The sequence below is a fragment of the Micromonospora desertarenae genome (genome assembly GCF_056150265.1).
Genome location: NZ_JAXCFQ010000004.1, coordinates 449,436 through 558,567 on the forward strand (window position 1 = coordinate 449,436; position 109,132 = coordinate 558,567).

General features: G+C 74.4%; 114 protein-coding genes, 1 tRNA gene, 2 pseudogenes and 1 riboswitch (2 of these 118 only partly in view). Of the genes and pseudogenes, 56 read left to right on the forward strand and 61 right to left on the reverse strand.

Annotation, left to right across the window (positions count from 1 at the left end; genetic code table 11):
- Nucleotides 1–324 carry the 5' portion of an AI-2E family transporter gene (locus SM577_RS10870; protein ID WP_474586817.1) on the reverse strand. Its footprint begins 795 nt before the window's first position, so 324 of the gene's 1,119 nt are visible here — the first part of the coding sequence; its start codon is at nt 322–324; its stop codon lies beyond the left edge, outside the window.
- Nucleotides 325–620: 296 nt separating this feature from the next.
- On the opposite strand from SM577_RS10870, the gene SM577_RS10875 reads away from it, so the two are divergent.
- The gene (locus tag SM577_RS10875; protein ID WP_302918491.1) at nt 621–803 is read left to right on the forward strand and encodes an antitoxin; all 183 of its coding nucleotides are present in this window, start codon (nt 621–623) and stop codon (nt 801–803) included.
- 279 nt (nt 804–1,082) lie between these two features.
- Here SM577_RS10875 and SM577_RS10880 read toward each other — a convergent pair whose 3' ends face one another.
- Nucleotides 1,083–1,685, reverse strand: coding sequence for a hemerythrin domain-containing protein (locus tag SM577_RS10880; RefSeq protein WP_302918490.1), 603 nt, complete (start codon nt 1,683–1,685; stop codon nt 1,083–1,085).
- 248 nt (nt 1,686–1,933) lie between these two features.
- Between SM577_RS10880 and SM577_RS10885 the strand changes: the two genes are divergently transcribed.
- Nucleotides 1,934–3,250 carry an FUSC family protein gene (locus SM577_RS10885; protein ID WP_302918489.1) on the forward strand — a complete coding sequence of 439 codons (1,317 nt, stop codon included), beginning with the start codon at nt 1,934–1,936 and terminating at the stop codon, nt 3,248–3,250.
- A 10-nt stretch (nt 3,251–3,260) separates the two neighbouring features.
- Here SM577_RS10885 and SM577_RS10890 read toward each other — a convergent pair whose 3' ends face one another.
- The 8 genes from SM577_RS10890 to eccB form a co-directional block, all read right to left on the reverse strand.
- A complete protein-coding gene (locus SM577_RS10890) occupies nt 3,261–3,920 on the reverse strand; it encodes a C39 family peptidase (protein ID WP_302918488.1) in 660 nt (219 codons plus the stop codon).
- 342 nt (nt 3,921–4,262) lie between these two features.
- A complete protein-coding gene (locus SM577_RS10895) occupies nt 4,263–4,670 on the reverse strand; it encodes a pyridoxamine 5'-phosphate oxidase family protein (protein WP_474582928.1) in 408 nt (135 codons plus the stop codon).
- Between the two features lie 57 nt (nt 4,671–4,727).
- Entirely contained in the window at nt 4,728–5,072 is a 345-nt protein-coding gene (locus SM577_RS10900) for a YkvA family protein (protein ID WP_302918486.1), read from the reverse strand.
- A 37-nt stretch (nt 5,073–5,109) separates the two neighbouring features.
- A complete protein-coding gene (locus SM577_RS10905; RefSeq protein ID WP_474586818.1) occupies nt 5,110–5,910 on the reverse strand; it encodes a hypothetical protein in 801 nt (266 codons plus the stop codon).
- 158 nt (nt 5,911–6,068) lie between these two features.
- The gene (locus SM577_RS10910; RefSeq protein WP_474586819.1) at nt 6,069–6,440 is read right to left on the reverse strand and encodes a hypothetical protein; all 372 of its coding nucleotides are present in this window, start codon (nt 6,438–6,440) and stop codon (nt 6,069–6,071) included.
- 222 nt (nt 6,441–6,662) lie between these two features.
- On the reverse strand, nt 6,663–7,898 hold the full coding sequence (locus tag SM577_RS10915; RefSeq protein WP_474582930.1) for a WXG100 family type VII secretion target: 1,236 nt from the start codon (nt 7,896–7,898) through the stop codon (nt 6,663–6,665).
- A complete protein-coding gene (locus SM577_RS10920) occupies nt 7,891–8,259 on the reverse strand; it encodes a hypothetical protein (RefSeq protein WP_302918482.1) in 369 nt (122 codons plus the stop codon). The genes SM577_RS10915 and SM577_RS10920 overlap by 8 nt, the downstream gene beginning before the upstream one ends.
- Before the next feature lie 97 nt (nt 8,260–8,356).
- Nucleotides 8,357–9,895 carry a type VII secretion protein EccB gene (gene eccB, locus SM577_RS10925; RefSeq protein WP_302918481.1) on the reverse strand — a complete coding sequence of 513 codons (1,539 nt, stop codon included), beginning with the start codon at nt 9,893–9,895 and terminating at the stop codon, nt 8,357–8,359.
- A 152-nt stretch (nt 9,896–10,047) separates the two neighbouring features.
- Here eccB and SM577_RS10930 point away from each other — a divergent pair, with 152 nt between their 5' ends.
- On the forward strand, nt 10,048–11,217 hold the full coding sequence (locus SM577_RS10930) for a type VII secretion protein EccE (protein ID WP_302918480.1): 1,170 nt from the start codon (nt 10,048–10,050) through the stop codon (nt 11,215–11,217).
- A 90-nt stretch (nt 11,218–11,307) separates the two neighbouring features.
- Here the strand turns inward: SM577_RS10930 and eccD are convergent, their stop codons facing one another.
- Entirely contained in the window at nt 11,308–12,705 is a 1,398-nt protein-coding gene (gene eccD, locus SM577_RS10935) for a type VII secretion integral membrane protein EccD (RefSeq protein ID WP_474582931.1), read from the reverse strand.
- A 169-nt stretch (nt 12,706–12,874) separates the two neighbouring features.
- Between eccD and eccCa the strand changes: the two genes are divergently transcribed.
- The 7 genes from eccCa to SM577_RS10970 all read left to right on the forward strand — a co-directional run bounded on the left by eccCa (nt 12,875) and on the right by SM577_RS10970 (nt 21,426).
- The gene (gene eccCa, locus SM577_RS10940) at nt 12,875–16,837 is read left to right on the forward strand and encodes a type VII secretion protein EccCa (RefSeq protein WP_474582932.1); all 3,963 of its coding nucleotides are present in this window, start codon (nt 12,875–12,877) and stop codon (nt 16,835–16,837) included.
- Between the two features lie 47 nt (nt 16,838–16,884).
- On the forward strand, nt 16,885–17,148 hold the full coding sequence (locus SM577_RS10945) for a hypothetical protein (protein WP_474582933.1): 264 nt from the start codon (nt 16,885–16,887) through the stop codon (nt 17,146–17,148).
- A 175-nt stretch (nt 17,149–17,323) separates the two neighbouring features.
- Nucleotides 17,324–17,632 (forward strand): WXG100 family type VII secretion target, encoded by a 309-nt coding sequence (locus SM577_RS10950; RefSeq protein WP_167181107.1) that lies wholly within the window; start codon nt 17,324–17,326, stop codon nt 17,630–17,632.
- Between the two features lie 28 nt (nt 17,633–17,660).
- Nucleotides 17,661–17,939 carry a WXG100 family type VII secretion target gene (locus SM577_RS10955; RefSeq protein ID WP_088997174.1) on the forward strand — a complete coding sequence of 93 codons (279 nt, stop codon included), beginning with the start codon at nt 17,661–17,663 and terminating at the stop codon, nt 17,937–17,939.
- Between the two features lie 82 nt (nt 17,940–18,021).
- Nucleotides 18,022–19,506, forward strand: a complete 1,485-nt coding sequence (locus SM577_RS10960; protein WP_474582934.1) for a S8 family serine peptidase — start codon at nt 18,022–18,024, stop codon at nt 19,504–19,506.
- A 33-nt stretch (nt 19,507–19,539) separates the two neighbouring features.
- Nucleotides 19,540–20,106, forward strand: a complete 567-nt coding sequence (locus tag SM577_RS10965) for a hypothetical protein (protein WP_302918475.1) — start codon at nt 19,540–19,542, stop codon at nt 20,104–20,106.
- Between the two features lie 15 nt (nt 20,107–20,121).
- Nucleotides 20,122–21,426, forward strand: a complete 1,305-nt coding sequence (locus tag SM577_RS10970; RefSeq protein ID WP_302918474.1) for a WXG100 family type VII secretion target — start codon at nt 20,122–20,124, stop codon at nt 21,424–21,426.
- Between the two features lie 103 nt (nt 21,427–21,529).
- On the opposite strand, the gene mycP is transcribed toward SM577_RS10970, so the two are convergent.
- Complete coding sequence (gene mycP, locus SM577_RS10975; RefSeq protein ID WP_474586820.1) at nt 21,530–22,777, reverse strand: type VII secretion-associated serine protease mycosin; 1,248 nt, start codon at nt 22,775–22,777, stop codon at nt 21,530–21,532.
- A gap of 262 nt (nt 22,778–23,039) precedes the next feature.
- A complete protein-coding gene (locus SM577_RS10980) occupies nt 23,040–23,381 on the reverse strand; it encodes a helix-turn-helix transcriptional regulator (protein WP_302918472.1) in 342 nt (113 codons plus the stop codon).
- A 239-nt stretch (nt 23,382–23,620) separates the two neighbouring features.
- Here SM577_RS10980 and SM577_RS10985 point away from each other — a divergent pair, with 239 nt between their 5' ends.
- Nucleotides 23,621–24,334 carry a carbonic anhydrase gene (locus SM577_RS10985; RefSeq protein WP_474586821.1) on the forward strand — a complete coding sequence of 238 codons (714 nt, stop codon included), beginning with the start codon at nt 23,621–23,623 and terminating at the stop codon, nt 24,332–24,334.
- Between the two features lie 82 nt (nt 24,335–24,416).
- On the opposite strand, the gene SM577_RS10990 is transcribed toward SM577_RS10985, so the two are convergent.
- On the reverse strand, nt 24,417–25,433 hold the full coding sequence (locus SM577_RS10990) for a coiled-coil domain-containing protein (RefSeq protein WP_302918470.1): 1,017 nt from the start codon (nt 25,431–25,433) through the stop codon (nt 24,417–24,419).
- A gap of 4 nt (nt 25,434–25,437) precedes the next feature.
- Nucleotides 25,438–25,568, reverse strand: a riboswitch (cyclic di-AMP (ydaO/yuaA leader).
- Between the two features lie 166 nt (nt 25,569–25,734).
- Nucleotides 25,735–27,090 carry a YibE/F family protein gene (locus SM577_RS10995; protein WP_474586822.1) on the reverse strand — a complete coding sequence of 452 codons (1,356 nt, stop codon included), beginning with the start codon at nt 27,088–27,090 and terminating at the stop codon, nt 25,735–25,737.
- Nucleotides 27,091–27,555: 465 nt separating this feature from the next.
- Between SM577_RS10995 and SM577_RS11000 the strand changes: the two genes are divergently transcribed.
- Entirely contained in the window at nt 27,556–29,715 is a 2,160-nt protein-coding gene (locus SM577_RS11000; RefSeq protein ID WP_474586823.1) for a copper-translocating P-type ATPase, read from the forward strand.
- Here the strand turns inward: SM577_RS11000 and SM577_RS11005 are convergent.
- Nucleotides 29,699–29,995, reverse strand: a complete 297-nt coding sequence (locus SM577_RS11005) for a metal-sensitive transcriptional regulator (protein WP_088997186.1) — start codon at nt 29,993–29,995, stop codon at nt 29,699–29,701. The genes SM577_RS11000 and SM577_RS11005 overlap by 17 nt on opposite strands.
- A 148-nt stretch (nt 29,996–30,143) precedes the next feature.
- Here SM577_RS11005 and SM577_RS11010 point away from each other — a divergent pair, with 148 nt between their 5' ends.
- From SM577_RS11010 to SM577_RS11040, 7 genes are all read left to right on the forward strand, one after another.
- Nucleotides 30,144–30,353, forward strand: coding sequence for a heavy-metal-associated domain-containing protein (locus SM577_RS11010; RefSeq protein WP_302918467.1), 210 nt, complete (start codon nt 30,144–30,146; stop codon nt 30,351–30,353).
- Nucleotides 30,354–30,387: 34 nt separating this feature from the next.
- Nucleotides 30,388–31,383: a hypothetical protein gene (locus tag SM577_RS11015; protein ID WP_302918465.1), complete on the forward strand. Its 996-nt coding sequence runs from the start codon at nt 30,388–30,390 to the stop codon at nt 31,381–31,383.
- A 10-nt stretch (nt 31,384–31,393) separates the two neighbouring features.
- Nucleotides 31,394–33,649, forward strand: a complete 2,256-nt coding sequence (locus SM577_RS11020) for a heavy metal translocating P-type ATPase (RefSeq protein ID WP_474586824.1) — start codon at nt 31,394–31,396, stop codon at nt 33,647–33,649.
- 158 nt (nt 33,650–33,807) lie between these two features.
- Complete coding sequence (locus SM577_RS11025; protein WP_109899906.1) at nt 33,808–33,981, forward strand: CsbD family protein; 174 nt, start codon at nt 33,808–33,810, stop codon at nt 33,979–33,981.
- 193 nt (nt 33,982–34,174) lie between these two features.
- Complete coding sequence (locus SM577_RS11030; RefSeq protein WP_302918463.1) at nt 34,175–34,519, forward strand: ArsR/SmtB family transcription factor; 345 nt, start codon at nt 34,175–34,177, stop codon at nt 34,517–34,519.
- 6 nt (nt 34,520–34,525) lie between these two features.
- Nucleotides 34,526–34,795, forward strand: a complete 270-nt coding sequence (locus SM577_RS11035) for a hypothetical protein (RefSeq protein ID WP_302918462.1) — start codon at nt 34,526–34,528, stop codon at nt 34,793–34,795.
- A 224-nt stretch (nt 34,796–35,019) separates the two neighbouring features.
- Complete coding sequence (locus SM577_RS11040; RefSeq protein ID WP_474586875.1) at nt 35,020–36,459, forward strand: alpha/beta hydrolase; 1,440 nt, start codon at nt 35,020–35,022, stop codon at nt 36,457–36,459.
- Between the two features lie 48 nt (nt 36,460–36,507).
- On the opposite strand, the gene SM577_RS11045 is transcribed toward SM577_RS11040, so the two are convergent.
- The 4 genes from SM577_RS11045 to SM577_RS11060 form a co-directional block, all read right to left on the reverse strand.
- On the reverse strand, nt 36,508–37,116 hold the full coding sequence (locus tag SM577_RS11045) for a dihydrofolate reductase family protein (RefSeq protein ID WP_302918460.1): 609 nt from the start codon (nt 37,114–37,116) through the stop codon (nt 36,508–36,510).
- A complete protein-coding gene (locus SM577_RS11050; RefSeq protein ID WP_474586825.1) occupies nt 37,113–38,378 on the reverse strand; it encodes an RNA polymerase sigma factor in 1,266 nt (421 codons plus the stop codon). The genes SM577_RS11045 and SM577_RS11050 overlap by 4 nt, the downstream gene beginning before the upstream one ends.
- Complete coding sequence (locus tag SM577_RS11055; RefSeq protein WP_302918458.1) at nt 38,375–38,740, reverse strand: YciI family protein; 366 nt, start codon at nt 38,738–38,740, stop codon at nt 38,375–38,377. The genes SM577_RS11050 and SM577_RS11055 overlap by 4 nt, the downstream gene beginning before the upstream one ends.
- Nucleotides 38,741–38,843: 103 nt before the next feature.
- Nucleotides 38,844–40,085 carry a DUF2786 domain-containing protein gene (locus tag SM577_RS11060; RefSeq protein WP_474586826.1) on the reverse strand — a complete coding sequence of 414 codons (1,242 nt, stop codon included), beginning with the start codon at nt 40,083–40,085 and terminating at the stop codon, nt 38,844–38,846.
- 190 nt (nt 40,086–40,275) lie between these two features.
- Between SM577_RS11060 and hflX the strand changes: the two genes are divergently transcribed.
- The 3 genes from hflX (at nt 40,276) to SM577_RS11075 (ending at nt 43,590) form a co-directional block, all read left to right on the forward strand.
- A complete protein-coding gene (hflX, locus tag SM577_RS11065) occupies nt 40,276–41,427 on the forward strand; it encodes a GTPase HflX (RefSeq protein WP_302918456.1) in 1,152 nt (383 codons plus the stop codon).
- A 79-nt stretch (nt 41,428–41,506) separates the two neighbouring features.
- Nucleotides 41,507–42,754: a PucR family transcriptional regulator gene (locus SM577_RS11070; RefSeq protein WP_302918455.1), complete on the forward strand. Its 1,248-nt coding sequence runs from the start codon at nt 41,507–41,509 to the stop codon at nt 42,752–42,754.
- 515 nt (nt 42,755–43,269) lie between these two features.
- Nucleotides 43,270–43,590 carry a TraR/DksA family transcriptional regulator gene (locus SM577_RS11075; RefSeq protein ID WP_474582872.1) on the forward strand — a complete coding sequence of 107 codons (321 nt, stop codon included), beginning with the start codon at nt 43,270–43,272 and terminating at the stop codon, nt 43,588–43,590.
- Between the two features lie 233 nt (nt 43,591–43,823).
- Here the strand turns inward: SM577_RS11075 and SM577_RS11080 are convergent, their stop codons facing one another.
- Nucleotides 43,824–44,711 (reverse strand): NAD(P)-dependent oxidoreductase, encoded by an 888-nt coding sequence (locus SM577_RS11080; protein WP_474586827.1) that lies wholly within the window; start codon nt 44,709–44,711, stop codon nt 43,824–43,826.
- Between the two features lie 273 nt (nt 44,712–44,984).
- Here SM577_RS11080 and SM577_RS11085 point away from each other — a divergent pair, with 273 nt between their 5' ends.
- On the forward strand, nt 44,985–45,431 hold the full coding sequence (locus SM577_RS11085; protein WP_302918452.1) for a DUF4383 domain-containing protein: 447 nt from the start codon (nt 44,985–44,987) through the stop codon (nt 45,429–45,431).
- A gap of 113 nt (nt 45,432–45,544) precedes the next feature.
- Here SM577_RS11085 and SM577_RS11090 read toward each other — a convergent pair whose 3' ends face one another.
- The 3 genes from SM577_RS11090 to SM577_RS11100 form a co-directional block, all read right to left on the reverse strand.
- Nucleotides 45,545–46,507, reverse strand: coding sequence for an anti-sigma factor RsbA family regulatory protein (locus tag SM577_RS11090; protein ID WP_474586828.1), 963 nt, complete (start codon nt 46,505–46,507; stop codon nt 45,545–45,547).
- A complete protein-coding gene (locus tag SM577_RS11095) occupies nt 46,504–47,337 on the reverse strand; it encodes an MEDS domain-containing protein (RefSeq protein ID WP_302918450.1) in 834 nt (277 codons plus the stop codon). Before SM577_RS11095 ends, SM577_RS11090 begins: the two co-directional genes overlap by 4 nt.
- Nucleotides 47,338–47,441: 104 nt before the next feature.
- Nucleotides 47,442–48,542 (reverse strand): L-dopachrome tautomerase-related protein, encoded by a 1,101-nt coding sequence (locus SM577_RS11100; RefSeq protein WP_302918449.1) that lies wholly within the window; start codon nt 48,540–48,542, stop codon nt 47,442–47,444.
- A 224-nt stretch (nt 48,543–48,766) separates the two neighbouring features.
- Between SM577_RS11100 and SM577_RS11105 the strand changes: the two genes are divergently transcribed.
- On the forward strand, nt 48,767–49,675 hold the full coding sequence (locus SM577_RS11105) for an LLM class flavin-dependent oxidoreductase (protein WP_474586829.1): 909 nt from the start codon (nt 48,767–48,769) through the stop codon (nt 49,673–49,675).
- 25 nt (nt 49,676–49,700) lie between these two features.
- On the opposite strand, the gene SM577_RS11110 is transcribed toward SM577_RS11105, so the two are convergent.
- Both SM577_RS11110 and SM577_RS11115 read right to left on the reverse strand, forming a co-directional pair.
- On the reverse strand, nt 49,701–50,225 hold the full coding sequence (locus SM577_RS11110; RefSeq protein WP_302918447.1) for a DUF421 domain-containing protein: 525 nt from the start codon (nt 50,223–50,225) through the stop codon (nt 49,701–49,703).
- Nucleotides 50,226–50,270: 45 nt separating this feature from the next.
- Nucleotides 50,271–50,774 (reverse strand): ATP-binding protein, encoded by a 504-nt coding sequence (locus tag SM577_RS11115; protein ID WP_302918446.1) that lies wholly within the window; start codon nt 50,772–50,774, stop codon nt 50,271–50,273.
- A gap of 154 nt (nt 50,775–50,928) precedes the next feature.
- On the opposite strand from SM577_RS11115, the gene SM577_RS11120 reads away from it, so the two are divergent.
- The gene (locus tag SM577_RS11120; protein WP_302918445.1) at nt 50,929–51,336 is read left to right on the forward strand and encodes a four-helix bundle copper-binding protein; all 408 of its coding nucleotides are present in this window, start codon (nt 50,929–50,931) and stop codon (nt 51,334–51,336) included.
- Between the two features lie 74 nt (nt 51,337–51,410).
- Here the strand turns inward: SM577_RS11120 and SM577_RS11125 are convergent, their stop codons facing one another.
- On the reverse strand, nt 51,411–51,569 hold the full coding sequence (locus SM577_RS11125) for a hypothetical protein (RefSeq protein WP_302918444.1): 159 nt from the start codon (nt 51,567–51,569) through the stop codon (nt 51,411–51,413).
- A 309-nt stretch (nt 51,570–51,878) separates the two neighbouring features.
- On the opposite strand from SM577_RS11125, the gene SM577_RS11130 reads away from it, so the two are divergent.
- Nucleotides 51,879–54,314 carry a molybdopterin oxidoreductase family protein gene (locus SM577_RS11130; protein WP_474586830.1) on the forward strand — a complete coding sequence of 812 codons (2,436 nt, stop codon included), beginning with the start codon at nt 51,879–51,881 and terminating at the stop codon, nt 54,312–54,314.
- 2 nt (nt 54,315–54,316) lie between these two features.
- Nucleotides 54,317–54,775, forward strand: a complete 459-nt coding sequence (locus SM577_RS11135) for a hypothetical protein (protein ID WP_474586831.1) — start codon at nt 54,317–54,319, stop codon at nt 54,773–54,775.
- Nucleotides 54,776–54,815: 40 nt separating this feature from the next.
- Here SM577_RS11135 and yidD read toward each other — a convergent pair whose 3' ends face one another.
- The gene (gene yidD, locus SM577_RS11140) at nt 54,816–55,193 is read right to left on the reverse strand and encodes a membrane protein insertion efficiency factor YidD (RefSeq protein WP_302918441.1); all 378 of its coding nucleotides are present in this window, start codon (nt 55,191–55,193) and stop codon (nt 54,816–54,818) included.
- A gap of 87 nt (nt 55,194–55,280) precedes the next feature.
- Nucleotides 55,281–56,219, reverse strand: a complete 939-nt coding sequence (locus tag SM577_RS11145; protein WP_474586832.1) for a helix-turn-helix transcriptional regulator — start codon at nt 56,217–56,219, stop codon at nt 55,281–55,283.
- A gap of 62 nt (nt 56,220–56,281) precedes the next feature.
- Between SM577_RS11145 and SM577_RS11150 the strand changes: the two genes are divergently transcribed.
- Nucleotides 56,282–56,677 (forward strand): RidA family protein, encoded by a 396-nt coding sequence (locus tag SM577_RS11150; RefSeq protein ID WP_302918439.1) that lies wholly within the window; start codon nt 56,282–56,284, stop codon nt 56,675–56,677.
- A complete protein-coding gene (locus tag SM577_RS11155) occupies nt 56,674–57,105 on the forward strand; it encodes an SRPBCC family protein (protein ID WP_474586833.1) in 432 nt (143 codons plus the stop codon). The genes SM577_RS11150 and SM577_RS11155 overlap by 4 nt, the downstream gene beginning before the upstream one ends.
- Nucleotides 57,106–57,179: 74 nt before the next feature.
- Here the strand turns inward: SM577_RS11155 and SM577_RS11160 are convergent.
- Nucleotides 57,180–57,374: pseudogene (locus tag SM577_RS11160) on the reverse strand (ANTAR domain-containing protein); the annotation flags it as partial.
- Between the two features lie 326 nt (nt 57,375–57,700).
- Here SM577_RS11160 and SM577_RS11165 point away from each other — a divergent pair.
- Both SM577_RS11165 and SM577_RS11170 read left to right on the forward strand, forming a co-directional pair.
- A complete protein-coding gene (locus SM577_RS11165) occupies nt 57,701–58,150 on the forward strand; it encodes an STAS domain-containing protein (protein ID WP_474586834.1) in 450 nt (149 codons plus the stop codon).
- A gap of 169 nt (nt 58,151–58,319) precedes the next feature.
- Nucleotides 58,320–59,030, forward strand: a complete 711-nt coding sequence (locus tag SM577_RS11170; protein ID WP_474586876.1) for a GAF and ANTAR domain-containing protein — start codon at nt 58,320–58,322, stop codon at nt 59,028–59,030.
- A 184-nt stretch (nt 59,031–59,214) separates the two neighbouring features.
- Here the strand turns inward: SM577_RS11170 and SM577_RS11175 are convergent, their stop codons facing one another.
- Together SM577_RS11175 and SM577_RS11180 are read right to left on the reverse strand one after the other, a co-directional pair.
- Complete coding sequence (locus SM577_RS11175) at nt 59,215–59,622, reverse strand: STAS domain-containing protein (RefSeq protein WP_474586835.1); 408 nt, start codon at nt 59,620–59,622, stop codon at nt 59,215–59,217.
- Between the two features lie 262 nt (nt 59,623–59,884).
- A complete protein-coding gene (locus tag SM577_RS11180) occupies nt 59,885–60,598 on the reverse strand; it encodes a GAF and ANTAR domain-containing protein (RefSeq protein WP_474586836.1) in 714 nt (237 codons plus the stop codon).
- 325 nt (nt 60,599–60,923) lie between these two features.
- On the opposite strand from SM577_RS11180, the gene SM577_RS11185 reads away from it, so the two are divergent.
- Nucleotides 60,924–60,999, forward strand: a tRNA-Arg gene (locus tag SM577_RS11185).
- Nucleotides 61,000–61,211: 212 nt separating this feature from the next.
- Here SM577_RS11185 and SM577_RS11190 read toward each other — a convergent pair.
- On the reverse strand, nt 61,212–61,682 hold the full coding sequence (locus tag SM577_RS11190) for a nitroreductase family deazaflavin-dependent oxidoreductase (protein WP_302918432.1): 471 nt from the start codon (nt 61,680–61,682) through the stop codon (nt 61,212–61,214).
- The gene (locus SM577_RS11195; protein WP_474586837.1) at nt 61,679–62,407 is read right to left on the reverse strand and encodes an NAD(P)-dependent oxidoreductase; all 729 of its coding nucleotides are present in this window, start codon (nt 62,405–62,407) and stop codon (nt 61,679–61,681) included. The genes SM577_RS11190 and SM577_RS11195 overlap by 4 nt, the downstream gene beginning before the upstream one ends.
- On the opposite strand from SM577_RS11195, the gene SM577_RS11200 reads away from it, so the two are divergent.
- The 3 genes from SM577_RS11200 (at nt 62,406) to SM577_RS11210 (ending at nt 64,842) form a co-directional block, all read left to right on the forward strand.
- Nucleotides 62,406–62,792, forward strand: a complete 387-nt coding sequence (locus SM577_RS11200; protein WP_302918430.1) for a winged helix-turn-helix transcriptional regulator — start codon at nt 62,406–62,408, stop codon at nt 62,790–62,792. The genes SM577_RS11195 and SM577_RS11200 overlap by 2 nt on opposite strands.
- A gap of 119 nt (nt 62,793–62,911) precedes the next feature.
- The gene (locus SM577_RS11205; RefSeq protein ID WP_474586838.1) at nt 62,912–64,192 is read left to right on the forward strand and encodes a low temperature requirement protein A; all 1,281 of its coding nucleotides are present in this window, start codon (nt 62,912–62,914) and stop codon (nt 64,190–64,192) included.
- 242 nt (nt 64,193–64,434) lie between these two features.
- Nucleotides 64,435–64,842 (forward strand): STAS domain-containing protein, encoded by a 408-nt coding sequence (locus SM577_RS11210; RefSeq protein ID WP_302918428.1) that lies wholly within the window; start codon nt 64,435–64,437, stop codon nt 64,840–64,842.
- Here the strand turns inward: SM577_RS11210 and SM577_RS11215 are convergent.
- Nucleotides 64,839–65,288 (reverse strand): SRPBCC family protein, encoded by a 450-nt coding sequence (locus SM577_RS11215; RefSeq protein ID WP_474586839.1) that lies wholly within the window; start codon nt 65,286–65,288, stop codon nt 64,839–64,841. The genes SM577_RS11210 and SM577_RS11215 overlap by 4 nt on opposite strands.
- 117 nt (nt 65,289–65,405) lie before the next feature.
- On the opposite strand from SM577_RS11215, the gene SM577_RS11220 reads away from it, so the two are divergent.
- A complete protein-coding gene (locus SM577_RS11220) occupies nt 65,406–66,377 on the forward strand; it encodes a zinc-binding dehydrogenase (protein WP_474586840.1) in 972 nt (323 codons plus the stop codon).
- Nucleotides 66,378–66,428: 51 nt separating this feature from the next.
- Here the strand turns inward: SM577_RS11220 and SM577_RS11225 are convergent, their stop codons facing one another.
- The 3 genes from SM577_RS11225 to SM577_RS11235 all read right to left on the reverse strand — a co-directional run bounded on the left by SM577_RS11225 (nt 66,429) and on the right by SM577_RS11235 (nt 68,870).
- The gene (locus SM577_RS11225; protein ID WP_474586841.1) at nt 66,429–67,094 is read right to left on the reverse strand and encodes a class I SAM-dependent DNA methyltransferase; all 666 of its coding nucleotides are present in this window, start codon (nt 67,092–67,094) and stop codon (nt 66,429–66,431) included.
- 430 nt (nt 67,095–67,524) lie between these two features.
- Nucleotides 67,525–68,124, reverse strand: a complete 600-nt coding sequence (locus tag SM577_RS11230) for a ClpP family protease (protein WP_302918424.1) — start codon at nt 68,122–68,124, stop codon at nt 67,525–67,527.
- A 134-nt stretch (nt 68,125–68,258) separates the two neighbouring features.
- Nucleotides 68,259–68,870, reverse strand: a complete 612-nt coding sequence (locus SM577_RS11235; RefSeq protein WP_302918423.1) for a helix-turn-helix domain-containing protein — start codon at nt 68,868–68,870, stop codon at nt 68,259–68,261.
- Between the two features lie 167 nt (nt 68,871–69,037).
- Between SM577_RS11235 and SM577_RS11240 the strand changes: the two genes are divergently transcribed.
- Complete coding sequence (locus SM577_RS11240; RefSeq protein ID WP_302918422.1) at nt 69,038–70,051, forward strand: potassium channel family protein; 1,014 nt, start codon at nt 69,038–69,040, stop codon at nt 70,049–70,051.
- Between the two features lie 12 nt (nt 70,052–70,063).
- Here SM577_RS11240 and SM577_RS11245 read toward each other — a convergent pair whose 3' ends face one another.
- Nucleotides 70,064–70,552, reverse strand: a complete 489-nt coding sequence (locus SM577_RS11245) for a MarR family winged helix-turn-helix transcriptional regulator (protein WP_474582651.1) — start codon at nt 70,550–70,552, stop codon at nt 70,064–70,066.
- An 83-nt stretch (nt 70,553–70,635) separates the two neighbouring features.
- On the opposite strand from SM577_RS11245, the gene SM577_RS11250 reads away from it, so the two are divergent.
- On the forward strand, nt 70,636–71,280 hold the full coding sequence (locus tag SM577_RS11250; RefSeq protein WP_302918420.1) for an FMN-dependent NADH-azoreductase: 645 nt from the start codon (nt 70,636–70,638) through the stop codon (nt 71,278–71,280).
- An 80-nt stretch (nt 71,281–71,360) separates the two neighbouring features.
- On the opposite strand, the gene SM577_RS11255 is transcribed toward SM577_RS11250, so the two are convergent.
- From SM577_RS11255 to SM577_RS11265, 3 genes are all read right to left on the reverse strand, one after another.
- Complete coding sequence (locus tag SM577_RS11255) at nt 71,361–72,395, reverse strand: 2-oxoacid:ferredoxin oxidoreductase subunit beta (RefSeq protein ID WP_302918419.1); 1,035 nt, start codon at nt 72,393–72,395, stop codon at nt 71,361–71,363.
- Nucleotides 72,388–74,235, reverse strand: coding sequence for a 2-oxoacid:acceptor oxidoreductase subunit alpha (locus SM577_RS11260; RefSeq protein ID WP_302918418.1), 1,848 nt, complete (start codon nt 74,233–74,235; stop codon nt 72,388–72,390). Before SM577_RS11260 ends, SM577_RS11255 begins: the two co-directional genes overlap by 8 nt.
- 316 nt (nt 74,236–74,551) lie before the next feature.
- Nucleotides 74,552–75,955 carry a hypothetical protein gene (locus tag SM577_RS11265; RefSeq protein WP_474586842.1) on the reverse strand — a complete coding sequence of 468 codons (1,404 nt, stop codon included), beginning with the start codon at nt 75,953–75,955 and terminating at the stop codon, nt 74,552–74,554.
- A 129-nt stretch (nt 75,956–76,084) separates the two neighbouring features.
- Here SM577_RS11265 and ndhC point away from each other — a divergent pair, with 129 nt between their 5' ends.
- Nucleotides 76,085–76,459, forward strand: coding sequence for an NADH-quinone oxidoreductase subunit A (gene ndhC, locus SM577_RS11270; RefSeq protein ID WP_302918416.1), 375 nt, complete (start codon nt 76,085–76,087; stop codon nt 76,457–76,459).
- Between the two features lie 15 nt (nt 76,460–76,474).
- Here ndhC and folP read toward each other — a convergent pair whose 3' ends face one another.
- Complete coding sequence (folP, locus tag SM577_RS11275; RefSeq protein ID WP_474582646.1) at nt 76,475–77,344, reverse strand: dihydropteroate synthase; 870 nt, start codon at nt 77,342–77,344, stop codon at nt 76,475–76,477.
- 256 nt (nt 77,345–77,600) lie between these two features.
- Here folP and SM577_RS11280 point away from each other — a divergent pair.
- Nucleotides 77,601–77,964 (forward strand): annotated as a pseudogene (locus tag SM577_RS11280) (DivIVA domain-containing protein); the annotation flags it as partial.
- 412 nt (nt 77,965–78,376) lie between these two features.
- Entirely contained in the window at nt 78,377–78,874 is a 498-nt protein-coding gene (locus SM577_RS11285; RefSeq protein WP_302918413.1) for an SRPBCC family protein, read from the forward strand.
- Nucleotides 78,875–78,880: 6 nt separating this feature from the next.
- On the opposite strand, the gene SM577_RS11290 is transcribed toward SM577_RS11285, so the two are convergent.
- Nucleotides 78,881–79,774 carry a sterol desaturase family protein gene (locus SM577_RS11290; protein ID WP_474586843.1) on the reverse strand — a complete coding sequence of 298 codons (894 nt, stop codon included), beginning with the start codon at nt 79,772–79,774 and terminating at the stop codon, nt 78,881–78,883.
- Between the two features lie 148 nt (nt 79,775–79,922).
- Between SM577_RS11290 and SM577_RS11295 the strand changes: the two genes are divergently transcribed.
- Together SM577_RS11295 and SM577_RS11300 are read left to right on the forward strand one after the other, a co-directional pair.
- Entirely contained in the window at nt 79,923–80,513 is a 591-nt protein-coding gene (locus SM577_RS11295; RefSeq protein WP_474586844.1) for a DNA-3-methyladenine glycosylase I, read from the forward strand.
- A gap of 4 nt (nt 80,514–80,517) precedes the next feature.
- Nucleotides 80,518–81,141: a hypothetical protein gene (locus SM577_RS11300; protein ID WP_474586845.1), complete on the forward strand. Its 624-nt coding sequence runs from the start codon at nt 80,518–80,520 to the stop codon at nt 81,139–81,141.
- A 15-nt stretch (nt 81,142–81,156) separates the two neighbouring features.
- On the opposite strand, the gene SM577_RS11305 is transcribed toward SM577_RS11300, so the two are convergent.
- Nucleotides 81,157–81,948, reverse strand: coding sequence for an enoyl-CoA hydratase/isomerase family protein (locus SM577_RS11305; RefSeq protein WP_302918409.1), 792 nt, complete (start codon nt 81,946–81,948; stop codon nt 81,157–81,159).
- Nucleotides 81,949–81,952: 4 nt separating this feature from the next.
- The gene (locus SM577_RS11310; protein ID WP_088997232.1) at nt 81,953–82,771 is read right to left on the reverse strand and encodes a PaaX family transcriptional regulator; all 819 of its coding nucleotides are present in this window, start codon (nt 82,769–82,771) and stop codon (nt 81,953–81,955) included.
- 190 nt (nt 82,772–82,961) lie between these two features.
- Between SM577_RS11310 and SM577_RS11315 the strand changes: the two genes are divergently transcribed.
- Complete coding sequence (locus SM577_RS11315; protein WP_007455245.1) at nt 82,962–83,129, forward strand: DUF3117 domain-containing protein; 168 nt, start codon at nt 82,962–82,964, stop codon at nt 83,127–83,129.
- Between the two features lie 148 nt (nt 83,130–83,277).
- Entirely contained in the window at nt 83,278–84,753 is a 1,476-nt protein-coding gene (locus SM577_RS11320) for a leucyl aminopeptidase family protein (protein WP_474582644.1), read from the forward strand.
- A gap of 45 nt (nt 84,754–84,798) precedes the next feature.
- On the opposite strand, the gene SM577_RS11325 is transcribed toward SM577_RS11320, so the two are convergent.
- The gene (locus SM577_RS11325) at nt 84,799–85,371 is read right to left on the reverse strand and encodes an O-methyltransferase (protein WP_088997234.1); all 573 of its coding nucleotides are present in this window, start codon (nt 85,369–85,371) and stop codon (nt 84,799–84,801) included.
- Between the two features lie 313 nt (nt 85,372–85,684).
- Here SM577_RS11325 and SM577_RS11330 point away from each other — a divergent pair, with 313 nt between their 5' ends.
- Nucleotides 85,685–86,995, forward strand: coding sequence for a S1C family serine protease (locus SM577_RS11330; RefSeq protein WP_302918407.1), 1,311 nt, complete (start codon nt 85,685–85,687; stop codon nt 86,993–86,995).
- Nucleotides 86,996–87,069: 74 nt separating this feature from the next.
- The gene (locus SM577_RS11335; protein WP_302918406.1) at nt 87,070–87,492 is read left to right on the forward strand and encodes a twin-arginine translocase TatA/TatE family subunit; all 423 of its coding nucleotides are present in this window, start codon (nt 87,070–87,072) and stop codon (nt 87,490–87,492) included.
- Between the two features lie 227 nt (nt 87,493–87,719).
- Here SM577_RS11335 and SM577_RS11340 read toward each other — a convergent pair whose 3' ends face one another.
- The 3 genes from SM577_RS11340 to SM577_RS11350 all read right to left on the reverse strand — a co-directional run bounded on the left by SM577_RS11340 (nt 87,720) and on the right by SM577_RS11350 (nt 90,957).
- On the reverse strand, nt 87,720–88,868 hold the full coding sequence (locus SM577_RS11340) for an Mrp/NBP35 family ATP-binding protein (protein ID WP_474586846.1): 1,149 nt from the start codon (nt 88,866–88,868) through the stop codon (nt 87,720–87,722).
- 195 nt (nt 88,869–89,063) lie between these two features.
- Nucleotides 89,064–89,678, reverse strand: coding sequence for a DUF1003 domain-containing protein (locus tag SM577_RS11345; RefSeq protein ID WP_302918404.1), 615 nt, complete (start codon nt 89,676–89,678; stop codon nt 89,064–89,066).
- Nucleotides 89,671–90,957 carry a magnesium transporter MgtE N-terminal domain-containing protein gene (locus SM577_RS11350; protein ID WP_302918403.1) on the reverse strand — a complete coding sequence of 429 codons (1,287 nt, stop codon included), beginning with the start codon at nt 90,955–90,957 and terminating at the stop codon, nt 89,671–89,673. The genes SM577_RS11345 and SM577_RS11350 overlap by 8 nt, the downstream gene beginning before the upstream one ends.
- A 33-nt stretch (nt 90,958–90,990) precedes the next feature.
- On the opposite strand from SM577_RS11350, the gene SM577_RS11355 reads away from it, so the two are divergent.
- Together SM577_RS11355 and SM577_RS11360 are read left to right on the forward strand one after the other, a co-directional pair.
- Nucleotides 90,991–91,860, forward strand: coding sequence for a PhzF family phenazine biosynthesis protein (locus SM577_RS11355; protein ID WP_302918402.1), 870 nt, complete (start codon nt 90,991–90,993; stop codon nt 91,858–91,860).
- Between the two features lie 32 nt (nt 91,861–91,892).
- Nucleotides 91,893–92,405, forward strand: coding sequence for a hypothetical protein (locus tag SM577_RS11360; RefSeq protein WP_302918401.1), 513 nt, complete (start codon nt 91,893–91,895; stop codon nt 92,403–92,405).
- A gap of 111 nt (nt 92,406–92,516) precedes the next feature.
- Here the strand turns inward: SM577_RS11360 and SM577_RS11365 are convergent, their stop codons facing one another.
- Nucleotides 92,517–93,212, reverse strand: coding sequence for an HAD family hydrolase (locus SM577_RS11365; RefSeq protein ID WP_302918400.1), 696 nt, complete (start codon nt 93,210–93,212; stop codon nt 92,517–92,519).
- A gap of 105 nt (nt 93,213–93,317) precedes the next feature.
- On the opposite strand from SM577_RS11365, the gene SM577_RS11370 reads away from it, so the two are divergent.
- Complete coding sequence (locus SM577_RS11370) at nt 93,318–94,274, forward strand: DMT family transporter (RefSeq protein WP_474586847.1); 957 nt, start codon at nt 93,318–93,320, stop codon at nt 94,272–94,274.
- Nucleotides 94,275–94,386: 112 nt separating this feature from the next.
- Nucleotides 94,387–96,621 carry an APC family permease gene (locus SM577_RS11375; RefSeq protein WP_474586848.1) on the forward strand — a complete coding sequence of 745 codons (2,235 nt, stop codon included), beginning with the start codon at nt 94,387–94,389 and terminating at the stop codon, nt 96,619–96,621.
- Nucleotides 96,622–96,657: 36 nt separating this feature from the next.
- Here the strand turns inward: SM577_RS11375 and SM577_RS11380 are convergent, their stop codons facing one another.
- Both SM577_RS11380 and SM577_RS11385 read right to left on the reverse strand, forming a co-directional pair.
- Complete coding sequence (locus tag SM577_RS11380; protein ID WP_474586849.1) at nt 96,658–97,494, reverse strand: GNAT family N-acetyltransferase; 837 nt, start codon at nt 97,492–97,494, stop codon at nt 96,658–96,660.
- A 23-nt stretch (nt 97,495–97,517) separates the two neighbouring features.
- Nucleotides 97,518–98,342 carry an SDR family NAD(P)-dependent oxidoreductase gene (locus tag SM577_RS11385; protein ID WP_302918396.1) on the reverse strand — a complete coding sequence of 275 codons (825 nt, stop codon included), beginning with the start codon at nt 98,340–98,342 and terminating at the stop codon, nt 97,518–97,520.
- A 127-nt stretch (nt 98,343–98,469) separates the two neighbouring features.
- Between SM577_RS11385 and SM577_RS11390 the strand changes: the two genes are divergently transcribed.
- Complete coding sequence (locus SM577_RS11390) at nt 98,470–99,426, forward strand: HpcH/HpaI aldolase/citrate lyase family protein (protein WP_474586850.1); 957 nt, start codon at nt 98,470–98,472, stop codon at nt 99,424–99,426.
- A 58-nt stretch (nt 99,427–99,484) separates the two neighbouring features.
- Here the strand turns inward: SM577_RS11390 and SM577_RS11395 are convergent, their stop codons facing one another.
- Nucleotides 99,485–99,994, reverse strand: coding sequence for a DUF4190 domain-containing protein (locus tag SM577_RS11395; protein ID WP_302918394.1), 510 nt, complete (start codon nt 99,992–99,994; stop codon nt 99,485–99,487).
- A gap of 186 nt (nt 99,995–100,180) precedes the next feature.
- Between SM577_RS11395 and SM577_RS11400 the strand changes: the two genes are divergently transcribed.
- Nucleotides 100,181–101,020, forward strand: coding sequence for an SDR family NAD(P)-dependent oxidoreductase (locus SM577_RS11400; protein WP_474582659.1), 840 nt, complete (start codon nt 100,181–100,183; stop codon nt 101,018–101,020).
- Here the strand turns inward: SM577_RS11400 and SM577_RS11405 are convergent.
- On the reverse strand, nt 101,014–101,553 hold the full coding sequence (locus tag SM577_RS11405) for a DUF4190 domain-containing protein (protein ID WP_474582639.1): 540 nt from the start codon (nt 101,551–101,553) through the stop codon (nt 101,014–101,016). The two genes, SM577_RS11400 and SM577_RS11405, sit on opposite strands and share 7 nt — an antisense overlap.
- A gap of 179 nt (nt 101,554–101,732) precedes the next feature.
- Here SM577_RS11405 and SM577_RS11410 point away from each other — a divergent pair, with 179 nt between their 5' ends.
- Entirely contained in the window at nt 101,733–102,929 is a 1,197-nt protein-coding gene (locus tag SM577_RS11410) for an acyl-CoA dehydrogenase family protein (protein ID WP_474582638.1), read from the forward strand.
- A 66-nt stretch (nt 102,930–102,995) separates the two neighbouring features.
- Here the strand turns inward: SM577_RS11410 and SM577_RS11415 are convergent, their stop codons facing one another.
- The 3 genes from SM577_RS11415 to SM577_RS11425 all read right to left on the reverse strand — a co-directional run bounded on the left by SM577_RS11415 (nt 102,996) and on the right by SM577_RS11425 (nt 106,017).
- Nucleotides 102,996–103,535 carry a DinB family protein gene (locus SM577_RS11415; RefSeq protein ID WP_474586851.1) on the reverse strand — a complete coding sequence of 180 codons (540 nt, stop codon included), beginning with the start codon at nt 103,533–103,535 and terminating at the stop codon, nt 102,996–102,998.
- A gap of 128 nt (nt 103,536–103,663) precedes the next feature.
- Nucleotides 103,664–104,071, reverse strand: coding sequence for a CoA-binding protein (locus tag SM577_RS11420; RefSeq protein WP_474586852.1), 408 nt, complete (start codon nt 104,069–104,071; stop codon nt 103,664–103,666).
- Between the two features lie 62 nt (nt 104,072–104,133).
- Nucleotides 104,134–106,017, reverse strand: a complete 1,884-nt coding sequence (locus SM577_RS11425; protein WP_474586853.1) for an intein-containing Rv2578c family radical SAM protein — start codon at nt 106,015–106,017, stop codon at nt 104,134–104,136.
- 93 nt (nt 106,018–106,110) lie between these two features.
- Between SM577_RS11425 and SM577_RS11430 the strand changes: the two genes are divergently transcribed.
- On the forward strand, nt 106,111–106,524 hold the full coding sequence (locus SM577_RS11430; RefSeq protein WP_302918388.1) for a thiol-disulfide oxidoreductase DCC family protein: 414 nt from the start codon (nt 106,111–106,113) through the stop codon (nt 106,522–106,524).
- A gap of 38 nt (nt 106,525–106,562) precedes the next feature.
- On the opposite strand, the gene SM577_RS11435 is transcribed toward SM577_RS11430, so the two are convergent.
- The 3 genes from SM577_RS11435 to trxA all read right to left on the reverse strand — a co-directional run bounded on the left by SM577_RS11435 (nt 106,563) and on the right by trxA (nt 108,403).
- Nucleotides 106,563–107,483 carry an MFS transporter permease gene (locus SM577_RS11435; protein WP_474586854.1) on the reverse strand — a complete coding sequence of 307 codons (921 nt, stop codon included), beginning with the start codon at nt 107,481–107,483 and terminating at the stop codon, nt 106,563–106,565.
- A complete protein-coding gene (locus SM577_RS11440; protein WP_302918386.1) occupies nt 107,480–107,920 on the reverse strand; it encodes a hypothetical protein in 441 nt (146 codons plus the stop codon). The genes SM577_RS11435 and SM577_RS11440 overlap by 4 nt, the downstream gene beginning before the upstream one ends.
- 120 nt (nt 107,921–108,040) lie before the next feature.
- On the reverse strand, nt 108,041–108,403 hold the full coding sequence (gene trxA, locus SM577_RS11445) for a thioredoxin (protein WP_302918385.1): 363 nt from the start codon (nt 108,401–108,403) through the stop codon (nt 108,041–108,043).
- Between the two features lie 540 nt (nt 108,404–108,943).
- Between trxA and SM577_RS11450 the strand changes: the two genes are divergently transcribed.
- Nucleotides 108,944–109,132: the beginning of a MaoC family dehydratase gene (locus SM577_RS11450; RefSeq protein WP_088997256.1), read on the forward strand. Its footprint extends 327 nt past the window's final position; the window shows 189 of its 516 coding nt (coding positions 1–189); it begins with the start codon at nt 108,944–108,946; its stop codon lies beyond the right edge, outside the window.

Below are 109,132 nucleotides of genomic sequence, written 5' to 3' on the forward strand. Positions count from 1 at the left end.
CACCCCGACCCCGACCAGGATGCCGAGCAGGAGCAGCACGGTGAGCAGGGCGGCCAGCGCGGCGGGCAGCCGGAGCCGGCGCAGCCGGAGCAGCACCGGGTCGAGCAGGGCGGTCAGGAAGACGGTGGCGGCCAGCGCGATGGCCAGCGGCGCGAGCAGGACGGCGATCCGGCCGACCAGGTAGAGCCCGGCGGCCACGACCACCAGGCAGGCGCTCCACACGACAGCGATACGGACCAGCCACGGCAGGGTCGCCCACGCCTGCCGGGGACTGCCGTCCCGGCTCGTCGTCTCGGGCGTCCGCCCGGCACCGTCGTCACTCACGTCGGCCCTCCTCGATCTCCGGCGTGGTCCGTACCCGGCCGGCGTCCGTCCGACACCCGTGCCCACGCTAGGCGGCCCGCCGGGCGCGGGGGAGCGGATCGGTGTTCCCGGCGGCGGGGCCGAGGACCGTCCACGGTGGCGCGGGGGCGGGAGCCGGTCGCCGCGGCGCCGGTGTCGACCCGGTTCGGCCGGTGCGCCGCGCGTCCGGTCCGTGACGGTCTGTCCGGCCGGTCGGCGTTTGCGCCCAGGGTCGCGGGGAACCCAGGATGCTCGACCCCGACGCGAGGAGAACCGTGATGAGCGACTTCATGGACAAGGCCAAGGACTTCGCCGACAAGCACGACAAGCAGGTCGACCAGGGGCTGGAGAAGGGCGGCGACATGGCCGACCAGCGCACCGGCGGCAAGTACGACGACCAGATCGACAAGGGCGTGGACCAGGCCCAGGCGCGTACCGGCGAGGGCGACCAGGTGCGCTGAGTTGCCCTGCCGTCCCGGGTCGCCGCGCGCGGTGGCCCGGGACAGTCCTTTCCGGAGCGCCCGTGACCGTTGTCAGCGCTGCACGAGGTTACGCAGCGCTGGGGGAGCGCGACTCTACCAAGCCGACGCCCCCGAGGTGGCCCGCGCCGACCGGGACGGTGGGCCGGGAACACGCGGTGGCCCCCGGCGGGCCCCGTCGCGTCGACCCCACGTCGCCGAAGGGTCGACAACCGCGAGGTCGCGAACGGGTTCCGCCGGGGGCCACCGGCGCCCGGTCGGTCAGCTCTGCTTGTCGCGCAGGTCCGACATGGAGGTGGGGCGGCCGCTGAGCGCGTCGCGCATCCGGTCGACCAGGCCGGTGCCCGGGTTGAGCAGCCGGTTGGCCGGCGGGTGGTCCGGGGCGGCCGGGTGCGGCCGGGTCGGCGCGGCCTTCTTCGCCGCGGTCACCTTGCCGGCCAGCTCCACCAGCTCCTCACGGGCCACCGCGGCGCGCAGCCGGGGGAAGAGGTCGCTCTCCTCGTCCTGCACGTGGTGGCGGATCGTGCTGGTCAGGTGGGTCAGCAGCGGGTCGAAGCGGGGGTCGGAGGGATCCAGCGACTCCAGCTCCTTCATGGTCCGTTCGGCGTCGGAGTGCTCGCTGATCTCGTGTTCGGCGATCTGGTCGCCGTCCGGCAGCGCCTTGCGGGCCAGCGGGTAGACGTACATCTCCTCGGCGACGGCGTGCCGGACCAGCTCGGCGATCACCACGTCGGCCAGCTGCCGGCGGTGCTCGGGGGTGCCCTGCCGGGTCTCCAGCTCGACGAAGAGCGTCTCCACCTCGCGGTGGTCGGCGGTCAGCACGTCGACGACGTCCTGGCCGGCGGTGGTCTGTGTCTCGGTCATGATGGCCCCTTACCGGTTGCGGAAACGGTCGGTTGCCGGGCCTGGTACCCCCGGCCGGGCGGGCGAACCACCAGACCGGAGGCCGGGCATCCACCGCCGTCTCCGCGCCCGGTCATGGGCGGCCGTCGAGGAGCGCGGCCGGCGGGTGCCGGGCGGTGGCCGCCAGCACCGGTTGGTGTCGACGGAGTACGGCAGCGCCCCGTCCCGATCGGGGCGATTCACCCGCTCCGGGCCGGGTAACCGCCGCCATGGCCGAGAACCGCCGGACGACCGACTCCCCCCGGTCACCGCTGGACACGGTGCGGGACCGGGGCGGTCGGGCGGTGGCCGGGGCCCGGCAACGCGGTGCGCAGGCGGGCCGGCTGCGGCTGCGGCAGTTGGAGGTCACCCTGGTGATCGCCCTCCAGGCGGGGCTGGCCGCCGCGCTGGCCGCGCTGATCGCGCAGAAGCTGCTCGGGCCCGGCCCGCACGTCTTCGCCCCGGCCGCCGCCGTCGGCACCATCGCCGCCGCGATCGGCCAGCGCACCCGGCGGACGTTGGAGCTGCTGGTCGGTGTGGCGCTCGGCATCGTCATCGGCGACGTCCTGCTGTTCTGGCTCGGCTTCGGTCCGTGGCAGACCGGCCTGGTGGTCGCCCTGGCGATCGCGGCGGCGCTGCTGGTCGCCGGGCGCAGCGGCTCCCTGGTCGGGCAGGCGGGCGGTACCGCCGTGCTGATCGCCACCCTCTCCCCGTCCGAGCGCAACCTGGAGATGCCCCGGATCCTCGACGCGGTGGTCGGCAGCGTGGTGGGGCTGCTGGTGGTGGCGTTGCTGGTGCCGATCAACCCGATCCGGGTGCTGGACCGGGCCACCGCGCCGATCTTCGCGCAGGTCACCGACGGGCTGCACGAGGTCGCCACCGGCCTGGACCAGCGGGACGCGGACCGGGTGGTGCGGGCCCTGGAGCGGCTGCGCGGCCTGGACGCCGACGTCGGGCGGCTGAACGAGTCGCTCAGCGGTGCCGAGGAGGTGGTCACGATCGCGCCGGCCCGGTGGCACCGGCGCCAGGAATACCACCGCTACGCGCGCAGCGCCGAGCACCTGGAGCGGATGGTGCTCGACAGCCGGGCGCTGACCCGCCGGTCGGCCACCCTGCTCCAGTACGGCGAACCGGTGCCGGGGCCGCTGCCCGACGCGGTGGCCCGGCTCGCGGCGGCGATCGGCGAACTGCGGCGGGAGTGCCAGCGCGGCGAACCGCCCGAACGCGCCCGGCAACTGGTGCTGGAGGCCGCCGAACTGGCCGGCCGGGCCTGGGCCGACGGGGTGGGCAGCTTCGGCGACACGGTGGTGACGGACCTGCGTACCGCCGCCAGCGACCTGCTCCGCGCGACCGGCTGCGAGCCGGACGAGGCCAACCGGCTGGTCCGCCGGGCGGCCGGTGCCGGCGAGTTCGCCGGCCGGCCACCGGCCCGGCGCCGGATGGAGCGCCGGACCCCGCCGGCCCGGTCCCGCCGTGCCCGTCGCACGCACCGGCACCGCGGACGGCGCCGGGCCGGCCTCCCCGAACGGGGGAGACCGGCCCGCTGATGCCCGTCGGTCAGGACGAGTAGCCGCGCTCGGCGATCCAGTTGGCGACCTTCTCCAGGGTCATCCAGTACTCCGGCACCGGGCTGGCCGGGTCGGCGACCCGGATCAGGTCAGCGCCGTCCCGGTAGCCCACCAGGGTCAGGTAGTGGCCACCCTCGTACGAGTGCGGGCTGCCGTCGGTGTCCACCGCGGTGCCCTTGACGTTGGCCACCACCGGCCGGCCGGCGTCCAGCGCGGCCAGTACGTCGGCACGCAGCCGGTCGATCTCCTCCGGCTTGGCGACCGGGCCCCGGATCTCGGTGGTCTTGTACCGGCCACCGGTCAGCTCGTTGAGCACCCGGGTGGTGTCCAGCGCCGAGTCGGTGCCGGCCTCGGTGGTGCCCAGCCGCTTCGCGACCTCGTCCTGGGACAGCGCCTTGCCCTGCGCGGACAGCGCGATCCGGGTCGCGGCCGGGCCGCAGTAGTAGAAGTTGGGCTGCGCCTGGTACTCGATGCCGACCATGCGCTCGGCCCGCTTGTCCGCGCGGCCGCCCTTGTCGGTGTGCGGCGCGGCGACCGGGAGAGTGCCGGTCGGCGCGGCCTGGGCGGCCGTCGTGGCGCCCGCGACGCAGCTGCCGGCCACCAGCAGCCCGGCGACGGACAGACCACTCTTCTTCAGGATGGAGTTCATGGGTCGGGCTCCAATCGGGGGTTTGTCGGCTCCGGGATCGGGGCCGCAAGCACCGGGAAAGGCGCTCGGCTCAACGGGAATCCGCATCGCCCGGGCCGCGTCGGCCACGGGCGTGCCGGGGGATGTAACGGTCCTGCTCCGACCGGCATTCCGCCCGGCCGGTCAGCCTGTTCCGCCGGTCCGACCAGGTCCAACAGCGGCCGCGGCGGCCGGATTCCGGCGGTTCGGCGGCCCGCCACACCGAATCCTCGACCCCGACGCGGAACCGGTCATCCGCGACATGCGGGCAGGAAACGGCGGTGACCGGCTCGGCATGTCCCGGCCGGTTGAGCTACGCGGGGCTCAGAGCGATCCGAGCACCCGGGTCACGGTGATCTCGATGACCCCCCGTTCCGGGTTGGCCCGGGGCGTCCGGTAGCGCTCGGCGTACCGGCGTTCGGCCTCGGCCACGGCGGCCGGATCCGACCGCAGCCGTGCCCGCCCCTCCAGGGTCAGCCACCGCCGCCCGTCCACCTGGCAGACGGCCACCGGGGCGCCGTCGGGGCCCGCGACGGCGACGTGCCGGGCCTTGTGCGAGCCGCCGCTGGTGATGACCCGGGCCAGGCCCGCCGCCGGGTCGAGGGTGACCCCGACGGGTACCACGTGCGGGGTGCCGTCGGCGCGCAGGGTGGTCAGCGTGGCCAGCCGCCGTTCCCGGCAGAACGCCACGACGCGCTCGTCCCGAAGGTCCAACCGATGCGCGTCCGGCATGCCCGTCCCCTGTCTCCCGGTGCGGCACCGATCATGACACGCGGCACCGGTGGTGGCTCAGGAGACGGGACGGCGGATCCGGCCCGGATCGGCGGGCGGCGGGCCCGGGCGCCCGGGCAGCGGCCGGCTCGCGGCCCGGCGCTTGCTGATCAGCCGGGTGAGATAGATCAGCGCGCCGGCCAGCACGCCGATGTCGTCGAGGTAGATCGGGTCCGGGAGCAGGTCCACCGGGAAGATCGCGTAGATCAGCGCGCCGTAGAAGGCGACCTTGCCGCCGCCGCCGAGTTCGCCGAGCATCCGCCGGGCCCGGACCACCCGTACGGCCAGCAGCACGGCGCCGGTGAGCATGGCGGCCACCAGGACGCCGACGACCGCCACGACGAGCCACGCCTCACTGGACATACCCACACGCTAGCCCGGCCCGCCCAGCCCCGCCCGATCAGTACGCGGCCACCGCCGCCCGGCCCCGGGCGACCGGGGGCAGTTCCCGGGTCTGCTCGCTCGCCGAGCCGCGCGGCAGCTCGGCCAGCGGCAGCACCGACGGAGCCTCCTCGGTGCGGCGGCGGGTCGCGGCGAACGCCTCCTCCCGCAGGCTGCGCGCCGCGGCGGCGGCCAGCTCGGCGGCGCGCCAGGCGGCCTGCTCCCGCTCCCGGGCCGCCCGCTGCCGGGCGAGCAGGTTGTCCCGTACCGCCCGGCGCAGCACCAGTTCCTGCTCCACCGGGTGCAGCCGCGGGTCCCACCCGTTGCGGTGCGCGAAGACGTCGCTGAGCTGCTCCACCGACAGTTCCCGGCGCCAGTAGGCGTCCAGGGCGGTGCGATGCAGGAAGCGCTCGCGGTCGGCGTACTCGGCGGGCGTGCGGGCGGTGCGGGGCAGGGGCAGCGCGGCGGCCGCCGCCAACCGTCGCACGTCCGCCTCGGCGGCCTCGTACGCCTGCCAGACCTGCTCGACCTCCTCCTGCGCGGCCACCCACTCGGCCCGGCGACGCTGCGCGGTGGCGGTCGCCCGCTCGGCGGCCACCGCGACCTCCGCCGCGTAGCGGGCTCGCTCACGCTCCTCTTCGGCCAGTTCGAGTTGGCTGGGCATGGCGGCCTGCCGGATCCGGGCGCCGGCGTCGAAGCGCAGGCGGCCCGGCCGCAGCAGCAGGCCGGCGACGATGACGGCCACCACGCCGAGCAGGCTCAGCCAGATCGCGGCGGCCCGGGGGACGTCGGGCAGGACGGCGGAGAGCACGGTTCGCATCAGCAGCACCTCACGGCGGCAGAGAGAGGGGTCGACGGTCACGGGCCCGGTGGTACGGATGCGCGGGCGGTCGGGCGTCCTCGGCGGTGGGCCGGCGCTCCGACGGGTCGCGCGCCCTCAGCCCCGGGTGGGCACCTACGCGGCGACGGGGCTGACGGTCAGGCGGTGGGTGGACCGCGCCGGGCCGGCACCCCGCGCCCGGGATCGGTGGCCGGGCCCGCGGGCCGGGCGGTGGCCACGACGTCGGCGGTGACCGGGGTGGCCTCGGCGGGGCCCGGCTCAGTGGTGTCGGCGTCGATGCTCCGTGCCGCCGCGCTGGCCGCGGCGTCGGGACGCAGCTCGTCGACCCGGCTCGTCACGGCGAGCGGCCGGAGCTGGGCGGCGGTGGTGGCCGGTTCGGTGGCGGTGCCGGCGGTCAGCCCGCCGAGACCGACGACGAGCACCAGCGCGGTCGCCGCCAGGCGGGTCATCGTCCGTAGCGCACGCAGCGTGACCGACCACAGCGGGTGGGCGGAGGCTACGGACGGCACCAGACCAACCTATCGCCCGATTCGGGTGGTCGCAGCACGGCGACGGGGACGGTGACCGACGCCACCCGGGTGCGGTGTGGACGGTCACCGGGGAGACGAGGGCGCGGCCGGAGCGGGTGGGGGAGCCCGCCGGGGCGGTTGCGACCCAGCCGCGGCGGACACGACGACGGCCCACCCGGTGGTCGCCCGCCGGATGGGCCGTCGTGTGCCGGATGTCGCCGGTCAGCGATCGGTGCCGAGCACCGGCGGCGCGGCGTCCGCGCCGTCCTGCCAGACCATGTCGTCCTCGGTGAGCCAGGTCAGCCGGTCGTCCGAGGTGTCGTCGTCGTGCTGCCCGCGGCCGCCGAGGACGCCGGCCCGGTTGGCCGCCCGGCCCTGCCGCGCGGTGGCGGCGTCGCGGGCCGCGCCGTCGCCACGCCGCCCGTCCATGCTGCGCCCGACGCCGCTGGCGGACCTGGTCTCGGCCGCCGCCGTGCCGCCGGTGGGCCGGGCCACGCTGGTTGGCGCGCTGCTGGCTGAGCCGGCCAGCGCGGCGGTGCCGACCAGCCCGCCACCACCGGCGAGCAGCGGGCCGAACCCGCCACCGGCCGAGGCCGTCGCGGTGCCGCCGCCCAGGCCGGCCGGGGGCGCGCCGCCGAGCACCGGGCTGGTGGTCAGCGGCCCGGCCCCGGCGAGGGAGGTGCCGAGGTCGGGATCGGTGGTGCCGCCGATGGTGCCGGGAGCCGCGCCGGCGGAGCCGCCCGCTCCGGAACCGGTGCCCGGACCGGACCCGACCTGGTCGGGGGTGGCCACGGTGTGGCCGCCGGTCTGCGGGGTGAGGCCGGTGCTGGTCGGCGCGGCCGTCGGCGTGGTCGCGCCGGGGCCGCCGCGCGGCGTGGTGGTGCCACCGGTGATCGGGCGCGGGGTGTCGACCGGCGGGGGCGGCGGCGCGACCATCCGGCCGTACGCCGAGAGGTCGTAGCCGGCGGCCAGCTCGGCCACCACGTTGACCATCCGCTGGTGCGCCTTCTCCTGCTCGGCCTTGTCCTGCTGGTGGCCGAGCAGCCCGCCGACGATCGCCCCCGGCAGGCCGAAGGCGGCACCCTTCATCGCACCGGAGACCGCCTTGTCGTGGTCGTCGGTCTTCTCCGGGCTCTCCGCCTCCCGGTGCGCGGTGCGGAGCTGGTCGGCCATCAGGGTCAGCGCCCGGCTGAGGTCGGCCATCCCCTCGCCGAGCGTGTCGGCGTAGGAGACGATGAAGTCGAGCCGGCGCTGGAACTCCTGCCCGGCCTCGCCCGTCCAGGCGTTGGCGAGCTTGTCGAGGTCGCCACCGAGCTCCCGGCCGAGGCCGTCGAGGATGCCCTTGAGCGACGTCCAGTCGGCGGCGAGGTCGTCGATCTGGCTCGGCTTGCCGGCCATCACGGCGTTGTACAGCTCCTCGTGGCTGACGCCCTGGTAGCGCGCGGTGTACTCAGACACGCGGGTCCTCCTGCCGCTTCAGCGCGTTGTCGACGCCGGTCAACGCCGCGGCGATGTCGGCGGCGTTGGCCGCGTTGCGGGCCTCCGCCGTGCGGTAGTTGTTCAGGATGGTCGCGGTGGCGGTCTGCGCCGCCTCGACCGCCTCGCGCAGCCGGCCCACCTTCTCCACATAGGACAGGTGGATGTCGGAGTACTTGCGGGCGTTGCTGGTGGCGTCGGCGAAGGTGCCCAGCGCCGGGGGCCGGCACTGCATCTCGGTGTTGAGCTTCCGCAACACCGTCTCCGCCTGGGTCAGCCGGTCGGCCAACCGCTGGTGGAAGTCCTCCAGGGACATCAGGTCGACTGTCGTGCGCCCGGTCATGGCAGCATCCCCGTACGTCTGGTCGATAACCGTTGCCGATGCTCAGGTTAGTCCACGCCCGCGAGCCGGGCGACCCGCCGTTCGCCCAGCGGGACGCTCACCCGCCGGCGGCCGGCGACGCGGTGCCGGTCGTGCCCGACGGGACCGCCGATCCGGACGCCTCCGGCGTGGCGGTCGCGGTCGGCCGCGCCGGGGCCGCCGGCGCCGGCGCCCCCTTCGCGTCGGGCTCGAAGAAGGACAGTGCGTCCTCCCGCTCCAGGGTCGGCCCGGTGGGGATCAGCGCCAGCAGCGACGCCGGCACCGCCAGCGGGGTGACACCGCCGTAGCCCAGGGCGGTCATCGCGTCGCCGGAGCGGGTGCCCAGCGGGTAGCGGACGCCCTGCGCGCTGATCAGGTAGACCGTCGATCCGGGTGCGGCCGTGCCGGTCTCCCCGGCGCCCGGCGCCGCCTGGACCAGCACGCCCTTGCCGCCGGGGAGCAGCACGGCGTCGGCGGTGCGGACCGCGTCGCGGCTGCCCTGCCGGACCGGCACCGGGCCGGCCTGGCTCGCGGTCAGCTCGGCCGGGGCCCGGTCGAAGACCTCCAGCGTGGTGGTGGGCGGCCCGCCGCCCGCCCCCGACCGGTAGGTCGCGCAGAGCACCGTCTGGCCGGCGCGGACCGGGTACAGCGCGGGCAGCGCCTGCGGCATCCCGGTCTCCTCCACCCGCTCCTCGGTCAGCAGCCGGCCGGCCTGGTCCGGGGTGATGTCGGTGACCGAGCCGCCGTCGCTGAGCAGCAGCAGCGCGGTGGGCTCGCCGATCGAGGCCAGGCCCTCCCGGGTGAGCACGTAGTGCTTGCCGGCGGCCCGGAAGACCTGCCCGATCCGGGCCGGCTCGCCGCCGACCTCGACGGTGCTGCTCTCGTCATCGCCGGCGATGGTGGGCTTGCGCAGGGCCGGGCCGGCCGGCACCGCGTTGACCAGTTGCTGGCCGACGGTGAGCGTGGCCGCGCCGGCCATCCGCAGCGCGGCGATCGCCGGGTCGCCCCCGACCACCTGGAGCCGGGCGTCGCCGGTGAGCAGGTGCCGCTGGCCGTCGACCGACACCAGCACCGCGCGGTCGCCCAGCGGCGCCCCGCCGGGCAGCGGCCGGTCGATCACCACCTTGGTGCTGGACCGGCGCGGATCGGCCGGGTCGGGGACGTCGCAGACCGACCAGGGCAGGCCGGTGAGCGACTTGCGGTCGGGCACCGCGTCCGGCGCGCCGACGATGCCGACCGTGCGCCCGCGCGAGCGGTCCCGGATCGACGCCTGCGACATGGTCCGGATCTGCGGGTCCGCGGTGTTCAGGATCAGCCGGGCGGAGGCGTAGTTGAGCGTCGGGTACAGCTTGCCGTCGTCGAGGAAGACGTACGTCGCCCCGGTCTCCCGCTCGATCACCAGGGTGTTCGGCTCCAACGGCGCGGCGTTGCCGGTGAGCTGCCCGTACGCGCCGGCGCCGCCGAGCACCACCGCCGCCGCGATCACGCTGCCGAAGACCGCCATGCCGAGGCGCCGCATCGGCAGGTTGCTGGTCTCGGGGTCGCCCGACAGCAACGCCGAGACGATCCGGCGGGTGACGAAGCGGTACGCCTGCACCTGATCGCGGCGGGTCCGCATGACTTACCTCCGGCGGGGTGGGTCCGCGACGATCAGGTCCGAGTCGTGTCGCGGGCTTCCCTACGATAAGGGGCCGTCGACGGGTCACCGGGACCAGCGCCCCGGGCCCGGTCACGACGGGATGCCGCACCGTCCAGAAGGGACTGCCACCGATGACGCAGGTTCAGGCGCCACCCGGCCGTACGGCCACGGACCCGTCCGGCGGCGCGGAGCGGCCGGTCAGCCCGGCCGACCGGCGCGAACGCGGGCGGATCGGCCCGGTCGTGGTCGGCCAGCTGGTGGTGGTGGAGCTGTGCGCGGTGGCCGTCTGGGCGGCGCTGGGCGGGCCCACCTGGCTGGCCGGCACGGTGATCGCGGTGGCCCTGCTGGTGCTGATCGCCGTCTTCGCCCGCCGGGGCGGCCGCTGGTGGTACGAGGACCTGATGCTGCGGCGCCGGCTGCGCCGCCGGCGGGAGCAGGCCCGCAGCACGGTCGCGGCCGGCGGTGGCGGGGATCCGCGGCTGGCCGCCCTCGCTCCCGAACTTAATGTGATCGAACTCACAGACCGGGGCACCCGGCTCGGCATCGGGCAGGACGGGCAGGGCTGGTTCGCCGCGGTCGCGCTACAGGGCCGGCCGGGCGCGCCGGCCGGATCGGTGGAGTCGTCGGTGGTCGACCGCGCGCTGCGGGTGCTCGCCGACTTCAGCGGGCCGGTCACCCTCGCCCAGGTGGTCTCGCACACCCTGGTCTGGTACCCGGCGCCGGGCGCGCCGCCGGCGGCCCACCGTACGGTCTGGGTGGCGCTGCGGCTCTCGGTGCGGGACGCCCGGGTGGAGGCGGTCAGCCGGGGCGGCGGGATGCCCGGCGTGCACCGCACCCTCGCCGCCGGCATCGGCCGGCTCGGCAAGGCGCTGAACGCCGCCGGGCTGGCCCACCGCGCGCTCGGCCGGGACGAACTGCGCGCGGCGGTGATCTCGGCGGCCGGGCTGGACCTCGCCCCGGCGCCGCCCGCGGAGACCTGGACCGGCCTGCGCGGCGGCGGCTGGACGCAGCGCTGCCTCGCCCTGCGGGCCCGTGCCGGCACCCCGTTCGGCGCCCTGGTCGACGCGGTGACCGCGACCTCCGCGCCGTCGCACACGCTGGCCGCCGCGGTGCTGCCGGGCGGCCGGACCGCCCCGCTGCTGCGGGTGGCGGCGCTGGACAACCACGTCGAGGCGCTGGTGAAGGTGGTCCGGGACGTGGCCCGCCGCAGCGGCGCGCCCGGCCGCCTGCTGGACGGCCAGCACGCGCCGGGCGTCTACGCCACCGCCCCGGTCGCCGCCACCGTCACCACCACCAGCTGACCGCCACGCACTGTCGGTGACCAAGGGGTTCGCGTCGCCGGAGTCGGATTCCCGACACGAACCCCCTGGTCGCCGGGAGCGACCCCGGCGTCAGGGGCGGAGGTTGACGATCCAGCCGTAGAGGCCGAGGACCCAGACGGCCAGCGGCACCAGCGCGATGATCAGCATGATCTCCACGATGTCCAGCAGCCGGCCCCAGACCGGGGAGATCCGCTTGCCGGCCACGGTCAGCCCGTAGATCAGGCTCACCACGGCGGCCAGCAGCAGGCCGCCGAGGACCACCCCGAGGCGTACCGCCAGCGAGCCGCCGGCGAACGCGGCGGCGGCCGCCAGGCCCAGCCCGGCGGTGCCGGTGACCAGCACCGGGGTGCGCTGGGCGCGGCCGAGGAACGGCCGGGCCCGCAGCAGCGACAGCAGGGCCAGCACGAGGCAGAGCAGCACCGCCGCCAGGCCGCCGTCGAGGGCGAGCACCACCTGGGCGCCCAGCACCAGCAGCGACACCGTCCACAGCAGACCGGTCAGGAACGCGTCGGCCCGCTCGCTGAGCTGGAGCACCCGGCGCCCGTCCACCGACTCGGCGTCGGTCTTCAGGTCGTCGGGGCCGGTGGGGATGGACGGGACGGGCAGCCGGGCCAGCCGGTAGGCGGCCATCGGCAGCGCCGGCACGGCGCCGAACGCGACAGCGGCGACCACCGCCGCGGCGGCCGGCGCGCCGATGCCGAAGGCGAGGGAGAGCAGCGCCCCGAAGGCGACCGCGGCACCGACCCCGACCGCGCCGAAGAAGAGCGGCAGCCGGTCGCCCACCGCCAGCACCGCCACCGCGGCGCAGACCACCACCGCGGTGGCGGCCAGCAGCACGTGCGGCGCGGCCAGGTCGGACAGCGGCCGGTCGCCGGCGAGCAGCAGCAGGCCGCCGACGGCGGCGTGGCCGAGCCCCACCGCCCCGAGCACCGCGCCGGTGGCGCTGTCGCCGGCCGCCCGGGACAGCACCGCGGCGGTGACCAGCAGGGCCACCGCGACGACCAGCGCGGCCAGCGCGCCGGGCAGGTGCGGCGGGCCGAGGAAGAGCGCGGCCAGCGCGCCGGCGCCGAGCGCCGCCGCGGCGAACAGCACAGCGAACGACCGGGTGGTGCCGACCTGCCAGGCGCCCGGGCGCTGGTTGGTGGCGGTCGCCACCGCGTCCACCACGTCGTCGAAGACGATCTCCGGCGCGGCGGCGGCGCGCGGGTTGAAGTAGAGCACCTCGCCGTCGCGGATGCCCAGCTGGGCGGGGGTACGGCCGCCGTTAAGCGGCGGACCGCCGAGCCGCGACAGGCTCCACCCGCCGTGCCGCACGCCCTCGTCGGCCAGGTCCTCGCCGGCGTAGCGCAGCAGGGTGGGGAGCAGGTCGGCGAGCGGCACGTCGGACGGGAGCGCGAGGTCCATCCGGGTCCGCGGAGCCACGATGGTGATCCGGCTCAGGCCGCCGGTCGCCGTCTTCGTCGCCACTGTGGCCTCCTCGCGCTCTTCTACGATGACCCGGGGCCGGCACGTCGTCCCCGTGGGTCCCTGACGCCCACGGGAGATTACCTACGATGGCGGGCACGTACGATGCCCACCCGACGACTCCGGTCGTTCGCAGGTGCTTCGTCAGGCCGCTTCTGGGGAGGAGACAGCCGTGAGCACGGTGGTGTTCCGCCGGCTCCCGCGTCAGCCGGGACCGGCCCTACCGCGTGGTGAGCTGCTGCTGGAGTCCCCACCGGAGCTTCCGGAGCCGACGCCCCGCGGGATGGGGCAGCTGCTGATGATCCTGCCGATGGTCTGCGGCGTGGGCGCGATGGCGTTCCTCTACGCCGGGCGCGGCGGCGGCATGATGACGTACGTCGCCGGCGGTCTGTTCGGCATCTCGATGCTGGGCATGGCGATCGGCTCGCTCAGCCACGGCAACAACGACAAGGCCGAGCTGAACGCCGACCGGCGCGACTACATGCGCTACCTGGCCCAGATGCGCAAGCGCACCCGGCGCGCGGCCGAGCAGCAGCGCGCCGCGATGGCCTGGCGGCACCCGGAGCCGGACGCGCTCTGGTCGATCGCCGCGTCCCGCCGGCTCTGGGAGCGCCGGATCACCGAGGACGACTTCGGCGAGACCCGGATCGCCACCGGCCCGCAGCGCCTCGCGGTGGAGATCGTGCCGCCGGAGACCAAGCCGGTCGAGGACCTCGAGCCGATGAGCGCCATCGCGCTGCGGCGCTTCGTCCGCGCCCACTCGACAGTGCCGGACCTGCCCACCGCGCTGTCGCTGCGCGCGTTCAGCCGGGTGGTGCTGCGCGGCGAGCGCGAGCCGGTGCTCGACCTGACCCGGGCCGCGCTCGGCCAGCTGGCCACCTTCCACGCCCCCGACGACCTGGTCATCGCGGTGGTCGCCGCGGTGGACCGGCAGGCCGCCTGGGACTGGGTGAAGTGGCTGCCGCACACCCAGCACAGCTCCCGCACCGACGCCGCCGGCGCCCGCCGGATGGTCTTCGCCCACCTCGCCGAGGCGGAGGAGGCGCTCGCCGCCGAGCTGACCGGCCGGCCGCGGTTCGCCCCGGAGGCGAAGCCGCTGACCACCATGCCGCACGTGGTGGTGGTGATCGACGGCGGCGAGGTCTCGCCGACCTGCCAGCTGATGGGGCCGGGGCTGCTCGGCGCCACCGTCATCGACCTCTCCGGCACCGTGCCCCGCGACGCCGGCCGCTGGTTGCTCTGCCTCGACGCGGGCGACGGCAGCTCGCTCGACCTGGTCCGCGGGACGTCCACGTCCCGGCTCGGCCGGCCGGACCGGCTCAGCGCCGCGGCCGCCGAGGGGCTGGCCCGGCAGATCGCCCCCTACCGGCTCTCCCAGCAGCAGGCCAGCAGCGACGAGCCGCTGGCCCGCAGCATGGAACTGCCCGACCTGCTCGGGGTCGGCGACGCCGCCGCGGTCGACGTGCAGCAGACCTGGCGGCCCCGCAGCCACCGGGACCGGCTGCGCATCCCGCTCGGCGTGGGCCCGGACGGCAACGTGGTCGAGCTGGACTTCAAGGAGTCCGCGCACGAGGGCATGGGCCCGCACGGCCTGGTCATCGGCGCGACCGGTTCCGGCAAGAGCGAGCTGCTGCGCACGGTGGTCGCCGCGCTGGCCGTGACGCACTCCTCCGAGGAGCTCAACTTCGTCCTGGTCGACTTCAAGGGTGGCGCCACCTTCGCGTCGCTGGAGGCGTTGCCGCACACCAGCGCCGTGATCACCAACCTGGCCGACGAGCTGCCGCTGGTCGACCGGATGCGGGACGCGCTGGCCGGTGAGATGAACCGCCGGCAGGAGGTGCTGCGGGCGGCCGGCAACTACGTCTCCCGGTTCGACTACGAGAAGGCCCGGGCCGCCGGCGAGCCGCTGGACCCGATGCCCAGCCTGCTGATCATCTGTGACGAGTTCAGCGAGCTGCTGGCCGCCAAGCCCGACTTCATCGACCTCTTCGTGATGATCGGCCGGCTGGGCCGGTCGCTCGGCGTGCACCTGCTGCTGGCCTCGCAGCGCCTCGAGGAGGGCAAGCTGCGCGGCCTGGACACCCACCTGTCGTACCGGATCGGTCTGCGCACCTTCTCGGCGGTGGAGAGCCGGATCGTGCTCGGTGTGCCGGACGCGTACGAGCTGCCGAGCGCGCCGGGTCACGGCTACCTGAAGACCGACACCAGCACCATGCTGCGGTTCCGGGCCGCCTACGTGTCCGGGCCGTACCGGGCGCCGGGCGAGCAGGCGTCGGCGTCGCAGGCGATGGTGCAGCGCCGGATCGTGCCGTACGGGGTGAACTTCGTGCCGGTGCGGCAGCCGCAGGTGCCGGTGGAGACCACACCGGAGCCGGAGCAGCCGACCGACGGCAAGGCCGTGGCCATGCTCGACGTGCTGATCGACCGGCTCAAGGGGCGCGGCAAGCCGGCGCACCAGGTCTGGCTGCCGCCGCTGGCCGAGCCGCCGAGCCTGGGCGAGCTGCTCCCGCCGCTGAAGGCGGACCCGACGTACGGGCTGTGCACCGCCACCTGGCAGGGCCGGGGCCGGCTCACCGTGCCGGTGGGCGTGGTCGACCGGCCGTACGAGCAGCGGCGCGACCCGATGATGGTCGAGCTGGCCGGCGCCGGCGGCAACGTGGTGATCGTCGGCGCCTCGCTGAGCGGCAAGAGCACCATGCTGCGTTCGCTGCTCGCCTCGCTGGCGCTCACCCACACGCCGCGCGAGGTGCAGTTCTTCTGCCTCGACTTCGGCGGCGGCGCGCTGCGCAGCCTGGAGGGGCTGCCGCACATGTCCGGGGTGGCCGGCCGGCGGGACACCGAGGCGGTGCGCCGGACGGTGGCCGAGGTGGTGGCCATCATCGACGAGCGCGAGGCGCGCTTCGCCCAGCACGGCATCGACTCGGTGGCCAGCTACCGGCGGCGCCGGGCGGCCGGCGAGTTCGCCGACGACCCGTTCGGCGACGTCTTCCTCGTGGTGGACGGCTGGAACACGCTGCGCCAGGAGTACGAGGAGCTGGAGCAGACCATCACCAACCTGGCCAACCGCGGGCTCGGTTTCGGCGTACACGTGGTGGTCACCGCCGTGCGGTGGGCGGAGATCCGGATCAACATGCGCGACCTGCTCGGCACCAAGCTGGAGCTGCGGCTCGGCGACGCGGCCGAGTCGGAGATCGACCGCCGGGCGGCGATGAACGTCCCGGAGAAGACCCCGGGCCGCGGTCTGACCCGCGACAAGCTGCACTTCCTGGCCGCGATCTCGCGGATCGACGGCCGCCGCGACATCGACGACCTGACCGAGGCCTCGGCCGCCCTGGCCGCGCACGTGGCGGCCAACTGGCCCGGCCGCCCGGCGCCGAAGGTGCGGCTGCTGCCGCGCAAGCTGCCCGTCGCCGAGCTGGCCCGGGTGGCCGACCGGTCGGCACCCGGCCTGCCGATCGGCGTCAACGAGTCGGCGCTGGCGCCGGTCTACCTCGACCTGGCCAACGAGCCGCACCTGACGGTCTTCGGCGACGCCGAGTGCGGCAAGACCAACCTGCTGCGGCTGATCGCCCGGAGCATCACCGAGCGGTACACCCCGGCCGAGGCCCGGCTGGTGATCGCGGACTACCGGCGCGGCCTGCTCGGTGCCGTGGAGGGCGACCACCTGCTCGACTACGCCCCGTCCAACCAGGCGTTCGCGCAGGGGCTGGGCTCGATCCGCAGCGCGCTGTCCAACCGGCTCCCCGGGCCGGACGTCACCACCGCCCAGCTGCGCGACCGCAGCTGGTGGAAGGGGCCGGACCTCTACATCCTGGTCGACGACTACGACCTGGTCGCCTCGGGCGGCAGCAACCCGCTCAGCGCGCTGCACGAGCTGCTGCCGCAGGCCCGCGACATCGGCCTGCACCTGATCATCACGCGCCGGGTCGGCGGCGTGGCCCGGGCGCTCTACGAGCCGGTGCTGCAACGCCTGCGCGAGCTGGACTCGCCCGGCCTGCTGATGTCCGGCAACCGGGAGGAGGGCGCGGTCTTCGGCACGTTGCGGCCGAGCCCGCAGCCGCCGGGCCGGGGCACCCTGGTGCGCCGCCGCGACGGCCAGCAGCTGATCCAGACCGCCTGGTCCGAGCCGGTCTGATCCGGCGTGAGGCGGCCCTGACCGGGCACGTGAGAGGCGGGTGTGCCGTGTGGGTGGTCTGGTCGTTCGGGTACGCCCTCGCGGCCATTCCCGTCTTCCTCGGGCTGGGGCTGGTCGCGCAGCTCAGCGGCTCGGCGCGGGTGAAGCGGGCGATGGAGATCGTCGTGCTCAGCGCGGTCGCGGCGCTGGCCGCTCCGCTCGCCGCGACCGCGGGCGCCAGCCCGCTGCGGTGGGCCCTGGTCGGGCTGCTCGCGGTGACCTTCGTGGTCGGCGCGGTGCTGCACGTGAGATCATATTCACGCTTCTCGTGACCGGACGGCGCGCCGGATCGGTCGCGTTGGCGTCACAGTGGGCGAGACAGGGCTGCGCTCGCTGGACGCGGTCCGCTACGGTCTTCAGAGGAGTGTCCGTCGGTGGGGTGTTTGCCTTGCCGCGGGGGAGGGCGCGGCAGATCCGCCGCCACAAGGAGACGGAAGGGTGTGAAGCATGGCGTTCGAGGTCGAAGCAGCGACTCTGCATACCGCCGCGAGTGACGTGCGGTCCACGCGCAGCGAGGTCGACGGCGAGCTGAAGAAGCTGTGGAACGTGGTCGACGACCTGGCCATCGCCTGGAAGGGCCAGGCGTCCGCGGGCTTCCAGCAGCTCATGCAGCGCTGGAACGAGGACACGGCCAAGCTGCTGACGGCGATGGACAACATCGCCGACCTGCTCGACAAGTCGGGTACGACGCACCAGGTCAACGACGAAGAGCAGCAGCAGATGCTGGACAAGTTCCACTCTGCACTCAACCCGTGATCCGCCGAGACGAGCAGGGGAGGAACCGATGAGCATCAAGGTTGATTACGCAGTCCTGGAGAGCAGCAACCAGCAGATGCTGGCCATCTCGCGGACGATCGACGAGAAGCTGGACACGCTGCGGTCGATGCTGAGCAAGCTCCAGTGGGACGGCCAGGACCGGGCCGCCTACGAGCAGCACCAGGCGCAGTGGGACGCCGCCGTTCGGGACATCAACAAGATCCTGAACGACATCGGTGGCGCGGTGGGCATCGCCCGCGAGAACTACGTCAACACCGAGATGAGCAACGCCAAGGTGTGGGGCTGAGCGACCATCGACGCGGCTCCGGTCCGGTTCGACCGGGCCGGAGCCGCGGCGCGTTACCAGCCGTCGAGGTCCTGGGAGAGCGATGAACACGGAGCTGCGTCTCCGCCCACTGTGGAGGTCCGCCGTCGCGACGCTGGCGCTCGCCGCGCTGGCCGGGTCGGGAGCGCTCGCGGCCCCCGAACCGGCGCGCGCCGCCGACACGGTACGCGGCCTCCAGTGGTACCTCGACAGCTTGAAGATCCCCCAGGCCCACAAGGTCAGCAAGGGCCGCGGCGTGACGGTGGCCGTCATCGACGCCGGCGTCGACCCGAACGTTCCCGACCTGCGCGGCCAGGTGCTGCCCGGCAAGGGGTTCGGCGCCGACGCGACCGCCGACGGGCGCGGCACCGACGACAAGATCAGCCACGGCACCGGCATGGCCGGCCTGATCGCCGGCCGGGGCGGCGGCAGTATGCGCCAGCTCGGCATCGCCCCGGAGGCGAAGATCCTGCCGATCTCGCTCGGCAGCCGGACGGAGGCCGACGAGTTGGCCGCCGGCATCCGCTGGGCCGCCGACAACGGCGCCGACGTGATCAGCATGTCGCTCGGCGCCCGCGGCCGACCGGGCCCCGACGAGCAGGCCGCCGTCCGCTACGCCCTCGACAAGAACGTGGTGCTGGTCGCCTCGGCGGGCAACCGCGAGCAGGGCGACACCAGCGTCCTCAACCCGGCCAGCATTCCCGGCGTCATCGCCGTGACCGGGCTGGCCAAGAACGGCGACTTCTTCAGCGGCAGCGTGGCCGGGCCGGAGGCCGTGCTGGCCGCGCCGATGGAGGAGATCATCACTCCGCGGCCGACGTCGGTCTCGTCCAACGGCTACAGCGTCGGCAGCGGCACCAGCGAGTCGGCCGCGATCGTGGCGGGCGTGGTGGCCCTGGTGCGGGCGAAGCACCCCGACCTCGACGCCGCCAACGTGGTGAACCGGCTGATCCGCACCGCCCGCGACGAGGGCCCGTCCGGCCGCGACGAGCAGTACGGCTTCGGTTCCGTCGATCCGGTCGCCGCGCTGAGCAACACGGTGCCGGCCGTCACGGCGCATCCGCTGCTGTCCGGCGAGGGTGCCCCGGCGGGCGCCTCGGCCGGGCCGGCGGCCACCGGCGCGGAGGACGACGACCCGGCGGTCTCGATCAGCGTCACCAACAAGACCGGCGCGATCATCCAGGTGGCGCTCTGCCTCGCCGTACCGCTGGTGGTGCTGATCGTGGTGATCGTGCTGGTGCGCCGGTCCCGGCGCCGCGCGGCCACCACCCCGGCCGGGCCACCACCCGGCTTCCCGCCGCCCGGCGCGGCGCCGCACGGCTTCCCGCCGCCCGGCGCGCCCGGTGCGCCGCAGTTCGGCGCCCGCCCGCCCGGGCAGCCCGGCGGTCCGTACGTGCCACCGCAGGGCGCACCGGCTCCGGGCGGCTACCCGCCGCCCCCGGTGCCCGGTGGCTACCCTCCGCCGCCCGGAGCGGCGCCCGGCACCGCCTGGCCGCCGCCGGGCCCGGCCGGGCCACCCCCGCCCCCGCCGGGCGGGCACCAGCAGTAAGCCAGATCTTCAGTCGGCGACGGGGAGGAACCGATGACGAAGGACAGGACCGAGCAGCCGGACGACGTCCGGATCGACGTACCGAACGTACCGATCGGGCCGCCGCACATGGTGCCGCCGTTCGTGACGCTGGACGCCGTCACCATGGACAACGTCAACCGGGCCGAGGTGCCGTCCGGGCTGGTGCCGGGGTCGGACGACGCCGGCGCCAAGACCGAGTGGGACGCCTCCAGCCTGGAGAAGGCCAAGAAGTGGCTGGAGGAGACCGCCGACTTCATCCACAGCCAGTCGTACGAGATGGTGGAGATCTCCGACAAGATGGGCGGCACCGCGGCGGGGGCCGGTGGCGCCGGGATGGGCGGTGGCACCAGCCCGCTCGGCAGCTTCGACCGCGCCGGTGACCTGGCGCGCAAGCACAGCGGCCTGTTCACCAGCACCCAGCAGGGCATGCGTCAGCTCGCCCAGGATCTCTACAAGGCGGCGAACGCGTTGCAGAAGGTCAAGGAGAACTACGAGACGGCCGAGGGTGCCAACGCGATGTCGGCGGCGGAGATGCAGAACGCCTTCAACACCGCGTCCAGCAACCGGGGCAAGGCGTAAACGGGGAGGGTGGCCGTGCCGAGCTGGGAAGAGATGTGCAAGCAGATCGTCATCGACGGTCGACCGGGCGACGTGGCCAGCGCCGCGCTCGGCTGGGAGCAGCTGCTGAAGAACCTGACCACGGTCAAGGAGAGCCTGGAGACCAACGTCAAGGACCTGGGCGAGGTGTGGAAGGGGCCGGCGTACGAGGCCTTCAAGACCCACATCACCGGGCTCGCCAAGCGGGCCGGTCAGCTCGTCGAGGACGCCGAGAACCACAACGGCATCGTCCGGTCGCTGAACGACGCCGCTGACAAGCTCACCGCCGCGCAGCGGGAGTTCCCGATCCCGGCCAGCTGCGTCAACGACGTCCTCGAGGCCCGCAACGGCCGGCTGGTGATCGACACCGGCTTCTTCGAGATGAAGGTGAAGCCGGACTTCCTCGGCTTCCTCGACCCGATCACCTCGCTCGCCGACTGGATCAACGACAAGTCCGAGGAAGCGGCGAAGGTCTACAACCAGGTCAGTGGCGACTACACCACGATCGACTCGGGCACTCCGGGCCAGACCGGCCCGTTCACCTCGACCGACCCGACGGTCACCACGCCGAATCTGGATGGCGGCCCCGGCGCCGGCAAAACCGGCAGCGTGCCGGGCCTCGGCGGCTCGCCGTCGACCGGCGGCATCGGTGGCAGCCCGTCGCTGAGCGCCAGCGGCATGCCCGACACCGGCTCGCCGGGGATCGGTTCCGGCGCGCACCCCGACCTCTCCGGCGGGTACGGCTCCGGGGGCGCCGGGAGCTACCCCGGCTCCGGCAGCCTCGCCGACGACTACGGCAGCGGGCTGGCGGGTGCCGGTGGCGGTGGCGCTCCCGGCCTCGGTGGTGGCGGCCTGGGCGGCGGCCTGCCCGGCACGTCCGGCCTCGGCGCGGGCGGCGGCGGCCTGGGCGGCGGCGGCGCCGGCCTGGCCGGCGGCGGCATGATCCCGGGCGGCGGTGCGCTCGGCCGTCCGGTCGCGGCCGGCATGCCGCCGATGATGGGCGGCGGCGCGGGTGGCGCCGGCCGGGGCGGTGGCCGCGGTGGTCGGCTCGCCGGCGGTATGGCGCCCGCCATGGGCGGCGGCATGGCCGGCGGCGCGCGCGGCGGCGGTCGGGCCGGTGCCGCCGGCGCGGCCGGTGCGGGCGCGCGCGGCGCGGGCGTCCGGGGCGGCGGGGTCGCCGGAATGGGCGGCGCCGGCGGTGCCGGTTACGGCGAGGAAGAGGCCCCGCGCAACAGTTGGCTGGAAGAGGACGAGGACGTCTGGGGCGCGGACGGCGACGGCGCGCCCGGCGTGCTGCGCTGACCTCCACCCGAGCGCCGTCCACCGCCCCCCGGCGGCTGGGCGGCGCTCGGCGTTTCGGGACGGGCCGGCGATCCGGGCCGGCAGCCGGGCGGCTGGCGGAGCGTCAGCCGGTCGCGGCCGGGTCGGCGCCGGCCGGCCGACGGCCCGGGCGCCAGCCGCGGCGCCGGCCGCGGACCAGGATCGGCTTCACCGCGAGCAGCACGGCGGCCAGCAGCGCCCCGATCGCGGCGACCCAGATCGCCACCGTGCGTTGCCAGCCGAGCGGATCGTCGGTGGGCGGCGGAGCCGGCAGCGCGCCGGGCGGCGGGTCGCTCCGGGTGCCCAGCAGGCTCGCCACCGCCCGGTACGGGTTGACCACCCCGTAGCCCACCTGGGCGTTGTGGCCGTCCGGCGGGCTGTCCGCGGTGCGGATCAGCCGCTCGGTGACCTGCTCCGGGGTCAGGTCCGGGTAGGCGGCGCGGACCAGCGCGGCGGCCCCCGAGACGTACGCGGCGGCGAAGCTGGTGCCGCCCTGCGGCTCGGCCAGCCAGCCCTCACCGCCCGGAGCCGGGCCGATGATGTTCAGCCCCGGGGCGGCGATGTCGACGTAGTCGCCGCTCACCGAACTGCCCACGTGGGCGCCCTGCTCGTCCACCCCGGCCACCGCGATGACCCCGGGATACGCGGCCGGGTATGCCGGCAGATCCTGCTGCTGCTCCTGCCGGTTGCCGGCGGCGGCCACCACGACGACCTTCTTGTCCAGGGCGTACTCGATGGCCTGGGCCAGTTCGGGCCGGGGCAGCGTCACCAACGACAGGTTCACCACGTCGGCGCCGTTGTCCACCGCCCACCGGATCGCCTGGGCGATCTGCCCGGGCAGGGCCTCGTCGTTGGTCTGCCGGGTGTCCGGCAGCACCCGCACCGGAAGGATCCGCGCCTGCGGCGCGATGCCGCTGAACGGCTGCCCGGTGCCGTCGCGGCCGGCGATGATGCCGGCCACCATCGTGCCGTGTCCGGCCAGGTCGCACTGGCCCTGCTGCTGCGCCAGCCCGTTGAAGTCCCGGCCCTGGCGGACCTGTCCCTTGAGGACGGGGTGGATGGCCGAGACGCCCGAGTCGATGACCGCGACCGTGACGCCGGCGCCGCGGGACAGCCGCCAGGCCGACGACGGCTCCAGCCGCCGCAGCGGCCAGGGCAGCCCGGCGGGGGCGGCCTGCCCGGCCGGACCGCAGCGCGGCGCCGCGGCGGCCGGAGCCGGCGGTACGACCAGGGTGGCGAGCAGCGCCGCGGCCGCTCCACTGAGGAGGGCGCGGACCGCGCGCCCGGTACGGCGGACCGGCGCTGTCCCATCCGGTCGGAAGCTCTCGCGCACGGGCTGAGACTACCGCCGCGCCGCCCGTGGTGCGGTGACGGGAGCACCCCGGTACCGCCGATCCGGGAAACCCGGTGCCGGCGGGCCGGTGCCGGGCCGGGCAGGCGGCGTCAGGGGCGGTCGGCGCCGCCGGCCGGGCAGGCGGTGGTCAGGGGTGGTCGGCGCCGCCGGCCGGGCAGGCGGTGCTCAGGGGTGGTCGGCGCCGCCGGCCGGGCAGGCGGTGCTCAGGGGTGGTCGGCGCCGCCGGCCGGGCAGGCGGTGGTCAGGGATGGTCGGCGCCGCCGGCCACCGGTTCCTCGGTGAAGAGCGCCAGCAGGGCACCGACCTGACGGTCGGCCTCGGCCGGGTGGCGGAACCGCCCGGCCGGGTTGAGGGTGTACTCGTTGCGCCGACCCACCCGGGTGCGGTGCAGGTAGCCGCCCGCCTCCAGGTCGGCGACGATCGCCTGGGCGGCCCGCTCGGTGACGCCCACCTCGTCGGCGACGTCACGCAGCCGGGCGGTGGGGTTGCGGGCGATGGCGAGCAGCACGTGCCCGTGGTTGGTGAGGAACGTCCAGTTCCGGCCGCTCCCGTTCTCGCCACTCGTGGTCGCCATGCCCGCCATGGTATTTCCCGCGGCGTCGATCCACCGGGCACGCCCTCGCCCGGCCAGCGCCGGGCCGCTGACGTCGCCGGGGGTGCTCCGACGGGGTCGCCGGCCGCGCGCAAGCGTTCTGGAATACATGAAATGCATATCACGCATATCTTGACGTATCTTTCGCTCAGTGTGACCGTGGTGGCAGCCCGCGTCCGCCGTCGGCCGGGATTGCCCAGGTCAGGTACGTCGAGGGACGAGGTGAGGGGATGAGCAGCCCCGGTTCGCCCGGCGCCCAGCCGGGTCCGTCACGGGAGTCCGTGCCGGCGGTCGCGCCGGCCACTCCGGCGCAGGCGCTGGCCGAGTTGTCGGCCGGCAACCGGAGATTCGTCACCGGTGTCCCGCGCCATCCCAACCAGGACGCCGGGCACCGCGCGGCGGTCGCCGACGGGCAGCACCCCTTCGCGGTGATCGTGGGCTGCTCCGATTCCCGGCTGGCCGCCGAGATCATCTTCGACCGGGGCCTGGGCGACCTCTTCGTGGTTCGGACCGCCGGGCACACCACCGGCCCCGAGGTGCTGGGCAGCGTCGAGTACGCGGTGACCGTGCTCGGCACGCCGCTGGTGGTCGTGCTCGGGCACGACTCGTGCGGTGCGGTGCAGGCGGCGAAGACGGCGGTGGAGACCGACACCTCCCCGGCCGGTCACCTGCGGGCGGTGGTGGACGCCATGATGCCCAGCCTGCGGCGGGCCGCGGCCGAGGGGGTGACCGACGTGAACGGGATCGTCGACATCCACATCGCGCACACCGTCGAGGCGATGCTGGACGGCTCGCCAGTACTGGCCGCCGAGGTGGCCGCCGGGCGTTGCGCGGTGGTCGGGATGTCGTACCGGCTGGCCGCCGGCGAGGTGCGGACGGTGGCCGCGGTGCCGGCCGGCGACCTGGCCGGCGCGGCGGCGGACCAGACCGCGGCCATCGCCTGAGCGCATCCCGAGGTAGCGCCGGAAACGCCGCGAGGGCCGTCCCACCGGGAACGGCCCTCGCTTCGCGTGGTCTCGGCTGTCGCTACAGCAGCGAGACGTGCACGTGGTCGGTGTGGTTCGACGGCCCGCTGTACGACTTCCAGCCGGTGGCCGGGAACCAGATCTGCCGGTTCCAGATCACGTAGTAGATGCCCAGCCGGTCGGCGTTCCGGATCAGGAACGCGGCGAGGTTGTTGCCGTACATCCGGGTGTCCCGGTTGTGCCAGGGGGAGAAGCCGCTCTTCTGCAGCGACCAGTCGCAGGCCCGGCCCTTCGGGTGCTCCCACGGGCCACCGGGGCGGTAGCAGCCGACGAACCGGTTGAAGCCGGCCCGCTTGACCTCCTTGTACATGTGCAAGGTCCGAGGCGTCACGCAGCCGGAGGTGGTCGGGTCGTTCTCGCTGCACGACTCGGCCTTCCAGTCGCCGTCGGCGGTGCGGCCCGGGGCGATCCGGGCGACCGGCGAGGTGGCCGACACCAGGCCGCCGGTGAAGCCCATCCCGCCGACCAGCGCCAGCGCCTTCTCCGCGTCGCGCTTGTTCTTGGCCATCAGGTTGGTCTGCTTCTGCTGCTCGCGGATCTCCGCCTCGAGCGCCAGCTTCGCCTGCTCGGCGCGGGTCTTCACCTCGTTGATCTCGGCGAGCTTCTTGGCGTTGACCATGTTCAGCTCGTCCAGGGCGGTGGCCCGCTTGACGAACGTGTCGGGGTTGTTGGCCTCCAGCAGCATGGCCACCGCGCCGATGCGTCCCGTCCGGTACGACTGGGTGGCGAGCTGGCTGACCTGTGGCGCGAGGGCGTCCAGCTCGGCCTGGGCCCGGTCGACCTCCAGCGCGAGTTCCAGCTGGCGCTTCTTGGACTTCTCCAGCCGGGACTTCGCCTGCGAGTAGTTCCGGTTGGTCGACTCGATCACATCCGTGATCAGCTTCGAGTCGCCGTCCTCGTGTCCCGAGGGCTTGGGGGTGTTGGGTGCGGCCGACGCCGGGAGGGGTCCGGCGAGCACGGCCAAGGCGGCGAACACGGCCACCACAGGTGTCAACCAGCGGCGTAGGGGTGCCGTCACAGTGTTCCCTTCCGTCGACCGCCGACCGGGTTAGCTGACGGGTTCGGGGCGGAAGTGGCCCCTACCGCTGTCGCGGACTCACCCCACGTACCTGGGTCCCCGGCTCGCCTGGCGGCGATTGGGCGGCGGCACCGCAGGCGCCGCTGCGCGCCTTCGGCGGTGACCGGCAGCGAGGTTACCCGAGAGGCCACCGGTGGATCTACGTCCCTAAGCCGACTAAATGCGTCATTTCGTAATGGCGGAGGGTGATCAGTGACGCGTTTATCAAGCTCGCCGGCCTGGACGGTCACACTGCGGAGTCTCACCATGCGGCGTCCGTGCTCCTGTCCGGATCGGGCCACCCGGTGGAGGTGGCGGGGGACGTGTTTCCGGCGCGCGGCGCGGTGAGCGCCCGCAGCGCCTCGGCCCGGTCCGTGGCCGGCCGGGAACCTTCAGGGGTACGCGCCGGCGCGTCGCTGTCGCCGTCGCCGGTACGGGCGGTGGCCCGGCCGGCCGTGGTCACCAGCGCGGCCAGCGCGGTGGTCAGCGGCACGGCGGCGATCAGCCCGAGCGTGGCGACCGCGCTGCGGACGATCTCCTGGGCGAGGAACTCGCTGGTCAGGATCTGGGTCACCGACCGCGAATCCGCGGTGAGCAGGAGCAGCAGCGGCAGCGAGGCGCCCGCGTACGCCAGCACGATGGTGTTCACCGTCGACGCGATGTGCGCCCGGCCGACCCGGGTCGCCGCGCGGTAGAGCTGGAGTCGGGACAGGCCGGGGTTGGCGTGCGCCAGTTCGGTCACCGTGGCGGCCTGGGTCACCGTGACGTCGTCGAGCACGCCGAGCGAGCCGATGATGATCCCGGCCAGCAGCAGTCCGTGCAGGTCGACGTCGGCCTGGAACATCGACAGCGTGGTGGCGTCCTCGGAGCCGTAGCCGGTGAGGTGGGTGGCGGCGGTGGCGAGGGTGCCCAGGACCCCGGTGAGCACCAGGCTGCCGAGCGTGCCGAGCACCGCCACGGAGGTCTGCGCGGTCACCCCGTGGGTCAGGTACAGCACCACGAACATGATCAGTGCGGCGCCGACGATCGCGACCAGCAGGGGCGACCCGCCGCCGCTGATCCCCGGCAGCACGAAGGCGAGCAGGATCGCGAAGCTGGCCGCCAGGCCGGCCAGTGCGGCCAGCCCGCGCCACCGGCCGAACGCCACGATGGCCGCGGCGAAGAGCACGACCAGCCAGACCAGCGGCTTGCCGCGCTGGTGCTCGGCGATGTTGTAGCTGCTCGCCGTCGGGTCGGCCGGGTCGGTCAGCTCGACCAGGATGATCTCGTCGCCCACCGTGACCGTCGGTGCGCCCGGACCGGTCGGCACCGGCGTCTGCACCTCCTGGCCGGCGTCCGGACCGTCGGCCACCTTGACGGTGACCGTGCCGCACGGTCCCTCGGCGCCGCCCCCCTCCGGCGTCTCCGGGGTCGGCGGACAGGACTCGGTCACCACGCGGGTCACCGTGCCGTGGTAGCGGGGCGGGTCGGTGGCCTGGTCGACCCCGGGGGTGTCGCGGGGCCAGAGCAGCAGGGCGGCGACCACGGTGAGCACGACGAGCGGGACCACCGTCGCGACGAGGATCCGCCGCACCCGGGGCGGGGTGGACGGAGCGGGACGGTTGTGGTCGGCGCCCATTGAGTGTCTCCCAACGAATCCGGGGCGTGGTACGTGTCGGCGGGCCGGTCGGTTCAGTGGCCCCCTCGGGCCGGCCGGAATAGTGGGTGGGATCGACCGAGGGTGGCGACGCGACCACGTACCGTCGGCCCGGCGGCCGGCCGGCCGGGTGACGCCGGTGCCCGGCGGCGGGTCGGCTGGTGCGCGATCCGAAGGGCCATCGTGCCGAATCGTAGCCATCCCGGCATCCGGACGCTGGTCGCGCGGGGTGGTGTCGGGCACCGGACCCGGCGCTCGGCCCGCGGGCGGGGGTGTCGGGACCCCACGGTCGGCCCGCGGGCGGGCTCGGTCGGTTACCGGACCCGGCGGTCGGCCCGCGGGTGGGGGTGGGTCGGGACGCGGCGGTCGGCCCGCGGCCGGGGTTCGTCGGGACCGGACCCGGCGGTTGGCCCGCGCGGGCGACCCCCGGTCGGGGATGTTGGGGGCATGGCTGAGCAGACCCCGCCCCACGGCGGCGGGCGGGAGGAGCACGACGAGCACGCCGGCGGGCACGGCGGGCAGGGCGGGCACGCTGGCGGGCACGGCGGGCACGGCGGCGGGCACGGGGGGCACGACAAGCACGCCGGGCACGACCCGGAGATGTTCCGCCGCCGGTTCTGGCTCTGCCTGCTGCTCACCCTGCCGGTGGTGGCCACCAGCCACCTGCTGATGGACTGGCTGGGCTACTCGCTGGACTTCCCCGGCCGGTCCTGGGTGGGCCCGGTGCTCGGCTCGGTGGTCTTCTGGTGGGGCGGCTGGCCGTTCCTGGTCGGCGCCGTGCGGGAGGTGCGCGATCGGGCGCCGGGGATGATGCTGCTGGTCGCCATGGCGATCACGGTCGCCTACGCCGCCTCGCTGGCGACCAGCCTGGGCGCCTTCGACCTGGATTTCTGGTGGGAGCTGGCCGCCCTGGTCACCATCATGCTGCTCGGGCACTGGCAGGAGATGAAGGCGATCGGGCAGGCGCGCGGCGCCCTCGCCGCGTTGGCCGCGCTGCTGCCCGACGACGCCGAGCGGGTCGCCGGGGACGGGCGGCTGGAGCGGGTTCCGGTGGCCGAGCTGCGGGTCGGCGACGTGCTGCTGGTCCGGCCCGGCGGCCGGGTGCCGGCGGACGGCCGGGTGGTGGAGGGCGCCGCCGAACTGGACGAGTCGATGATCACCGGGGAGTCCCGGCCGGTGCCCCGGTCGGCCGGCGACCGGGTGGTGGCCGGGACCGTGGCCACCGACTCCGCGGTGCGGGTCCGGGTCGAGGCGCTCGGCGAGGAGACCACGCTCGCCGGCATCCAGCGGATGGTCGCCCAGGCCCAGCAGTCCAGCGGGCGGGCGCAGGTGCTGGCCGACCGGTTCGCCGCCGGGCTGTTCTACGTCGCCACCGCCACCGCGGTGGTCACCGTGCTGGCCTGGACCGGGCTCGGTGACGCCGACGAGGCGGTGGTCCGGACCGTCACGGTGCTGGTGATCGCCTGCCCGCACGCGCTGGGGCTGGCCATCCCGCTGGTGATCGCGCTCTCCACCGGGCTGGCCGCGAGGTCCGGCATCCTGGTCAAGGACCGGCTCGCGCTGGAGCGGATGCGCACCGTCGACGCGGTGCTGTTCGACAAGACCGGCACGCTGACCCGGGGCGAACACGTGCTCACCGACCGGGCGTCGGCGCCCGGCTCGGACCCCGACGACCTGCTGCGGGTCGCCGCCGGGGTGGAGTCCGACAGCGAGCACCCGCTGGCCCGGGCGATCGTCGCCGCGGCCGGCCCGGGCGGTGGCCCGGCCCCGGCCACCGGGTTCCGCTCCCTGCCGGGCCGCGGCGTCCAGGCCACCGTCGCCGGGCGGGAGTACGCCGTCGGCGGGCCGGCACTGCTGCGTGAGCTGGGCGTACGGCTGCCGGCCGAGCTGGCGACGGCGACCGAGCGGTGGTCCGCCCGGGGCGCGGCGGTGCTCTACCTGGTGCGGCTGCCGGACGCCGCGCTCGGGGCCTTCGCCCTCACCGACGAGGTGCGCCCCGAGGCGCGGGAGGCGATCGCCGAGCTGCGCGCCCAGGGCGTCCGGACGATCGCCATGATCACCGGAGACGCCCGGCCGGTGGCCGAGGCGGTCGCCGCCGACCTCGGCTTCACCCCCGGCGTCGACGAGGTCTTCGCCGAGGTGCTGCCCGCCGACAAGGACGGCAAGGTGACCGAGTTGCAGCGGCGCGGGCTGACCGTGGCGATGGTCGGTGACGGGGTGAACGACGCCCCGGCGCTGGCCCGGGCCGACGTCGGGATCGCGATCGGGGCGGGCACCGACGTGGCGATCGAGTCGGCCGGGGTGGTGCTCGCCTCGTCCGACCCGCGCGGGGTGACCGGTGTGATCCGGCTCTCCCGCGCGTCGTACCGGAAGATGCTGCAGAACCTGGCCTGGGCGGCCGGCTACAACGTGGTGGCGCTGCCGCTGGCCGCCGGGGTGCTGGCCGGGGCGGGGCTGGCGCTGAGCCCGGCGCTGGCGGCGGTGCTGATGTCCGCCTCGACCATCGTGGTGGCGCTCAACGCCCAACTGCTGCGCCGGGTACGCCTCGGCCCGGTCGCCGGAGCCGGCCCCGTCGCCGGAACCGGACCGGTCAGCCGCGCTTCATGAGGCGGCCGACGGCGGCCATCATCTCGGTGGCCATCTCGTCGGCGCGGCCCTCGGCGGCGCCCTCGTGCATGCAGTGCCGGGCGTGCCCGTCGAGCAGCCCGAGGGCGACCTTGTCCAGGGCCGCCTGGATGGCGGAGATCTGGGTGAGCACGTCGATGCAGTAGCGGTCCTCGTCGACCATCTTCTCGATGCCGCGCACCTGCCCCTCGACGCGGCGCAGCCGCGCGAGCAGCTGGTCCTTGCTGGCGGTGTAGCCCCGGACGGGCGTGGGTGAGGTCATGAGCCCAAGGATAGCGTACCCCTGGGGGGTATGGTACGGTCCCTGTTGTCCGGGTACCCCCACCCGGTACCGGTAATGAAGGACGGCACGAGTCTGCCTCCTCCTTACCCCCCTGGGGTATATGGTGGAGGTGGCGAGAGGAGATCCGATGGTCACCACGACGTACCAGGTGCAGGGCATGACCTGCGGGCACTGCGTCAGCTCGGTCAGCGCCGAGGTGGGCGCCGTGCCGGGCGTCACCGACGTCCAGGTCGACCTGGCCACCGGCCAGGTCACCGTCACCAGTGAGCAGCCGTTGGACACCGAAGCCGTGCGGGCCGCGGTCGACGAGGCCGGTTACGACCTCGTCGGCGCGTGACCGGTCGGCGGTACAGGAAACCGAGGTAACCACGATGAACACGGCGACGAAGCTGAGCGGCTTCGCCCTCGGCCTCGCGGCGGTGTTCGGCGCGGCGTACGGGATCGGCCAGGTGGCCGGTCCCGTCGCCCCCGCCGCCGAGACCAGTCACGACGACAGCGGCGGCGGCCACGCGGGCGCCGACGGGGCCGGGCACGCCGACCCGGCGGGGCCGGCGGAACACCTCCCCGGTGGGCTGCTCGTCTCCGACCGCGGCTACACCCTGCAACGGGTCGCCGCCCCGGCGGACGAGTTCGCCTTCCGGGTCACCGGCCCGGACGGCCGGCCGGTCACCGGGTACGACGTGGCACACGACAAGCGGATGCACCTGATCGTGGCCCGCCGCGACCTCTCCGGCTTCCGGCACGTGCACCCGGAGATGGCGCCGGACGGCACCTGGCGGGTCGCCTCGCCGCTGGCCGGGCCGGGCGTCTGGCGGGCGTTCGCCGACTTCACGCCCACCGGCGCCGAGCCGCTGACGCTCGGCCTGGACGTGACAGTCCCCGGCGTGCTGGCCGAGACGCCGCTGCCGGCGCCGGCGACCAGCACCACCGTCGACGGCTACACCGTCACCCTCGCCGGCACCCCGCAGCCCGGCCGCACCGCCGAGCTGACCCTGACCGTGAGCCGCGACGGCGCGCCGGTCACCGACCTGGAGCCCTACCTGGGCGCGTACGGGCACCTGGTGGCGCTGCGCCAGGGCGACCTGGCGTACCTGCACGTGCACCCGGACGGCGCGCCCGGCGACGGGCGGACCCGCCCCGGCCCCGAGGTGAGCTTCTTCGCCGAGGTGCCGTCGGCCGGCGCCTACCGGCTCTACCTGGACTTCAAGCACGGCGGCACGGTGCACACCGCCGAGTTCACCGTCGTGGCCGGTGACCCCGGCGCGCCGGCCGGCGACGAGCCGGCCGCCCCCGCGCCCACCGGCACGAGCACACCCGCACCGACCGCCGGCGCCGACCACGGCACCCCCGGTCACGGGCACGACTGACGGGACCGTGATGACCACCACGAGCAAGCCCCTACCGATGGCACCGAACCGGATCGAGCTGGCGATCGGCGGGATGACCTGCGCGTCCTGCGCCGCCCGCATCGAGAAGAAGCTGAACCGGATGGACGGCGTCACCGCCACCGTCAACTACGCCACCGAGAAGGCCACCGTCCAGTACGCGGACGAGGTCACCCCGGCGGACCTGATCGCCACGGTGGAGAAGACCGGCTACACCGCCGCCGTGCCGCCCCCGCCCGCGCCGGCCGGTACCGAACCGGCCGCCGAGCCGGTGGACGAGCTGCGCGCCCTGCGGACCCGGCTCTGGGTCTCGGTCGTGCTGACCGTCCCGGTGATCCTGCTGGCCATGGTGCCGGCCTGGCAGTTCGACTACTGGCAGTGGCTGTCGCTGACCCTGGCCGCCCCGGTCGTGGTCTACGGCGGCCTGCCGTTCCACCGGGCGGCCTGGATCAACCTGCGGCACGGCGCGGCGACCATGGACACCCTGGTCTCGCTTGGCACCCTGGCCGCGTTCGGCTGGTCGGTCTGGGCGCTCTTCCTCGGCACCGCCGGCACGCCGGGGATGACCCACCCGTTCAGCTTCGACATCAGCCGTACCGACGGCGCCGGCAACATCTACCTGGAGGCGGCGGCCGGGGTGACCGTGTTCATCCTCGCCGGCCGCTACTTCGAGGCCCGCTCGAAGCGGACCGCCGGCGCCGCCCTGCGCGCCCTGCTGGAGCTCGGCGCCCGGGACGTCGCGGTGCTGCGCGGCGGCACCGAGACCCGGATCCCGGTGGACCAGCTCGCGGTGGGGGACCGGTTCGTGGTCCGCCCCGGCGAGAAGATCGCCACCGACGGCGTGGTCGACGAGGGCACCTCGGCCGTCGACGCCAGCATGCTGACCGGCGAGTCGGTGCCGGTCGAGGTCGGCCCGGGCGACACCGTGGTCGGCGCCACCATCAACGCGGGCGGACGGCTGGTGGTCACCGCCACCCGGATCGGCGGCGACACCCAGCTCGCCCAGATGGCCCGGCTGGTCGAGGAGGCGCAGACCGGCAAGGCGGCGGTGCAGCGGCTGGCCGACCGGATCTCCGGGTTCTTCGTCCCGGTGGTGATCGCGCTGGCCGCCGGCACGCTGGGCTGGTGGCTCGGCACGGGGGCCGGCCCGACCGCCGCGTTCACCGCCGCGGTGGCCGTGCTCATCATCGCCTGCCCGTGCGCGCTCGGGCTGGCCACGCCGACCGCGCTGCTGGTCGGCACCGGCCGGGGCGCCCAGCTCGGCATCCTGATCAAGGGCCCGGAGATCCTGGAGTCCACCCGCCGGGTCGACACCGTGGTGCTGGACAAGACCGGCACGGTCACCACCGGCCGGATGACCCTGGTGGACGTGCTGCCGGCGGCCGGCGAGGAGCGCGGGGAACTGCTCCGGCTGGCCGGAGCCCTTGAGACCGGCTCCGAGCACCCGATCGCCCGGGCGGTCGCCACCGGCGCCGCCGAGGCCGGGGCGCTGCCCCCGGTGACCGGCTTCGCCAACGTCGAGGGGCTCGGCGTGACCGGCACGGTCGAGGGCCGCGAGGTGCTCGTCGGCCGGCTCCGGCTGCTGCGCGAGCGCGGGTTCGACGTACCCGAGGAGGTCGAACGGGCGGCGAGCGCGGCGGAGGCCGCCGGTCGGACGGCCGTGCTGGCCGGCTGGGACGGGCGGGCCCGCGGGGTGCTCGCGGTGGCCGACGTGGTCAAGCCGACCAGCCGGGCCGCCGTCGCCGGGCTGCGCGCGCTCGGCCTGACCCCGGTGCTGCTGACCGGCGACAACGCCACGGTCGCCCGGGCGGTGGCCGCCGAGGTGGGCATCGACGAGGTGATCGCCGAGGTGCTGCCGGCCGACAAGGTGGACGTGGTGGCCCGGCTCCAGGCCGAGGGGAAGGTCGTGGCGATGGTCGGCGACGGGGTCAACGACGCCGCCGCGCTGGCCCGGGCCGACCTCGGGCTGGCCATGGGGACCGGCACGGACGTGGCGATCGAGGCGAGCGACCTGACCCTGGTCCGCGGCGACCTGACCGCCGCGGTCGACGCGATCCGGCTCTCCCGGCGCACCCTCGGCATCATCAAGGGCAACCTGTTCTGGGCCTTCGCCTACAACGTGGCAGCCCTGCCGCTGGCCGCCGCCGGGCTGCTCAACCCGATGATCGCCGGCGCCGCGATGGCCTTCTCCTCGGTCTTCGTGGTGGCCAACAGCCTCCGGCTGCGCGGCTTCCGCCCGGTGGCCTGACCGACGCGCGCCGCCGGCCCCGTACGCACGGGACCGGCGGCGTCGGCGTTCCCGCACGCCTGACCGGCGTGCAGCGTGATGGTCCGGAGGTCGACGGTTGACCGGTGAGGGCGTCGGGTACTTCACGGGACGTATCGGAACGCTGAGCGGAGGTTGACATGGGTGTCGAGGACAAGATCAACAACGCGACCGAGGACGCCGCCGGCAAGCTCAAGGAGGGCGCCGGCCGGGCCACCGACAACGAGCGGCTCGAGGCCGAGGGCCGCAACGACCAGGCGGCCGCCAACCTGAAGCAGGCCGGCGAGAAGGTCAAGGACGCGTTCAAGAGCTGAGTTCAGGTACGCCCGGGACCGCCGGGCCGGCGCCAGCCGGCCCGGCGGTCCCGTGTCGTCCGCCCGTCGGCCGCTCGCCCGGCGTTCCGATACGCGCCAGGGGATCCCCCCACTCGACCCTGACTTCCACCGTCCGGCGCTGACAGCGCCGCGCAGACCCGCTAACTTTCGTTGGCATGTGCAAGGGCGAGTCATGAGCGACTCCGCGACCCCCGGCGACGAGTTGGTGCGCGTGCTGGCCACCCTGGCCAACCCGCACCGCATGCGGGTGGTCGCCGTGCTGGCGCGGCGGCGGGCGTACGTCAGCCAACTCGCCCGCGAACTCGGCATCAGCCGGGCGCTGGTGCAGGTCCACCTGCGCAAGCTGGCGGCGGCCGGCCTGGTGTCGGCGCACCTGGAGTTGTCGGAGGACGGGAAGGCGATGAAGTACTACGAGGTGCGGCCGTTCGTCTTCACGCTCACCCCGGCCGCCATCGCGACGGCCGCCGACACCCTGACCGCCGGGTCGGACGCCCGGCCGGACGAGGAAGAGAGCTGACCCGACATGAGCGAACACGACTGGACCGAGGTGGTCGGCGCGATCGGCATCTTCACCCTGCTGGTCAGTGTGATCACGGTGACGATCGTGCAGGCCGCCAAGACCCGCCGGGCCCGGACGGCCGGGGTCCGCGAGGAGGAGTACCGGCGGCTGGTCGACTCCGCCGTACAGGCGCAGGAGTCGAACGCCCGGATGCTGGCCGCGCTCGACGGCCGGCTCAACGGGATGGAGACCCGGCTCGGCTCGCTGGAGCGCGTCCTCAAGGACGTCGAGTAGCGGAGCCGGCTGGTCCCGGACCGCCGAGCGGCAACTCGACGGTCCGGGTGGAAGCAGCATCACCTCGCCCTGGGCGAGTTCTCACCGCAATGCTCCTTCGACGGAGAGGACAGCATCTCGTGCTGTGCGTACGCAAATCCGCCGCTCATCGCGGCCACCTGGTCGCTGGGCGGGCCCGCACCGGCGGCGGCCGCCCGGGCAGCCTCCGGGCGCTGGCCGCCGGCGTGGCCGTCGCGCTGCTGGTGACGGGCGCGCCGTCGCCCGCGCCGGCCGCGACGCCACCACCCGACCGGGCGCCGGCGATCGCCTGGCAGCCGTGCGAGGCGGACGCCACCGCCGAGTGCGGCACCCTGTCGCTCCCGGTCGACTGGGACCGGCCGGACGGCGACCGGTTCGACCTCCACCTGGCCCGCCGTACCGCCACCGACCCGACCGCCCGGCTCGGCTCGCTGGTCTTCGGCCCGGGCGGGCCGGGCGACTCCGGCGTGCACCGGATCATCGCCAACGACCGGTTCAGCGACGACCTGCGTCGCCGGTTCGACATCGTCAGCTTCGACCCGCGCGGCATCGGGCGGAGCAATCCGGTGCTCTGCTCGGCCCGGCTGCTCGCCCGGCAGCCCCAGGTGATCGCGGACCAGGCCCAGTTCGCCGCCACCCTGGCCGGCAACGAGGCGCTGCGGGCGGACTGCCGGGAACGGACCGGGCCGCTCTTCGACCACGTCGACACCGGCAGCGCCGTACGGGACCTGGACGCGATCCGGGCCGCCCTCGGCGAGCGGCGGCTCACCTTCCACGGCAGCTCGTACGGCACCCTGCTCGGCGCCCAGTACGCCGAGCAGTTCCCGCACCGGGTCCGGGCCATGGTGCTGGAGAGCGCGGTCGACCACAGCCTCGGCACCCGGGCGTTCCTGGACACCCAGGCCGCCGCCGCGCAGGACTCCTTCGACGAGTTCGTCTCCTGGTGCGCCCGCTCCGCGAGCTGTCCTCTGCACCGGGAGGACGTCCGGGCCGTCTGGGCCGGTCTCTTCGCCCGGGCAGCGCGGGGTGAGCTGGCCGACCCGGACCGTCCCGGCGTCGGCTTGTCGCCGTACGGCCTGAGCCGGTTCGCCCAGCGCAAGCTCTACGGCCCGGACTGGGCCGGGCTGGCCCGGCAGATCGTCGCGCTGCGGGCGGCCCCGCCGGTCGGCACCACCGCGGCCAGCGCCGGTGGCCAGCACGAGGACGCGAGCCAGCCGCATCCCTTCGCGGTCTTCTGCGCGGACTGGCACCTGCCGGTGCGCGACCACTCCGAGTACGCGGCCCACCTGCGCCGGATGGCCCGGATCGCGCCCGACCTGCGCTACCCGCAGGCACTGCCGGCGGTGGCGACCTGCCTGGGCACCCCGGCACCGGTCGCCAACCCCCAGCACCGGCTGCGGGTCCGCACCGACGTGCCGCTGCTGCTGGCCAGCACCCGGCACGATCCGGCGAGCGGGTACGACTGGGCGCGGAACGTGGCGCGGCAGCTCGGCCGCAGCGGCGTGCTGCTGACCTACCAGGGCTGGGGGCACGGCAACTACTCGCGCAGCGCGTGCGTCCAGGGCGCCGTCGACCAGTACCTGATCTCGGTCGAGGTGCCCGCCCGGGGCACCCGCTGCCCGGCCGTCGCGCCGGCCGGGAGCTGACCGGAGCCGGCCGGCGGGCCACCTTCCGCCGCCCGCCGGCCGGCCACCTCAGCGCAGCACCCGGTAGCGGACGTGGGTGACAGTGGGGCCGGCGACCACGGCCACCTGCTCCAGCCGGGGGTCGCCCACACCGTCGAAGATCCGTTCGCCGGCGCCCAGCACGATCGGCACGATGTGCAGGTGCAGCGTGTCGAGCAGGCCGGCCGCCAGGAACTGCCGCACGACGCTGGCGCCGCCGGCGACCGCCACCTCGCGGTCCCCGGCCGCCCGCCGGGCCTGCGCCAGCGCCGAGTCGACGCCGTCGGTGACGAACCGGAACTCCGTGCCGCCGGCCATCGGCAGCGGGTCGCGCGGGTGGTGGGTCAGCACGAACACCGGGGCGTGGAACGGCGGGTCCTCGCCCCACCAGCCGCGCCAGGACTCGTCCCACGGCCCGTCGCCGCCGCCGAACATCCGCCGCCCCATCACGTACGCCCCGACGTCGCGGGTCACCTCGTCGAGCACCCGGGCGTCCACCTCGGACCGTTCGCCGTCGGCGGGGAAGGCCCAGTCGTGCAGCCGCATGCCGCCCCTGCCGAGCGGATCCTGGACGCTCTGCCCGGGTCCCGCCACGTAGCCGTCCAGGGACATCGAGATATGGCAGGTCACCGTGCTCATCGTGGCTCCTTCGTCGGTTCGGGCGGCGCGGCCAGCCGGGCCGCGCGCAGCTCCAGGTAGCGCTGTTCCGGGCGGCTGGTGGTCGCCCGCGCCGCCGCCCGGTACGCCTCCCGCGCGGCGGCCGGCTCGCCGGCCAGTTCCAGCAGGTGGGCACGGACGGCGGCGAGCCGGTGGTGCCCGGCGGTGCGCTCGTCGGCGTCGAGCGGGGCGAGCAGGGCCAGCCCGGCCCGGGGCCCGTCCACCATGGCCACCGCCACCGCCTGGTTCAGCGTGATCATCGGGTTCGGCGCGAGCCGGGCCAGCAGCCGGTAGAGCGCCAGGATCTGCGCCCAGTCGGTCCGCTCGGCCGACGGTGCCTCGGCGTGCACCGCGGCGATCGCCGCCTGCACCTGGTACGGCCCCGGCGGCGACCAGGTCAGCGCGGCGGTGACCAGGGCGATCCCCTCCTCGATGGCGGCCCGGTCCCACCGGCTGCGGTCCTGCTCGGCGAGCGGGACCAGTTCCCCGTCCGGCCCGGTACGCGCCGCCCGGTGCGCGTCGGTGAGCAGCATCAGCGCCAGCAACCCGGCCACCTCGCCGTCGTCGGGCAGCAGCCGGTGCAGGATCCGGGTGAGCCGGATCGCCTCGCTGGTCAGCTCGGCCCGGTGCAGGTCCGGGCCGCTGGACGCGGTGTAGCCCTCGTTGAAGATCAGGTAGAGCACCTGGAGCACGGTGCGCAGCCGTTCGTCCCGCTCCGCCGCCGACGGCATGGTGAACGTCGCCCCGGCGGCCTCGACCCGCTGCTTCGCCCGCCGGATGCGCTGGCTCATGGTCGCCTCGGGCACCAGGTGGGCGCGGGCGATCTGCGCCGTGGTCAGGCCGCCGACCGCGCGCAGCGTCAGCGCCACCTGGGCCGAGCGGGCCAGCGCCGGGTGGCAGCAGAGGAAGAGCAGGGTCAGCGTGTCGTCCTCGGCCGGCGGCTCCGCGTCGGCCGGCGGGGCGAGCGCGGCGTACGCCGGCTCGCGGATCGCCACCGCGACCTCGCGCTCCCGGCGGGCCCGCTCGCTGCGCCACTCGTCGGTGAGCCGCCGGGTGGCGACGGTGAGCAACCAGGCGCGGGGATTGTCCGGCACGCCCTGCTCGGGCCACTGCGTCGCGGCGGCGAGCAGGGCCTCCTGGACGGCGTCCTCGCACCGGTCGAACTGGCCGTGCCGGCGCACCAGGAGGCCGAGGACCTGCGGCGCGACGGTACGCAGCAGGTCCTCGACGGCCCGGTCCGTCACATCTCCGTCCCGGCCTCGTCCATCACCGGGCGGACCTCCAGCGCGCCACCCAGCCGCACGTCCGGCCAGCGCTGGGCGATCTCGACGGCCCGCTCGACGCTGTCGCAGTCCACCATCAGGTAGCCGGCGAACTGCTCCTTGCTCTCCATGAACGGGCCGTCGGTGACCTCCGGCCGGCCGCCGCCGAGCCGGACGGTACGGGTCTGCGACGGGTCGGCCAGCGCCTGGCCGCCGACCAGCTCACCGGACTCGGTCAGCTCCTTCATGATCTCGTCGACCTCGCCGAAGAGCGCGGTGCGCTCGGACTCGGAGAGCGACTCGGCGAACCCGGGACGGTTCCAGATCAGCAGCATGTACTTCATCAGGTGCTCCTCGCGTCGACGTCGCGCCCATCGTGGCGCTTCTCGCCGGTAGGTCGGAGCCGACGCCCCGCACCCGACAACCCGGACGAGGAAATTTTCGGCGTCAGCGCCGGCGGCCGGGTACCTGGCGGGTGGAGCGGGCCGGCGGGCCCGGGTCGAGCGACGCGCGGTCGGCGGCGGAGGTGCCCGAGTGCCAGCCCTCGGCGTCCCGGACGCTGAGCCGGTGCCGGGTGACCCCGGGGAAGAGCGTGTCGAGGCGCTCCCGCACCGCCTCGGAACGGGCGGCGAGCACCGGCAGCAGCCGGTCCGGCCCGGCCGTCTCGGCGGCCCGCCGGTCCGCGTCCTCGGTGGCGGCCCGCAGCCGCTCGCCGATCCGCAGGGCGAAGGCGTTCAGGAAGGACTCGTCGTAGCCGCGGGTCCGCCGCCCGGCGGTACGCCGCTGGCGCTCGCCCCGGCCCCGCAGCATCGCCGCGGTGGCCTGGACGAGCAGCGAGGTGTAGAGCAGTTCGACCGCCTCCAGGTCGGCCGGCCAGCCCAGCACGGTGGTGAAGCCCAGATCGTCGGACCAGACCGCCTCGCACCGGTTGGCCGCCGCCACCTCCTGCACCAGCAGCGCCTTCGCGCCCGCGTACGGGGGGTCGGTGCTCAGTCGTACGCCGCCGGGCTGGTCGTCGCGGTCCGCGCCGGCGGACAGCAGCGCCTGGTCGACGCTGTGCCGGGCGATCAGCTCCTGGGCCTTGCCGGTCAACGCCTCGGCCTCGGCCGGGAAGGTGGTCGACTCGGCCTTGGCCAGCAGCGCCCGGACCCGTTCCAGCATCCGGGAGGCGGCATCGCCGCGGCCGCGGGCCGGGGCCGCCGGGGCGGTGGCCGCGCCGGGCGGCGGGCGGAGCACCGCGATCGGGGGCAACCCCTCGGCCAGGGCCAGCACGTCCACCGCCGCGCGGAGCGCGGTGATCCGGTCCAGCCCCTCCCGGCCCGCCCAGTCGGGCAGGTAGCGGCCGTCCTCCGGCCACCACACCCGGGCCCCCAGCTCGGCGAGCTGGGCGTCCCACCAGCCCGGCACCGGGCCGGCCTGGTCGCGCCGGTGGGCGGCGAGCACGTCCACCGCCAGCCGGGCCGGCCGGGCGCCGAGCCGGCGGGTGACGATCCGGGCCAGGTCGACCGGCTGCCAGCCGCGCGCCGCGAGCAGCCCGAACCGGCGGACCAGGCGGCGCAGCAGCACCGCGTCGACGTCCGGGGCGCCGGCGCCGACCACCAGCCGGTCCAGCTGCCGTTCGGCCAGGCGTACGTCGGTGCCGCGCGCCGCCGCCACCGCTTCGGTGATCAGTTCCTCGGCGTCCGGCACGGCCGCGCCCCTCCTCGTCGCTGTGCTCCGGGTGCGAAGGAAGTGACCGTCGCCCGCCCGCCGAACGTACCGCCGCGCGGGGCCGGCGTCCGGCGGTCGTGACCGGCGACACCGGCGCCCGGCCGGCTCCGGCATGCTTCGCCCGCTCCCGGGTAGATCGGTGGCCGACGGGAGCGAGGCGAGGTGCGCGATGGCGGGATCGTGGTTGCTGGGCAACGGCGCCGGCACGACGGCGCGGCGGCCGACGGCCGTGCTCGTCGCGGTGCACCGCGAGGACGAGGCGGGCGACACCGGCCCCGGTACGGAGGTGTCGCTGACCGAGCTGCGGCGGCTCGCGGACACCGACGGGCTGGCCGTGGTCGACGAGGTCGTGCAGAACCGGCCGCGCCCCGATCCGGCCACCTTCGTCGGTTCCGGCAAGGTCGACGAGTTGGCCGCCCTGGCCGAGCGGACCGGCGCCGATCTGGTGATCGCCGACGGCGAGCTGACCCCGGGCCAGGTGCGCAACCTGGAGGAGCGGGTCGGGGTGCGGGTGGTCGACCGGACCGCGCTGATCCTGGACATCTTCGCCGAGCACGCCCGCACCAGCGAGGGCCGGGTCCAGGTGGAGCTGGCGCAGATCGCGTACCAACTGCCCCGGCTGCGCGGCGACGGGCGCTCGATGTCCCGGGTCGGTGGTGGCCGGATGGCCGGCGGCGCCGGCATGGGTGTCCGCGGTCCCGGTGAGATGCGGTTGGAGACCCAGCGCCGCCGGCTGCGCCAGCGCGCCACCCGGCTGCGCCGCAACGCCTCCGAGCTGACCCGCCGGCGGGAGCGCAACCGGGAGCGGCGGGCCCGCAACCAGGTGCCCTCGGTGGCCATCACCGGCTACACCAACGCCGGCAAGTCGGCGCTGCTCAACCGCCTCACCGGCGCCGACGCGCAGGTGCAGGACGTGCTCTTCGCCACCCTCGACCCGACGGTGCGCCGGGTACGCGCCGACGACGTGCTGTTCACCGTCACCGACACGGTGGGCTTCGTCCGGCACCTGCCGCACCAGCTGGTGGACGCGTTCCGCTCGACGCTGGACGAGGTCAGCCGGGCCGACCTGGCCCTGCACGTGGTCGACGCGTCGGCGCCGGACGCGCTGGACCAGATCACCACGGTGCACGGGGTGCTGCACGAGATCGGCGCCGGTGACGTACCGGAGCTGCTGGTGCTCAACAAGATCGACGTGACGCCGGTCGAGTGGCTGGACGCGCTGCTGCGGGTGCACCAGGGCGCGATCGCGGTCTCCGCGCTCACCGGCGCCGGCATGGACGAGCTGCGGGCCACGCTGGCCCGCCGGCTGGCCCGGCGCTGAGCCCGGGTGGGGTGGCCGCCGGGTTAGGGTGTGCCGGATCGGCGGTGGGCGCCGAGACCAGGTCCGAGGGAGTCGGTGGATGACCGGCGCAGTCCGGCGGCCCGGCCCGGGACGGTGGGCCGGCGCGGGTCACGACGACGCCTGGCTGGCGGAGGTAGCGCGGGGTGCCAGCGCGGACGCCGGCGGGGTGCCGGTGGAGCTGCTCGGCGACTACCTGCCGCTGCTGGCGGAGGCGGCGCTGACCGGGCGCCGGCCCCGGCGCGGTGAACTCGACGCGGTCGGCGCACTGGGCCGGCGGGCCGCCGAACAGGGCGTGTCGGCGGGGCGCGCGGTGCAGCTCTACCTGTCCGCGGCGCGGCGGCTGTGGCAGCAGTCGCCGCAGCTGGCGCGGGCCACCGACAGCGAGGTGGTACGGGCCGCGGCCGAGGCGGTGCTGCACGTCGTCGACGCCGCGGTGGCCACCCTGGCCGAGGGCTTCGCGGTGGCCCGGCGGGAACTGGTCCGCCGGGAGGAGGCGCTGCGCCGGGAACTCGTCGACGACCTGCTGCGCGGCGACTCCGATCTCGGTGGCCTGGTGGAGCGCGCCGAGCCGTTCGGGCTGGACCTGGCGCGGGTGCACCAGGTGGCGCTGGCCGCGCCGCGCCGCCGGCTGCCCGACACCGACGCGGCGATCAGCGCCCTGGAGGCGGTCATCTTCGACCGGCTGGGCGACCGGGACGTGCTGGTCGCCACCAAGGAGGGGCTGCTGGTGGTGATCGCCCCGGCCGACGCGGTGGCCCCCGACCGGGCGGCCGGAGGCGGTGCCCCGGTCGGTGACCTGGGCCGGTTGATGCACGCCGAGCTGGACCGGCTGCCCAGAGGCCGGCCCTGGCAGGTGGCGGTCGGCCGCCCGCACCCCGGGCTGTACGGCATCGCCCGCTCCTACGAGGAGGCCCGGGAGGCGCTGGCCATGGCGCGGCGGCTGCACGCCGACACCGCCGTCATCGACGCCCACGACCTGCTCATCTACCGCGTCCTGCTGCGCGACCAGCCGGCCATGGTCGACCTGGTGCGGGCGGTGCTCAGCCCGCTGAGCCGTAGCCGGGGCGGCGCCGAGCCGCTGCTGGACACCCTCGACGCGTACTTCGCCACCGGCGGGGTGTCCACCGAGGCGGCCCGCCGGCTGCACGTGTCGGTCCGTACGGTGACCTACCGGCTGGCCCGGGTCCGCTCGCTGACCGGCCACGACCCGACCGACCCCGGTGACCGGTTCACCCTCCAGGCGGCGGTCTTCGGCGCCCGGGCGCTGGACTGGCCGGCCCAGCCGCTGCCCGGCCCCGCGTCCTGACCCGCCGGGGCGCGGCCCGGGCGGCCCACCAGGGACCGGACGGGGCGCCGACCTGTCCGGCGGTCGGCAATCTGGGGGCCGGTTGTTGGCCGGCCGTGGGCACTGTCCGGCCGCCGATTTCGGCCGACTCTGGAGGTCCGAGGTGTTCCCGACCGGCGAGGAGGCGGTGATGACGACCAGCGTGGTGGCTGTGCCACCCTCGCCACCCGGTCGGCCGCCGGTCCCGGCCGCCGGCCGCCGGAAAAGCGTGATCGCCGGTCCGGGCGGGTGTCCGCCGACCGCGGCCACGGGATCGCCTCGCCGATCCGGGACCTGACGCTCCGCCGGACTGACCAGCCCTTCCCGGCCGCCGCGCTGTTGCCGCGGCGGCCGACGCGCAGTTTCGTCCCCGGCCCGGCGTTCGCCGGTCCCGTCGCATCCGATCCCACCCCGCAGGCCGCCCGGCGCGGCGGCCGCCCCGCATCCACCCCGGCGATCCCGGGGATCCCGCGCACCACCGAGAGGAAGACACGATCATGACGGACACCGTCAGCAACCGCACCGAGGCCCTGCGTGACCTTCTGGAGCGGCAGTTCCAGAGCTACACCGACCAGCTCGCGGAACTCACCATCCACAGCCGGCAGCCGGAGCAGGGTGGGCACGACCCGGACACGCTCCGCGGCCTGATGGAGACCGCCCGGCAGGGGGTCGCGGACACCGCGCAGGCGTTGCAGCGGATGTCCGAGGGCAGCTACGGCCTCTGCGAGCGGTGCGGGGGCGAGATTCCGGTCGCCCGCCTGGAGATCCTGCCCTGGGCCCGCTTCTGCGTGCCCTGCCAGGAGCGCCAGGGCAGCTGACCGCGCCCCGCTGACCGCCGCGGTACGGCGGGGCGCCGACGGCGGGTCAGTCGCCGTGGTGCGGGTTGGCGGCGGTCGGCCGCTGCGTGCAGCCGTCCTCGCCGCGGGGCCGGCGCGGTGGGGCCGGCCCGCGGCACGGCGGTCGTACGCAGCTCCGGCCCGCCCTCGCGCCATGGCTCGCGCGGGTCGGAGCGGGTGCGGCGGCCGCCGAGTACGACGGGCGGGTACCGCGCTCAGTGGACCGCGACGCCGGCGATGCGCAGGCTCTCGTAGATCCGGGCGAAGCCCTCCGTGCCGTGCCCCGCGTCGACCTGCCGCTGGATGAGTCGCTGGACCATCGCGACGGGGGCCGGGTCGACGCCCTGCGCGACGCTCGCGTCGATGATGTCGCCCAGGTCGGAGAAGGTGAGACTCTGCTGGCCCGGCACTGTGTAGTCGCCGCCGTCGACGACCTCGGCGTAGCCGTCGAACGCGGTGGTCATCGCGGTCAGCCAGGGCGCCGCCAGCGCGGCGAACCGGCGCGCGGGAATGCCGGCCGGGGCCACCATCGCCGCGCCGTGCAGGAAGCCGGCGAACATCACGTACATGCCGGCGAGCAGCGCGAGGTCGACCAGCGAGGCCAGGCCGGCGTCGGTGCCCTGGAACCTGCTCTCGCCCCAGTGGTCGAGGACGTGCCGATGCCGGTCGAAGGCGTCCCGCGCACCGCTGTAGAGGATCAGGGAGCCGGGGCCGCCGATCATCTCCGGTACCGCCATGATGCCGCCGTCGACGTAGGCGGCACCCGCGCCCTCGGCCCAGGCGGCCAGCTCACGGGCCTGTGCCGGAGTGGTCGTGGTGACGTTGACGATGGTTCGCCCCGGCAGGTCGGCGGCGACCGGATCGAGGACGTCATGGACCGACGCGTGGTCGAACAGGCAGACCACGACGAGACCGGCCGCCCGTACCGCCTCCTTCGCCGAGCCCGCCTCGGTCGCACCGGCCGCGACGAGGTCGCCCGCCCGGCCCGGGCTGCGGTTCCACACAGTGGTCGGGTGCCCGGCCCCGAGCACGGCTGCCGCCAGTGCGCGGCCCATCGCGCCGAGCCCGAGCACGCTCACGCCGGGGTCGTTCCGCTGGGTCATGGTGCTGCTCTCCTCGCTGTCGTTGCCTTATGCGAGCCTGTGCCATCGCGGCAGCATTGACCAGTACCGACAATTTAGTGCGGTACTTACCTTTTGGTAAGTGCGGGGAGAGACCCCGGCCGGCCGCCGACCGCCGAGAGGTGGACGCCAACCGGCTACCGCTGCCGCCGGGCCGGTACCCGCGGAACCACCGTCCACACCGCGCCGAGGTGTTTCGACCGCACCGGTCGGGGCACATCGGCCTCACCTGTTTCATCGACGGAGGTAGAAGACATGGTTGGCACGTCCGGCACCACCACCGCCCGCCACCCGGTGCGCACCGCCGCCCTGGCCGTCGGCGCGGTCTTCCTACTGGTCGGGGTGCTGGGCTTCATCCCGGGCATCACCACCGACTACGGCACGATGACGTTCGCCGGGCACGAGTCCGAGGCGAAGCTGCTCGGGCTCTTCCAGGTGTCGATCCTGCACAACCTGGTGCACGTCGCCTTCGGTCTCGCCGGCCTGGCGCTGGCCCGTTCGGTCTCCGGAGCCCGGATGTACCTGATCGCCGGTGGCGCCGTCTACCTGGTGCTCTGGCTCTACGGTCTGGTCGTCGACCACGACAGCGGCGCCAACTTCGTGCCGCTCAACACGGCCGACAACTGGCTGCACCTGTTCCTCGGCCTGGGCATGATCGGTCTCGGCGTGGCGCTCACCCGCCGGCCGGCGGATCGCCGCTGACCGCCGTCGAAGCAGCGCCGTGGCCGTCCGCCGCGGCGCTGCTTCGACTCCGGGGTCGTGGGGGTGGTGGGTCGGCGTCCCCACCGCCCCGCGGGTCGGCCGGGCGCTCGGGGTCAGCCGCCGTGGTGCGGGTTGCCGGCGGTCAGCCGCAGCGTGAAGCCGGCCTCGTCGCGGCGCAGGGTGACGTGGTTGCAGGACTGGTAGGTGATCCACAGGCCGAGCCCGCCGGGGTCGCCGTCGCCGACCGGCAGCAGGCCGGCGAAGGGATCACGGGGCCCGGCGCCGCCGTCGCTGACCGTCACCACGATCCGGTCGTGGCCCGGCCAGAGCCGGACGCGGACCGGGGGAACCCCGTACCGCTGCGCGTTGGTGACCGTCTCGCTCACCGCCACCACCAGGTCGTCGACGTCGTCGGCCGGCAGCAGGCCCCGGTCGACGGCGTGCACGGCGGCACGCGCCTGGGCCGCCGTCGGGTCGGTCAGCTCGACCGCCGGTGTCGCCGCCTGGAGCGGATCCGGCACCACCGGGTGGTTCTCCAGCAGGTACTCCGCCGGCGGGGTGTAGGTGGGGCTGGGCAGGTGCCCGCCGTCGGGTGTGGCGAACCGGGGGTGGGTCCGGGCCACGTCGGCCAGCACCGCCGCCGGGGTGATCCGGGTGTCGTACGCGCACATGCTCCACAGCGGGAACTCGTCGTACGCGTGGTTGATCGCCGCCTCGTACCGGGCCCACCAGTCCCACGTCGGGCCGAACGCCGGCCGCGGCAGCTCGCCGACGATGCGGATCTGGCCGGCGCCCTCGGCCACCCGGTCGGCCAGCAGCCGCCGGTAGGAGCGGATCGCGGCGGTCGGCCGGGCGTACACGTCGCCGCCGGGCAGGAACTCGACCTTCAGCCCGGGGGGCAACGCCGACCGGACCAGCCCGCCGGTGCGCTCGCCCAGCGCGACGAAGGTCGGCTCGCCCGCCTCGACGCCGCCGATCAGGAAGGGCAGCAGGACGGCGAGCAGCTCGTCGTCGCTGTCGTAGCGGATCGCCTCGTGGTAGTAGCCCTGGTGGCCGGCGGCGGCTCCGGTCCTCATCGGGCCACCTCCACCCGTACCCGGGGCAGGTCCAGCAGGTCGACCAGCCGGGCCAGGGCCGGGCGGCCGGTCCGCAGCACCGCCGTCGCCGCGCGGCGGTGCGCGTACTCGTCGAGGTGCACCAGCGAGCGGTGGTCGAGGAACCGCAGGCCGGTCGCCCGCAGCACCAGCTCGCCGCCGGTCGGGCGCAGGTCGGCCCGGGCCAGGGCGGTGCCGAACAACTCGTGCTGGGACGGATCCAACTCACCGGCGAGGGCGGCGTGCCCGTCGCCCGGGGCGACCGCGTACAGCCGGAAGAGCAGCTCCTCGACGTTGCTCTCGGGGTGCAGGCTGGCCAGCTCGGCGACCGCCCGGGCGCCCAGCTCGGGCCGGTGGTAGGCGCACATCGCGCGGAACGGTCGGCTCCGCATGTAGCGGTCGACCTGGTGCTCGTAGCGGGCGAACGCGTCGAGCTGCGCCGGGGTGCGCACCAGGGCGGTGGCCTCGGCGACGACCCGCAGCCCGGTGTGCCCGGCGGCCAGAGCCTGCTCGGTGGCGGCGGCGTAGGCGGCCACCTGTGCCGCCGGGTCCACTGTCCAGTCGCTGGCGTAGGTCGAACCGAGCGGGACCACCTCGGCGGCACCACGGCGCAGCGCGTCGGCGATCGCCGGGACCCCGCGCAGCCGGGCCAGCACCGACTCGGGCTCGTCGGGGGAGATGTACCAGACCCGCTCGCCCGCCGCGAGGCCAGCGGTGAGGTACGCCTCGGCGGACCTGCGGAAGGTGGCGGGATCGTCGTAGGCCCAGCACACGTGGCCGGACGACCCGTCCGGCCGCTGCTCATCGATCATGCTGGTCGCCCCACGCGGCCCAGTGTAGGCCGACCTGCGACGGTCGCCACCGGCCCGCGGGCGGGGCGGACCGGTGACCGGCCCGGGCCGTGCTGCCGCGAGGGTCACCGCAGCCGGACCGGTCCGGCGTCGATCCGGGTGCGGAACAGCGCGTACGGGCGGCGGCGCAGGTCCTCGCCCCGCTGGTAGGTCGGCTGGCGGTGCAGTTGGTTGGCGGTCACGTACAGGTACCCGTCGCCGGCCACCGACATGGTGTCCGGCCAGAGCAGCCGGGGATCGTGCACGAGGGTCTCGAACCGGCCGTCCGGGTGGCGGCGCAGCACCGCGTTGTGCTCGTACGAGGTGAGGTAGAAGCGGCCGGCGTCGTCGGTCTCCAGGCCGTCCGAACCGCCGCCCTTGTCCCCCTCGTGGACCACGGTGGCGGCCACGTCGGCGTCGGTGACCGTCCGGTCCGCCAGCGCGTCGGTCGCCACGCTGTACCAGTCGCGCGACGCGAGCGGGCAGTAGTAGAGCCGGGCGCCGTCGGCCGAGATGGCGATGCCGTCCGAGCCCATCGCCACCGGCTGCGGCGGGCCGTCCGGCGGTCGTTGCAGGAAGGGGCGCCCCTCGACCACCGGGCGGAACGTCGCCAGCGGCTCCGCCTTCGTGGAGGGGTGGTCGTGCAGCCGCCGCCAGGACGCGCCGCTGGCCAGGTCGACCACGATGATCCCGTTCGGCCCCGAGTCCGACGAGTCGGTGATGTACGCGACCCCGCCGTCCGAGCGGCGCAGGTCGAACCGCACGTCGTTGAGGTAGGTGGTGGTCAGCGCCACGTCGGTCGGGAAGGTGATCACCTGGGCGACGGTGTCGGTGTCCAGGTCCACCCGGACCAGCTTCGGCCCGCCCGGTTCGGTCGGCTGGAACATCGGGCTGCCGGTGTCGAGCACCCAGAGCCGGTCGGCCGGGTCGACCACGACGCTCTGCACCGAGACGAACGCCTCGGTGTCGGAGGTACCGGCCGGACTGTTCCACCGCTGGTCCGGGAAGGGCACCTCCCGGCCGCCGCGCAGCTCCACCACCGTGGCCGGCACCTCGTCGCCCCACTTGGGGAAGTTCACGAAGATCCGGCCGGTGTGCGAGACGGTCACCCCGGTCGGCATCGGCCCGGTGAACGTGTGCACCAGTTCCAGCTCGCCGACCGGCTCGTCTCCGACCGGGCCGTTCACGCCGTACCGCCCGGCCGCCGGCCCGCCGCGGCGGGTCCCGCGCCGTGGTGCCCGATCCGCATGGTGTCCCTCCCGGTGCCCGACCGCCCTTCCTGCCCGACTTCCCGGTGCCACCCGGGCGAAACCCGCCGGCCGGATGCGGGGGGCCGAGCGCGAGAGGGAACCCCATCGGGCCGTGGCGACGTGCCGGCCCGGCGCGCCGGTCCGCGAGCGAGGATGGCGTCATGACCGACTACGGGCACGAGTTGATGTTCGGCACCTTCGTCACGCCCACCGCCCAACCGGCCCGGCAGGCCGTCGACCTGGCCGTGCTGGCCGACCGCGCCGGGCTCGACCTGGTCACCTTCCAGGACCACCCGTACCAGCCCCGGTTCCAGGACACCTGGACCCTGCTGAGCTACGTGGCGGCCCGGACCGAGCGGGTCCACCTCAGCGGCAACGTGATCAACCTGCCGTTGCGCCAGCCGGCGGTGCTCGCCCGCAGCGCGGCGAGCCTCGACCTGCTCAGCGGCGGCCGGTTCGAGCTGGGTATCGGGGCGGGCGCGTTCTGGGAGGCCATCGAGGCGATGGGCGGCCGTCGACTCAGCCCGGGCGAGGCGATCGGCGCGCTGGCCGAGGCGATCGAGGTCATCCGCGCGACCTGGGCCGCCGACCAGCCCGGCGCGGTCCGGGTCAAGGGGGAGTACTACCAGGTCAACGGCGCCAAGCGGGGCCCGGCGCCGGCGCACCGGATCGGCGTCTGGCTGGGCGCGTACAAGCCGCGGATGCTGCGGTTGACCGGTCGGCTGGCGGACGGCTGGCTGCCCAGCCTGGCGTACCTGCCGGGCGGGGTGGCCGACCTGGCCGAGGCGAACCGGGTCATCGACGACGCCGCGGCCGCCGCCGGCCGCGAGCCCACCGCGGTACGCCGGTTGCTGAACATCGCCGGGCGGTTCGCCGACACCGGCCGGGCCCTGCTCGACGGGCCGCCCGAGCAGTGGGCGGAGGAGCTGGCCGGCCTGACCCTGGAGCACGGGGTCAGCGCCTTCATCCTGGCCACCGACGATGCCGCCACCACCGAGCGGTTCGCCGCCGAGGTGGTGCCGGCCACCCGGGAACTGGTCGCCGAGGAGCGCGCCCGCCGCGCCGGCTGACCCGACCCCGGCCCTCGGTCCCGCCTCACCCCGCCGGGCCCCGCCGGGGCTTCTTCCGGGGCTTGTCGCCGGCGGCGGGGATGACGCTGAACTGGCCGTCCGGCTCCATCCGGACCTCGCGTACCTCGCTGAGGTCGGCGAAGCCCTGCTCCCGCAGCTCGGCGTGGAGCTCGTCGTCGGTGATGAACTCCCGGCGCAGGTTGCGGCGCAGGATCCGGCCGTCCCGCACGAGCACCAGCGAGTTCGGCCGGATCAGCCGGGCGGCTGCCGGCGACCAGTAGGCGAGCACGTCCAGCAGGTACGACCAACCGATGATCACCGCGACCAGGAGCACCCCGTCGGTGACGGACCGGTAGTCGTCCGCCATGCCGTTCTGCGCGGCGTCGGCGAGCAGCACGATGACCAGCAGGTTGGTCACGCCGGTGGTGCCGCTCTCCCGCTTGAGGATCACCCGGAGCAGGACGAACAGCGACAGGTACATGACGCTGCCCCGGGCGAAGATCTCCAGCAGCGGCGTGTCCGGGCGGAACACGCTTTCCCAGTCGGTCACGGCGGCGCCTACCCGCCGACCGGTACGCCAATCCTCGGCGTACGGTCAGGGCTGCACCGGGCCGGCCGGGTCGACGCCGGCGGGTTCGGCCGGCCGCGCGGAGCGGTCCGCACCGGTCAGGCAGACGCTCACCGTGGCGGTCAGGCCGTCCGGGCGGCGGGTCAGCATCAGCCCGCCGGTCAGCTCACGGGCCAGCCACAGCCCGCGCCCACCGGGCACGTCCGCCGCGGGCAGCTGCACCGATTCGGCATCCGTGCCGGTGCCGTGGTCGTGCACCTCGCACACCAGCACGTCGTCCTGGCGGAGCAGCTCGACCCGACCCGACCCGCCGCCGTGCCGTACCGCGTTGGTCACCAGCTCGTGCACGGCCAGGACGAAGTCCTCGGCGTCGTCGCCGGCGAGCCCGGCGGCCAGCACGTGGCGGGCCAGCGCGTGGCGTACCTCGGTCGCCGTCGCGGCGGTGAACGCGTGCGCCCACAGCGACACCGACCGGTCCCCCACCGGGGCGCCGTCCGTCAGCTCGGCGCCTTCCGCCTGACCAGGCCGCATACGGGCAGGATACGGGGGTTCTCCGAGGGCGCGACCCTTGCGCCACAGCAAGTAGCGCGGACGGTACGGCGGTGGGCCGGGCAGGGTGGTGGGGCGGCATGCCGGCCGGCGCGACGGGTACGGCTCACGGGTACCCCACCGAGAGGAGAGGCGCGTGTCCTCGACCACCATGCCGATGCTGGAGACGTACCCGAAGTCGATCAACCTGGACCGGACCAGGTTGGCCGCCGCGATCGACACCCTCAACGCCTGTGCCCAGGCGTGCACCGCCTGCGCCGACGCCTGCCTGAGCGAGGACATGGTCGCCGAACTGGCCAAGTGCGTACGGACGAACCTGGACTGCGCGGACATCTGCACCACCACGTCCCGGGTGCTTTCCCGGCACACCGGCTACGACGCCAACCTCAGCCGCAGCCTGCTGGAGGCGTGCGCCGCCGCGTGCAAATCCTGCGGCGACGAGTGCGCCCGGCACGCCGACATGCACGAGCACTGCCGGGTCTGCGCGGACGCCTGCCGCGCCTGCGAGCAGGCGTGCCGAGACCTGCTCGCCACCATGAGCTGAGCGGCCCGCGCGCCGCGCGTTCGGGCATGACACGGCGCCAGCACCCGTGGGTGCTGGCGCCCGTGCTGCCGGGGTCAGCCCCGGGCCTCCCGCTTGGCGGCCTGCGGCGACGCGCCCTTGTCGACCTTCTTCATGGCCTGGCGCAACTGGCTCTCGGTCATCTTCGAGTTGCCGGGGATGCCCTTGTCGTGGGCCTGCTGACGCAGGTCGTGAAGCCGGGTCCGGTCAGCCATGTCAACCTCCCTGTGAGCACGGCACGGGAATGTCCGCGCGCCGTCCGAACCCGCTGCCTTCCCGGCCTCGGCCGGCACAAACCGGGGCCGGCCCGGCCGGTCGGCGTACCCGACGCGCCGGACGTCCCGTCCCGGTGGGCCTTACCCGGTTTCAGACCCGGTGCGCGGGGCAGGGTGTGACGATCGGGCTCGGGACGCGCGCGCCGCCGACGAGAGGACGTCCGGGGATGGCGGGAAGGGAACCTGCCCACGCCTTCGCGGGCAGCGCCCTCGCCCCGGCGGTGGCCGCCCGGCGGGAGGGAGCGGACCGTGGTTGACCGGATCGCCGATCCGTGGGGGCCGAGGACCCCGTACGGGCCGGGAGAGCCGTGGCCGGTGCGGGTGGACGAGTTCCTCGACGGTGACCTGACCGAGGCGGACGTGGACCGGTGGGTGCAGTCCGCGTCGGTGCTGCACTCCAACGGCGACGCGATGGACATCGCCGTCTCCGGTGGCCGGATCGTCGGCGTCCGCGGCCGGGCGGTGGACCGGGTCAACCGGGGCCGGCTGGACCCGAAGGACCTCTACGGCTGGCAGGCGAACAACAGCCGCGACCGGCTCACCCGGCCGCTGGTCCGCGACGGCGACCGGCTGGTGGAGACCGACTGGGACACCGCGATGGGCCGGATCGTCGCCCGGTCGAAGGAACTCCTCGACGGCCCCGGCGGCTGGGGCCACTTCGGCTTCTACACCTCCGGCCAGTTGTTCCTGGAGGAGTACTACGCGCTCGGCGTCATCGGCAAGGCCGGCCTCGGCACCCCGCACATGGACGGCAACACCCGGTTGTGCACGGCGACGGCCGCGGCCGCGCTGAAGGCCAGCTTCGGCACCGACGGGCAGCCCGGCTCGTACACCGACGTGGACCACTGCGACGCGATAGCGCTCTGGGGGCACAACGTCGCGGAGACCCAGACGGTGCTCTGGATGCGGATGCTCGACCGCCGGCGCGGGCCCAACCCGCCGGCGATGCTCGCGGTCGACCCGCGGGCCACCCCGGTGGCCCGGGAGGCCGACCTGCACCTGGCCGTCCGCAACGGCACCAACATGGCCCTGATGAACGGCCTGCTCCGCGAGATCATCCGGCGCGGCTGGTACGACCGGGACTACGTCGACGCGCACACCCTCGGCTTCGACGAGCTGTGCCGGATCGTCGACGGCTACCCGCCCCGCCGGGTGGCCGAGATCTGCGACGTGCCGGCCGCCGACGTGGAGCGCGCCGCCGAGCTGCTCGGCGGCGCGCAGCGGCTGCTCTCCACCGTGTTGCAGGGCTTCTACCAGTCCAACCAGGCCACCGCGGCGGCCTGCCAGGTGAACAACCTGCACCTGATCCGGGGCATGATCGGCCGGCCGGGGGCCGGGATCTGCCAGATGAACGGCCAGCCGACCGCGCAGAACACCCGGGAGACCGGCGCCGACGGCGACCTGCCCGGCCTGCGCAACTGGGACAACGACCAGCACATCGCGGAGCTGGCCCGGCTGTGGAACGTCGAGGTCGACACCATCCCGCACTGGGCGCCGCCGACGCACGCCATGCAGATCTTCCGGTACGCCGAGCAGGGCTCGATCAAGCTGCTCTGGATCAGCGCCACCAACCCGGCGGTCTCCCTGCCCGACCTGTCGCGGATCCGGCGCATCCTGGCCCGGCCGGAGCTGTTCGTGGTGGTGCAGGACCTCTTCCTGACCGAGACCGGCGAACTCGCCGACGTGGTGCTGCCCGCCGCCACCTGGGGGGAGAAGACCGGCACGTTCACCAGCGTCGACCGGACCGTGCACCTCAGCGAGAAGGCGGTCGACCCGCCCGGTGAGGCCCGCTCCGATTTGGACATCTTCCTCGACTACGCCCGCCGGATGGACTTCCGCGACCGCGACGGCGGCCCGCTGATCCCGTGGACCGGCCCGGAGGAGGTCTTCGAGGCCTGGAAGGAGTGCTCCCGCGGGCGGCCGTGCGACTACACCGGCATCAGCTACGACAAGCTGCGCGGCGGGTCCGGCGTGCAGTGGCCGTGCACCGAGGAGCACCCCGACGGCACCGAGCGGCTCTACACCGACGGGGTGTTCAACACCGATCCCGACTACTGCGAGACCTTCGGGCAGGACCTCTCCACCGGCGCCGAGTTCACCGAGTCGGAGTACCGGGCCAGGGAGCCGAACGGGCGGGCGTTCCTGCCCGCCGTCGACTACCAGCCCTCACCCGAGGTGCCCGACGACGAGCACCCGCTGCTGCTCACCACCGGCCGGACCGTCTACCAGTTCCACACCCGCACGAAGACCGGCCGGGCCGCGCAGCTCGACGCCGCCGCGCCGCAGGTGTGGGTGGAACTCAACCCGGCCGACGCCGAGCGGCTCGGCATCGCCGAGGGCGACCTGGTCGGCATCGCCTCGCCGCGCGGCGCCGTGCAGGCCCGGGCCCGGCTCTGCGGCATCCGGCCCGGGGTGGTGTTCCTGCCGTTCCACTACGGCTACTTCGACCAGGACCCGAACGAGCGCACGCCGCGCGCCGCGAACGAGCTGACCGTCACCGCCTGGGACCCGATCTCCAAGCAGCCGCTGTTCAAGGTCGCCGCGGTGGCGGTGGCGAAGCTCGCCGACGGCGACGGCGTACCCGCCCCGGCGCCCACGGTCGGCGGCAGCGAGCCGGTGCCCGGCGCCGACGTCCCGGCGACCGTCGGCGGGCCGGCCGCCGAGGCCGTCAGCGGGAAGGAGTGACCGTGCACCTCGCCCACTACCTCGGCCTGCTGCACCGCGCCCAGTGCAGCCTCGCGGACGCGTTCCGCCAGGTCGCCGACGCGCACGCCGAGGAGCCCGACGTCCACCACCTGTGCCAGCAGCAGGCGAAGCGCTGCGACGAGCACGCCGAACGCCTGCGGCCGTTCGCGGAACGCTACTCGGAGGAGGCGCCCGCGGAACCGGACCGGCTGCACTCCGAGTTGTTCACCGGCACCCGTACCGGCGGCATCGGCCTGCTGCGCGACCTCCAGGATCTCTACCTGATGGCCGCCCAGTGCGACATCTGCTGGACGGTCGTCGGCCAGGCCGCCTACGGCGCCCGGGACGAGGACCTGCTCGGCGTGGTGAAGCGGTGCGAGGGCGAGACGGCGATCCAGCTGAAGTGGCTGCGTACCCGGATGAAGCAGGCCGCCCCGCAGGCGCTCGTCGTCGCGGAGTGACCGCGCGGGACGCGGCCGGCGGGCCGCCGCCCGTCGCGGCTCAGCGCACCGGGTCGTGGGTGCCGCGCGGCACCCCCGGCCGGCAGCGGCGGATCCGGTCGGCGGCCATCCGGCCACCCACCGCCAGCCCGTACCGCTGCACGGCCGTCAACCCGTATGCGCCGCAGGTGGGCGTGAACCGGCACTGCCCGGGCCAGTGCGGCGACAGCCACCGGCGGTAGCCCTGGATCGCCGCCACGCCCGCCCGGTCCAGCACCGGGGCCCGGGTCGCCGTCGCGGCGAGCGAGCCGACGGTCAACAGGGTGGAGAACAGCCCCAGGTCGCAGCAGTCACAGCAGCCGTCGGGGTTCTTCGACCTCGACATCTTCGCGGACTGCCTGCGGTTCTCCCGGGCCTGCTCCCGGATGCGCCTGAACATGCGTCCCATGATCGGTCACGGTGGCCAGTCCGGCATCCGCGCCCCGTGGCCGGCCGCTCCGGTGGCGCTCCGCGCACCCGCGCGTGCTCAGTACCGGTCGAGCAGCCAGCGGCCGAGCGCGCGTAACCGGTCGGTGAGGGCGGCCGGTTCGACGACGTCGAGGTCCAGGTTGAGGTAGGTGAGCCAGCGGGCGGCCCAGTCGAGGTCGTCGGTGCCGAAGTGGAGTTCGCACCCGTCGCCGTCGTCGACCACGGTGGCGACGCTCGGGTCGACGAGCTCGCGGACCAGGTCGGCCGACGTGTGCACCCGCACCCGGACGCGGTGGCGCCACGGCCCGTGGGCGAGCGTGTCGGCGACGAACGCGGCGGCGTCGGCGGGCGGCTCGGGCACCGGGAACCGGGTGCGGAGCGGCTGGACGTGGTCGATCCGGTCGAGGGCGTAGACCCGCCAGCGCTCGGTACCGCGCGGGCAGGCCACGAGGTACCAGTGGCGGTTCAGCGTGACGAGCCGGTGCGGCTGCACCTCGACCGGGGTGGCCGGCGCGGTGTCGTGGCGGCGGTGCCGGATCCGGAGCGCCTCACCGGCCCGGCAGGCGAGGGCGGCCGGGACGAGCACGTCGCGGCCGGCGCGGCGGCGGGACCGCCCCGGCGGCGCCTGCACGTCGGCGAGCGCGTTCAGCCGGGTACGCCAGCGCGCCGGCACCACCTGGACGAGCTTGGCCAGGGCGGTGGTCGCGGCGGCGTCGAAGCCGTCGACGGCGACCGCCGCGCGCAGGCCGAGGGCGACGGCGGTCACCTCGTCCGCGTCGAGCAGCAGGGGCGGCATGGTGCGGCCGGACGCGATCCGGTAGCCGCCGGTCCGGCCGGCCTCGGCGTCGATCCGGTAGCCGAGTTCGCGCAGGTGGGCGACGTCGCGCCGGGCGGTGCGCTCGGTGACGCCGAGCCGGGTCGCGAGCTGGGTGGCGGAGATGCCCGGGTACGCCTGGAGCAGGGCGAGCGTCTCGAGACGCCGGTTGGTCGTGCTCATCCGACGAGGGTCCCGGGCATACCCTGACAGTATCCGTCCGGGTAGTGGGCCAGGCTGGACGCATGACCGAGAAGTCGCTGCTCCGTCCCGCCGGACTCGTCCAGTCGCCCGCCTTCAGCCACGTCGCGGTCGTGCCGCCCGGCGCGACCACGATCCACGTCGGCGGCCAGAACGCCGTCGACGGCGACGGTCGACTCGTCGACGGCGACCTGGCCGCTCAGGTCCGCCGGACGATGGGCAACCTGCACGTCGCGCTGGCCGCCGCCGGCGCGACGGTCCACGATCTGGTGATGATGACGATCCTGCTGGTCGACGGCGTCGACCTCGCCGCGGCCTATCCGGTGGCGGCCGCCGAGTTGGCGGGAGCCGCCCCGCCGGTCGTGGTCGCGCGGGTGGCCGGGCTGGCCGTACCGGGAGCGCTGGTCGAGGTCAGCGCGGTCGCGGCGGTGACCCGGTGAGCGGGCAGTGGCGGCGGGCCGAGGTCGGGCGTACCGGCGACGCCGGCTGGCAGATCGGGGTGTCGAAGACGATCGGCCACCCGGTCGAGGACGTGTGGACCTTCATCACGTCGCCGGCCGGTATCGCGATCTGGCTGGGCGACGGGGTCACCGTGCTGTCGGAGCGGGGCGCCGGCTACCAGACCGCGGCCGGGGTACGCGGCGAGACCCGCAGCTTCCGCGAACTCGACCGGGTGCGGCTCACCTGGCGGCCGCCCGACTGGACCCACGACACCACGCTGCAACTGACGGTGACGTCCGCCGGCGAGGGGCGGGCCCGGCTGACGGTCCACCAGGAACGGCTGGCCGACGCCGCCGAACGCGAGCAGCAGCGCCGGCACTGGCAGGGCGTGGTCAACGCGATAGTGGCCGCACTGGCGGACCACTGACGCCCGGCGGGTACCAATCCGGGCGAGGGTCGGGGACGCCGCGGGCAGCGCGATCCCGGCGGGCGGACTCCGAGTCAGCGGTCGGCGGCGTTGGCCACCAGGGCCGCGGCCACCTCGCGCAGCTTGCGGTTGGTGTCCTGGGAGATCTTCGCCAGCAGCGTGAACGCCTCGTCGGCCGAGCACCGCCGCTCGTCCATGATGATGCCCTTGGCCTGCTCGATCACCGCCCGGCTGCGCATCGCCTCCTGCATCTGCCGGGCCGGGACGGCGGCACTGCCCGGGACGGCTCGGTTGGCCAACTCGGCGACGCGCTTGACCACGTCGTCGAGCTTTACCTCGTCGAGCCGGATCCGGCCGAACTCGGCGAGGGCTGCGCCGGGGTCCATCCGCGGGGCTTCCATGCGCGGGTCCTCGTCGGGTCCCGGTCGGCGGAGTTGTCGTCCGCCCACGGTACCCAGGGCCGGCGGGTCGGTAGGCAACCTGGCGTGCGCCGCCCACCCGATCGGCGTATCTTTGGTCCGGGTCAAGACATGCGCCCCTTCGCACCCGGCGACAACGGCCGGGAAGCGTCCTCGAACCGTGAGGTGGGGGTGCCATGTCGCAGGAGCCGCCGGGTGTCGGCTGCCGCCCCGGCCCGACCGCCTCCGGTTCGTCGCCGCCGGACGAGCCGATCATGTGGCTGAGCTGCGAGGTCCGCGGCGACGTCACCCGGGTCACGGTCGCCGGTGAGATCGACCTGAGTAACGCTCACCTGGTGGCGGAGCTGCTGGAGAGCATCGTCGTGGTGAGGGCCCCGCTGGTGGCGGTGGACCTCTCGGCGGTCACCTTCTTCGGGGCGTACGGCGTCAGCGCACTGCTGCGGGCGCAGCGGCAGCTGACCGTGCGGGGCGGGCGGTTGACCCTCTGCCAGCTCTCGCCGGTGGTCCGCCGGGTGCTCGACGTGACGGGCACGCTCACCGCGTTCGAGGTCGTCGAACGTACGCCGGTCGGTGCCGCCGGCCGAGGGCTGGCCCGTCCCGTCATCCCGATCGGTACCGGGTCGTAGAGTTGTCCCGAAACTGACGTCCCGGCCGGGGCGTCACGAACGAGCGTCAAGAAGCGGCGCCGGCCCCGATCCGTCGGATCGGGACATCGGTCCGTGACTGCGGGCCGTCCCGCCACCCGCCGTCCCACCCCCTGGGGCGACGGCGCTTCGCACAAGGACGTCCCAGCTCCTGCCGCAGGCCCACCCCGACCTCGCCGAAGCCCTGATCAGACTCGGACGGATCAAGTACGACGAGGTCGACCTCGACGTGGTTCTGTCGCCCATCGCCCAGGTCGCCAAGGACACCATCCCCGGCACCACCGAGGTCTCCGTCACCCTGGTCCAGGGCGCCGAGGCGTACACCGCCGGGTACACCGGCGATCTGGCGTTGACGCTGGACCAGTGGCAGTACGAGCATGGCCGCGGCCCGTGCCTGGACGCCGCGACGACCGGGGCCGCGATGCTGGTGCCGGACATGACGGCGGAGAGCCGCTGGCCCGAGTGGGCGGGCCGGGCCCACGAGGCGGGGGCCGCGAGTTCCCTGTCGATCGGCCTGCCCATCCAGGAGGCGATGGTGGGCGCGCTCAACATCTACGGCGCGGCACCGGGGGTCTTCGACGACCAGGTCGAACTCGCCCAGACGCTGGCCGGGTACGCCGCCATCGCGTTGGCCAACGTCCACCTCTACGAGAGCACCGCCACCCTGGCTCAGCAGATGCAGGAGGCGATGCAGAGCCGGGCGGTGATCGAGCAGGCCAAGGGCATGATCATGGGTCAGCGCCGGTGTTCGGCCGACGAGGCGTTCGCCATCCTGGCCCGGGTGTCCCAGGATTCCAACCGGAAGCTGCGGGAGGTCGCCGAGCAACTGGTCGACCGGGCGGTGAACGGCGGCCGCGACTGACCGCCGCACCGCGGTCGGCGGCCAGCTCCCGCCGGCCTGCGTCGGGTCGGGCCTGACTCCGCGGCGCCGCCGCCGGGGCGCCGGCCACCGTGCCGGCCACGGGCACGGACCGATGAGGAGGAACTCCTCCGCCACGCCAGCGTCGGCGGAAGACCGCCGGCGGGCGGAACGGCGGCTTCCCGGGCTAGTGGTGTGGTGACCACGAAGACAACCCGTCGTCAGTGGCGCGCCGCGGCGGAGTAACCGGGTCAGCGGTCGTCGATCGCGGGCGGGGAGGGCGTCCGTCACCCCGGCCGAGCGGAAAGCGACCCAAAGCGCCGGCCGTGGCCAGGAGGTGGGTGACGCACGGCGCGGGGTCGCGCAGGAGGAGCACGGCCCCGGCGGTCGCCGCGATGTGCTGCGCCTCCAGCAACGCGGTCACCCCGTAGGTGCTGAAGAACCGCACTGCGGCGAGATCCACCGCGATCACAGACACCGGCGGGCGGCAGACGCACTCCACCAACTCGGTGAGCAGGTGGGCGTTGCTGCTGTCCATCTCACCCGAGACGGTGACCAGCTTCGCCGAACCGTCGCTGGTCAGCGCCAACGACACGACGGGCTCACCGGGCCGATCGGTCTCCCGAGTGGGCCGGTCGCCGCGCGTACGGGGGGTTCCGTTTCCTGACATGGCACCTCCGTGATCCAGCGGGGGCCCACCCGTACCGGAAGACGCGGCAGAGGAGAGCACTGGAGGGCACATGTCTTGACCCGTGACGTGTCCCTACCCCCAGGAGTCGGTGCCACACCTGCTGGTGTCGCCGCTCAATGGGCCGGACGGACGGCTGCCAAGGCGAGCGATGACCGTCCGGGCCACGTCAGACCCCGGGCGCCTCGGCTGCCCGGTCGACGAGGGCCTGGGCCACGTCCCGGACCTTGCGGTTGGAGTCCTGGGACACCTTGGCGAGGATCGCGAACGCCTCGTCGGGGGTGCAGCGGCGTTCGGCCATGACGATGCCCTTGGCCTGCTCGATCACCGCGCGGCTGGCCATCGCCTGCTGCATCTGCCGGGCGAGGGTGGCGGTGCTGTCGTAGAGCTGCGCGTTGGCCAGAGCGACGCCGGCGTACGCGGCGAAGGTCTGCAGCACGGTGACCGTGTCGTCGTCGAAGGCGTGCGGGGCACGGGCGTAGACGTTGAGCGCTCCGACGACCGCCTCCTGGATGGGCAGGCCGATGGACACCGAGCTGCCCACCCCCGCCTTCGCCCCGCGCGCGGCCCAGTCCGGCCACCGGTCCTCGGCGCTGAGGTCGGGTATGGACATGACGTCGCCGCTGGTGGAGGCGTCCAGACAGGGGCCCCGCCCCTGGGCGTACTGCCGCTCGTCGAGGTCGCGGGCCAGGTCGTCGGTGAACGCCGCGGTGTGCCCCGTGCCGCCGCGGACGAGCGTCACGGACACCTCCACCGGCATGGGCAGCACCCGTTTGGCCAGTTCCGCGACGCGTTGCAGCACGTCCTCGAGGCCGACCTCGCCGAGCTTGATGCGGCCGAGCTCGGCGAAGGCGTCGGCGGGGTCCGTCGGTGGTCGGGTCATCGCGCCAAGTCCTCACGGCCGGCGCACCCGCCGCAGCAGTCGGAACCGGGTGGGCGCGGATGGCAGGTCCGCGCGCCGCGGACCGCTGCACGGACCCACCGGGGCGGAGCCGGGACCCGCGCCGGTTGCTCAACGCGGGTTCGTCACACCCGACGAGGCGGATGTGAGCTACAGACCCACCAGGATACTCCGCTCCCGCTCGCCGGCGGGGTGGCCGCGGTCCCGGGTGGCCGCGGGCGGGGCGGCCGGGGTGGGTGGAGGTGAATGTTGATCACTCCCCGCCCAACGCGGGTCCATCCGCAGGGTCGCTAGACTGACGGCTCGCGCCCTCGTAGCTCAGGGGATAGAGCAACGGTTTCCTAAACCGTGTGTCGCAGGTTCGAATCCTGCCGGGGGCACCAGGTCACAGCCTTGACCAACGATCATGGTCGGCCTTCCGGGCTTGCGTGCCCGATCGTCTCGTCATCTTCAAGGCGCCCCGCGAGCGGGCCGCGCCGGTCCGGCCCCGGCCTGCCGGCGACCTACCGCCGGCATCGGCCGGGCCGGCCGGCCACGCTGCGGAGACACACGATCGTGAAGACCTCGCGGCTGCGCCCCCGAACCGACGAGGAGATCAGGTCCCACCCCGAAACGCGCTGCCGTCGCCCCGAGCGTCGTTCAGGTCTTGGACACGTTCCAGGACAACCACGGGGATCTCCCGTGTGATCCGCTGCTGGTAGGCCGCGTACTCCGACATGGTGGAAACCATCAGCCGCCATAGGTGTGGACGCTCGTCCGCGGTGGCAGGGCGCGCGCGTGCGGTGAAGGTCTCCGTACCGACCTGCACCGTGACGTACGGGTCGGCGAGCAGGTTGAGGTACCACGCGGGATGGTGGTCCGAGCCGCGGTTGGAGGCGGCCAGCACGTAGCGGTCGCCGTCGCGCGCGTAGACCAGTGCGGTGCGGCGCAGCTCGCCGGTCTTCCGGCCTCGGGTCGTCAAGAGCAGGTCGTTCACGCCGGGCCGGGGTCGGCCTCCGGTCTCCTCGAAACGGCGGATGTGCTCGGCGACCCAGGCGTTCGGGCTGTCGTGGACCTTGGTCATCATGCCTCCCGGACACTCACGGCGGCGCGGTGGTGGCGGGGTGCGTCGATGTCGTCGAGCAGCGCGATCGCGAAGTCCGCGTAGCTGATCCGGCTGGCCGCATCGCCGTGGTCGGCGAGCCGGTAGCGGCCGGTGCGCGTGCCGTCATGGTCGAAGTCGCCCGCGGGAGCCACGTACGCCCAGTCGAGATCGCAGGTACGGAGCTCTTCAAGGCCTGCCGCGTGGCCGAGGTAGAAGGAGCGGTACTCGTTCGGGTAGCCGGGCTCGTCCATCAGCGCGGCACCGGACGCCCCGGGCATGATCGATGCGAGGCCGACCACCACCAGGCGGCGCACGCCCGCCTTCGCCAGCCCGGTGGCCAGGGCGCGTGATGACGCGGTGAAGAAGTCGTGCGGTGACCCGGACAGGTCCACGGCCGCGCTGATGGCGGCGTCATGCCCGGCGGCCGCCTCCGCGATGCTCACCGCGTCCGTGACGTCGCCCGCCACCACCCGCACGTCGGCCAGCTCACTGTGGCGTGCCGGGTCGCGCACCACGGCGGTGACCTGGTGGCCGCGCCGACGTGCCTCGGCGACGGCCTGCCGCCCGGCCCGGCCGCCCGCACCGAAGATCACGATGTTCATGAGTGAACGCCTCTCACCAGGGCCGGAGCCCGTGCGCCCGGCCGGTTCGCCGACGCTATCGAGGGCAGCGGTTACCACCGGGATACCAGCTATCGTGAGGCCCATGAGGCAACCCCTGCCCGCCGACATGTTCGACGAGCTGTGCCCGTCGTCGCTCAATCCGATCCGATTCGGCGACAAGTGGGCGGCGCTCATCATCCGCTGCCTCGAGCACGGGCCGCGCCGGTTCTCCGAGCTGCGCGTGCCGCTGCGCCGCGTCACCCCCAAGGTCCTCACCCAGTCGCTGCGCTCCCTCGAACGCGACGGTCTGGTCAAGCGCACCGTCTACGCCGAGCTCACCCCGCACGTCGAGTACGAGCTGACGCCGGTGGGTCGCAGCATGCTCGAACCGATGGCGGTCGCCTGCGCGTGGGCCGAGCAGCATTGGAACGAACTGCTCGACGCCCGCGAGTCGTACGACAACGCCGCCCGCCTCGATCGCGCCGGATGACACAAATCCCAAGCTGATCAGGTCACTGCCAAGAACCCTGCCGGGGGCACCGCCGTCTTCCGCATCGACAACCAGCGCTTTTGACCCTGCGTGGCGTCGGCGGGCCCAAGACTGGACCGGTGACCGAGGGTGGGGCCGGTGGCCGGCGGAAGGGGCGTGCCCGGCGACGTGACGCACCACCCGGCCAGGAGCCGGCAGAGCCGGCGAGCGCCGCGCGAGACGGCCGGCGGGCCAACTTCCTGGAGCTCTTCTTCGACCTGGTGCTGGTCTTCGCCCTGTCCGGCGTCGTCTCCCGGGTCGCGCCCGACCTGTCCGCCGACAGCATCGGCCAGCGGTGGGCCGGGCTGCTGTACGTCCTGGTGCTGGTCCTGCCGATCATGTGGCTGTGGACCACCACCGCCCACATCACCAGCCGCTTCGACCCGCGCCGGCCCGTCATCCAGGTGATGGTGCTGCTCACCGCGTTGGGCGTGGTGTTCATGGCGTCGTCCCTGCCGTACGCGTTCTTCGAGCGCGGCTACGCCTTCGCCGTCCCGTACGTGGTCCTTCAGGTGGGCCGACCGTTGCTGCTCATCAGCCTCCTGCGGGCTCGTGCGCAGCGGAGCCTCAACGTTCGGTCGGCGATCTGGTTCACCGTCTCAGCCGTGCCGTGGCTGGCCGGCGTCGTGGTCGAGGACTGGAAACGGGTGGTTCTGTGGGCGCTGGCCATCACGATCGACCTCCTGGCCGCCCGCTCCTCCTGGCCGGTGCCCGGTATGAGGCGGACACTGGACAGCGCCTGGGCACCCAGCAAGACTCACCACCTCGCCGACCGGTACGAGCAGCTCCTGCTGATCGCGCTCGGCGAGAGCGTGCTGTCGCTGGGGATCACCTACACCGAGACACCGGTGTCACTGGCCTCGACGCTGGCGCTCCTGGTCGGCTTCGCCACCACGGTGCTGCTGTGGCGGATCTACTACTACCGGGCCGGGCAGGTGCTGCCCGAAGCCGTCGACTCGGCCGGAGACCAGGTCAGAGCCGGTCGGAACACGGGGCGCGCCCACATGCTGATGGTCCTGGGCATCGTGCTCGTGGCCATCGGCTACGAGATAGTCCTGCCCCACCCGGACGACCCGATGCGGCCGGCCTGGCTGGTCGCGATCCTCGGCGGGCCGGTCGTCTACGTCGCGGGCCGGATCGTCCTGGAACGGGTGGTCTTCAACCGGCTCTCCCGGCGCCGGCTCATCGGCATCGCCGCCCTGGCCGCCGCCGCACTGCCGCTGGCCTTCACCACACCGTTGATCACGGCCACCGGCGCCGTGGCCATAATCCTCGGCATGGCACTGGCCGACGCCCGCCAGTCCTGGGGCCGACCACCGGAAGCCCCCTCACCAGCCGTCACCCGGTCCACGAGAACCTGACCCGGCAGACCGGCCGTCCACCCCGGCTGCGTTTGACATCGCGGACGTCCAGCCGCCACCCGCATGGTTCGCCTCACCTGGCGGGTTACGGTGGTCGCGGGTAGCGTTCGAGACGGCGCCCGAAGCGCCACGTCGAGGTCGGCACCGCCGCACACAAGCTCTGTCCTCTTCGGCGCCGGATCGGTGGTGGCAACGTCGACCGGCCCTCGATCGCCCTTCGCCGGGCGGGGACTGAGCTTCCGATGGACACTGCCACCTGTCGCGGCGCGCTGCGGTGCGACTATCACGACGTCAGGCCGGGCACCCGGTACGTCATCCTGAGCGGTGAGGCCGACCTGGCCACCGCCGACCAACTCGAGCACGACCTGCGGCTCCTGCTGACTTCCGCCGGGGTGACCCGTCTCGTCCTCGACCTGACAGCGCTGCGCCACCTCGACTGCGCCGCGCTCTCCGCACTGCTGGCCGTCCGGGAAACCGCCCTGGCGCACGGCCAGCGGGTGACCATCACCGCCGCCGCCGGCACGCCGGCGCGGGTCCTGACGCTCAGCGGGGTGGGCGGACTCTTCGGCTGTCCGCAGCCGTTGCACGGAGACCGCCGGGAACCGACCGCGCCGCACAACACGGCCGGCCGGTTCCGCAGCCTCGCCTAGGCTGCCCGGAGTTGCCGATGGATGGCGAGGTCGTCCACCCGGTGCAGGGTTTCCGAGTTGCGCGCGCGCAGCATCAGCGCCAGTACGGCCTCCGGGACGAAGCGGACGGGCCCCGCGGCCGCCATCCAGCCCATCCGTACCCTGGTCGCGCTCGCCGAGACGGGCTCCAAGGCCAGGCGGACGCGAGCGACGCCGAGGCGCCCGGCGTGCGCGTCCAGTTCGAGCAACCGGTTCGGCTCCATCGCGCGGACCACTGTCTGGTCCTCGATCTGCAACGGCCACGGCCCCACCCGGTGCTGGACCCGGGTGCCCACCGCGGGCCAGCCGTCGTCGACGGCCCGGATGTGGGCGGCGCCGACGACCCAACTGGCGTAGCTCCACCCGTCCGCGAGCACCGCGAAGATCCGCTCGGGTGGGGTGGGGATGGTCCGGCAGACCTCGATCATCACGACTCCTCGCCTCCGGCCGGGCTGTCCGCCTTCCCGGTCCGGGCAGGGACAAACGAGCCCGGATCGGCTGGCGGGGCTTGACTTCAACCGGCCTTGAGGTTGTCGGATCGTCTCATGCGTGCGATTCAGCTTCACGAGTTCGGTCCGCCCGGCAACCTGGTCCTCGACGAGCTGCCGGACCTCTCACCCGGCCCCGGTCAGGTGCGGATCGCCGTCCGGGCCAGCGGGGTGCACCTGCTCGACACCACCCTGCGCCGGGGTGAGGCCGGCGGCCCGATGCCGCTGCCCGAGCTGCCCACCATTCCCGGCCGGGAGGTCGCCGGGGTGGTCGACCAGGTGGGCGCCGGCGTCGACGGGTCCTGGCTCGGCCGGCGGGTCGTCGCCCACCTCGGCATGGTTCCGGGCGGGTACGCCGAGCAGGCGGTGACCGCTGTCGAGTCGCTGTTCGCCGTACCGGAGCGGTTGAGCTTTCCCGAAGCGGTGGCCGCGGTCGGCACCGGCCGGACCGCGCTCGGCGTCTTCGAGCTGGAGCGCCCGGGCGCGGACGACGTGGTCCTGGTGCCCTCGGCGGCCGGTGGCATGGGCTGGCTGCTGGTCCAGGCCGCCCGGTCCACCGGGGCGACCGTGGTCGCGGCCGCGCGGGGCGCCGACCGGACGGCGGCGTTGCACGACCTGGGCGCGCACCTCGTGGTCGACTACGGGTTGCCCGACTGGGCGGACCGGGTCCGGGAGCAGGTCGGCGGCCCCACCCTGGTCTGGGACGGGGTGGGCGGCGCGGTCGGCCGGGCCGCGCTGGAACTGCTGCGGCCGGGCGGCCGGTTAATGATGTTCGGTTGGTCCTCCGGCGAGGCCACCCGGGTCGAGACGGCGGACCTGGTCGAGCGGGGCATCACCGTGGGGTGGCTGGGCCACCGGATGCGCGCCCTGCCCGGCGGCATCCCGGGCCTGGCCGGCCGGTCGCTGGAACTCGCCGGCCGGGGCTGGTGGCGGCCGCGGGTGTCCACGTACCCGCTCGCCGACGCGGCCACCGCGCACGCCGACCTGGAGGGGCGCCGGGCGCTGGGCAAGGTGGTCCTGACGGTCTGACCGCCGGCCGGGTGGGGACGGGCCGTCTCCCCACCCGGCAGGCGGCTGCCGTCAGGAGTCGGCCGGCCGGCGGGCCAGCAGGTACGCGTGCGGTGTGCGCTCGGTGCGGCCCGCGAACGTCTCGGGGTCGCGTACCGACCGCGTCCGCAGCTCGAACCCGGCCCCGATCAGCAACTCGGCGACCCGGTCCGGCTGCCGGCGCCGGAAGGTCAACGAGACCGGGTGGCCGAGCGCCTCGGTCAGGTGCAGCGGCTCGTCACCGACCTGGAACGCCAGCACCAGGTGACCGCCCGGCGCCAGCACCCGGCGGAACTCGGCGAAGGTGGCCGGGAGCAGCTCGTCCGGCAGGTGGATGGTCGAGTACCAGGCCACGACGCCGCCGAGGGTGGCGTCGGGCAGGTCGAGGTCGGTCATCGAGCCCACCGTGAAGCGCAGCCCGGGGTGGGCCGCCCGGGCCGTCTCGATCATCCCCGGGGACAGGTCGACACCGGAGACGTCCAGCCCGAGCCCGTGCAGGTATCCGGCGATCCGGCCCGGTCCGCAGCCCAGGTCGGCGACGGGCCGGTTGCCGTCGGCGCGGACCAGATCGGCGAAGCAGGTGAGCACGGCCCGGTCCCACGGCTTGTTCGCCAGTTCGTCCCGGAGATGCTCGGCGTAGCTGGTGGCCACGGTGTCGTAGGACGTGCGGGTGTCGCGCAGGAAATCGGCTCCGATCATCCCGGCACGCTACCGGGCCACTGCGACGGCCACGGTCGGCGCGGCCGTCGACAGGTGCGGGACCGGGGTCGATGTAACGAATATTGCCATCAAGACGCTGCGCCGTGAGCCCGCGCACGCCGTTCCCACCCGACATAGGCTCCGCCCTACCGGGGGATCGGCACGTGACGACATTCCCACGTTGGGTGTCGGACGCGATCGAGGGGGCGCGTCCGGCGCCGTGCCGGTTCGCTCCATCCGGGGAGGACCGCGTGCGCCGTACCGCGCTCGTCGCCACCCGGACCACCGCGGCGCTCCGCGCCGCCCACACTCCCTGACGGAGGGGCCGGCGGCCGGCGGCCGCCGACCGGGCACGCGACGGCGGCCGGCGGGACCATCGCCGGCCGCCGTCGCGCGTTCCCGCCCGGGCCCCCCGTGGCGGCCCGGGCCGTCAGCCCGCCGGAAGCTGGTCGACGGTGGTGAGCACCCGGTCGATCAGGCCGTACTCGCGGGCCTGCTCGGCGGTGAACCAGCGGTCCCGGTCCCAGTCGGTCTGGATCTCGTCCAGCGTGCGCCCGCTGTGCCGGGCGATCAGCTCCTGCATGGTCCGCTTCACGTGCAGCATGTTCTCGGCCTGGATGGTGATGTCCGCGGCGGTGCCACCCATCCCACCGGACGGCTGGTGCATCATGATCCGCGAGTGCGGCAGGGCGTAGCGCTTCCCGGCGGCGCCCGCGCAGAGCAGGAACTGCCCCATCGAGCCGGCGAAGCCGAGCGCCAGGGTGGCCACGTCGTTGCGGACGTACCGCATGGTGTCGTAGACGGCCATGCCGGCGGTCACCGAGCCGCCCGGCGAGTTGATGTAGAGGAAGATGTCGCGCTCGGGGTCCTCGGCGGCGAGCAGCAGGATCTGGGCGCAGATCTGGTTCGCCGACGCGTCGGTCACCTCGGTGCCGAGAAAGACGATCCGCTCCTTGAGCAGCCGCTCGAAGACCTGGTCGCCGAAGGTCGGCTGCCCGTTGTCCAGCATCCGTACGCCGTTGGAGATCATCGTGTCCGCCTTCCACCGTGCCGGCGGGCGGCGGAACCGCCCGGGGGACCGGCGCTTCCAGCCTCCGGCGGCCGGCCGGTGGAACCCAGGGTTTCTGCCCGGGGCAGATCCGCCGTGGGCAGAACCCGGCCGGGCTACGCCGGGGTCAGCCGCCGCCGGCCTGCCCGCCCCCGCCTCCTGGCCAGCACCTTCGCGGTACGCGGACGGGGGCGCCCGGCCGGGGCGGAGGGGATCAGCCGCACCCGCAGCCCCGCCCCGCCCACGGTCGAGCCGAGCACCGGCAGCTGGTTGCCGACGTACGCCGGCACACCCACGGTGAGCAGCACGGACCCGCCGGTGTGGGGCCGCTCCGCGAGGTGCGGCCGCGGCTCGCCGGCGCCGGGGCCGAAGCCGACCCGGGTACGGCCGGCCCGCGGCGCGACCGTCAGGCGCGGGGCGCTCTCCTCGTGGCGGGAGACCGGCACCCGCTCCAGCCGCGCCAGCGCCGCCCGCGGCGCGGTGGGGATGCGCGGCTCCACCCGGCGCAGGTCGTCCCGCGCCTCCTCCAGCAGGTCGGAGAGGCGGATGCCGAGCGCCCGGCAGATCGCCGCGAGCACCTCCGACGAGGCCTCCTTGCGGCCCCGCTCGATCTCCGACAGGTAGGGCACCGACACCCCGGCGGCCACCGCCACCTCGCGCAGCGTGCGGCCCTGGCGCAGCCGGAGCCGGCGCAGCACGCCGCCGATCACTCGTCGCAGCAACGACATGCGGGCCTCACTCTCGCGGTCGTCCGGGACACCTCCATCATGCCCGCTCAGCGCCGTCCCGGTCGGCCCGGCCCGGCCCGGTTGCCCGCGATCTCCACCCGGGCGTGCGATCGCCGGGGAAACCGCTATGTTGTGGGCGTGCAGGCGTCGGTGGAGCAGGTCGCCCGGTGATCCATTTTCCCGCACAGCGGCGGGGGCCGCTGAGCGCGCTGAGTTTGCGCCTGGCCGCCGCGGTCGGGCTGGTGCTCGCCACCGTCGGGGTGGTCTACCTCGACCGGGACGGCTACCGGGACGTCAACGAGGACGGGCTGACCCTCCTCGACTGCTTCTACTACGTGGTGGTGTCGCTCTCCACCACCGGCTACGGCGACATCACCCCGGTCAGCCAGAGCGCTCGGCTGGTGAACGTCCTGTACATCACCCCCGCCCGGGTGCTCTTCCTGATCATCCTGGTCGGCACCACGCTGGAAGTCCTGACCGAGCAGTACCGCACCGGCCGTCGCCTGTCGCGGTGGAGGAGAACCGTGAAGGACCACGTCATCATCTGCGGCTACGGCACCAAGGGCCGTAGCGCGGTCTCCGCCCTGCTGGAGAACGGTCTGGAGAAGTCCCGGATCGTGGTGGTGGAGCGCAACGGCGCGGCGCTGCGGCAGGCCACCTCGGCCGGGCTGGTCGCGATCGAGGGCTCGGCGACCCGTTCCTCGGTGCTCAACGAGGCGCACGTCCGGCACGCCAAGGCGGTCATCATCGCGACCGACAGTGACGACGCGTCCGTCCTGGTGGCGCTGACCGTACGCCAGCTCACCGCGGGGCAGGTGCGGATCATCGCCGCCGCCCGGGAGGCCGAGAACGCGCCGCTGCTCAAGCAGAGCGGTGCGCACCACGTGATCGTCTCGTCGGCGACCGCCGGCCGGCTGCTGGGGCTCTCCACCTCCGCCCCGCCGCTGATCGACGTGGTGGAGGACCTGCTCACGCCGGGGCAGGGGATGGCGCTGGCCATGCGATCGGCCGAACGGCACGAGGTCGGGCGCTCCCCCCGCGAGCTGGATTCGCTGGTCATCGCGCTGGTCCGGCGGGGCAAGGTGGTCACCCTGGCCGACCGGGCCGGGGCGGTCATCGAGACCGGCGACATGCTGGTGCACGTCCGCGACGACCGGCCGCAGGCGGCGCCGACCGGCTGACCCGCCGGCGGCTCAGCAGTTGGCGTCGAGCTCCGCGTCGTCGGTGACCGCCGCCGCGCAGTTGGCCGGCGCTCCGCTGGTCGCCCGCTTGAGCAGCTCGTAGAGCAGGTCGCGCTCCGCCGGTTCCAGCGCGCCCAGCACCTCTTCCTCGGCGCTGGCCAGGGCGCATTCGGCCTCGCCGAGCCGGATCGCGCCGGTCTCGGTGAGGAACACGTCGTGCCGGCGGCGGTCCTCCGGTGAGCGCCGCCGCTCCACCAGGTGTGCCGCCTCCAGGTCGTTGAGCAGCCCGACCACGTTCGTGCTGTCGATCTGGAGGGTGCTGGCCAGCCCCTGCTGACTGATGCCGCCCGCGTCGCGCAGCACGGTGAGCGCGACCAGGTGCCGGGGGCGCAGGCCGAGTGGCGCGAGCACCGACTCCGACCGCAGCCGCATCCGCCGGGCCAGGTAGTCGAGGAGCGCCCCGGACCGGCGCTCCGACTGGCCGACCGGCAGGGCAGACATGTGACCCAGTCTACCTACGGGAGGAACATCGGCCTGCTATAAATGGTTGGCGCTACACAAACCATCTGTGAAGGGTTAGCCAAATGCCACACCTGTTGCACATCGACTCGAGCATCCGGGGCGAGCAGTCGGTCAGCCGCCGGCTCACCGCCCGGGCGGCCGCGGCCTGGCGGGCCGCCCACCCGGACGGCACGGTGACCTACCGGGACCTGGGTCGGCAGCCGCTGCCGCACCTGGACGAGGCCGGCGGGCTGGCCCGGCTGGTGCCGGTCGACCAGCACACCGCGGAGCAGCGCGCATCCTGGGAGCTGACCGAGCGGCTGGTGGACGAGGTGAAGCGGGCCGACACCGTCCTGCTCGGGCTCCCGCTCTACAACTACGGCGCCCCGAGCAGCGTGAAGACCTGGGTCGACCACCTCATCGCGCCGGGCATCGCGTACGACCCGGCGACCGGCGCCGGACTGCTGGGCGACCGGGAGTTCATCGTGCTGGCCAGCCGGGGTGGCGGCTACGGCACGGGTACCCCGCGGGAGGGCTGGGACCACGCCGAGCCCTGGCTGCCCCACGGCCTGTCGCAGACCGGGATGCAACCGCGCTTCATCACCGCCGAGCTGACCCTCGCCCCGGTGGTCCCGGCCATGGCCGAGCTGATCTCGCTGCACGAGGAGAGCCTGGCGGCGGCCGAGCGCGCCATCGACGAGCTCTGGGTGCCGGCCTCGGTCGGCTGACGTGCCCGTCCGGACAACGGAAAGGGTGGGCGTCCCCGCGCGGGGACGCCCACCCTTTGCCGTGGAGACTCAGCGGCGGATCAGAGGATCGTCCAGGTGTCGCCGCTGTTGAGCAGGCCGGCGAGCTGCTGTTCCGGGGTGTCGGTGACCTTCGCCCGGGCGGTGGCGAGCTGCTCCTGCACCACGCTGTCGTAGGAGGGCCGCTGGACCGAGCGGAACACGCCGATCGGGGTGTTGCGCAGGTCGAGGCCGGGCAACCGGGACAGCGCGAACGCGTACGCCGGGTCGGTGACCGTGGCGTCGTGCACGACGATCTCGTCGGGGCTGGTGGCCGCCGTCTCCCGTACCTCCAGGCCGAACCCGCCCGGCGGGTGGACGACGCAGAACTGGCCGTCGCGGCCGAAGGTGATCGGCTGCCCGTGCTCCAGGCGGATCAGGTAGTCGTCCCGGGTGGCCGGTTCCTTGAGCTGGTCGAAGGCGCCGTCGTTGAAGATGTTGCAGTTCTGGTAGATCTCCACGAACGCCGAGCCCTGGTGCTCCGCCGCCGCCCGCAGCACGGACTGCAGGTGCTTGCGGTCGGAGTCGATGGTGCGGCCGACGAAGGTCGCCTCGGCGCCGAGCGCCAGGGAGATCGGGTTGAACGGCGCGTCCGCCGACCCGACCGGCGTCGACTTGGTGATCTTGCCGACCTCGGAGGTCGGGGAGTACTGCCCCTTGGTGAGGCCGTAGATCCGGTTGTTGAACAGCAGGATCTTCAGGTTGACGTTGCGGCGCAGCGCGTGGATGAGATGGTTGCCGCCGATGGAGAGGGCGTCGCCGTCGCCGGTGACGACCCAGACGGACAGGTCCGGCCGGGTGGCGGACAGGCCGGTGGCGATCGCCGGGGCGCGGCCGTGGATGGAGTGCATCCCGTAGGTGTTCATGTAGTACGGGAAGCGGGACGAGCAGCCGATGCCGGAGACGAAGACGATCCGCTCGCGCGGGATGTTCAGCTCGGGCATGAACTGCTGCACGGCGGCGAGGATGGCGTAGTCACCGCAGCCGGGGCACCAGCGCACCTCCTGGTCGGACTTGAAGTCCTTGGCGGTGAGCTTCAGCGCGACGGGCTCAGACATTCTTCAGGACCTCTTCCAGCATCGTCTCCAGCTCCGCGGCGGTGAACGGCAGGCCGCGGACCTGGTTGTAGCCGATCGCGTCGACCAGGTACTTCGCCCGGATCACGTGCGCCAGCTGGCCGAGGTTCATCTCGGGGATGACCACCCGGTCGTAGGAGCGCAGCACCTCACCGAGGTTGGCCGGCATGGGCGCCAGGTGCCGCAGGTGCGCCTGCGCGACCGGCAGCCCGCGCTGGCGCAGGGCGCGGCAGGCCGCGCCGATCGGCCCGTACGTCGAACCCCAGCCGAGCACCAGGACGCGGGCGTCGCCGTCCGGGTCCTCGACCTCGACGTCGGGGACCGGGATCGTCTCGATCCGGGCGGCGCGGGTGCGGACCATGAAGTCGTGGTTGGCCGGGTCGTAGGAGATGTCACCGGTCTTGTCGGCCTTCTCCAGCCCGCCGATCCGGTGCTCCAGGCCCGGGGTGCCGGGGATGGCCCACGGCCGCGCCAGGGTCTGCGGGTCCCGCAGGTACGGCAGGAAGGTGGTGCCGTCCTCGCCGTTGGGCGTGGTGGCGAACTCCACCCGCAGGTCGGGCAGGGACTCCACGTCGGGCAGCAGCCACGGCTCGGAGCCGTTGGCCACGTAGTTGTCCGACAGCAGGATCACCGGCGTGCGGTAGGTGAGCGCGATCCGGGCCGCCTCCAGGGCGGCGTAGAAGCAGTCGGACGGCGACTTCGGGGCGATCACCGCGACCGGCGCCTCGCCGTGCCGCCCGTAGAGGGCCATGTTGAGGTCGGCCTGCTCGGTCTTGGTCGGCATGCCGGTCGACGGCCCGGCGCGCTGCACGTCCACGATGACCAGCGGCAGCTCCAGCGCCACCGCCAGGGAGATCGTCTCGCTCTTCAGCGCCACGCCGGGGCCGGAGGTGGTGGTCACGCCCAGCGAGCCGCCGTAGGAGGCGCCCAGCGCCGCGCCGACCGCCGCGATCTCGTCCTCGGCCTGCATGGTGAGCACGCCGAACTTCTTGTGCTTGCTCAGCTCGTGCAGGATGTCCGAGGCCGGCGTGATCGGGTAGGCGCCCAGGAAGACCGGCAGCCCGGAGCGGACGCCCGCGGCCACCAGGCCGAGCGACAGGGCCGCGTTGCCGGTGATGTTGCGGTACGTGCCGGGCTGCATCTTCGCCGGCTTGACCTCGTAGCGGACCGCGAAGTCCTCGGTCGTCTCACCGAAGTTCCAGCCGGCCCGGAAGGCGGCGACGTTCGCGGCCACCAGCTCCGGCCGGGCCGCGAACTTGCGCTCCAGGAACCGCAGCGTCGACTCGTACGGCCGGGAGTACATCCAGGAGAGCAGGCCGAGTGCGAACATGTTCTTGGCCCGCTCGGCGTCCTTCTTGGACACCGCCTGGTCGGCCAGCGCACCGATGGTCATCGACGTCAGCGCCACCGGGTGCACCACGTAGCCGGCCAGCGAGTCGTCGTCCAGCGGGTTCACCTGGTAGCCGACCTTGGCCAGGTTGCGCTTGGTGAACTCGTCGGTGTTGACGATGATGTCCGCGCCGCGGGGCAGGTCGGCCAAATTGGCCTTCAGCGCCGCCGGGTTCATCGCCACCAGCACGTTCGGCGCGTCACCGGGCGTGAGGATGTCGTAGTCGGCGAAGTGCACCTGGAAGCTGGACACCCCGGGCAGGGTCCCGGCAGGGGCCCGGATCTCCGCCGGGAAGTTCGGCAGGGTGGAGATGTCGTTGCCGAGCTGCGCCGTCTCCGAGGTGAACCGGTCGCCGGTCAGCTGCATGCCGTCGCCCGAGTCGCCGGCGAACCGGATCACCACCCGGTCCAGCTGACGGATCTGCTTCGTCACGCCTGCACCTCGCTTCGCTCAGCGCGGTCGCGCGGGCGGCTGAAACTGATGGTGACCTCGCCTTGCCCGGCCACGTGACCTCCTTGACGCACCGCCGCACCGGCCGTCCGTGACTGGTCCGGCCCGCTGTCGTTCCTCATCTGAGAGCCTACGTCGGATCGACCGACCAACCTCCCGGGAGGTCCGCCGACTGGGACCGGAAATGGTCGCTGTTTGTCCGGCAATACGGCATTTTGCCCTGCCCGCCGTAATTCAGATCACCGCTGGCGGCCGGCCCCGCCGCCGTCGCCCGGTCCTGGCGGGTCGGCCGGGCGGGTCACTCCGGGGTAGCGGGCGTCGCCGCCGGCTCGGCCACCGGCGTCGTCATCCGGCGGCGCAGCGAGACGGTGGCCAGGGTCAGGGCGAGCACCACCAGCAGCGCGGAGACGGCGATCAACAGGATCGCGGTGCGCTGCACCGAACTCAACCCGGCGCTCGCGCGGTCGAGCACCGGTGCGGTGGCGGCCACCACCCCCTGCGACCCGGTCGGCCCGGGTGCCGCGGCGACCTGTGTGGTCAGGGCGGCCGCGGCGGTGATCCGGAAGCTCATCTGCACCTGCCGGGTCCCGCCCTGGCGCGGGTCCAGGTGCCCGACCACCGCGCCGGAGAGCGGGGCGGCGCGCTGCGCCTCCGGCGTCGCGACCACCGGCAGGCGCAGCTCGGCGCTCCGCCCGGCCGGCACGGTGCCGACCTCGCACCGGGTCCGGCCGGCCGCCGCCGCGCATCCCGCCGGGGGCGTCGGCACGCTCACCCCGTCCGGCAGGACCACCTCGATCCGGCCGCTGGCGTCCACCCGGCCGGTGTTGCCCAGCCGGACCGCGAGTTCAGCGGCCCCGCCGCTGATGTCGAAGGCGACCTCGTCGGCCTGCAACGTGATGCCGGGCACCGGCGGGCCGGGCGGGAAGAGCACCGCGAAGCCCTCGTTGTCGGTGACCGGGCCGGCGGTGCCGGGCGCGGTCGCGGTGACCCGGACCGAGCCGCTCAGCGGCATGTTCCGCCAGGCGGTGCCGCTGACGCGGACCTTCAGCCGGGTGCTGAACCGCGCGCCCGGCGCGGTGGTCCACTCGCCACACCGGTGCTCGCCGCCCCCGGTCGCGACGCAGCCCGCGGTGCCCGCGTCGGACAGTCCGGCGGGCAGGGTGTAGCCGAGTCGGATCCGGGCCCGCGCCGTGCCGGTGTTGGTGATGCTGACCCGGAGCGTGGCCACCGTGCTGGCGGCGTTCCAGTACCGGCCGGAGAGCTGGATGTCGCCGGTGCTGACCCGGACGCCGAGCGGGCTGCCCGGCGGGGTGCCCGGCCCGGGCGCGGACGGCCGGACCGGCGGCGGCACCGGCACGGGCGTGGCGGGCCCGGCGGTGGCCGGCGGCCCGGTGGTCGGAGCGCCGGTGTCGGTGGCGGTGGGCTCGGGATCGGCGGTGGGCGTCGCCGGCGGGGTGGTCTCCGGGCTGGTCGGCGGCGCGGTCGTCGGCACGGGGTCGGTCGGGTCCGCGGTCGGCGTCTGGTCGTCCGGCTCGTCGGCGGGCGCGGTGCCGGGCGCGGTCACCAGGGCGGCCGGCGCGGCGGCGGTCGCCCAGCCGGGCAGCACGGTGAGCGCCAGCCCGAGCGCGAGCGGAACCGCCAGCAGCGGCACGAGGCGCCGGCTGCGCGCCCGCCGGGCGGGCCATACGTCTGCGCGGGCCATCTGTCCTCCGGTGACCAGGGTTGGAGCTTAATATTCGTGACATTTGCCCCAGAGCACTAGTCCCAGCGGAAAACAAATTCGTAACGTGTCCGGAACGGTCGGCCGGCGTCGGGCGGTAGGCTGCCGGGCGTGACCTACCTGGGCTCGTACGCGACGCTCGGGCTGCTGCTGCTCGCCAGCGTCCTCTTCTTTGTCATGGCGTTCTCGGCCAACCGGGTGTTACGTCCTGCCCGTCCGGCTGATCCGCCCGGGAAGCGGGCCACCTACGAGTGCGGCCTCGATCCGGTCGGTGCCGACTGGGCGCAGATGCAGATCCGGTACTACGTGTACGCGTACCTGTACGTGCTGTTCGCGGTGGAGTCGGTCTTCCTCTTCCCCTGGGCGGTGGTCTTCGACCGGCCGGGGTTCGGGATGGTCACCGTGGTGGAGATGGCGATCTTCGTGGCGGTGCTGGCGCTCGGCATCCTCTACGCCTGGCGCCGGAACATCCTGCGCTGGACCTGACCCGGGCGGCGGGGATCAGGCCAGGCCGCGGCGGGTCGCCGCGGGCGGCCGGTCGCCCCGGATCGAGGCGACCATGTCGAGCACCCGGCGGGTCTGGCGCACCTGGTGGGCCCGGAACACCCGGGCGCCCAGCCAGGCGGAGACGGCGGTCGCCGCCAGCGTGCCCTCCAGCCGCTCGGGCACCGGCAGGTCCAGCGTCTCGCCGACGAAGTCCTTGTTCGACAGGGCGACCAGCAACGGCCAGCCGGTGCGGGTGAGCTCGTCCAGCCGGCGGGTGATCTCCAGCGAGTGGCGGGTGTTCTTGCCGAAGTCGTGCGCCGGGTCGATCAGGATGCCGTCCCGGCGTACGCCGAGCGCGACCGCCCGGTCGGCGAGCCCGGTCACCGTGGCGAGCACGTCGGCCACCACGTCGTCGAAGGCCGCGCGGTGCGGCCGGGTCCGCGGCGCCAGCCCGCCGGCGTGCGAGCAGACCAGTCCGGCGCCGGTGTCGGCCGCCACCTGGGCCAGCGCCGGGTCGGCGCCGGACCAGGTGTCGTTGAGCAGGTCGGCCCCGGCGGCCACCGCCTCCACCGCCACCTCGGCCCGCCAGGTGTCGATCGAGATGACCACCTCCGGGAAGGCGGCCCGGACCGCGGCGATGGTGTCCACCGTCCGGCGGATCTCCTCGGTCACGTCGACCTCGGCGCCCGGGCCGGCCTTGACCCCGCCGATGTCGATGATCTCGGCGCCCTCCTCGACCGCCCGCTCCACCGCCCGCAGCGCGCTGTCGGCGGCGAAGGTCGCGCCCCGGTCGAAGAATGAGTCCGGGGTGCGGTTGACGATCGCCATCACCACCAGCTCACCGGCGTCGAACGTCCGCGCACCGAGCCGAAGCGCTCCGGCCATGCCGCCTCCCGAGTTCCGCGCCGCCGACCGCCCGTCGCCGGCCGATCCCGACGCTATCCGGTCACCGGCCGGCACCTCCGCCCACCCGGGACGGACGGTGCCCCGGGTGGGCGGTTCGTGGGCCCTCCACGTTCGCCCTGCTCGACGTCGGTGGTGTCGCTCGACCGGTGCCGGCCGACCCGCCGGAACCGGTGGATCCGACGGCGGGGTGGGTGGTGGGGTCGCTCCGGCCCGTTCGACATGCCACGATCTGTGCATGGGTCAGGTTCTGCTCCTGCTGGTCGTGGCGCTGACCGTCGCGGCGGTGGTGTTCGGGGTGACGGTGCTGGTCAGCGGCCGGGATCCCGGCCTGGTGCCGGTCGAGCCGGACGGCCGGGCGGTACCCCTGCCGGGCGCCCGACCACTGCGCGAGTCGGACGTCGGCGAGGTCCGGTTCGACACCGCCCTGCGCGGCTACCGGATGGCCCAGGTCGACCAGGCGATGCGGCGGGCGGCGTACGACATCGGCTACAAGTCCGAGCTGATCGGGGTGCTGGAGGCGGAGGTCACCGCGCTGCGCGAGGGGCGGATCGCGGACGCCGACGCCCTGCGCCGGGCCCGCGAGCAGGCCGCCGGCAGCGCCGGTCAGCCCGAGCCCGCTCCGGCGGCCGGCGCCACCGAGCCCACCGGGTCCGACGGGCCCGCCGTCTCCGAGCCCGTCGTGTTCGCCGAGCCGGCGGCGACCGGGCGGGACGCCTTCGCCCGGTCCACGACCGACGCCTTCGCCCGGCCGGCGTCGGCCACCGAGCCGGCCGGGAACACGACCGCCCGGCCCGTGACCGAATCGGATTTCGCCCGGCCCGCGCCGGCCAGCGAGCCGGCCGGGACCGTCACCGCAGCGGGTCCGTCGGCCACCGGCACGCCGGCTGCCGAGGCCGCGCCGCCGAGCGAGAACGGGGCCGGAGGGGTCCACCAGCCACCGGCCGACACCGAGGACGCGCCGGGCGAGCCGGAGGACGGCCGGCACGGGCCGGTGGCCCGGTCGGAGCCGGTGTGAGCGGAGCCGACGGAGCGGACGACCTGCGCGAGGCGGCCTCTCCGGGCGCCGGCGAGGTGACCGCCACGGTGATCGTCAACGCGCCGGCCGGCCGGGTCTTCGCGGCACTGACCGCGTGGGAGCGGCAGTCCGAGTGGATCCCGTTCACCCGGGTGCGGGTGATCGAGGGCGACGGCGGCGAGGGCAGCCTGGTCGAGGCGGTCACCGCGGTCGGCCCCGCCCTGGTCCGGGACGAGATGCGGGTGGTCCAGGTGGACCCGCCGTACGAGGTGCGGGTGGTGCACTGCGGGCGGCTGCTGCGCGGCCCCGGCGTACTGCGCTGCACCCAGTTGGAGCGGGACCGCACCCAGGTGGTCTGGCACGAGTGGTTCCACCTGCCGGGCGGCACCGCCGGCCGGGTGGCCTGGCCGGTGCTCTGGCCCGGTTCGAAGTTCGGCCTCACCCAGGCGCTGAAGAAGTTCGCCCGGCTGGTCGAGCAGGGCCGCCTGCCCTGACCCCGCTCAGCGGGTGGTGACCGGGGCGGGCGGCGCCGGGGCGGCCGGCGGCGCGGCCGGCGCGGGCGCGGCGGCGGGCTGCCAACCGGGTGAGCGGAACAGCACCCCCGCCCGGTGCCGCCAGCCCACCGCGGTCCGCAGGTCCCGGGCGATCGAGACGTACTCGTGGAAGGCCACCCGGAGCGGGTTGTAGGTCTCGATGTTCTTGGTCAGCCCGTAGACGCAGCGTTCCCGCTCGGGCGCGAAGGTGCCGAACAGCCGGTCCCAGACGATCAGGATGCCGCCGAAGTTGCGGTCCAGGTAGCCGCCCTGCGAGGCGTGGTGCACCCGGTGGTGCGACGGGGTGTTGAACACCGCCTCGTACCAGCGGGGGAGCTTGTCGATCCGCTCGGTGTGGATCCAGAACTGGTAGAGCAGGTTGACCGAGCCGGCGAACGCCACCACCGCCGGGTGCACCCCGAGCAGGATCATCGGGATGTAGAACACCCAGCCGGTCACGCTGGTCCACGGCTGGCGCAGCGCGGTGGAGAGGTTGAAGCGCTGGGACGAGTGGTGCACCACGTGGGTGGCCCAGAGGATCCGGATCACGTGGTGGCCCCGGTGCGACCAGTAGTAGCAGAAGTCCTGGGCGAGCACGATCAGCGGCCAGCTCCACCACACCTCGACGACCCGCAGCGGGGTGAGCGCGTAGAGCAGCGCGTACGCGGCGGCGATCGGGATCTTCCAGAGCAGGTCGGTGAAGACGCTGCCCAGCCCCATGGCCAGGCTGGTGGCGGTGTCGGCCGCCCCGTAGCCGACCTCGTCGTCGTCGCGGTGCAGCAGGTAGGAGACCCGTTCCAGCACGACGAGCAGCAGGAAGGCCGGGATCGACCAGGCGATGATGTCGGGGAAATCCTTCACGGTGCCGCCTCCCGCTCTCGGTGCCGCCGGTGCGCCGGCGCCGGCCGGGTGTGACGAGGCACACCTACCGACTGGTAACCAGCACCATAGGCAGCCGCCCCGGCCGGAGGCAATGGGTGTGTCGGGGGATTGGCCTACCGTTTACGCCGTGAGTGACCTGGTGATCGGCGCCGACGGGCTGCCGCGCTGCGCCTGGGGGGCGAGCACCCCCGACTACGCCGTCTACCACGACACCGAGTGGGGCCGGCCGCTGCACGGCGACGACGCGCTCTACGAGCGGATGACGTTGGAGGCGTTCCAGTCCGGCCTGTCCTGGCTGACCATCCTGCGCAAGCGGCCCAACTTCCGGCTGGCCTTCGACGACTTCCACCTCCCCACGGTGGCCGGCTACGGCGAGGCCGAGGTGAACCGGCTGCTCGCCGATGCCGGCATCGTGCGCAATCGGGCCAAGATCGAGGCGGCGATCGCCAACGCGCGGGCCGCCCTCGACCTGCCCGAGGGGCTGTCCAAGCTGCTCTGGTCGTACGCGCCGCCGCCCCGGGCCAGCCGGCCCACGTCGTTCGCCCAGGTGCCGGCGCTGACCGCGGAGTCCACCGCGATGGCCAAGGCGCTCAAGAAGCGCGGCTTCCGGTTCGTCGGCCCGACCACCGCCTACGCGCTGATGCAGGCCACCGGGATGGTCGACGACCACCTGGCGGGCTGCCACGTCGTGGCGCCCGGACCGGGCGTGATGGGATGAGGGCATGACGACCGACACCGCGTACCGGGTGAACGGGGTGGGCCGGGCCGACGGCACGGGCGTCTGGGCGGTGCTGCTGCCGGCCGGGCGCTACGACGCCGAGCGGCTCGTCCACCACGACACGCTGGAGCTGACCGGCCTCGACGGCACCGCCCGCCCCCACCCCGGCGACCAGGTGGCGGTGCTGGCCGACGAGCCGCCGCGGCTGGTGGCGCTGGGCCGGGTCGTCGCGCCCACCGCCGAGGCGCCCGAGGACCCGGACGATCCGCAGTCCGAGCGGGGCCCGGCCGAGCTGGTGGTGGCGTACACCCGGCGGGCCTTCGACGAGCCGGTGCCGGCCGACGCGCTCACCCTCGACCGGCCGGTGAGCCCGCTGGACCCGGCGGTCTTCCGGCGGCTGGTCGACCGGCTCGGCCCGCCGAAGGAACGGCGCTCCTGGTTGGTCAGCCTCGACCTGCCGATCGAGGCCGAGTCGCCGGCCGAGGCGGTCCGGCTGTTCTGGGCGTACGTGCAGGAGCTGGGCCCGCGCGAGCTGCCGGCCTTCGTCTCGCCGTCCGGCGACGAACTGGCGATGCAGGCGTTCGTGCTCGGCGAGGAGGCCAACCAGGATCCGGAGGAGGACGACTGACCCGCCCGGGCCGGGTCAGTGGCCCTCGAACGTCGGCTTCTGCTTGTTGACGAAGGCGAACGTGGCGGCCCGGTGGTCGTCGGTGGCCCCGCAGATCGACTGGGCCTGCGCCTCGGCGGCCAGCGCGTCGGCGAGGGTGCCCGCGTCGGCGATGGAGAGCTGCCGCTTGATCGCCCCGTACGCCACGGTCGGGCCGGCGGCGAGCCGGGCGGCCAGCTCCTGCGCGGTCGGCAGCACCTGCTCGTCGTCCTCGACCATCCGGTTGAGCAGCCCGAGCCGGCAGGCCTCCTCGGCGCGGACCGGCTCGGCCAGCATCAGCAGCTCCACCGCCTTGGCGTGGCCGACCAGCCGGGGCAGCGTCCAGGACGCGCCGGTGTCGGCGGCGAGCCCCACCCGGGCGAAGGCCATCAGGAAGCTGGTCGACGGCCCGCCGATCCGCAGGTCGGCCAGGAAGGCGAGCGAGGCGCCCGCCCCGGCGGCCATCCCGCGCACCGCGGCGACCACCGGCTTCGGCAGGTTGGCCAGCCGGGCGGCGATCGGGTTGTAGTGCGCCCGGACGGTGTCCAGCGGCTTGCCCTCGCCGGACTCCAGGGTCTGGACGTGCTCGCGCAGGTCCTGGCCGGCGCTGAACGAGCCGCCCGCGCCGGCCAGCACCACCGCCCGGCAGGACCGGTCGGTCTCCAGCTCGGCCAGGGTGTCCCGGAGCGCCTCCTTGAGCGCCACGTCCAGCGCGTTCATCGCGGACGGGCGGTTCAGGGTCAGGGTCACGACGGCGTCGGTGCGGTCGACCAGCAGCGGCTCGGTCACGTCTCTAACGACCCTTCTGTCGGACGATGCGGTTGCCGGCGTCGAGGCACTGCTCGACGTACCGGTCGGCGGCCGGCCGGAGCCGGGCGGCGTGCCGGTCGAAGAAGCTGGCCGCGGCGGTGCCGGGCCAGCGTTCGGGCAGCAGCGCCGGCGGCAGCTGCGGGTCCCGGAACAGAAAGGTACGCCACGCGTGCACCAGCCGGAACCGGGCGGCGTACGCCTCCTCGTCGCCGCTGCGCACGGTCACGCCGGCCAGCAGCGGGCGCTGCTCGGCGACGAACTGCTCGTAGGCCCGGCCGATCTCGGCGAGGTCCCAGGCCCGGCGGACCACGCCCATCGCGCCCGGGGTGCCCGAGGCGTGCGCGGCGGTGAACCGCTCGAACCGGACGCCGGCCTCGGCGAGCAGCAGGTCGACGTCCTCGGCCGGGCGGGTGGCCACCCAGGTCTGCTCGTCGAGCGTGCCGTAGCCGAGGAAGCGCAGGTTGGCGGCGAGCCGCTGGCGTTCCCGGCGGCCGGCGGGCGCCTCCAGCACGAGCAGGTCGAACCGGCCGTCCCAGCTGACCCGGCCGGTGCGGTAGATCCGGGCCGCCGCCTCGTCGAGCCGGCGGGCGGCTTTCGGTGTGATCGAATATCCCGGCCCGGAGGTGAGCCGGCACGGGTCGAGCCACCCCTGACGCACCATCCGGGACACCGCCGTCCGTACGGCGGGCGGGGCGATCCCGAGCGGCGCCAGCAGCTTGACCAGGGCGGCGACCGGCGCACGGCCACCCCGTGGCCGGAGGTGGTCGCCGTACAGGTCGAAGAGTGCCGACCGTGCCTGCATGACCGCACATTGTGACAGGCCTTCTCAAGATAAGCTAGATGCTGTTACATCAATGCTGCTTCGGTTTGGGTCCGGCGGTGTTCATCAGGGAAAATCGTCAGTCGACACCCCCGCGTAGGTTGCGGGTGGTCGTGACGAAGTGGCTGTGGGGCAACCCACCGACCCTGGTGTAGGTCTGAGGGGAGACAACATGGCGGCGATGAAGCCGCGGACGGGCGACGGTCCGCTGGAAGTCACCAAGGAGGGCCGGGGCATCGTCATGCGGGTCCCGCTGGAGGGCGGTGGCCGGCTCGTCGTCGAGATGACTCCCGACGAGGCCAACGCGCTCGGTGACGCGCTGAAGGCGGCCGCCGGCTGAGCGAGGAGCGGTTCGGGTGGCGTCCGCCGCCCGGACGGTTCGTCGTACCCTGAGCCACCGGCCCTGCCGGTGGCTCAGGGCTTCACCGGCGCGGAGCGCCGTGGGTCATCCCCGCTCCGCGATCCCTTTCCTGGAGGTACGGTCCCGCGTGCTCGCCATCCGTCTGGTCGTCGAGCCTGACCGGCTCGACACCCTCGTCCTGACCCTTCGTCCGGCTGGGGAGGGGACGGGCGGCGACGCTCCGGCCGTGCCCGCGCCGACCGCGACGGCGCTGCCCGACGGCGTCGTCGAGGAGGCCAGCGCGCTGGCCCCGGCCGCCCGGCTCACCGGCCGGGCCGGTGAACTCCACCCCCGGTACCGCCCGGGGCGGACCCCCGCCCTGCTGGTCCTGCTCGGCACCGGGGACGGCGACGAGGCGAGCTGGCGGCGCGCCGGCGCCGCGCTGGTCCGCGCCGTCGCCGATGAGACGCACGTCACGATCGCGCTGCCGGCCGACGTGTCTCCGGCCGCCGTCCGGGGGCTCGCCGAAGGGCTGCTGCTGGCGTCGTACCGGTTCCGGCTGACCGACGCCGGCGACCGGCCCGCGCTCGCCGGGGTCGACCTGCTGGTGGCCGACCCGGAGCCCCACCGGGCCGCGGTCGAGGCGGCCCAAACCACCGCCGGGCTGACCCGGTGGGCCCGCGACCTGACCAACACCCCGTCCTCGGTGAAGAACCCGCAGTGGTTCGCCGAGCAGGTGGCCGCCCGCGCCGCCGAGGTGCCGGACCTGCACCTGCGGGTCCGCGAGCCGGCCGAGCTGGCCGCCGAGGGCTTCGGCGGCATCCTCGCCGTGGGCGGCGGCTCGGCGCACGGCCCGTGCCTGGTCGAGCTGGACTGGCGGCCGGCCGACGCCCGCACCCACGTGGTGCTGGTCGGCAAGGGCATCACCTTCGACACCGGTGGCATCTCGATCAAGCCGGTGCCGGCGATGAAGCTGATGCGCAAGGACATGGCCGGGGCGGCCGCGGTGGTGGCCGCCACCGTCGGCGCCGCGGCGCAGCGGCTGCCGGTACGGGTCACCGCGCTCGCCCCGCTGGCCGAGAACATGGTCAGCGGCTCGGCGTTCCGCCCGGGTGACATCGTCCGCCACTACGGCGGGACCACCAGCGAGACCACCAACTCCGACGCCGAGGGCCGGCTGGTGCTCGCCGACGCGCTCGCCTACGCCGTCCAGGAGCTGCGGCCGGACCTGCTGGTCGACCTGGCCACGCTGACCGGCGCCAACGCGGTGGCGCTGGGCAAGCGCACCGGCGCGCTCTACAGCGAGAACGACGAGCTGGCCGCCGCCGTACTGGCCGCGGTGGCCGAGGCCGGGGAGGCGGCCTGGCGGATGCCGCTGCCCACCGACTACGTCGAGTACCTGGGCAGCGAGCTGGCCGACCTGTACAGCGCCCCGACCCAGGGCGCCGGCTCGGTGGTGGCCGCGCTCTACCTGCGCGAGTTCACCGGCGACCTGCGCGACCGCTGGCTGCACGTGGACATGTCCGCGCCGTCCTGGGCGGACGCCGACGACGCGGAGCTGACCAGGGGCGCGACCGGCTGGGGCGTCCGCTCGCTGCTGCGCTGGCTGGCCACGCTCGGCTGACCGGCGGACGGCGCCCGCGTGCGGCGGACCGGGGTGCCTGCCCGGTCAGCACTTCACGGCGGCGAGCAGCCCGTGCCCGAGCGGCAGCAGCGCCGGGATCCAGTGCTCCGACTCCCGGATCGCCTTGATCGTCTCGCGGATGGTCACCGTCTCCACGTCGCGGGCGGCCGGGTCGCCGATCCGGCCGCCGGCCAGCGTGCCGTTGAGCGCGAGCACCCCGCCCGGGCGCAGCAGCCGCAGCGCGGCGTCCACGCAGGCGGCGAAGCCGGTCGACTCGGCGTCGACGAAGACCAGGTCGTACGCGCCGTCGGCGAGCCGGGGCAGCACGTCCAGCGCCCGACCGGTGATGATCCGGGTCCGGCCCGCCGGGAAGCCCGCCTCGGTGAAGATCCGCCGGGCGATCCGCTGGTGCTCCACCTCGACGTCGATGGTGGTGAGGACGCCGTCGGCGCGCATGCCGCGCAGCAGCCACACCCCGCTGACCCCGGTGCCGGTGCCGATCTCCACCACGGCCCGGGCGTTGCCGGCGGCGGCGAGCAGCCGCAGCGCGGCGCCCGCGCCGGGGGTCACCGCGTCGAGACCGACCTCGCGGGCGAGGCTGCGGGCGGTGCGCAGCACGAGATCCTCGGCGGCGTACGACTCGGCGAACTGCAGAGCCTGGGTCGTCGAACTGCCGGAACCGGCGACCGTGGCGATGGGACACCTCCGGGCGGCGCGAATGGTGCGAGGGGCGGGTTGGCACTGTGAGCCTAGAGGCGAGCCCCGACCCACGCAGCCGCGCGTCCCGCCGCGGACGATCACGGGTGGCAACCGCTGACTCCACCCGGGGCATCCGTGCAATCCTGGAGACGGTATCCCGCCGGTCGCGACCGGGCCGACCTGTCGCCGGGTCGTCGCGGGCGGGATCCGGGGACGGACTGGGAGGACCGACGTGACCGACGGCTGGGACTGGCGCCAGCCCGGTGGGAGCCCGACGCCGGCGGGACCGCCGGCGCCGGCGTACCCGCCGCCTGCGCCGACGGCACCGCACGGCACCGGCACCACCTCGCCCTGGTGGTCCGACGCGCTCGCCGACCCGTGGCGCGACCCGGCCGCCCCGGCCGCGGTGGTGCTCCCGGCCGCGCCCGGCCCCGGCACCGAGCCGGAACCGGTCACCGACCCGGACGCCCCGGGCCGCCCGTCGCTGCGCCAACTGCTGCTCATCCCGCTGATCACCGCGCTGCTCGCGGGCGGCCTCGGCGGCGCGCTCGGCTACGCCTTCGCGGTTCGCGGCGGCGCCGCCGGGGGTACCGTGCTCGGCGCCGACCCGCAGGCGCCCGGGCTGGCCCAGCGCAAGCCGGAGTCGCTGGCCGGCGTCGCCGAACGGGTGCTGCCCAGCGTGGTGACCGTGCGGGTGAGCGGCGTCGGCGGCACGAGCGAGGGCTCCGGCTTCATCGCCAGCGCGGACGGCCACGTGATCACCAACGACCACGTGGTCGCGGGCGGCACCGGCAAGGCTTCGGTGATCTTCAACGACGGCACCTCGGCCGCGGCCACCCTGGTCGGGCAGGACCCGGAGTCCGACATCGCGGTGATCAAGGTGGCCCGCACCGGGCTGCGGCCGGTGGAGTTCGGCGACTCCGACGCGCTCGCGGTGGGCGACCCGGTGCTGGCCATCGGCTCGCCGCTCTCGCTGGCCAACACGGTCACCGCGGGCATCGTCAGCGCGCTCGACCGGACCATGCAGGCGGGGGAGCCGGGCGGCCCGGTGCGCTACTACGCGGCCATCCAGACCGACGCCGCGGTCAACCACGGCAACTCGGGCGGGCCACTGGTGGACGGCGCCGGCCGGGTGATCGGGGTGAACTCGACGATCAAGTCGCTGGTCGCCGACGGGCAGGAGGCGGGCAACATCGGCCTCGCCTTCGCCATCCCGATCAACCAGGCCAAGCGGATCACGCAGGACATCATCGGCACCGGCAAGGCCCGGCGTACCGTGATCGGCGCCCAGGTCGGCGGCCCCGGCGCGGCCAGCGGCAGCGGTGTCCGGCTGGTGACGGTGGAGCCGTCCGGGCCGGCGGCCGACGCCGGCCTCAAGGCCGGCGACGTGATCCTGAAGCTGAACGGGCGGCCGATGACCGAACCGACCGATCTGATCGCCCTGGTCCGCAAGTTCGCCCCGGGCTCGGTGGTGACCGTGGAGTACCGCCGCGGCTCGGACCGGCTGAACGCGTCGGTGACGCTCGCCGCAGACGCGAAGTAGCGGGCGGTCACCCCCTCCCGGTCCGGGGTCCGACGTGCGTAGTCTTGGCGCTGACGCCGAGAGGGGGGCCCGCAGTGCTCGACAACCTGAACATGTGGGAGATCGGTGGGCTGCTGCTCCTGGCGCTGCTGATCTTCGGCGACCGGCTGCCCGCGGTGATCAACGACGGCCTGCGGATGGTGCGCAACCTGCGCAACATGGCCCGCAACGCCACCAGCGACCTGAGCAAGGAGCTGGGCACCGACATCCAGCTGGAGGACCTGCACCCCAAGGCGTTCATCCGCAAGCACCTGCTCAGCGAGGAGGACGAGCAGGCGATCCGGAAGCCGCTGCAGGGCGTCTACGACAACCTGCGGGCGGACGTCACCGGCGTGCACAACGAGCTGAAGGACGTCGCCAACGCCGCCGACCTCCGGTCGAGCGGCAGCCGGCCGGCCACCGCCACCGGCGGCGCCCCGGCACCCGCGCCGCGGGTCAGCTACGACGACGCCACCTGAGCCCGGGCGACCCGCGCAGCGCCGTCCGCACCGTGCGTGCCGAGGCCACCCCGGCCGGTCGTCTGGGCGGCGGGGCGGCCGGGGTGGCGGGGCACCGAGGGCCGCGCGCGGTGTCTGGCAACGGGGCGTCCGGGTGGGGCGGCCTCAGGGCCGCCCGGTGGCAGGACGGGCGGGGCGGCGCGGCGGTCGGGACGCGGCAGAACCGCGCGCGCCCGGAGCCGGGCGGGTCAGCGGCCGGCGGGCTTGAGGCCCAGCGGCTTGCCGAGCAGCGACTCGCGGCGGACGGCGAGCCGGTCGGCCACCTGGCCGAGCGCCACCGCGGCCGGCGACTCCGGCTCGGCCAGCACGATCGGGTTGCCCTCGTCGCCGGCCTCGCGGACCCGGGTGTCCAGCGGGATCTGGCCGAGCAGGGGCACCTGGGCGCCGATCGTCTTCGTCAGCGACTCGGCGACCGTCGCGCCGCCGCCCGCGCCGAAGACCTCCATCCGGGACCCGTCCGGCAGCTCCAGCCAGGACATGTTCTCGATGACGCCGACCACCCGCTGGTGGGTCTGCAGGGCGATCGCGCCGGCCCGCTCGGCCACCTCGGCGGCCGCCGCCTGCGGCGTGGTGACCACCAGGATCTCGGAGTTGGGCAGCAGCTGGGCCAGCGAGATGGCCACGTCGCCGGTGCCCGGGGGCAGGTCGAGCAGGAGCACGTCCAGGTCGCCCCAGTAGACGTCGGCGAGGAACTGCTGCAACGCCCGGTGCAGCATCGGGCCGCGCCACACCACGGCGGCGTTGCCGGCGGTGAACATGCCGATCGAGATGACCTTCACGCCGTGCGCCTGCGGCGGCATGATCATGTCTTCGACCCGGGTGGGCCGGCCGTCGGCGCCGAGCATCCGGGGCACCGAGTGGCCGTAGATGTCCGCGTCGACCACGCCGACGGAGAGCCCGCGGGCGGCCAGCGCCGCGGCCAGGTTGACAGTCACGCTGGACTTGCCGACGCCGCCCTTGCCGCTGGCGACCGCGTACACCCGGGTGCGGGAGCCGGGCTGGGCGAACGGGATGACCGGCTCCTCGGTGGCGCCTCCGCCGCGCAGCTTCGCCTGGAGCTGCTGGCGCTGCTCCGGGCTCATCACGCCGAAGTCGATCTCGACACCGGTCACCCCGGGCACCGCGCCGACGGCAGCGGTGATGTCCGCGCGCAGCTTGTCCCGCAGCGGGCAGCCGGCGACGGTGAGCAGCAGCTCGACCCGCACCACACCGTCGTCGCCGACAGCGGCGGAGCGGACCATGCCGAGCTCGGTGATCGGCCGGCGGATCTCCGGGTCGTTGACGGTGGCCAGCGCGGCCTGGATCGCGTCGGAGACGGTGCTGACGGGTGCTGACATGCCCGCAATGCTACGTCGAGGGCCGTCCCGCACCGCCGCCAGCGGGGGTCGGTGTGAGCGAATCGATGACGCCCGGGCGGGGCCGCCGGGGTCTGGACGCGTACCGCACGAAGTGGGACGATCGAGGCGAACGCCGCTCGCCTGGCCCCTTGAGGCGCGCGGCGTTCTGACGCGCCGGGCAGGGTGCCGCCGCGCTCAGCCCCCACCCTCCGGCCGGCCGTCCCGGGCCCAGTCGCCGTCCAGCTCGTCGCGGGGCTCCTCCAGGGCGTCGCCGGCGCCGGCCGCCCGCTGCGCGGCCCGCTCCTGCTGGCGGCGCTCCAGCCGCTGCCGGCGCTGCCCCGCCTCGTCCAGCTCCTCGGCCAGCCGGGCCAGCTCCGAGCGGAGGAAGTCCCGGGTGGCCACCTCACCCATCGCGATCCGCAGCGCGGCGATCTCCCGGGCCAGGTACTCGGTGTCGGCCTTCTGCATGGTGGCCCGGCGCCGGTCCTCCTCCAGCGCCAACCGGTCCCGGTCCGCCTGCCGGTTCTGGGCCAGCAGGATCAGCGGCGCCGCGTAGCTGGCCTGCAACGACAGCATCAGGGTGAGGAACGTGAAGGTGTACGGGTCGAAGCGCAGGTGCGCCGGGGCCAGCGTGTTCCAGCCGAACCACAGCAGGATCACCACCGTCATGTAGACGATGAAGTTCGCCGTGCCCATACCCCGGGCGATCCCCTCCGACCACCGGCCGAAGGCCTCCGGGTCGAACCGGGGCAGCTTCAGGCTCCGGGGCTCGCGCGGCTGGTCCAGCCGCTCCGCCCGTCGCTCAACCATCCGCGCCGTCCAGCACCGCGTCCGAGTTGGTCGGGCCGGTCATGGCGTCCCGGTCGCGCCAGTCCCGGGGCAGCGAGTGGTCCAGCACGTCGTCGACGGTGACCGCGCCGACCAGCCGGTTGTTCCGGTCGATCACCGGCATGGCGACCAGGTCGTAGGTGGCCATCCGGCGGGTGATCTCCGGCAGCGGGGTGGTCGGCCGCAGCGGGTCGATGTCGTTGACCACCACCCCGCCGAGCATGTCGGCCGGCGGTTCCCGGAGCAACCGCTGGAAGTGCACCATGCCGAGGTAGCGGCCGGTCGGCGTGGTCATCGGCGCGCGGGTCACGAACACCTGCGCGGCGACCGCCGGGGAGAGCTGCGGTTCGCGGATCCGGGCCAGCGCCTCCGCCACTGTCGCGTCCGGCGGCAGGATCACCGGCTCCGAGGTCATCACACTGCCCGCCGTGCCGGGGGTGTACTTCAGCAGCTGGCGGACCGGGTCGGCCTCGTCCGGCTGCATCAGGTCGAGCAGCACGTCCTGCTCCGGCGGGGTCAGCTCGCTGAGCAGGTCGGCGGCGTCGTCCGGGTCCATCTCCTCCAGCACGTCGGCGGCCCGTTCCCGGTCCAGCGCGGCCAGGATCTCCACCTGGTCGTGCTCGGGCAGCTCGCTGAGCACGTCGGCGAGCCGCTCGTCGTCCAGGGCGGCGGCCACCTCGTTGCGCCGCGCGTCGGGCAGGTCCTGCAGGGCGTTGGCCAGGTCGGCGGGGCGCATGTCCTCCAGCACCGACAGCAGGTTGGCGGTGCCCCGGGTGTCGGCGATGCCGCTCAACCCGCGGACCCGTTCCCACTCGACCTGCTGCAGGTGGCCGCGGCGGCCCAGCCGGCCGGTCTGCTCGCGGACCGCCACCCGGGTCAGCGACCACTCGCCGCCGCGGCTGCACTCCATCGCCACGTCGACCACCGCACCGGGCTGACCGCCCGGGTCGATCTGCACCCGCCGGTCCAGCAGTTCCTGGAGCACCAGCAGCTCGTTGGGGCGCTTCTCGAAGCGGCGCAGGTTCAGCGTGCCGGTGCCGAGCACCACCGCGTCCGCGTCGATCGACGTGATCCGGTTGATGGAGAGGAAGATCCGCCGGCGCATCGGCATCTCGGCGACCAGGCCCACCACCTCCGGCGGGCGCTGGGTGGGCCGCAACCGGGCCACCGCGTCGCGGACCCGGCCCACCTGGTCGCCGTTGGGGTCGAAGACGGCGACGCCGGCGAGGCGGGCGATGTAGACCCGGGTCGGCGTGCTCACGGGCACCAGCCTAAGCGCCTAGTGTTTATCAACATGTCGACCTTGGCCTACGAGATCGTGGACGTCTTCACCGACCGTCCCTTCGCCGGCAACCCGCTGGCCGTGGTGTTCGGCGCCGAAGGGCTGGCCACCGAACAGATGCAGGCGCTCGCGCTGGAGTTCAACCTGTCCGAGACGGTGTTCGTGCTCCCGCCCACCCAGGTCGGCGCGACCTACCGGGCGCGGATCTTCACCCCGGCGGAGGAACTGCCGTTCGCCGGGCACCCGAGCGTCGGCGCGGCGGTGACGGCCAGCCGCCGGGGCATGTTCGGTGTGGGGCAGGTCACCCAGGAGTGCGGCGCCGGCGTGCTGCCGATCGAGGTGACCGCGACCGGGGCCACGCTCACCGGCGGCACCCCCACCCTCGGCCCCGAGCTGGACCCGGAGCCGCTGCTGGAGATGGCCGGCCTGAACGCGGACGACCACGTCGGCCCGGCGCCCCGGGTGGCCGGCTGCGGCCTGGAGTTCCCCTACCTGCCGGTGCGACCGGACGCGGTGGCCCGCGCGCGGGTGAACGCGGCGGCGGCACAGCGGTACGGCGTGGAGCACGTCAGCGTCTTCTCCTGGGACGCCGACGCGCAAACCGCGCACGCCCGGGTCTTCGTTCCGGGGCTCGGCGTGCCGGAGGACCCGGCCACCGGGTCGGCCGCGCTCGGGCTCGGGGTCTGGCTGGTCGCCAGCGGCCTGCTGCCCGGCGACGGCCGCTCGTCGTACGACGTGGTGCAGGGGGTCGAGATCAAGCGGCCGTCCGCGCTGGCCTGCACGGTGACGGCCGCCGGCGGCGCGGCGGTCGGCGCCACCGTCTCGGGTCAGGTGATGCCGGTGGCCCGGGGCGAGATCATGGTGCCGCCGTTCGTCGGCTGACGCCGACGGCCCGGTTACGGGAGGATGCCGGAGTGAGCGACGAGCCCGAGCGCAGCAGCACGCCCCTGGTCGACGAGGCGATGAAGAAGGCCGCGGTGGCGTGGGTCGCCGTGCCCGGTGGCCCAGCGCTGGCGCTCTGGTGCGTGACACTGGAGGGCGCGCTCTTCGTGGTGACCGGGCCGGGCGAGCAGTCCGCGCCCGGGCTGGCCGAGGCGACCGAGGCGCGGGTGACGCTGCGCGGCGACCACGGCGGCCGGATCGTCACCTGGCCGGCGCGGGTGGAACGGGTGGCGCCGGGCAGCGAGACCTGGGAGACCGCCGCCCCGCTGGTCGCCGGCAAACGGCTGAACGGCCGGGGCAGCGCCGCCGACCAGGTCGCCCGCTGGGCCGCCGAGGGCTGCGCGCTGGTCCGCCTGGTCCCGGCCGGGGAGCCGGTCGCCGGGGCCGGGCTGCCCGACGGGTCGCTGGCCGAGGAGCCCCGGCCGGCGACGGTGGTCCGGGCCACCCGCAAGCCGTTCCGGCTGCACCGGGTCCGCCGCCGCTGACCGCACCCCACGCCGACGACGCGACGAACCGGACCCGGCCCGACGCTCCGACGAACGGGCCCAGCCGGACCGCCCGGCCCGGCGGTCCGACCCGGCCGACCGCCGGCGCGGTCACGCCGGCACCGCCGCCGGGTCGACCAGGTCGAGCACCTCGCTCAGCGAGCGCAGCACCGGCCCGTCCCAGGTGTCGGCGTTGAACACCAGGTGCCCGGCCAGATCCGGGGCGGCCAGCCGCACCGCCGTCATGCCGGCCCGTTCCGCCCCGGTCAGCTCCTGGCTGTCGCCGTCGCCGACGTAGAGGCAGTCCGCCGGGGTCAGCCCGAGCCGGTGGCACGCCGCCAGATAGAGCGCCGGGTCCGGCTTGCAGCGGCCGACCTGCACCGAGAAGACCCGCACGTCGAGCAGCGGGGCGATCGCCAGTTGCGGCAGGAACGCCGGCAGTTCGTGGGTGCAGTCGCTGATCAGGCCGGTGCGCAGTCCCCGCTCGCGCAGCGCGGCGAGCACCGCCGCGGCGTCGTCGCGCAGCCGGGTGTCCGCGCGTACCGCCCGGTGCCGGGAGGCCACCGCGGCCCGCACCGCACCGTCCGACGGGTGTACGCCGGCCTGCTCGCAGACCCAGCGCAGGGTGGCCTCGGCGCTGCCGAACCGCCCGCTGGCCCGCTGGTAGAAGCTGCGGTCCAGCACCTCGACCAGCGTGTCGGCCGGGCAGCCGAGCAGCTCGGCGGTGCACCGGTGGGCCGCGCCGCGCTGCACCGAGCGGGTGAGCGTGCCGAAGAAGTCGAAGAGCACCGCCTGGTACGTGGGCATGGGGGAACGCCTCCGGGCGGTCGAGGGGGTCGCCGGCGGACGCGCATGATCGTAACCGAGTGATGACGGTCCGTGGTGTCCCGGATCGTGTGAGGATTGCTCCCCGTGCCGTCCGAACACCGCCCGCCCCTCGACCCGCTGACCACCGGGGCGCTCACCCTCGCCGTGGTCGCCGTGTCGTCGTCCGCGCCGCTGATCGCGTTCGCGGCCGCGCCCGCGCTGGCGGTCGCGTTCTGGCGCAACCTGCTCTCGGTCGCCGTCCTCGGCCCGGTCGCGCTGACCCGCCGCCGGGCCGAACTACGGTCGCTGACCGCCGGGGCGGGGCGGCGGGCGGGTTGGGCCTGCGTGCTCTCCGGCGTCGCCCTGGCCGCGCACTTCGCCACCTGGATGCCGAGCGCCCAGCTCACCTCGGTGGCCGCGGCGACCGCGCTGGGCGCCACCCAGCCGGTCTGGCAGGGGCTGATCGCCCGCGGGCAGGGCAAGCGGCTGCCGCGGGTGGTCTGGGTGGGGATCGGGGTGGCGGTCGGCGGGGCGGTACTGGCCAGCGGGGCGGACTTCGCCCTCTCCGGCCGGGCCTTCGCCGGTGACCTGCTCGCGGTGGCCGGCGGCCTGTTCGCCGCGGTCTACACCGCGTTCGGCGAGCGGGCCCGGGCCACGGTCAGCACCACCACGTACACCACCGTCTGCTACGGCGTCTGCACCCTGATCCTGCTGGTGCTCTGCCTGGCCGGCGGGCTGCCGCTGGGCGGCTTCGACACCGGCACCTGGCTGGCGATCCTGGCCCTGGTGGCCGGCGCCCAACTGCTCGGCCACTCGATGTTCAACTACGCGCTGCGCCGGGTCTCGGCCACCACGATCAGCGTGCTGATCCTGCTGGAGGCCCCGGGCGCGGCGCTGATCGGCTGGGCCTGGCTGGGGCAACTGCCCCGGGCCACCGCACTGCCCGGGCTCGCGCTGCTGCTCGTCGGCGTCGCGGTGGTGGTGCTGGGCGGTGCCCGCGCCCGCCGCACCCCGCCCGTCCCCACCACCGTCCCGGCCGACGCCACCCCGCTGTCCGACTGACCCACCACCCCGGACGGCACCGTCCGTCGCCGCGACCCGCGCCGGGCGCAGTCTTCCGCGAAGAGTCCGCATTCCGCCACCGTGGGCCGCGCTTTCCGTGACAGTGCGAGGGGTGGGCGGGACGAGGGCGGGCGGCGGGGCGGACGGCTCCGGAGCCGGCGAGCGCGACGGCGCGGAGGGCACCCTGGTCACGCCCTCGGCCGAGTTCCCGCCGCTGGCGCCGGAGGAGTTGGCGGCGCTGCGCCGGATCGGCGACCAGTGGCGGGCGGCCCGGCGGGATCGCGCACCCGGCACCGACGCGCTCCCGGTCGACCCCAGCCTGCGCCGCGCCGGTGGCCAGCCCGAGCCGAGCCGGTTCGGGCGGCTCGCCCCGATCGCCATGTTCCGGGTCGGCGAGCCGGACGAACTGGTCGCCACCGAGCCGGCCAACCTGCCCGGCTCCCGGTTCGGCCGTACCGTCACCCGGCTCCGGCGCGCCCTGCTCGGGCCGCCACTGAGCAGCTCCGCGGTCCTCTACGAGCGGATGCGCAAGCTGGTCGCCCTGCCCGTGCTCTCCTCCGACCTGCTCAGCTCGGTCGCATACGGGCCGGAGGCGATGCTCGCCGTGCTGCTGCTCGCCGGCAGCGGGGCGCTGGGGCTGTCGCTGCCGCTGGCCGCCGCACTGGCGGTGCTCATGGTGGCGGTCGGCGTGTCGTACCGGCAGACAGTGGTCGCCTACCCGCACGGCGCGGGCTCCTACGTGGTGGCCGGGGACAACTTCGGGCCGCGGGCCGGGCTCGCCGCCGCCGCCGGCCTGATGGTCGACTACGTGCTCACCGTGGCGGTGTCGGTGGCCGCCGGGGTGCACGCGGTCACCTCGGCGCTGCCCGGGCTGGCCGGGTGGACCGTGCCGCTCGGGGTGCTCACCATCGCCCTGCTGCTCGCCGGCAACCTGCGCGGCGTGCGTACCGCCGGGAACCTGTTCGTGCTGCCCACGTACGCCTTCGTGGTCGCGCTGCTGGCCCTGCTCGCGGTCGGCTACGCCCGCGCGGCCGGGGGCGGGTTCGCGCCGGTCCCACCGCCGCCGGTGCCGGCGGTCGAGGGACTGGGGCTGCTGCTGGTGCTGCGGGCGTTCTCCTCGGGCGCGGTGTCGATGACCGGCATCGAGGCGGTGTCGAACGCGGTCCCGGTGTTCCGGCCGCCCGAGTGGCGCAACGCCCGCATCACGCTCGGCTGGATGGTGGCCATGCTGGTGCTGCTCTTCACCGGCCTGACCGGGCTGGTCCACCTGACCGGCGTGGTGCCCACCCCGGAGGCGACCCTGCTCTCCCAGCTCGCCCGGGTCACCTTCCCGACCGGCCCCTGGTACGGGCTGGTCCAGGCGGCCACCGCGCTGATCCTGCTGCTCGCCGCGAACACCGCCTTCAACGGCTTTCCCCGGCTGCTGTTCTTCATGGCCCGGGCGGACCACGCCCCCCGCCGGTTCCTGCACATGGGGGACCGGCTGGCGTTCAGCGACGGACTGGTCGCGCTGGCCGTCGCGGCGGCGGCCGTGCTGGTGGCCTTCCGCGGGCACACCGAGTCGCTGATCCCGCTCTACGCGGTCGGGGTGTTCCTGGCGTTCACCCTCTCCCAGGCGGGGATGGTGGTCCACTGGCGACGCCGGCGCGGGCCGGGCTGGCTCCGGCGGGCGACTGTCAACGCGGTCGGCGCGGTGCTCTCCGGGCTGGTGCTGGTCACCGCCGCGGCCACCAAGTTCACCGAGGGCGCCTGGGTGGTGGTGCTCGCCGTGCCGCTGCTGGTGCTGCTCGGCACGGCGATCCACCGGCACTACGCGCTGCTGCACCGGTCGCTGGCGCTGCACCCGCCACCGGCCGGCCCGGCGCCCGCGCCCCCGGTGGTGCCGGCCCCGCCGCCGGCCGCCGGCCCGGCGCCGCCCGAGGGCGAGGAACTGCCCCAGCAGGTACGGCACCTGGTGGTGGTGCCGGTCGCCCGGCTGAACCGGGCCTCGCTGCGGGCGCTGGCGTACGCGGCCTCGCTCGGCCAGCCCACCCTGGCCGTGCACATCGCCCCCGAGGAGCCGGAGGCGGACCGGTTCCGCGAGCAGTGGCGGATCTGGGGCGACCACGTCCGGCTGGAGACGATCGTCTCGCCGTACCGGGCGGTGATCGGGCCGCTCGCGCACTACCTGGAGGCGCTGCACGCCGGCCGGGCCGACCTGGTGCTGACCGTGATCGTGCCCGAGGTGGTGGTCCGCAGCCGCTGGCACCGGCCGCTGCACAGCCGCACCGAGCAGCGGCTGCGCTCCGCCCTGCGGCCGCTGCCGGCGGTGGTGGTCACCAGCGTCCCGGTGCACCTGAGCGAGTAGCCCCGGTCGTGGCGGTCAGGGGCCCGCCGCGGCCGGTCAGACCTCCTGGACCTCCAGCACCCGGGCGTCCGGGGCGGCGTCGCCGAGCCCGGCGCGCAGCGCCACCCGCTCCGGGTCGGCGAGGAAGGCGTGGTAGCCCGCACGGGTGTCGAACCGGATCAGGTGCACCTCGGTACGCCCGTCGCCGGTGCGCTGCCGGCGCTCCACCCGGCCGCCGTGCCGGCCGAGCAGGGCGAGCACCGCGTCCTCGTACCGCTGGCCGGCCTCGACGGCGCCCTCCGCGAACTCGACCAGCGCGACGACGCGGAGCGCGGCCGCCGGGTCGGTCCGCAGCGACTTCCAGAAGTGGTGGTCGACGTGGCCGCCCGGGATGCCCTCCCGGCGGCCGGTGTCGAGGTAGCCGTGGCGGCGGTAGAACTCCGGCGCCTGGAACGAGAACGACGAGACGGAGACCTCGGTGCAGCCCCGCCGGGCGGCCTCCGCCTCGAACGCCCGCAGCAGCCGGCCGCCCCAGCCCTCGGCCCGGCGGTCCTCGCGCACCCAGACCATGCTGATCCCGGCGCAGCCGCCCCAGGTCCACCCGGTCAGCCCGGCGAGCAGCTCGCCGTCGGCGTCGGTGACCCGGACGTTGAGCTCCGCCTCGTCGTCCGCGCCGGTGGCCCGGTTGTTGAAAGCGGTCAGCTCCCGGTCCAGCCGGGCGGTCAACTCCGCGTCCGCCGTCGCGAGCACGGTCACCGTGTCACCCGCCGCCGCCGGTGGCTCGCCCTGTGCGGCCCGCCGCGCGTCGGCGTCAGCGGGCGGCGTGGCGCCGGCCGCTGGCGTGGGCGTGGCACCGGTCGATGGCACGGTGGTGGCGTCGTTCCCCGTCGTCATGCGGCGGAGTATGGCAGGCTGCGTCACTCGGCGATGCCGACCGCCTTGGCGCTGGCCGTCCAGAGCCGGGCGGCCAACCCCGGGTCGGCGGCCTTGCGCAGCGGCCGGCGCGGCCGCCGGTCGAAGTAGTAGCCGCCGTCGACCAGCCGGGCCGGGTCCTGGTTGGCCAGCCAGACCAGCGTCTCCGCCCCCTTCTCCGGGCTGCGGAACGGCAGCATCCGCATGCCGAGCGCGACCAGCCGGCTGTCGTTGCCGAACCGGGTGCGCACCACGCCGGGGTGGAAGCAGTACGACAGCACCTGCGGCCAGCGCCGCGCCGCCTCGGCGGTGAACAGGATGTTGGCCTGCTTGCTGGTGCCGTACGCGGTCATCGCCCGGTAACGGCGCAGTGGCGCGTTCAGGTCCTCCGGGTCCAGGATGCCGCTGCGGTGCGCCCCGGAGGCGGTCACCACCATCCGGCCGATCCGGTCCCGCAGCAGGTTGCTGAGCAGGAACGGGGCGAGGTGGTTGGCCTGGATCGACAGCTCGAACCCGTCCACCGTGGTCAGCGGCTGGAGCACGATCGCGCCCGCGTTGTTGGCCAGCACGTCGATCCGGTCGTACGCGGCCCGCAGCCGCTCGGCCAGCCCGCGTACGTCGTCGAGCACCGCGAAGTCCGCCCGGAACAGCTCGGGCCGCTCCCCGGACGCCTCCCGGACCTGCTCGGCCGCCGCCTGCAACCGCGCCGGGTCGCGGCCGACCAGTACCACCTGGTCACCGCGGCGCGCCAGGTCCACCGCCGCCGCCAGACCGATCCCCGAACTGGCCCCGGTCACCACCACGAGTCGGCGCCCAGTGACATCTTCCACAGGTCCATTCACCCCGGTCATGGCGCGAGGTTACCGTGGCGTCACAACGCCCTTTGGGATCGTTAAGTTCTCGGATTCTCGTCTGCTGGCGTCGGCGTGCCCGCCGCACGCTGGAAGGAGCGCACCCATGGCCGCAGTCGGTCGCCCCCGCCGGTCCTGCCTCGCGGTACCCGGTTCCAGCGTCAAGATGCTCGGCAAGGCCCAGGGCCTCCCGGCCGACCAGGTCTTCCTCGACCTGGAGGACGCGGTCGCCCCGCTGGCCAAGCCGGACGCCCGGAAGAACATCGTGGCCGCGCTCAACGAGGGCGACTGGTCCGGCAAGACCCGGGTGGTCCGGGTCAACGACCTGACCACCCCGTGGACCTACCGGGACGTCATCGACGTGGTCGAGGGGGCCGGCGCCAACCTCGACTGCGTCATGCTGCCGAAGGTGCAGAACGCGGCCCAGGTGCAGTGGCTCGACCTGACGCTCACCCAGTTGGAGAAGACCCTCGGCCTGGAGGTCGGCCGGATCGGCATCGAGGCGCAGATCGAGAACGCCGCCGGCCTGGTCAACGTCGACGCGATCGCCGCCGCCTCGCCCCGGGTCGAGACGATCATCTTCGGCCCGGCCGACTTCATGGCCTCGATCAACATGAGGTCGCTGGTGGTGGGCGCGCTCATCCCGGACTACGCGGGCGACCCGTACCACTACATCCTGATGCGGATCCTGATGGCCGCGCGGATGCACGACAAGCAGGCCATCGACGGCCCGTTCCTGCAGATCCGCGACGTGGACGCGTTCCGCGAGGTGGCCAAGCGCTCGGCCGCGCTGGGCTTCGACGGCAAGTGGGTGCTGCACCCGGGCCAGATCGACGCCGCCAACGAGGTGTACTCGCCGGCCCAGGCCGACTACGACCACGCCGAGTTGATCCTCGACGCGTACGAGCACTACACCTCGGAGGCGGGCGGCAAGCTGGGCGCGGTGATGCTCGGCGACGAGATGATCGACGAGGCGTCCCGCAAGATGGCGCTGGTGATCGCGGCCAAGGGGCGGGCGGCCGGGATGACCCGGACGTCCAGCTTCACCCCGCCCGCGGAATAGCCCCGCACCGCTCCTTCGGCGTGCCGCCCCGGTCGAGCCGGGGCGGCACGGCGCGTTCTCAGTAGCTGCTGCTGGTGTTGTCGGCCTGCGTGATCGCGAAGACGATGGCCGCCGCGTAGAAGAGGATCGCCAGCACCAGCAGACCGGTGAAGATCCAGCCGACGATGATGGCGGCCTTGGCCATGCCCTCGCCGCCCTCGCCGGTCTGCCGGATCTGCTTCTGGGCCACGTGCCCGAGGATCGCCCCGACCGGGGCGGTGATGCAGGACCCGACGCCGACCAGGGAGAGCACCAGCGCGGCGATGGCGAGGCCGTTGGTCTTCTGCTGCGGCGGGTAGCCGTAGCCGTAGGCGGGCGGCGGGTAGGCGCCGGCGGCGTACGGGTCGCCGGGCTGGCCGGGCGACTTCATACCGGCGTACGGGTCGCCGCCGGGGTAGGGATCGGCGGCGGTGGGCTGGGTGGGCACGGGCTGACCACTGATCGGCAGGGTCGGATCGGCCGGTGGGCTCGACTGCTGGCCCGACCACGCCGGGTCGTTCCAGCCGCCCGACGGCGGGGGATAAGTCATGCGTCTTCTCCGTAGGGTGCGGGTGCGGGGTCAGGGTAGCCACCGCGGGGCAAACCGCGTGGTCCCGCCACCGGGGGTCGCGTTGCCCGGGCGGGGAGAACCGGGCAGGATCCTGACATGGTGATTGACGCGCGAGCGGCGGACCGCTCCGGCAGCCGACCGCGACGGGACGCGAGCCGCCCCGGGCTGGCCCGGCGCAGCCGGGCGGGCGTGGCCGTGGCCGCCCCCGGACAGGACGAACCGGCGCCGCTGCCCGAGCCGGTGACCATGCGGCTGGACGGGAAGGTCGCCCTGGTGACCGGAGCGGGCAGCCCGGACGGCATCGGCTACGCGACCGCGCGTCGCCTCGCCGACCTGGGCGCCCGGGTGGCCATCGTCTCCACCACCCGGCGGATCCACGAACGGGCCAGCGAGCTGGGGGTGATTGGGTTCGTCGCCGACCTCACCGACGAGTCGGAGGTCGGCGCGCTCGCCGACGCCGTGGCCGAGCAGCTCGGCGACGTGGAGGTGCTGGTCAACAACGCCGGTCTGGCCAGCCGGGCCAGCCCCGAGGTGCTGCGCCCGGTGGCCCAGCTCAGCTACGACGAGTGGCGCGGCGAGATCGACCGGAACCTGACCACCGCGTTCCTGTGCAGCCGGGCGTTCATCGGCGGGATGGCCGAGCGCGGCTGGGGGCGGATCGTGAACCTGGCGGCGACCGCCGGGCCGGTGAACGCGCTGCCCACCGAGGCGGCGTACGCGGCGGCGAAGGCGGGCGTGGTCGGGCTGACCCGGGCGCTGGCGATGGAGATGATCGCCGACGGGGTGACCGTGAACGCGGTAGCGCCCGGCACCATCTACACCGCGGCGTCCACCATGGCCGAGATCAAGCAGGGCCTCGGTACGCCGGTCGGCCGGCCGGGCACGCCGGACGAGGTGGCCGCCGCCATCGCCTTCCTCTGCTCGCCGGCCGCCTCCTACATCACCGGCCAGATGCTGGTGGTGGACGGCGGCAACAGCGTCCGCGAGGCGCAGTTCCGTCAGTAGGCGGTGCCGTCCACGCCGGTGAACGCGACCAGCGCGATCCAGCCGCAGCAGACGAGCAGGCCCAGCCCGGTGAAGACGTAGCCGAGGATCAGCCCCCAGGTGGCCAACTGGTCGCCCTCCTCGCCGCTGGTCCGCAGCTGCCGCTTGGCCAGGTGGCCGAGGACGATGCCGGCGGGCGAGAACACGAACGCGAAGACCAGCGAGAGGATGGCCAGCACGTTCGTCCCCCGGGTCGGCCCGGGTGACGGCGGTCCGTACTGGCCGTAGGGCCCCTGCGGGGCGTACGGGGGCTGCTGCCCCCACTGCGGGGCGTGCGGGGGCTGACCGGGCTGCTCGTACGACGGCTGCCCGTACGCCGGCTGCTGCTCGTACGACGGCGGCCCGTACCCCGACGGGGGCTCCTGTCCCGGTGGCTGGCCGTAACCCGACGAGGGCTCCGGCCCGGGGAAGGGCTCCTGCCCCGGGGGCGGCGGTTCCCACGGCGACGGCGGTCGGTCCGGATCCGGCGGACCCGGCGGCGGTGGCTGGCTCACGGGTGTCCTCCTCCTGCCGGTGGCGGATCACGCCCCTCTTGCCGGACGCTACCGGTAGCGGTGAACCTTTTCACAGCGGTTGTGTGGACTGGTCACCTTGGCCTCGCCGGCCGCGCGGCCGATACTGACCGAGCGTTCAGTTACCCATGAGTAAGGCGCCGATCCCCCCGGAGGCTGAGATGGCTCGACTCGCCCAGACGCCCGGCCTGACCGACGAGCAGCGGTCGATCCTGGAAACCGTCCGGGAGTTCGCCGACAAGGAGATCATCCCGCACGCGCAGCGGCTGGAGCACGCCGACGAGTACCCCACCGACATCCTCGACGGGATGCGCGAGATGGGGCTCTTCGGCCTCACCATCGCCGAGGAGTACGGCGGCCTGGGCGAGTCCCTGCTGACCTACGCGCTGGTGGTCGAGGAGCTGTCCCGGGGCTGGATGTCGATCTCCGGCATCGTCAACACCCACTTCATCGTGGCGTACCTGATCTCGCAGCACGGCTCGGCCGAGCAGAAGGCCCGGCTGCTGCCGAGGATGGCCACCGGCGAGGTGCGCGGCGCCTTCTCGATGTCCGAGCCGGAGTGCGGCTCCGACGTCTCGGCGATCAAGTCCCGGGCGGTCCGCGACGGCGACAACTACGTCATCAACGGCCAGAAGATGTGGCTGACCAACGGCGCCTACTCGTCGGTGGTGGCCACCCTGGTGAAGACCGACACCGGCGCCGACTCGGTCTACGGCAACATGAGCACCTTCCTGCTGGAGAAGGAGCCCGGCTTCGGCGAGACCGCGCCCGGCCTGACCATCCCCGGCAAGATCGACAAGATGGGCTACAAGGGCGTCGAGACCACCGAGATGGTGCTCGACGGGGTGACCGTGCCCGCCTCCGCGGTGCTCGGTGGCGCGGAGAAGGTCGGCCGCGGCTTCTACCAGATGATGGACGGCATCGAGGTCGGGCGGGTCAACGTCGCCGCCCGCGCCTGCGGCATCTCCATCCGGGCCTTCGAGCTCGCCGTCGCGTACGCCCAGCAGCGCCGCACCTTCGGCCAGCCGCTCGCCAGGCACCAGGCCGTCGCCTTCAAGCTCGCCGAGATGGGTACCAAGATCGAGGCGGCGCACGCCCTGATGGTGAACGCGGCCCGGCTCAAGGACGCCGGCCAGCGCAACGACGTCGAGGCCGGCATGGCCAAGCTGCTCGCCTCCGAGTACTGCGCCGAGGTGGTGCAGGAGGCGTTCCGCATCCACGGCGGCTACGGCTACTCCAAGGAGTACGAGATCGAGCGGCTGATGCGGGAGGCCCCGTTCCTGCTCATCGGCGAGGGCACCTCGGAGATCCAGAAGACAATCATCTCCCGCGGTCTGCTCAAGGAGTACAAGCTCTGACCCGGTGAGCACTCTCCCGCCCGGTCAGGCCCGGTGCCCGCGCGCCGTGCCGCCGGGCGGCTCCGGCTACCCGGGCACCGTCGCGCCGCCCGCGGCGCGGAGCAGGCGGAGCTGGCCGATCTCGGCGACGTTCTTCATCAGCTCGGCGTTGACCCAGCCGACGGTGTGGGCGACCGTGTGCGCGGGGTCGTCCTGCCAGGGGAACGGCGCGGTGGCGTCCAGGTCGGCGTCGGTCAGCCCGTCGAGCAGGGCGAGCCACCGGGATCGCAGGTCGCGCAGCCAGGCGATGGTCGGTTCGCCCGGCCCGGGCCAGCGGATCTCCTCGCGTGGCGGCGCGGGGCGCCCGTGCGACCGGTCGATCGCCACCGTCCACCACCAGCCGATGTGCCAGGTGAGCCAGCCGATCGTGGGCACCGGGACCGGGTCGGGTTCGGCGTCCGCCCAGTCGGGCGTCCAACCGCCGTCCGGGTCGGGCCGGACGGTCCAGCAGTGCGGGGTCGGCTCCCAGCGGAAGTCGGCCGGTTGGAGCCGGTCGAGGTGGTACTCGAACAGCGCCCAGGTCAGGTCGAACTGCCAACGCAGCAGCGTGCGGGGAGGTACCGGCATCAACGGATCATGACGCCGCGCACCCACCCGCGTCGACCGGATTCGCCGGACGGTGGCGGTGCCGGGCGGCGCGCGCCCTCCGGCGCGGCGCCCGGCCGGTTCAGCCCGTCCTGCTCAGCCCAGGCGGTTCAGCGCAGGCGGGTCAGGCCGGCGGCGGCGCGCTCGATGATCAGGCAGCGGTCCTCGACGTAGTCGATGCCCGCCTCGGTGGCGATCCGCCGTGCCTCGGGCGAGACGATGCCGAGTTGCAGCCAGACCGCCGGCGCGCCGATCGCCACCGCCTCGCGGACCACCTCGACCGCGTCGGCGGCCGGCCGGAAGATGTCGACCAGGTCGACCGGGTGCGGGATGTCGGCCAGCGAGCGGTAGGCCCGCTCGCCGAAGAGTTCGTCCGCCGTCGGGTTGACCGGGATGATCCGCCAGCCGTACCGCTGCATCTGCAACGGCACGCTGTGCGCGGCCTTGCGGGGGTCGCGGGACGCGCCCACGACGGCGATCACGGCGGAGTCGGCGAGGATCTGCTGAGCGGAGCGCACGCGCCGACTCTAACCCCGCCCGGCGGTCGACCGTCGCCGAGCGGCCGGCTCCGGACGGCGACTCACAGCAGGGTCAACTGCTCGGTGGCCGGGGGCGCCGGCGGCTCGGGCAGGCCACGGTTCTCGCCGCGATCGGCCCGGTGCAGGCCGTGCCGACGGGCCGCGATCCGCACCCGCGCGGTCAGCTCCCGCTGGTACGCCTGCGGGGCGTAGGCGCCGGAGCGGTAGAGCTCGCGGTAGCGGGGCACCAGCTGCGGGAACTCCCGCCCGAGCCAGCGCGCGTACCACTCGCGGGCGCCGGGGCGCAGGTGCAGCGCCAGCGGGGTGACGCTGGACGCGCCCGCCGCGGCGATCGCCGACACGGTGGCCTCGATCGACTCGTCGCCGTCGCTGAGGCCGGGCAGGATCGGCGCCATCAGCACGCCCACCTCGAAGCCCGCGTCGGTGAGCGCCCGGACGGCGTCCAGCCGCCGGCGCGGGCTGGGGGTGCCGGGCTCGACGGCCCGCCAGAGCCGCTCGTCGACGAAGCCGACCGAGTAGGAGACGCCGACCCGGGTCACCTCGGCGGCCTGCCGCAGCAGCGGCAGGTCGCGCAGCAGCAGCGTGCCCTTGGTGAGGATGGAGAACGGGTTGGCGAAGTCGCGCAGCGCCGCGATGATCTGCGGCATCAGCCGGTAGCGTCCCTCGGCCCGCTGGTAGCAGTCGACGTTGGTGCCCATCGCGATGTGCGCGCCCCGCCAGCGCGGCGCGGCCAGCTCCCGCCGGACCAGCTCCCCGGCGTTGACCTTGACGATCACCTTGCGGTCGAAGTCCGCCCCCGCGTCCAGGTCGAGGTAGGTGTGCGTGTTGCGGGCGAAGCAGTTGTGGCTCACCACGCCGTTGGCGATGAAGTCGCCGGTGCCGGTGGTGATGTCCCACAGCGGCAGCTCCACCCCGAGCGGCTCCACGGCGGTGACGCGCGGCGCGGCGAGGCGGGGGACCCGGACCCCGTCGATCAGCCGCCCCCGCGGCCGCCGCGGCTCGGCCAGGTGCAGGAACCGCAGCCGCTCGCGCAGCCCGCCGGTCAACCGGAGCTGCCGGGGGCGGCCGGGGAGGTTGTGGTCCTCGCGGACGAAGGTGAAGCCGAACCGGTCGAGCGCCGCGGTCACGTCGTGGAGGCGCTCGTCGTCCGCCACGCTGATCCGCAGGGCGTCGCTGCTGCACCTGCCCCCGAGGTCGAAGGCCCCGGCCAGCAGGCCGAGCCACCAGTCGTCGGCGGGGCGCTCGGCCGGGTCGGCGCCGGCGCCACCGGAGGTGTCGAGCGGGGCCGAGCCGGCCCGGGCCGTCGCGTGCAGATAGCCCCGACGGTAGTCGGTGGAGCCCTTGTGCCCTTCGTGGAACCGGCCGGTGCCGATCAGCCGTTCCCCGCACGCCAGGCGCCGGCGCCGGCCCGGCTCCGGAGCGACGTAGCGCCAGCCCTCGCCGGACAGGAAGCGGTGGTCGCCGCTGGCGACCAGGGTGGTGCCGTCGTCCAGCGTGACCCGGTGGGCCGGCTTCACGGTGGACCACTTGGCCAGCACCGTGGTCACCACGTAGCGGCGGTGGTCGCCCTGGCGCCGCGTGCCGTAGATCCGCTCGCCGATCTCCAGGTCGCGGATGGGCTTGGTCCGCCCGTCCGCGAGCAGGACCAGCGTGTCGCCGGAGAGGCAGTAGACACACGCGTGCGAGCAGCCCCGGTAGGGGTTGACGGTCCACTCGAACGGGACGCGGGAGGCGCCGGGAACCTTGTTGATGATGGACTTGGCGCGCACCTCGTAGAACGTCATGCCGGCGAAGCCGGGGGTGTCGAAGGTGCGGGCGACCGCGCCGGGCAGCGCCAGCGGCAGGGGTGGCGTCGCTGGCGCTGCCCGCCCGGGAACGCCCTCGTCCGGGGGAGCGGAGAGGTTGTCCCAGCGCATGGGCTCCATTCGAACATGCGTACGAGTCGAACGCAAGCGACCCGCCGTGTTCCCGGCCACCTCGACCGCCGGCCCGGGCCCGGGTGGGTGGAGGATGGGGGCATGGAGAGGTCGACGTTCGTCTACGACGGGGACTGTGCGTTCTGCACCCGCTGCGCCGAGTTCATCGAACGCCGGATCCCGACCGGCGCCCGGGTGCTGCCCTGGCAGTTCGCCGACCTGGCCGCGCTCGGCCTGACCGAGGCCGAGTGCGAGGAGGCGGTGCAGTGGGTGGGCGCCGACGGCTCCCGCGCCGCCGGCCCGGACGCGATCGCCAGGCTGCTCGGCGACAGCGGGCCGCTCTGGCGGGTGGCCGGCGCCGGCCTCCGCTTCCCGCCGGTGCGCGCGGCCGCCTGGCCGGCGTACCGCTGGGTGGCCCGCAACCGGCACCGGCTGCCCGGTGGCACCGCCGCCTGCGCGCTGCCCCAGGAGGCGCGGGAACGCCTCTACGGCCCGGCCGGTCGCCCCGGCGCCTGACCGACCTCCCCGCCCGGCGGACGCCCGCCGGGCCCGTCCTACGACCCGGCCGGCTCCGCGACCGCCGGGTCCGCCAGTGGCGGCGCCCCCGGCGGTGCCCCGACCTCGACGGGTCGGCGGTCCCCCGGATCGCGCCGGCGGCCGACGAGCCGGCCGGCCCAGACCAGCGGCCGGACCCGCTCCAGCGGCAGGAAACTGGTCATCGCCGCCAGGTGCGGGGCGAACGAGATGGTGATGGTCGCGAACGTCACCAGGTGGAACGAGTAGAAGAAGCCCACCGTGTACAGCCGCCACCGTCCCCGGAGCAGGAAGATCGCCGGGCTGGCGAGTTCGAACGCGACGATGCCGAACTGGGCGACGATCAGCAGGTACGGCACGCTGGCGATCAGATCGGCCAGGTCGGTGCCACGGCGGATGATCGCCCGGGCCAGCACCGAGCCGGTCAGCCAGTCGAGGCCGCCGAAGCGCAGCTTGGCCCAGGCGGCGAGGAAGTAGGTGCAGATCACCGCGATCTGGGTGACCCGCAGCGCCCAGCCGCCGGCCTCGGTGCGGGTCGGGTCGCCGTGCCGGGCCCGGCCGGCGGTGGGCAGCACCGCGAGCGCCACCAGCAGGCCGAACCGGTCGTGGTCGACCTTGCCGTAGCTCATCGCCACGATCATCCACTCGAAGTAGAGCGCGAAGACCGTCCAGCCGAGCAGCCGGGGCGCCCGGCCGGTCGCGGCCAGCAGGGCGAACAGCAGCAGCGCCCAGAAGATGACGTCGACCAGCGCCGGGGTCGGGGTGGGCAGCGGCAGCAGCCGGCCGACCAGCAGCGGCTGGTAGAGCTCGCCGGGCACCGCGACCCGGGTGCGCACCCAGGGGGTGAACAACGCCAGGTCCGCGGCGACGAAGAGATAGATCAGCGTACGGAAGGCGGCCACCCGCGCGCGGGGGACCGGCTCGGTCAGCCAGCGGATCATCGGGGGGCCTGCCAGCTCACCACTGTCTCGTCGGTCCACCGGCCGGTCGGCCGGCCGTCCCGGATGCCGTGCCAGCGGATCACGATGCGGACCTCGACCAGCCGTGCCGCGTCCGGGTTGCGTTCGGCGTACGCGTCGGCCACCTCGGCGAGCAGCGCGGGGTCGGCGGCGTAGCGGTCCTGCTGGCCCTCGATCTCGGCCCGGCGGATGCCGGTGGCCCGCTCACCCAGGCCGACCACGGCCCCGGTGGCGTCGATCCCCTCGACCCGGGTGTCCGGGGCGGGGGAGCTGGGCGGGTTGGACGTCGAGTACATCCGGAACGGCCCGAACGGGAAGTGGTCGTCGGTGCCCCAGACGGTGCCGGCCAGCAGTAGCGCCAGCCCGAGCGCGGTGGCGGCGATTCGGGCCGCGCGGCCGCGGGCGGTCAGAGTCTCCATCGGGTCGTGACGATACGCGACGCGCCGCGGCGCGCGGGGGCGTGCGAGCGGTCTGCCGTGTCCGCCGCCGGACACGCCGACGGCCGGGCCCGTGGTGGGACCCGGCCGTCGTGTGGTCGGTCAGTGCTTGTGCTCGGCAAGCTGCTTGCGGACGTCGTCCATGTCGAGGGCCTCGACCTGTTCGATCAGGTTCTCCAGCGCCGACTCGGGCAGCGCGCCCGGCTGGGCGAAGACGATCACACCGTCACGGATGGCCATGATCGTGGGGATGGACCGGATGTCGAACTTGGCGCCCAGTTCCTGCTGCGCCTCGGTGTCCACCTTGCCGAAGACGATGTCCGGGTGCTTCTCCGACGAGCGCTCGTAGACCGGGGCGAACCGCTTGCAGGGACCGCACCAGTCGGCCCAGAAGTCGACCAGGACGATGCCGTCGCCGCTGGTCACCTCGTCGAAGTTTGCCGTGGTCAGCTCTACGGTTGCCATGGGAGTCTCTCCGATCACCGCGGAATAGCTACGTCTGGTGGAACGAGGACGTACCCCGTCGGATTCCCGTCCCGGGGGTGCGGAAACATGCTCGCCGAGGTGATCCTCATCATCGACGGCCGTCTGTCGGATCGGCCCGTGCGGTCCGCAAATGCAGTACGCATTTGCGTGACCCGATGTGATGGGAGCGTTTCCAAGGAGATCGACCGCCGCTTCCGGCGCCGCTCGGTAACTTCGCGCCTGACAAGCGGGGATTCCGCCCCCGGAGATCGCTTACGGCTCGACCAATCATGACGGAGAGTAGTGTTACAAAAAGATAAATGTGACCTCCGTCTCTGTCCGCTGCCGGTCCGCGTCCGGCAGAATCTCTCGCATCAGAGCGTGGGCGGCGGGTGCCGGGGAGGGCCCCGCCGCTCATTGCGTCTCCCCCCGGGTCGGCCGGTGTGACATTTCCCCACGGCCCACGCCCCGCTCTTCTCCTTAACCCTCGATAAGGCATGCTGTGCCGAACTCCATCGCCGCCCGTCGAAGGGGACAAGGATGCAGTTCGGCCGCTACTACGAGGAGTTCGAGGTCGGCGCGGTCTACCGGCACTGGCCGGGCAAGACGGTCACCGAGTACGACGACCACCTCTTCTGCCTGCTCACCATGAACCACCACCCGCTGCACATGGACGCGCACTACGCCGAGACGGCGAGCCAGTTCAAGCGCAACGTGGTGGTGGGCAAC

What these genes read in the sequence shown, in the direction of transcription:
- SM577_RS10900 (WP_302918486.1), bottom strand. Translation starts at nt 5,072, where the DNA reads ATGTCCAGTGAGGCGTGGCTCGTCGTGGCGGTCGTCGGCGTCCTGGTG.
- SM577_RS11225 (WP_474586841.1), bottom strand. Translation starts at nt 67,094, where the DNA reads ATGATCGGAGCCGATTTCCTGCGCGACACCCGCACGTCCTACGACACC.
- SM577_RS11250 (WP_302918420.1), top strand. Translation starts at nt 70,636, where the DNA reads ATGCCACACCTGTTGCACATCGACTCGAGCATCCGGGGCGAGCAGTCG.
- SM577_RS11380 (WP_474586849.1), bottom strand. Translation starts at nt 97,494, where the DNA reads ATGACGACGGGGAACGACGCCACCACCGTGCCATCGACCGGTGCCACG.
- SM577_RS10880 (WP_302918490.1), bottom strand. Translation starts at nt 1,685, where the DNA reads ATGACCGAGACACAGACCACCGCCGGCCAGGACGTCGTCGACGTGCTG.
- SM577_RS11410 (WP_474582638.1), top strand. Translation starts at nt 101,733, where the DNA reads ATGGCTCGACTCGCCCAGACGCCCGGCCTGACCGACGAGCAGCGGTCG.
- SM577_RS10985 (WP_474586821.1), top strand. Translation starts at nt 23,621, where the DNA reads ATGAGCAGCCCCGGTTCGCCCGGCGCCCAGCCGGGTCCGTCACGGGAG.
- SM577_RS11365 (WP_302918400.1), bottom strand. Translation starts at nt 93,212, where the DNA reads ATGCCCACGTACCAGGCGGTGCTCTTCGACTTCTTCGGCACGCTCACC.
- SM577_RS10955 (WP_088997174.1), top strand. Translation starts at nt 17,661, where the DNA reads ATGAGCATCAAGGTTGATTACGCAGTCCTGGAGAGCAGCAACCAGCAG.
- eccB (WP_302918481.1), bottom strand. Translation starts at nt 9,895, where the DNA reads ATGCGGACCCGCCGCGATCAGGTGCAGGCGTACCGCTTCGTCACCCGC.
- SM577_RS11105 (WP_474586829.1), top strand. Translation starts at nt 48,767, where the DNA reads ATGACCGACTACGGGCACGAGTTGATGTTCGGCACCTTCGTCACGCCC.
- SM577_RS11015 (WP_302918465.1), top strand. Translation starts at nt 30,388, where the DNA reads ATGAACACGGCGACGAAGCTGAGCGGCTTCGCCCTCGGCCTCGCGGCG.
- SM577_RS11220 (WP_474586840.1), top strand. Translation starts at nt 65,406, where the DNA reads ATGCGTGCGATTCAGCTTCACGAGTTCGGTCCGCCCGGCAACCTGGTC.
- SM577_RS11190 (WP_302918432.1), bottom strand. Translation starts at nt 61,682, where the DNA reads ATGATGACCAAGGTCCACGACAGCCCGAACGCCTGGGTCGCCGAGCAC.
- SM577_RS11255 (WP_302918419.1), bottom strand. Translation starts at nt 72,395, where the DNA reads ATGTCTGAGCCCGTCGCGCTGAAGCTCACCGCCAAGGACTTCAAGTCC.
- SM577_RS10920 (WP_302918482.1), bottom strand. Translation starts at nt 8,259, where the DNA reads ATGACCGGGCGCACGACAGTCGACCTGATGTCCCTGGAGGACTTCCAC.
- SM577_RS11310 (WP_088997232.1), bottom strand. Translation starts at nt 82,771, where the DNA reads ATGCAGGCACGGTCGGCACTCTTCGACCTGTACGGCGACCACCTCCGG.
- SM577_RS11340 (WP_474586846.1), bottom strand. Translation starts at nt 88,868, where the DNA reads ATGTCAGCACCCGTCAGCACCGTCTCCGACGCGATCCAGGCCGCGCTG.
- yidD (WP_302918441.1), bottom strand. Translation starts at nt 55,193, where the DNA reads ATGTTCAGGCGCATCCGGGAGCAGGCCCGGGAGAACCGCAGGCAGTCC.
- trxA (WP_302918385.1), bottom strand. Translation starts at nt 108,403, where the DNA reads ATGGCAACCGTAGAGCTGACCACGGCAAACTTCGACGAGGTGACCAGC.
- SM577_RS11010 (WP_302918467.1), top strand. Translation starts at nt 30,144, where the DNA reads ATGGTCACCACGACGTACCAGGTGCAGGGCATGACCTGCGGGCACTGC.
- SM577_RS11125 (WP_302918444.1), bottom strand. Translation starts at nt 51,569, where the DNA reads ATGGCTGACCGGACCCGGCTTCACGACCTGCGTCAGCAGGCCCACGAC.
- SM577_RS11180 (WP_474586836.1), bottom strand. Translation starts at nt 60,598, where the DNA reads ATGACCCGACCACCGACGGACCCCGCCGACGCCTTCGCCGAGCTCGGC.
- SM577_RS11195 (WP_474586837.1), bottom strand. Translation starts at nt 62,407, where the DNA reads ATGGGCCTCACGATAGCTGGTATCCCGGTGGTAACCGCTGCCCTCGAT.
- SM577_RS11355 (WP_302918402.1), top strand. Translation starts at nt 90,991, where the DNA reads ATGTCGACCTTGGCCTACGAGATCGTGGACGTCTTCACCGACCGTCCC.
- SM577_RS11200 (WP_302918430.1), top strand. Translation starts at nt 62,406, where the DNA reads ATGAGGCAACCCCTGCCCGCCGACATGTTCGACGAGCTGTGCCCGTCG.
- SM577_RS11210 (WP_302918428.1), top strand. Translation starts at nt 64,435, where the DNA reads ATGGACACTGCCACCTGTCGCGGCGCGCTGCGGTGCGACTATCACGAC.
- SM577_RS11315 (WP_007455245.1), top strand. Translation starts at nt 82,962, where the DNA reads ATGGCGGCGATGAAGCCGCGGACGGGCGACGGTCCGCTGGAAGTCACC.
- SM577_RS10885 (WP_302918489.1), top strand. Translation starts at nt 1,934, where the DNA reads ATGGCCGAGAACCGCCGGACGACCGACTCCCCCCGGTCACCGCTGGAC.
- SM577_RS10895 (WP_474582928.1), bottom strand. Translation starts at nt 4,670, where the DNA reads ATGCCGGACGCGCATCGGTTGGACCTTCGGGACGAGCGCGTCGTGGCG.
- SM577_RS11150 (WP_302918439.1), top strand. Translation starts at nt 56,282, where the DNA reads ATGACCGAGAAGTCGCTGCTCCGTCCCGCCGGACTCGTCCAGTCGCCC.
- SM577_RS11030 (WP_302918463.1), top strand. Translation starts at nt 34,175, where the DNA reads ATGAGCGACTCCGCGACCCCCGGCGACGAGTTGGTGCGCGTGCTGGCC.
- SM577_RS10965 (WP_302918475.1), top strand. Translation starts at nt 19,540, where the DNA reads ATGACGAAGGACAGGACCGAGCAGCCGGACGACGTCCGGATCGACGTA.
- SM577_RS11395 (WP_302918394.1), bottom strand. Translation starts at nt 99,994, where the DNA reads ATGACTTATCCCCCGCCGTCGGGCGGCTGGAACGACCCGGCGTGGTCG.
- folP (WP_474582646.1), bottom strand. Translation starts at nt 77,344, where the DNA reads ATGGCCGGAGCGCTTCGGCTCGGTGCGCGGACGTTCGACGCCGGTGAG.
- SM577_RS10950 (WP_167181107.1), top strand. Translation starts at nt 17,324, where the DNA reads ATGGCGTTCGAGGTCGAAGCAGCGACTCTGCATACCGCCGCGAGTGAC.
- SM577_RS11005 (WP_088997186.1), bottom strand. Translation starts at nt 29,995, where the DNA reads ATGACCTCACCCACGCCCGTCCGGGGCTACACCGCCAGCAAGGACCAG.
- SM577_RS11265 (WP_474586842.1), bottom strand. Translation starts at nt 75,955, where the DNA reads ATGGCCCGCGCAGACGTATGGCCCGCCCGGCGGGCGCGCAGCCGGCGC.
- SM577_RS11095 (WP_302918450.1), bottom strand. Translation starts at nt 47,337, where the DNA reads ATGATCGATGAGCAGCGGCCGGACGGGTCGTCCGGCCACGTGTGCTGG.
- SM577_RS11020 (WP_474586824.1), top strand. Translation starts at nt 31,394, where the DNA reads ATGACCACCACGAGCAAGCCCCTACCGATGGCACCGAACCGGATCGAG.
- SM577_RS11070 (WP_302918455.1), top strand. Translation starts at nt 41,507, where the DNA reads ATGACCGGCGCAGTCCGGCGGCCCGGCCCGGGACGGTGGGCCGGCGCG.
- SM577_RS10995 (WP_474586822.1), bottom strand. Translation starts at nt 27,090, where the DNA reads ATGGGCGCCGACCACAACCGTCCCGCTCCGTCCACCCCGCCCCGGGTG.
- SM577_RS10890 (WP_302918488.1), bottom strand. Translation starts at nt 3,920, where the DNA reads ATGAACTCCATCCTGAAGAAGAGTGGTCTGTCCGTCGCCGGGCTGCTG.
- SM577_RS11115 (WP_302918446.1), bottom strand. Translation starts at nt 50,774, where the DNA reads ATGCGGCCTGGTCAGGCGGAAGGCGCCGAGCTGACGGACGGCGCCCCG.
- SM577_RS11390 (WP_474586850.1), top strand. Translation starts at nt 98,470, where the DNA reads ATGGCCGCAGTCGGTCGCCCCCGCCGGTCCTGCCTCGCGGTACCCGGT.
- SM577_RS11085 (WP_302918452.1), top strand. Translation starts at nt 44,985, where the DNA reads ATGGTTGGCACGTCCGGCACCACCACCGCCCGCCACCCGGTGCGCACC.
- hflX (WP_302918456.1), top strand. Translation starts at nt 40,276, where the DNA reads ATGGCGGGATCGTGGTTGCTGGGCAACGGCGCCGGCACGACGGCGCGG.
- SM577_RS11215 (WP_474586839.1), bottom strand. Translation starts at nt 65,288, where the DNA reads ATGATCGAGGTCTGCCGGACCATCCCCACCCCACCCGAGCGGATCTTC.
- SM577_RS11300 (WP_474586845.1), top strand. Translation starts at nt 80,518, where the DNA reads ATGACGACCGACACCGCGTACCGGGTGAACGGGGTGGGCCGGGCCGAC.
- SM577_RS10930 (WP_302918480.1), top strand. Translation starts at nt 10,048, where the DNA reads ATGACGCAGGTTCAGGCGCCACCCGGCCGTACGGCCACGGACCCGTCC.
- SM577_RS11435 (WP_474586854.1), bottom strand. Translation starts at nt 107,483, where the DNA reads ATGATCCGCTGGCTGACCGAGCCGGTCCCCCGCGCGCGGGTGGCCGCC.
- SM577_RS10960 (WP_474582934.1), top strand. Translation starts at nt 18,022, where the DNA reads ATGAACACGGAGCTGCGTCTCCGCCCACTGTGGAGGTCCGCCGTCGCG.
- SM577_RS11245 (WP_474582651.1), bottom strand. Translation starts at nt 70,552, where the DNA reads ATGTCTGCCCTGCCGGTCGGCCAGTCGGAGCGCCGGTCCGGGGCGCTC.
- SM577_RS11145 (WP_474586832.1), bottom strand. Translation starts at nt 56,219, where the DNA reads ATGAGCACGACCAACCGGCGTCTCGAGACGCTCGCCCTGCTCCAGGCG.
- SM577_RS10980 (WP_302918472.1), bottom strand. Translation starts at nt 23,381, where the DNA reads ATGGCGGGCATGGCGACCACGAGTGGCGAGAACGGGAGCGGCCGGAAC.
- SM577_RS11430 (WP_302918388.1), top strand. Translation starts at nt 106,111, where the DNA reads ATGGAGAGGTCGACGTTCGTCTACGACGGGGACTGTGCGTTCTGCACC.
- SM577_RS11425 (WP_474586853.1), bottom strand. Translation starts at nt 106,017, where the DNA reads ATGGAGCCCATGCGCTGGGACAACCTCTCCGCTCCCCCGGACGAGGGC.
- SM577_RS11035 (WP_302918462.1), top strand. Translation starts at nt 34,526, where the DNA reads ATGAGCGAACACGACTGGACCGAGGTGGTCGGCGCGATCGGCATCTTC.
- SM577_RS11440 (WP_302918386.1), bottom strand. Translation starts at nt 107,920, where the DNA reads ATGGAGACTCTGACCGCCCGCGGCCGCGCGGCCCGAATCGCCGCCACC.
- SM577_RS11025 (WP_109899906.1), top strand. Translation starts at nt 33,808, where the DNA reads ATGGGTGTCGAGGACAAGATCAACAACGCGACCGAGGACGCCGCCGGC.
- SM577_RS11345 (WP_302918404.1), bottom strand. Translation starts at nt 89,678, where the DNA reads ATGGTTGAGCGACGGGCGGAGCGGCTGGACCAGCCGCGCGAGCCCCGG.
- SM577_RS11045 (WP_302918460.1), bottom strand. Translation starts at nt 37,116, where the DNA reads ATGAGCACGGTGACCTGCCATATCTCGATGTCCCTGGACGGCTACGTG.
- SM577_RS10875 (WP_302918491.1), top strand. Translation starts at nt 621, where the DNA reads ATGAGCGACTTCATGGACAAGGCCAAGGACTTCGCCGACAAGCACGAC.
- SM577_RS11080 (WP_474586827.1), bottom strand. Translation starts at nt 44,711, where the DNA reads ATGACCCAGCGGAACGACCCCGGCGTGAGCGTGCTCGGGCTCGGCGCG.
- SM577_RS11235 (WP_302918423.1), bottom strand. Translation starts at nt 68,870, where the DNA reads ATGTCGTTGCTGCGACGAGTGATCGGCGGCGTGCTGCGCCGGCTCCGG.
- SM577_RS10905 (WP_474586818.1), bottom strand. Translation starts at nt 5,910, where the DNA reads ATGCGAACCGTGCTCTCCGCCGTCCTGCCCGACGTCCCCCGGGCCGCC.
- SM577_RS11000 (WP_474586823.1), top strand. Translation starts at nt 27,556, where the DNA reads ATGGCTGAGCAGACCCCGCCCCACGGCGGCGGGCGGGAGGAGCACGAC.
- SM577_RS11415 (WP_474586851.1), bottom strand. Translation starts at nt 103,535, where the DNA reads ATGCCGGTACCTCCCCGCACGCTGCTGCGTTGGCAGTTCGACCTGACC.
- SM577_RS11230 (WP_302918424.1), bottom strand. Translation starts at nt 68,124, where the DNA reads ATGATCTCCAACGGCGTACGGATGCTGGACAACGGGCAGCCGACCTTC.
- SM577_RS11165 (WP_474586834.1), top strand. Translation starts at nt 57,701, where the DNA reads ATGTCGCAGGAGCCGCCGGGTGTCGGCTGCCGCCCCGGCCCGACCGCC.
- SM577_RS11055 (WP_302918458.1), bottom strand. Translation starts at nt 38,740, where the DNA reads ATGAAGTACATGCTGCTGATCTGGAACCGTCCCGGGTTCGCCGAGTCG.
- SM577_RS11090 (WP_474586828.1), bottom strand. Translation starts at nt 46,507, where the DNA reads ATGAGGACCGGAGCCGCCGCCGGCCACCAGGGCTACTACCACGAGGCG.
- SM577_RS11075 (WP_474582872.1), top strand. Translation starts at nt 43,270, where the DNA reads ATGACGGACACCGTCAGCAACCGCACCGAGGCCCTGCGTGACCTTCTG.